This is a genomic window from Hymenobacter lutimineralis (assembly GCF_008271285.1).
GTDB classification, from domain to species: domain Bacteria; phylum Bacteroidota; class Bacteroidia; order Cytophagales; family Hymenobacteraceae; genus Hymenobacter; species Hymenobacter lutimineralis.
The window spans coordinates 114,697-225,040 of the sequence record NZ_VTHL01000004.1; the positions used below are offsets into that span (position 1 = coordinate 114,697).

Consider the following 110,344-nt stretch of genomic DNA (forward strand, 5'->3'; position numbering starts at 1 on the left):
TGTGAATGAATGTGCTGATGTCCTCCGCTGCGCTAATGTGAAAAATTTGGTTGAGTGTGCTGATGGGGAGCTTGTGTCTTGGCGAGCGGCGCGAAGCCATCCGTCCTGGGCAACGCTAGCATCCTTCTTCCAACAGAAAGCCCCTGACGTTTGAACATCAGGGGCTTTTCACCTTTTCAGGGCTGCGTGCGTTGTTCAGGACGGATTGACGCCGCTTGATGCGCGGAATGTCCTTCGTCCTCGCAATGACACGCGTCATTAGCACATCAGCACATTCAACCACATCAGCACATCAAGCTCTACCGGCCTTCCGTCACCAGCGTCAGGATAAAACGGGCGGCATCGGGGGCCAAATCGGCGTAGCGCACTTTGGGGCGCAGGCTTTCCACCGTTTTTTCGATGGGCTGAGGCATGGCCACGCCGCGGGCCGGAGGGGCATCCGGAGCCGCAATGTGCGGGGCAATTACCAGCGACACAATGCTCATAAGCTTGATGAGGATGTTCATGCTGGGGCCCGAAGTATCCTTGAACGGGTCACCCACGGTGTCGCCGGTTACGGAGGCTTTGTGCGCATCGGAGCCTTTGTACTGCATCACGCCGTCAATCAGCACCCCTTTCTCAAACGACTTTTTGGCATTGTCCCAGGCGCCGCCGGCGTTGCTCTGGAACATGGCCATCAGCACGCCCGATACCGTTACGCCGGCCAGGGTGCCGCCCAGTACTTCGGGCCCAAAGGTGAAGCCTACAATGATGGGGACGATGAGGGCAATGGCGCCCGGCAGCATCATCTCGCGGATGGCGGCCTGGGTGGAAATAGCCACGCATTTTTCGTACTCGGGGCGGCCAGTGCCTTCCATAATACCCGGAATCTCGCGGAACTGCCGGCGCACTTCCTGCACCATGGCCATGGCCGCCCGGCCTACCGCCGAAATAGCCAGCGCCGAGAAGATAAAGGGAATCATAGCCCCAACAAACAAACCGCCTAATACGCGGGCGTTGCTGATGTCAATGGACGTGATGTTGGCCGTGCCCATAAAGGCGGCAAACAAAGCCAGGGACGTAAGGGCCGCCGAGGCAATGGCAAAGCCCTTACCCGTAGCCGCGGTAGTGTTGCCCACCGCATCCAGAATATCGGTCCGCTCGCGCACTTCCTTGGGCAACTCGCTCATCTCGGCAATGCCGCCGGCGTTGTCGGCAATAGGCCCGAACGCGTCGATGGCCAGCTGCATAGCGGTAGTGGCCATCATGCCGGCGGCGGCAATGGCCACCCCATAGAGGCCCGCAAACTCATAGCTCAGGATAATGCCCGCAGCCAGCACAATGATGGGCAGCACGGTAGACTCCATACCAATGGCCAAGCCGCCGATAACGGTGGTGGCGTGACCGGTGCTGCTTTGGCGCACAATGCTCAGCACGGGCCGCTTGCCCATGGCCGTATAGTACTCCGTGATAATACTCATGAGTGTACCTACTACGAGCCCGACAGCTACGGCATAGAAAATATCCATAGCTGTGAAGGTGATGCCGCGAATCAGCAAAGAGCCGGAGGGAATCATCCACTTGATGAGAGCATAGGAAGCCACGGCCGAAACAACCACTGATACATAGTTGCCAAAGTTGAGAGCCGCCTGCACGTTACCACCTTCTTTCACGCGCACCAGTAGAATGCCGATGAGAGAAGCAATGATGCCCATGCCGGCAATGGCCATGGGCAGGAGAATGGGAGACAATCCATCAAATTGGTCGCCGGTGGCTACTACCTCGCGGCCCAGCACCATGGTAGCTAGAATGGTCGCCACGTAGGAGCCAAACAGGTCGGCGCCCATGCCGGCTACGTCGCCCACGTTGTCGCCTACGTTGTCGGCAATGGTAGCGGGGTTGCGCGGGTCGTCTTCCGGAATGCCGGCTTCTACTTTTCCCACCAAGTCAGCGCCCACGTCGGCCGCTTTGGTGTAGATGCCCCCCCCTACACGGGCAAACAGGGCAATGCTTTCGGCACCCAGGGAAAAGCCCGTTAGCACTTCCAGAGCCCGCTCCATCTCAATACCATTGGCGCTGCCGCCGTGGTTGAGCACGAACATCTGATAAAAGATGATGAACAGCGTGCCCAAGCCCAACACCGCCAGACCGGCCACGCCCATTCCCATCACGGAGCCGCCGGAGAAGGACACCTTCAGGGCCTGCGACAAGCTGGTACGAGCGGCCTGGGCCGTGCGCACGTTGGCTTTCGTGGCAATCTTCATCCCGATATAGCCCGCCAGCGCCGAGAATACGGCGCCGATGATAAAGGCCACCACAATGACCGGGCTTGACTTCTCCCCGGTGCTTCCGAGGTAGAAAAGAAACGCACTGGCAATGAGCCCAAATAGTGCCAGCACGCGGTACTCAGCGCGCAGGAAGGCAATGGCTCCGTCGGCTATGTAGCCGGCAATGGTGCGCATTCGTTCGTCGCCGGCATCCTGACGGGAAACCCAGCCAGAACGAAACCACGTGTACAGTAGAGCCAGCAAACCCAGCCCAGGTACTACGTAAAGAAATGGGGTCATAGAAAGATGGTGAAGAGGGTTGTGGTGGGAACAGGAAGCTAAAACGCGTAAAGGGCTGTAAAATAGAGGTTATTCCCTAAACGCCAAGTTTCTGCCGCCGCCTGATTTTTGCCACGCCCTCTTTCCAGCCCTACACTTTCCGGAAATAATTCACGGACACGCGCTCCGTCAGCCAGTACAACGCGTAGCAGACCAGCGCCACTACCGGCACGATGAGCAGGTAATACCGCTGATACCAAAACAGTTGACCCGTGGCGCTTACCAACATGCCGTAGCACAACAGCAGTAGCGGGAAATGGTAGAGGTACAGGGAGAAGCTGTAAACACCCAGCCGGTGCAGCACTCTAACCAGTAGATTTTTAGCGGAGACGTGTCCGGCCAGCAGTGCCAGCACGGCCACTACGGCCAGCACGGCGGAAACCAGCGCCGCCGCAATCTTGAATTTCACGAGGGCCAGCCCAATCAAGACCAGCAACATGCCGGCCAACCCTAGCCAGACCAGCCAGCGGGGCAGGCGGCGCACTTGCTCTACCACGGCCGTTTGTACCACTACATCGTAGAGGGCCACGCCCATGGCAAAAAACAGGTTGTACTGGAGCATGGAAGTGGACAGCCCACCGTACCCGAAACGCTCCAGCAGCACGCCAACCCCGTAGCTGATAACCGACAGCACGTAGTAGATGCGCGGGGTGCGCAAAACAAAGGGCACCAACAGGTAAAACAGGGCTTCGGGCAGCAAGGACCAGTACACTGTGTTGTGCCCCAGGTACTGCTCGCCCAGCTTTAGAAAGGCTAAAGAGCGCAGGGCCCCCACCAAGTTAAACTGGCGCAGTTCCTGCCAGGCGGTAGTCAGCGTCTGGTTTAGTTCACGGCCGGCTTCGGGCTGCAGTACCTGGGGTACTTGGGTAGCCAGCACCGTAAGTGCCAGCGCGGCCAGTACCAACGAAACCAAGAAGGGCGGATAGATGCGCACTACCCGGTTCAGGTAGAAGTCTTTGGGGCCGCGGTACTTGCGCTGCTGGGCATAATGAATGAAGAACCCCGACAGCACGAAAAAGAAAATGACCATCTCGTACCCCGCCGAGCTCAGCATATCCACGGCAAAGGCGGCATAATCTTTTATCCCCCACCCCGACCGCGGAAAGGCTTGCAGGTATTGCTGCCCACCCGACCACAAAATGAACTTGGCGTGGAATATCACAACGTAAAAGGCGCAGAACCCCCGCAAGGCGTGCAGAATATCCAGTTCTTGATACGATAGGCTACGCCGGGAAGCAGTGGTAGCAGGTGCCGTCATGTAGGAGAGAATGAAGTGAGCGTGGAGCGGGCGAAACCGCACAAAAGTAGAGAATAAGGCTTCAGCTACGGGCCTATAGTTTCTGCATCAGCACTTGGTAGAGTTGCTGCATGCTGTCGATATCGGCTTTGTGCACGATTTCGTTGGGGGTATGCACCTGGTCTTCCGGCGCTCCTACAAAGCACCAGTCCCAGGGCTGGGCGCCGTGCTGCAGCTCTTTGGCATCGGAGCCGCCGCTGCCTTCTACCTCCAGCTGATGCGCAATTCCAGCCTCCTGGGCCAACTGTCGAATCCGGTTCACGTAGGCCCGGCGGGGGATTAGCGAGTCGCGCAACTAAATTGCTACGCCCTGGCCGGCCTGCACGCCCTCCGTTACCCAGGTTATATCCGAAATCAGGGCTTGACGTACGCCGTAGTTCTCGTAGATGTACTTCGCCAAGTAGGCCACGCTCCCGCCCCCGTGCTCTTCCCAACAGGAAAAAGCAACAATTCCGTCTTCCAGCGTTTCGCAGAGCTTCAGGGCATTCCACACGCCCAGCCGGTTGTCCAGGTAGCAGCTTTGCACCGTGGTTTCAGTTTCCCGAAAGTCGCAGAAGTAGGTAAGCTCCGTGCCGCGCTCTATCTCGCGGTGGAAATCATAGCCCAGGGCCTTGGTTTCCTCGTCAACCGTGAGGATGCAGTCGATGGCCCCCTGGGCGTCCTCCCCTACCAGGCGGTAACCGGCTTTGGCATCGGGGCCGCCAATGCGCACCAGCTGCCGCCCGTACCGGACGGTAAAGCCAATGGAGTCGAGGTGGGCAAACACCGCTGTGCGTGGGGTACCAAACACCAGTAAAATGCAATCCTGAAACTCATCTCCCACCAATAGGGTTGGTTGTACGCGCCAGGCTGCTTTCTCCGCTGTGATGTACCTTTGTAAAAATTGGGACAGTGCGGCTTCGTTACCGGCCGGTGCCGGCAGCCGGCACAACGTGTGGAGTAGTTGCATGTCATCGTCTTAGCCGTCCAAATCTAGCATAATTGTCCTACTTTCGTTTTTTAGGCTCGGGGCGTTCTACTAGCCTTTTCCTAGCCGGAACAACGTATTCTCCCTCCTCTATGACCTTCCTTTCGCGTCTTGTTCTGGTGCTTCTCCTGTGCAGCGGCTCAGCCCTGGCTCAGGCCCAGGAGCCCGACACGGCGCGCAAAGCCGACCCCATCCGCAACATTCAGCTGCAGAATGTGGATGTAGCGCCCGGCGCCGTGGACACGAAAGGGTGGCTTTTGCTGGACAAAGACATCCAGATTGAGCTGGGCGGGGCGGTGGAAAACCTCTACAACTTCAAGTTCGACAAAGCCGAGCGGCAGTTTCGCTCCCTGCGCCGCCGCTACCCCAACCACCCCATGCCCTACTTTCTGCTGGGCCTGAGCACGTGGTGGAAGATTGTGCCGACCAACGTGCAAACGAAGCAGTACGACAAGCTCTTCTTTGCCTACATGGATACGGCCATCGTGAAGGGTGAAAAGCTTTATGAGCAGGACAACAAGAACTACGAGGCCTGCTTTTTTCTTTCGGCGGCTTACGGGTTCGATGCCCGCCTGAATGCCGAGCGCAAGAACTGGCGCAAGGCCACCGTCAGCAGCAAACGCTCCCTCGACTACCTCGAAAAAAGCAAGGAAGCCAACGGCCTCAGCCCGGAGTTCCTGTTCGGGCAGGCCTTGTTCAACTACTACGCCGTTTGGATTTCGGAAGAATACCCGCTGCTGCGGCCGGTCTTGCTGTTTTTCCCCAAGGGCAACCGCAAGCTGGGCCTGCAGCAACTGCGCAACGTGGCCGACAACGGGTTTTACACTGGCGCGGAGGCTAAAACCTTCCTGATGCGGATTCTTACCAATGAGGAAGATAATTCAGCCGCCGCCCTGCCCGTGGCCCGCTACCTGGCCAGCACGTATCCTGACAACGCTTACTTCCAACGGTTTTACGCGCTGCTATGCTTTCACGAAGGTGAGTTCATGGAGTTGGAACGGGTAAGCCGGGAAATCCTGGACAAGCTTAACCGCGGGATGCCCGGCTACGAGGGCATTAGCGGCCGCTACGCCACGTACTTCATGGGCTGGCTCATGCAAACCAAGTACAAGGACATGCAGAAGGCTCAGGACTATTTCCAGCGCTGCATCGTCTTTTCCGAGACTACCGGCGACACAGAAGGCGGCTTTTATATCTACGCCAACGTGAACCTGGCCCGCATGGCCAGCAAAGCCACCGATACGGCCACCGCCGTTCGCTACTACAAAACGGTAGCCGACAAAGCCAGCCATAAAACGGAGCAATACCGCGAAGCCGTGGCGTACCTGAAAAAACATAAGAAATAGGGCGGTGGTATAAAGACAGGTGATGCACACAAAAACGAGTGTTTGCAAAAGCCGCTTCTCAAAGGGCCTAAAGCAACTAATGCCACTGTCCAGAAAACCCTAATCACCTCCATTTATACCACCGCCAGAAATAGTAACTGATGAAGCTCCAAGACTTATTCGTAGGCCCTATATTTTTGATCATTTTTTACAGTATCGCTTTTTCACTTCGCAGTAGATTTACGAATTCCTATACAAAAAAATATTTTATACCTGCATTAACTTTGAAGTTTATTGGAGCCATTTCACTAGGACTAATGTATCAATTTTATTATGGAGATGGTAGTGGAAATGGCGGAGATACATTTAATTATTTCAAACACGCAGAGATAGTTTTTAACGCATTCACTGATTCAATTACTGCAGGATTTAAATTATTATTATCTAATGGAAATTATGATCCTGAAACAGCAAAATACACACCTCTTCTGTACTGGTATAAATCACCAACTGAGTTTTTTTTGGTAAAAATTGCATCGATAGCGAGCCTATTTTGTTTTAAAACTTATAGTGTAATGTCAATGTTTTTTGCAATATATAGCTTTAGTGGTGCCTGGGCTATGTATCAAGCATTTGTACATATAAAACCAACAGCTTATAAACAGTTAGCTTATGCATGCTTTTTCATCCCCTCAGTATTTTTCTGGGGGTCTGGATTAATGAAGGACTCCGTATGTATTGGTGCATTAGGATGGCTATTTTATTCTTTTTATAATGGAGCAATAAGGAAAAAAAATATTTTAACATGTGTTTTATGGGGTAGCTTATCTATATATTTTATATTTAAAATAAAAGTATATATATTATTATCGTTTTTACCACCTGCGCTAATATGGATCTTCATAGAAAATAGTAACAGAATTAAGAATAAGGCTTTGAGAACCGCCCTCAAACCATTCCTCATCTCCATTGGTATTATAACCGCTTTTTTTGGCTTAACTAACTTAACTGCAGGAGATGAGGAATACGATCTGGACAAGATTGGTGAAAGAACAAAAATTACCCAGGAATATTTGTATAGAAGAACAAAGGATCAGGGCTCAGCCTACAATATAGGAAGCTTTGATGGAAGTATTAGCAGCATAATAAATGTAGCTCCCCAAGCTGTAATTGTTAGTTTATTTCGACCTTTCATTTGGGAAGCCCGAAGCCCAGTCATGTTATTATCATCAATAGAATCCGGATTATTTTTATACATGACATTCATACTATTTTGGCGCACTGGTTTTTTTCGAAGTATCAAGCTAATTTCCGCTACACCTATTCTGTTTTTTTGTTTCATTTTCGCCATAGTATTAGCAATTGGAGTAGGCACTAACAGTGGAAATTTTGGAACCCTTGTTCGGTATAAAATACCACTAATGCCTTTTTACTTAGCTGCCCTTTATATAATGAGTGAGCTAGTGGGTAAGAAGAAAAATGTCAAAGAACGCCGTCCATCAGCACATATTAAATAATAATATTTGTAGTTTTTCAGCAAATGGATTGTATCATTGGGTCTAAACCAATTATTTCTGTAGTAAGCCCGGTTTATCAAGCTGAAGAATTGGTTGGTATATTGCTCAAACGTTTAGATGAAGCTCTCCATTTCTGGCCGGGCACCTACGAAGTTATCCTGGTGGATGACGGCAGCACGGATCGAAGCTGGCAGCTGATTGAGCAACACGCAGCACTGGATTCCCGCGTACGGGGCCTGCGCCTGAGCCGCAACTTCGGGCAGCACCACGCCATCACGGCCGGCCTCGACTTGAGCCAAGGCGAGTGGGTAATAGTCATGGACTGCGACCTGCAGGACCAGCCCGAGGAGATTGAGCGGCTGTATGCCAAAGCCCTGGAAGGCTACGACGTGGTGCTGGCTTGTCGGCAGGATCGGCAGGACTCTTGGCTTACCCGCAGTTTGTCCCGGGCATTTTATGCTACCCTCTCTTACCTCACAGGCACCCGGCAGGAGTATCAGGTGGCCAATTTTGGCATCTACCATCGGCGGGTGGTGGAGGTAGTCGGGCAGCTGCGGGAAAGTATCCGCTATTTTCCCACTATGGTGCGCTGGGCGGGCTTTCGGCAGGCCCTGCTGCCCGTGGCACACGCACGCAGCCACCGCCCTGCCTCCACCAGTTACACCCTGGCGCGGCGGGTGCGCTTGGCAACTGATGTGATGCTTGCTTACTCCGATAAGCCCCTGCGACTCACGGCTTATCTGGGTTTGCTGCTGGCGGGTGGCGCCTTCGTGCTAGGGCTGGTTACGTTGGTGCGCTGGCTGCTGGGCTATATTACCGTCCCCGGCTACGCCAGCCTATTTATTTCCATCAGCTTTTTCTCGGGGCTTATCCTACTTGGGTTAGGTGTGGTGGGGCTGTACGTCGGCAAAACCTTTGAGGGCGTACGCAACCGGCCGCTGTACGTCGTGGCCCAGACCACCTAACGCATGCACCCGACCGAGTTTCGTATTCCCTTTAATAAGCCGGCCCTGGTAGGGCCCGAGCTGGAGTACATCCGGCAGGCTATTGCGGCCGGGCAGCTCGCGGGAAATGGGCTTTTCACGAAACGCTGCCAGGAGTTCTTTGAGTCGGAATACACCATTCACCGGGCCTTGCTTACCCACAGTGGCACGGCAGCGCTGGAAATGGCGGCGCTGCTGCTCAACCTGCAGCCCGGCGACGAAGTCATTGTCCCCTCCTTCACTTTCACTTCTACCGCCAACGCCTTCGTGCTGCGCGGGGTCCGCGTCGTTTTCGCCGACAGCTCCCCTACCCACCCCAACGTAGACGTCAGCCGCTTAGCCAGTCTCATCACCCCTCGCACGCGGGCCGTTGTACCCGTGCACTACGCGGGCGTAGCTTGCGATATGGCGGCCCTTGCGGCGCTAGCCCAGGCTCATTCGCTGGCTATTGTAGAGGATGCCGCGCAGGCCGTGGAAAGCTACTACCATCAGCAGCGGCTGGGAACATTTGGTTGTTTATCAGCCTTCTCCTTCCACGAAACTAAAAATTTGATTGCGGGGGAAGGCGGGCTGCTGGCCATCAACGACCCGGCGCTGGCCCGCCGAGCCGAAATTATCTGGGAGAAAGGCACCAACCGCGCGGCCTTCTACCGCGGCGAAACCGCCCGCTACCAGTGGGTTGATGTGGGGTCGTCGTTTCTGCCCTCGGAAATGACGGCCGCTTACCTGTGGGCCCAGCTCGAGCAGCGGCAAGTACTGCAGCAGCGGCGCCTGGCCCAGTGGCGGCAGTACGCCGAAGCGCTGGCGCCGTTGCAGGCTTTGGGTGTTGAGCTGCCGATTATTCCTGACTACGCGCAACAGCACAACGGGCACATCTTCTACCTGATCTGCCGTACGGCGGCCGAGCAGCAGGCCTTACTAGCCTATCTGCACCAGTTAGGGATTCTGGCGGTCTTTCATTACCAGACGCTCCACGACAGTCCTTACTATCAGGCCCAGCACGATGGGCGGCCGTTGCCCCACGCCCACCGCTACGCCACGCAGCTGGTGCGTCTGCCCCTGTACTTCGACTTGAGCGCAGCGGAGCAGGCTTACGTTATCGACGCAGTACTCGCCTTTTACCAGCGTTAGTACCCGGGAAAGCAGGAGCTATTCGGCCTGGGGCGGCTCAATACCAGCCATGCGCACGGCCAGCCAGAAGGCTAGGTAATAGCCCGTAACGGCCAGCGGCACCCAAGAGTGGCCCATCAACGACAGCAGCAGGCTTACACCACCCGCCAACAGGTAGTAGTTTACCTTATAGGAAGGTAACCGGCGGCTCGGCATGTTGAGCATGCCTTTGCTGTCGATGTACATGAGGGTGCGGTAGAACACGTAGTTCAGGAAAACGGGGGCCGCAAACAGCATGAGCTGCTCGGGCGTCAGGAAGATAAAGATGGGGGCGAAGTACCGCACAAACGCCAGGTTGACGAAGGTCATAACCTTCAGCTCCTTTTCCTTCAGCACGTTGTGCAAGTAGAAGAAGAGAGCCAGCACGCCGTAAAACGCTAACCACAACGGGTTGGTCAGCACGCCTAAATACCAGCTGATGGCCACGAAGGCCGCCACGCGCACCAGCACCCAAATGGCCACAGTGGCGTCGGAAGGGTCGAAGTCTTTTACCCGGCGGCGGGGGTTGGTTTCGGTGCGGACGCTGTACACGTCGTTGCCAAGGTAGCCGATTTCGTAAATGGAAATAAAGGCTAAGTACGCCAGCACAAACTTCAATAGCGCCTGCTGCCAATCGAGGTTCAGGCAGAAGGTGAGAAACACGAACGGGACAAACCAGTCGATGATCAGGTAATACAGATTGTATTTCAGGCCCTTAACGCGGCTGCCGTAGAAGTAGGTGTAGGGCAGCAGAAAGCGGAGAAGATTCATGCAGAATATGCCTCGATGAATTCGGGTTGTAAGTCTTGCCAGAAGCCTTTAGCCTCGGGCTTGTGCACCACCACATAGCGGCAGGCCGCCGAAGCGACTAGTCCGTGGTCGGTGAAATTGTCGGTAGCTACGGCCAAGCGTCCCACGGACGCATCGGGGCCAAGTAGTTCTTGTAAAGCGCGAGGCTTGTCGCCACCCAGTTCGCGCACCAGCTCGCCGGTGCACCGTCCCTGGGCATCATAACCGAGTTGCGACGACACAAATTCTACCTTCAGCTCGGCCGCAATGGCCGCCACAATGGGGTCGAGGCTGGCCGAGAGCAGAATAATGCGGGTGCTGGCCCCAGCCACGTCGGCCATCAGCGTATGCGTGTGCGCAATCTTTCGGGTGCTCAGGAATTCCTGCACAAACTGCTGGCCCAGCCGATACAACTCTGCTTTGGGAATCCCGCGCAGCAGGCGCAGCGCCACGGTCTTGATAGGGTCGCCGCCGCGGAGCTTTTGAAGTACGGCCAAGCCCACAAACGCCGGCGACCAGCGTTTGGTGAGCAGGGTGAGCCAGCGCTGGGCCCCGCTTCTTTTCTGAGCCCGCAACACAAACTCCAGGTAGTCGAAGGTGGTATTGGAGTAAAACAGCGTGTCGCACACGTCGAAGACAAACACGTCTGCGTGGGGAGCCGGAGCAGTGGGTAGCATTACGACAGCAGCGTTAGGTAAACATCCCGGAGCTTCCGGTACGTGTGGTCGGGGCTGAATTTCTGCCGCACAAACGTGCGCCCAGCCGCAGCAAAGCTAGCTCGTTTCTGAGCGTCGGCGGCCAGCTCTACAATGGCGGCGGCCATGGCCGGCACGTCGCGGTTGGGCACCAGCAGGCCCGAGTGGCCATGTTCGAACAGCTCCCGCGGGCCGCCGCAGTCGGAGGCCACGAGGGCGGTACCATAGAATAGCGCGTCGAGGCACGTGAGGGAGAAAGACTCGGTTTCCGAGAAGTTCAGCAGCATGTCGGCCGACTTTATTTCCCGCTCCACGTCCTTTACGAAATCTCCGAAGCGCACCACGTCTGCCAGCCCGGCCGCTTGAATGCGGGCCTCCAGTGTGCGCCGAAACTCGCGGTTTTTCTCTAGGCCCATGTCGCCGCCGTAGAACTGCAGGCGCAAGCGCGGGTTCTGGGCGTAGGCTTTTTCAAAAGCTGCTACGGCGTGGTCCTGACCTTTGCCCTGAATGTAGTTGGCGAGGTAGAGCATCCGGATTTCCCCGGTGCCTGCCCGACCTTCGGCCCGGTCGGGCAGGGGCAGCGGATGGGTTTCGTGTTCCGGAATAGGGTCAGCTATTACCAGCACGTTGGGTGCGGGCGGGAAGGCTTCGCGCACGGCTTCCGATACGCACACCACCTTGTCGGCAAAGCGCGTGTCGGCGCCAATCCAGAGGTTGCGCAGCGGGCCTGGGAAGTTCTGGGGCAGCAGACGCACGTGCGTGAGCAGCTTGGGGCCGCCCAGCCACTTCGCGCCGATGCCCGCTAGGTTGAAGAAATCATTCAGATGCACCAACGACGCCTTGCGCCGGGCGGCCAGCTGCCGCAGCCGCCAGCTGTTGAGCAGGAGCATGGGCGCATACTGCAGCAAAGCCCCGGGACGCTTGCTGATTTCCACGAACGGCAGCTCATGTACCACGTACCCTTCCGCCGAAACGGGCCCAATGGCCGTACTCCCTACGGGCAGCACAAACTCAAACTCAAACAGCGCCGGCGACTCCGTGCGCAGCGCCCGCGCCGAGTTGAGAATAGCCTTCAGCGCCCCGGTTAGGGCCACGCAGTTGTCTACTATCAGGATGCGGTAGGGAGTAGCGGGCGGTAGTGAAGAGGTAGGCATAAGCAACAAAGGTAGGCTAACCGGCCAACATTACTGCCCCCGGATTACCTGTTCCCACTTCTGGAATATCCGGTCCCGGGTGAAATCCTGCATGCGCTCCTGCGCCTTGGCCGCATAATGAGCCCGTCGGGCAGAGTCGGCTAGCAGTTCCAAAAGCGTGCGTACCCACACCCCGCGAGTATAGGTGCGGTAGTCAGAGCCCAGCAGGGGCATCAGCATGCCGTACTCGGCGGGTTCCGCTTCGCTGATTTTCTGGCCGTAGGGCGTGGTGGGCGCCAGCATTTCCCGCGGCCCGGTGGGGCAGTCTGTTGAGACAACGGGCAAGCCGCAGATCATGGCTTCGCCCAAGGCCATCGGAAAACCTTCCCAGCCCGAGGGAAACACGAACATAGCGGCCCGCCGGATGTAGCGGAAGGGATTTTGCTGGTAGCCGAGGAAGTAAAGGCTGTACTCCTGGTCGAGCGGGTCGTTGTTCCAGGCTTGGTAAAAGCGCAAGCCCAGTTCGCGCGCCTGGGCTACCAACTCATTGCGCAGCTCCCCGTCGCCGAGCAGCACTAGCTTGGTGGTGGGGCGGGACTTGAGCACTTCGGCGAAAACATCGAGCAACGGAGCCTGATTTTTCTGCCGGGCTAGGCGGCCTGAGGTAATCAGCACATCGGGCTGACTGAACAGGGGCTCATACTGCGGGTCGATGGGCTCGGCCGCGCGCCCGAGGATTTTCTCGGGGTGGAAAAAGTTGTTGATGGTGGTGATGCGCGTCGGGTCCAGCTTGTAGTGGTCAATCAGCTCCTGCCGGATGTCGCGGCTCACCGTCACGATGTGGTCGGGCTGGCGGTAGAAGAACGGCATAAACACTTTCTGCCGAAACCAGCCCACCCAGCCCTGGATTTCGCCGTCGTGCACCTTGGAGCCGTGAATACACAGGATGGTCCGCTCGCCGGTGCGGCTGAGCAGGTTTACATAGTCGGCCCCTTCGAGGTGGCTGATGCAGACCTGCGTGTTCAGGCGCTTTTTGTGGAAGCGCAGCCGGGTGCACCGCTGCACGAAGTGCTTGATCTTATCGAGCGTAGAACCGTGCCCCGGCACATCCAGGTTAATCACCGGATTACCGCTGGGGTAGGCATCGGCCTGGTCGAGGTTGAAGACGCACTCCGTCACCTGAAATTGCTTCGCCAGCTCTACACTGTGGTCGTGAAACACTTGTTGGGCTCCCCCGAAACCAAAGTTTGGGATAAGCAGCAGTATATTCTGGGGAGAAGAAGCAGAGGGCATAAGCAAAGCAAAAAGTAAAGCAGATTGACCGCGCCTAGCGCTGCAGCAGGGCCGTTATGCGCTGGCGCAGCTCCGCCGGATCAACGTAGAAGCCACCCGAGAATTTCTGGGTACCGGGCTGCCCGATGAGGCCGTCATAGGCGTAACCCATTTGGGTAGCCACCAGCACATAATGGAAGGGGTAGTAGCTGGCCGGTGGATAGATTTCCAGTAGACCCATAGGCTGCTGACCGCGGAAAATCATGTTGTAGAGGCCAGCCCCGTGAATGCCTACCACATACCGCGAGTTGGCCATGGTCTGGATCTGCTCGGCCAAGGTCATTTCGTCGAAGTCCACCACTTCAAAGCCCAGTTCCCGGCAAACCTGCTCGGCTTCGGCCCCATTCTCAATAAAGCGCAGGCGCTTGGGGCTGCGGGTAATGAAGATGCGGCGCTCCTGCCCAGTGATGGCCCGGTCGGCGGGGCGCACCATGTCGAGGATGCGGGCGTAATACTGGGGCGTGTGCGTGAGCGGCTTGCAGAAGTACGTTTTGCGGCTCCGGATATACTGCCCCTTCTGCTGCACTACCCACCGCCGGTTTTTCAGGTAGGGATGCTCCAGGAAGTACTGGAAAAAGGGCTTCCGCCACAGGGCATCAGCAATCAGTAGCGGCGTCTGGGGAGTAAGCAGGCCCTGCTCTTCCAGGAAGAACAGCTTGGCCAGCACGTCGTTGTAGAAGTGGTAGTAGTTCTCCTCCCCGGTGTCCCGCAGCGAAACCAGCTCCTCAAACTCTTCCAAAGGCTGGCTCCACATGCCTTTCGCCGCCAGATCGGGTTTGGGCAGGTAGGGCACCCGGCTAAAGCCCAGGGAAGGGTAGATTAGCTGGTTGTCCTGGGACAGGGCCCAGCCGTAGTGGGGCTCAATCAGGCAGGGCTGGTTGTAGACGAGCAGGTACTCATCCTGAGTCCAGTCATCATTGGAGCGAAACTGCCGCTGCAGCCGCTCGTCCAGGTGTTCGAGTACCACCGGAATCAGGCGGAAGGGATAATCGTCGCGCCGAATCCGAAAGTCAGCCTGTTGGAAGGATTTTTCCGGAAACAGTAGCTTGTCAATCGTTTTGATGCGCAGCTTATTATACTCCAGGTGTGCGCGTTTGAGCAGTACAACCGGAAATATCTGCTTAAGGATTTTCTTAACGGACGACATGTTTTTTTCAGATCTACGCTTGGCCTGCTCTGAGGAGGCTTAAAACAACTGCCCGCGAATAAGCTTACCCACAAAGTTACGGGCTACCCGCACCGGGTCCGTGGCAATGGCGGCCAGCCAGCTTTTGGTCATACCTCCGTATTGGCCCTGCCGGCGCAGCGCCGTGCCGTGCTGCACCTGCAAATCACTGATGCTGCGCGTAAAGTGCGCCCGGTGCTCGGCGTCGAAATGCTGGCGAAAGGCCTCATTTTCTTGCACCTTCTTGATGATCTGGTCGGGCCGGTTCATAGTTTGGTTGTGGCTGAGGCCGGCGGAGTGCATGCGGTAGCGCGACATCACCTCGGGGAAGTAATGCACCTTGCCCGCCCGCGAAATCAGCAGGTGCAGGCTGTAGTCGCCGCTGAAGACGGTGGTAAACCACTCGGGCAGCTTAGCCACTGGTTCCCGCCGAAACACCAGAGAAGCCGTAGGCATAAACCAACCGTTTTTCACCACGTCGGCATGGGTGAAGTCCCGCTCGCCCTGCTGTAGCTGAGTTTTGGTGGAGCTAAAGGAAACCGGCGGCGTGGCCCCATCCTGCCAGAATATCTCGGCATCGTGCAGGGTCATGCTGTGTTCCGGGTGCGCCTGCAGGAAGTCTACCTGCCGCTGCAGCTTGTGCGGGTTCATCCAGTAGTCGTCTCCTTCCAGCAAGGCTATGTAGGGCGCGGTGCAGGCCTCCAGCACTTGCTTGAGGTTGGGCATCACCCCGATGTTCTTCTCGGGCAGCAAGAGCAGAAAACGGTCGGGGTAGCGCTGCTGATACTGAAGCAGAATCTCGCGGGTGCGGTCGGTCGAGTAGTCTTCCCCTATCACCATGCGCACGGGAAACGTGGTCTGCTGCCGGAGAACCCCCTCAATAGCTTCCGCCAGGTAGGCCTCGTGGTTGTAGGTAATCATGGCCACGTCCACGCTGGGAGCAGCTACGTTCCTGGGAACAGAAGGGGAAGCAGACATCAGATAGGCAAGGCTGAAGGTAAAGGGGAAAGCTGGCGAAGCGGCCGGGCAGGCACGCCGGCTACGACGGTATTATCGGGCACATCGGCGGTAACGACGGCGCCGGCACCTACCAGCACGTTGTGGCCGATGCGCACCCGGGGCAGGATAATAGCGCCAGCCCCAATCTGTGAATAGCTGCCGACGCGCACATGCCCCAACAACTGTGCGCCGGGGGAAATTTCGCAGTAGCTACCCACCTGTACATTGTGGTGCAAAGAAGCGCGGGCATTGAGCAGGGTGCCTTCGCCGACGCTTACCTCATTACTCACGAGCACCCCATTCATGATGTTTAAGCCAGCGCCCAGTTGTACTTCATGGCGGCCGATGTGGGCTTGCGGGGCAACGGCGGAGTAGAGCTCGGCTCCCAGTTCCCGGAAGCGGGCAGCTACGCGCTGTCGGAGTTGGGGGCCACCAATGCCAACGACCACGCGGGCGTCGGTGCGCAGGTGCTCAGCGGCGGCGGCCGCAGAGTGCAGCACGGGGTACTGGCCAAACAACTGGTTGGGGGCGTCAGGCGTCACATCATCGTAGAAACAGAGATGCTGCACCTGTCCGGCATCTTCCAATACCTGCAATACTTCCAGCGCGTGGCCTTTGGCACCAATGACCAGCATAGGCTACAGGGCCTGGTTGATAATGGAGGCTATCAGCCGCACTTGGTCGAACTCCAAGTCGTAGTACAGTGGTAGGCAGAGCACCCGGGTCGATACGTCTTCGGAAACTGGTGCAGCCTGAGGCCGTACGTAGTTGAGGGTATTGAGGGAAGGGTAGAAATAGCGCCGGGGCGTAATTTCCTGGGCATTCAGCGCGTCACGCACCTGCAGCAGCGCTTCCTCCGAGGGCAGCAGAATGGGGTGATAGGAATAGTTGTAGGTAGTATGCGGCTGCAGCGCCGGGCGTACGCAGACAGTGCCATCCAATAAGGAATCATACAGCTCAGCCAAGGCCTTGCGCTTGGCAATTAGCTCGGGCACTTTGGGCAGCACGCACAAGCCCATGGCCGCGTGCAGCTCCGAGCTTTTGCCGTTCACCCCCACGCCCCAGAACGCCTCGGGCCCGTTGTGGCCGAAGTTGCGCATGTAGGCAATGCGGTGCGCAATGTCATCATCATTCGTGACGATGGCGCCGCCCTCGCCCGTGTGGAACAGCTTGGTGGCGTGGAAGCTGAGCGTGGATACGTCGCCGTAGTTGAGTACCGAGCTGTCTTTATACAGCGTCCCAAATGCGTGGGCGGCGTCGTAGATGACCTTTAGCTGATGGCGCTGGGCAATGGCTTCAATGGCTTCTACATCACACGGGTTGCCGTAAACGTGCGTGGCCATAATGGCCCGAGTCCGGGGAGTAATGGCAGCTTCGATTTTAGCCGGGTCCAGGCACAGCGTTTCGGGGTGAATATCCACGAAAACCGGCTCACTTCCCTCCCACACTATGCTGGAGGTTGTGGCTACGTAGGAAAAGGGCGTGGTCAGGACTTCACCTTCCTCAATCTCCAGGGCCTTCAGCGCGATTTGCAGCGCGATGGTGCCATTGTTCACGAAGAAGAAGTGCTTAACGCCCAAATAGTCGCGCAGGCGCTGCTCCAGCTCAACCACCAGCGGCCCCGCATTTGTCAGATAAACCCGTTCCCAGATTCCTTCCAGGTACTTGGTGTATTCTTCTAGTGGGGGCAGATAGGTACGCGTAACGTTAATCATGAGCAAAAGCGAGAAAGTCGAAACATACAGCTACCAGGCTACCACCTGATGCTACTAAAGTTGCCCGGCAGGGTTGGGCCGGAGACCGGCAAAGATAGGGCAAAAACCCGGCGGGGGAATTGGCTAACCATCAACAGCAAGTCAGCCAATTCATTAGCTATCTAAAGCAGGTGCTTGACCGAAGCCAGGAAACGGCGGCGCCAGAGCACGGTAGGGTCGGCCTGCACGGCTTTCCAGAGGTAATGCAGGGTGTCGGTGCGCCGGTTTTTGGCCAGGGCCAGCACCAGGGTGATGAACGTGTAGCGGTTGGCCACGAAGTAGTTCACTTGCCCTTTGTAGCGCCGCCGGAAATCGTGGTCTTGCTGCATAAGCTTGCCAAACAGCTCGTCGCGGGCAATTACGGCATCGGGCGCTATGGTGTTGAGGCTACGGCCGTCGTGCTCACGCAGGCAGAACGTTTTGGCGCTGATGCTGTGGAACGTGTACTTGCTAGCCAGGCGCAGCCATAGCTCCCAGTCCTCGGCCGAAGCCAGCTTACGGTCCTCCTCGAAAGGGTTAGCCAAGGCAATATCCCGGCGCACGAACACTGTGTTGCAGGCCAGGAAATTGTCGTGAATCAGCTCGTCGTTCGTGCTCTTGGAGAAGTCAATGACCTCGTGCACCTGCCGACCCGCGCCGTCGAGTACCTCGTAGCCGGTGTGCAGCACTTCCACCGCCCCATTTTTGTCGATGTACTCCTTCACCACGCGCAGGTGGTTGGGGTACATTTCGTCGTCGGAGTCAAAAAAATTGACGTATTGCCCGCGGGCCTGCTGGGTGCCGTAGTTGCGGGCGGCGCCCCGCTCCCCGTTTTCCTTGTAGAAGTAGCGGATGCGGGGGTCGTTGAACGATTTGGCTACTTCGGCTAGGTTGTCCCGGCTGCCGTCGTCGACCAGCACGAGCTCGAAATCCTGGAATTCCTGCCGCAGAATGGCCCGGATGGTGTCGGGCACGATGGTGGCCCGGTTGTAACAGGGTACAACGACTGAGAAGAAAGGCACTACCATATTATTTGATTGGATGAGGTGATCAAACTAGAGCGTGTGGACTGTTAGCGCAGCCAATTAAGCGCGGCGAGTATGTGGGCGGTAGCTGGAAAGGAAGTCGCGTTTTTTTCGTAGCGGGTCGCGCAGCCTCGAGCTTCCTTGAGGCGGCCAAAGAAACGCTCGGCCTTACTGCGGTCCGCGTAGAGGTTCTGGTCGTAGATTCAGGGCTTGTTGCGGCTAGCTTTGGACGGAATCACGGGCTTGGCGTGGCAGGCCTCAATGCCGTGTTAAACGGCATTGGTGTCGCAGGCTTTGTCGGCCACCGCGCCCCCCAGAGCGTGACGTAACGCCGCCAATAAGGCCAGCAGCTGCTTGCAATCGGCCCAGTGTCTCAGCGTCTAGGTCAGCAGTAGACAGTTGCCGAGCGCATCGAGTACCGCGTGTAGCTTAGTGCAGCAACCTCCCCGGCTACGGCCTAGGCCTTCTGCGGCCGTCGTGCTTTTTTTACCCAGCGGCCGATTTGTGCGCCTTGACGGTGGTTGAATCCGCCAGTACCTATGCAAAGTCGGGCTTCTGCATGGCTTACAACAGTGCTTGCCACACCCCAGCTTGGGCCCAGCGGCGGAAGCGGTGTGCCACCGTTTGAGGAACCAAACCGCTCGGCAAGTCTCCCCACTACACGCCGGTGCTGATTAGATAGAATACCGCATTGACAAACAAGTGGCTATCGCGGCTTCGGCCCCGCATATGGGCTTCGGCTATTTCCTATTCGTGTTCACTTAATTTTTGCCGACGCATGGGCCAAAGCTATTCTCTACTGTCCACACACTCTAGCATATATTACTGCAACAGCTTTTCAGCTAACTGATTATACTGATGCTCAGCAATAATATATCCATCCTTTAGCTCATATATACGATTGCAATCGCGTAACGTAGTTATCCTATGAGCAACAATCAGAACAGTTATATCAGTTAGAGAGAGTGTATGAATAGATTCATTCACCTCTCTTTCTGTTTCGTTATCCAAGGCACTAGTCGCTTCATCAAGAACGAGAACATTCGCATTTTTATATAATGCCCTCGCAATTCCGATTCTCTGTCGCTGTCCACCTGAAAGTTTGGAACCTTTTTCCCCAATGTGAGTCCTATCGCCGCTAGGAAGGCTTTCAATTAATGATAGTAAAGAAGCTTGTTTTATTGCATATGTCAATCGATTTTCATCAATATTTTCATCATAAAGCGTAATATTTTCCCTTATAGATGCATCCATCAAAAATGTATCCTGCTTCACATACCCAACTGATTGATACCAAGCCTTGGTACGCGATTCGTCTAAAGTCAATCCATCAACAAGTATAGCGCCTTCATTTTCTATATAAAACCTAAGAATAAGATTCATAAGCGTCGTTTTACCCGAACCAGAACTCCCTATAAAACCAATTATTTCACCTTTTTTAATTCTTAAATTAATATTATTAAGTGCATTTTTATCATAACCAGGGAAACTAAATGATATTCTATCTAATATAAGTTCGCTTTCAAAAGTCAATTCTGCTTGCTCTTTGTGTTTTAAATCATTACTTGATATTGATTTTTTCGAATAAATATTATCGTAATTATAAAGCAATTCATCGATTGCAGACTTATAAGTTTTCATTGTAACTACTGATGTTAGCATTCTGTTGATAGATGGCATCAACCTATAGGATGAAGCAGCAAATAAACCTAGAAGAGCAATAGTTTCTTTAGGATCACTTGAAAAATATATACCATAGATGAAAATGATAACCAAGCCGATAATTGCCACTAGTTCGATTATTCTCAACGGCAGACCTTGATAAACGTATGCACGTGACTCAAGCATGTGCAGCTTTTTTTCATTTTCAACGAGGCGCCCTTTCATCATATTTAACTTATTCGCTAATTTTAGCTCTAAGAAGCCATTAAATATATTACTCAGAACATTAAATGAAACAGGTCTTAACTCCAATATCTTATCACCTAAAGATTCAGATTTATTTTTAAATACTCTATATATTAGAAAGACCGAGGGAGCTAAAAAAACCAATAGCACTAAAAACAACACAGGTTTAAACAGAAAAATTCCCAATACTATTATTAGGACAATCATAACTTCATTTATAAAAGCAAAAAGTGGTCTAACAATTCCATTAATGTAATTAGAAGGAATTTGAAGTGTACTGCTAAGCAAAATTGAAGAACCCATATTATTAAATTCCCATAACGGCATACCGGAAAACTTATCAAGCTGAGACATTACTACATTAGAACTTATCTCAGTAATAAATTTTGATTGCATAAACAATACCCAACTAGCAAAAATATTTTTTAACAAAAAAAATCCAAGAAGTAGAATAAGAAGACATAAAATGAAATATTTTATGTCCTCAAATCCAAAGGAGACAAATATTAGATTCAGAAATTTATTACTCTTTACTATTGACACATCAGAGAAAACCAACGTAACAGGAACTATAGCAGCCAGTCCTATAACATCTAGTACCGATATTACAAATGTAAAAAGTGTAATAATAAGTATATTCAACCTTTGATAAGAATAAATATATTTATTTAAACTAAACAAGCTTAGACCAAGAATGTTGTTCTTCATTTTTTTTCTTTTAAAACAATTGATGAACATATTTATTTAATGCATCATGCCTATCATATTGATGTATAACAGATGGAAAATATTCTCGATATTTTATACAATTATTATTAATGGAAATCAAATCAAAAGTTTCATGAGTTACAGTAAGCACTGTATCGCCATTGCTGTGTTCAATAACATTTTCAATTAATTTATTATGTATCATATAATTAAATATTGCGGTATCTGGGCCATAAATATTCATAGGACCTTTACTATTTAGCATATTAATTATATAATTATCAAGAAACTTCAGAGAATTTAAATAATCCATACGAATAGTTCCCACACAAAATATCGACTCTTTACCAATTTTATTGAGTTCATTTACACCAAATTCATCTCTAATCCAAGTGCTATTCCATGGACATTGGCTTATCGTAAGAAGTTCCTGCTCATTAAAAACATGAACTCCTTTTTCATATTTTTCAAAAATATTCTTTTGAAAAAAAACATCGCGTATGTCTGTAATAAAAATATCTTTGTATATATTTTTATAAAAAAATTCGTGATAAAATGCAAATCTGGCAATAACAACATGATAAATATAAATAAAAGACTTATAAAACAATGATTTGTTGTTATTAAATAAATACAATAAGATACGTTTTGTAAACGGTCGCAACAATTTAGAAGATAAAACTTTATTAATGCCTCTATCTATTAAATCTTTTTTGAATCTATCGTCATATACAATCTCAAGATCAATTATATTCAAATATTCTACAGGGATAATCATATTTTTATTACCGACTACAACAACCTTTCCACTGTATTTTAGCAATACTAATGAATCAATAAAATATTTTATTTTATCAAAATCATAACCATACGCTACACCAATAATTATATTCTTTTCATTATTTTCCATCATATTTTACTTTAGGCTTATTCCATGAAACTATGAGATGTATAAAAATGAGTATTGTCACTTACAGTGGCAAATACCAAACCATTTCTACACTTCATTACTCCGCTTTAACCTTGATTACATTTTGACGTGCTCTTTGAAGTATTCCAGCGTACGTTTCAGGCCCTCGGCGCGGTCTACCTTCGGTTCCCAGCCCAGGATTTCTTGGGCTTTGGTAATGTCGGGCCGGCGCTTCATGGGGTCGTTCTCGGGGAGCGGCCGGAAGTCGGGCTTGAACTCCACGCCCGTCAGGCGGGCTATTTCCTCGCCAAACTCCTTAATCGTGATTTCGGCGGGGTTGCCGATGTTCACGGGCAGGTGGTAGTCGCTCAGGAGCAGGCGGTAAATGCCTTCTACCAAGTCATCCACGTAGCAGAAGGAGCGGGTTTGCGAACCATCCCCAAATACGGTGAGGGCCTCACCCCGCAGCGCCTGGCTCAGGAATGCTGGCAATACGCGGCCGTCGTCGAGGCGCATACGCGGGCCGTAGGTGTTGAAGATGCGGATGATGCGCGTCTCCAGCCCATGGTGGTTGTGGTAAGCCATGGTAATGGCTTCCTGGAAACGCTTAGCCTCGTCGTAGCAGCCGCGGGGGCCTACGGGGTTTACGTTGCCGTAGTACTCCTCTACCTGGGGGTGCACTTCCGGGTCACCGTAGACTTCCGAAGTGCTGGCAATCAGCACGCGGGCACCTTTCACGCGGGCCAGGCCCAGCAGGTTGTGCGTACCCAGGGAGCCTACCTTCAGGGTCTGGATCGGAATCTTGAGGTAGTCGATGGGTGAAGCTGGCGAGGCAAAGTGCAGGATGTAGTCCAGCTTGCCGGGCACGAACACGAACTTCGACACATCGTGGTGATGAAACTCGAAGTCTTCTTTGCCGAACAGGTGCTCAATGTTAGCCAGGTTCCCCGTCACCAGGTTGTCCATGGCAATAACGTGGTAGCCTTCGGCCAGGAACCGGTCACACAGGTGCGAGCCCAGGAAGCCGGCGCCGCCGGTAATCAGAATACGTTTCTTGTCGGAGCTATTAGCCATAAGCTGTTCGCTGTTAGTGGTGAAGTGAAAAGCGCCGCTGGCCGATTAGCTGGCCAGTAGCGGACAACTAAGCCGGTTCCTGATGGTGCGTACGAATGCCGATGCAGTGGTAAGCAAAACCAGCCTGCTCCATTTCCGCCGCATCGTAGATGTTGCGGCCGTCGAACACCACCTTGCCTTTCATCAAGCGGGCTACTACGTCGAAGTTAGGCGCGCGGAACTCGGGCCATTCCGTGACCACCAACAGGGCATCGGCGTCGATAACGGCGTCGTACTGGTCTTTGGCGTAGGTGATGGTGTCGTGCAGGGTGTGCTTGGCTTCGGGCATGGCCACCGGGTCGTAGGCCGATACGGTGCAGCCCTCGGCCAGTAGCTTCTCAATGATGACCAGCGAAGGAGCCTCGCGCATGTCATCGGTCTTGGGCTTGAAGGATAGACCCCACAGGGCCAGCTTCTTGCCTTTCAGGTCGCCGCCGAAATGCTTCTTCACTTTGTTGAAGAGCACTTCTTTCTGGTTATCGTTTACGCTTTCCACGGCTTTCAGCACCTGCATCTCGTAACCATTTTCGGAGGCCGTTTTGATGAGGGCTTTCACGTCTTTCGGGAAGCAGGAGCCGCCGTAGCCAATGCCAGGGTAGATGAACTTGGTACCGATGCGGGCGTCGGAGCCGATGCCTTTGCGCACCATGTTTACGTCGGCGCCCATGATTTCGCAGAGGTTGGCAATGTCGTTCATGAACGAAATTTTGGTGGCCAGCATGGAGTTGGCCGCGTATTTCGTCATCTCCGCCGAGGGGATGTCCATGAAGATGATGGGGTGCCCGTTGAGCAGGAAGGGCTTGTAGAGCTTGCGCATCACGTCTTCGGCCCGCTCCGAGGAAATACCCACCACAATGCGGTCCGGCTTCAGGAAGTCGTCGATAGCGGCACCTTCTTTCAGGAACTCTGGGTTGGAAGCTACGTCGAAGTCAATCTGAACGCCCCGCTTCTCGAGGGCTTTTTCGATTTCGTTGCGCACTTTGGCAGCCGTGCCTACGGGAACGGTGCTCTTGGTCACAATCACGCCGTAGCTGTTCATATTTTCCCCGATTTCCCGGGCTACGGCCAGCACGTACTTCAGGTCCGCGGAGCCATCCTCACCGGGAGGTGTGCCCACCGCAATGAAGGCCACATCACAATCCTTGATAGCCTCGCCGAGCTTCGTGGAGAAGTGCAGGCGGCCCGCCTCGGTGTTGCGGGTTACCATTTCTTCCAGCCCAGGCTCGTAAATCGGCAAAATACCTTTGTGCAGGTTGTCGATTTTCTTCTGGTCGATGTCGATACAAGTCACGTCGATGCCTACTTCGGCAAAGCACGTTCCGGTAACCAACCCTACATACCCGGTACCTACTACTGCTATTTTCATACTGGCTTGAGAAAGGTCAAAAAAGCTGTGCTTATGATTTTATTACTTGGTTAGATGCCTACATCATCCACTTTTTCCACCACCACTGGAACACGATGAGGGCCCAGATACGGGCATGCACGTCGCCGGGGCTGCGGGAGAAAAGCTGGGTTTTCAGGGCCCGAATGGCCTCCACATCGAATACGCCCTGCGCTTCCACAAAAGCATCGGAGAGCAGGTCGTCTTCGATTAAAGGGCGAAGCTCGCCGCGGAACCACTTCAGCAAGGGAACTTCAAACCCGTGCTTGGGCCGCTTGTATAGCTCTTCCGGCAGCATGGGCCGGAAAGCGTCCTGCACGATTTTCTTTTTCATGTTCGCGTCAATCTTGCTTGACACGGGCAAGGAAAAAGCAAAGCGCACCACGTTGGGGTCGAGGAAGGGCGGGCGTACCTCCAGGGAGTTGGCCATGCTCATCAGGTCTACCTTGGCTAGCATGTCGTAGGGCAGCACCATGGTGGTGTCCGTCAGCAGCACCTCGTTCAGGTCGCCATCGGCGTGCAGGCCTTCGAGCAAGTCCCGCCGGCGCTTCTCGGCCAGCTTCTTCCCGATTTTGCGGCGGGAGGCGGCGCTCAGCAAGCTGCGCGCGTCCTTGGCCGAGGCAAACGAGGCCCAGTCCCAGTACCGGTCTTTCGGCCCGCTGAGCATGCCGCGCGAAAAGCGCTGAAACTGGCGGATCTTATTGCCGAAAAAGGAGTTGCGCGACTTGGGCAGCACGTCCCAGAGCAGGTTCAGGCCCGTTACGGCCTCGGCCTTGAAGCCGCCCTGCCGCACCTGAAACTCGCCCATGTGCTTGTTATAGCCGGCAAACAGCTCGTCGGCCCCATCACCAGAAAGCGCTACGGTCACTTTTTCCCGGGTGCGCTTGCTCAGAATGTACACGGCCAAGGCCGAGGAGTCAGCAAACGGCTCATCGATGTAGTTGAGTACATCGAAGATGTGGTCGTACAAATCTTGGTTGGTGAGTGAGAAAACCGTGTGGTTGGTTTTGTACCGGTCGGCTACCAGCTTGGCGTACTTCGTTTCGTCGAAGAACGGCTCGTCGCGGTAGCCAATGCTGAAGGTGTTCAGGTGTTGGGTGTGCCGGGAGGCCAGGGCCACAATCACCGAGGAGTCGATGCCCCCGCTCAGGAAAGCGCCCAGGGGCACGTCGGCCACGAGGCGGCGGGCCGTGGCGTCGTCGAGCAGGTCAACCAGCTTGGCCTGCTGCTGCTCGTAACTCAGCTTGTTGCGTTCGGCCTTTTTGGGGTCGTAGGGAATCTTGTACCAGCGCTTGCGCACCACCTTCTTGCCCTTCACATACATGTAGTGGCCCGGCAGCAGCTTTTTCACCCCTTTGAAGATGGTAGCCGGACCGGGAATGTAGTTGAGCTGCAGGTAGTGGTTAAGCGACACGTAGTCGAGCTTGCGCGGAATGCCCAGCGCCAGCAGTGACTTCATTTCCGAAGCAAACAGCAGCTTGTCTTCGTCGCGGTAGATCAGCAGGGGTTTCTCCCCCATCCGGTCGCGGGCCAGAAACAAAGAGTCTTCTTCTTTGTCGTAGATGGCAAAGTCGAAAAAGCCGTTGAGCTTCTTCAGAAAATTGCGGCCTTCGGCAATGTAGAGGTTCAGGACGACTTCCGTGTCCGTCTGGGAATGGAAGCGGTGCCCGCGCTGCACCAGCTTCTGGCGCAGCTCCTTGAAGTTGAAGATTTCGCCGTTGAAGACAATGGTATAGCGCCCCGATTCGTCGGTCATGGGCTGGTTGCCGTCGGCGGTCAGGTCAAGAATGGCCAGGCGACGAAAGCCCAGCCCACAGCCTTCAAACGCGAAATGCCCCTGCGAATCGGGGCCACGGCTGACGATGGCGTCGGTAGAAGCACGAAGGGAGGCCAGCGAGCTGCGACCTGCCTCCGTGAAAGCGAATACTCCGGAGATTCCACACATAATTGGCGGGCAAAAGTACGAACTATTGGGACTTGGATGCCGAAAAGTACAGAACGGCGCTGCAACAAAAGCCAGCCGGGCGCAGTAAAGCAAGCAATCAACTTCCCTCACCCCGTTTTTTTAGCGCCATGGATTTGCAACAGCAGCTCGACCTTCAGCAACAATTTGAAGCCGCCGTATCGCGCGTAGACAGCCTGCCCAGTGATAAGGCAGGCCCCAACATGCACGAGCTGTATGGCCTCTACAAACAAGCTACCGAAGGTGACCACGACACCAAACGCGACGAGGTAGGCGACGATACTCCCGACAACCCCAATGGCCCCAAAGGTCTTTCGCAGGCCCAGTGGGATGCCTGGAGCAAGTTCAAGGGTGTAAGCCAAGACGACGCCCGCCGCCAGTACGTAGAAAAGGTAAATGAGTTGGCCGGCCCCGTTGGCGAGCAACCCACTATCATCACCGGCAACGGCCAGCCCGCTACCGCCTCGCAGGTAAACTCTGGTACTGGTGCCCCGGCACCCAGTGCGAATGAGGCCGCGGCCCCGGGGGTAGCCAAAGCCCCCTTTGAAAATGAAGGCGGAGTTTCCATGGGCGGCCTGCGCGGCGACATCAACGCGGGGGCTCCGTACGGGGGCGAAGACTTGCTTAAAACTCAGCAATAAGCTTCCAGGTACTCAAAAAAAGCCCGGCTGTTTAAAACGGCCGGGCTTTTTTGCTGTAGTTACTCTTTCTTAAGCAGGGGCTTGCCAAACTTTCCGGAACGTGGCATAGTCCCGGATATAATCGGCTTCACTGTAGAGCTCCGAGGCAAACGTTAGTTGGATGGCCGTTTCGGAGTAGTGCATGGAGTGCCAGTTGTTGGGCGGAATGTACAGGCCCACGTGCGGACTGTCCAGCCGGAAGCTTAGCAATTCTCCACCAGGCCGCTCAATTACAACCACAATCCGGCCCGCCAGCGCCACCAGTACCTGCTCGGTTTTGTAGTGGGCGTGGCGGCCACGCACAATTTCCTCGGGCGTGTGATACGTCCAGAATACCCGCTTGGGCACAAACGGCAGCAGATGCCCCTCTTCCGCCACCGAGATGTAGCCGATATCCGGAGCGCCCAGCTTGGGAAACTCAATAAGATGGGGTGTTAGCATCCGACCCGCCACGGGCTTAAAATATCTTCCCGGGGTTCATGATGCCGTGCGGGTCGAACACCCGCTTGATACCCCGCATGAGGTCCAGTTGCACCTCCCCAATGGCAATACCAATGTAGGGGCGCTGCACCAGCCCGATGCCGTGCTCCCCGGAGATGGTACCACCCAGCTTTACGCACAGCCGGAAGATTTCCTTGATGGGTTCCCGCAGGCCGTGGTTCCACATGTCGTCGTCCAGGTCGCCGCGGATGATGTTGATGTGCAGGTTACCGTCGCCGGCGTGGCCGTAGCAAACCGAGTTGAACCCGTAGCGGCTGCCAATTTCCTTCACGCCGGCCAGCAGCGTGGGCAATTCAGCCCGGGGCACCACGGTGTCTTCCTCCTTATACACCGAGTTGTAGCGCACCGCGTTGCCGATGTTGCGGCGAATCTTCCAGAGCTCCTCCTTTTGCCCGGCCGTGTCGGCCAGCAGAATTTCGCCGATGTCGTACTTCTCCAGCACGCTGTATACCTGCTCAGCCTCCTGGTAGAGTCGCTCCAGGTCGTTGCCGTCCAGCTCAATCAGCAGGTGGGCGCGAATATCCTCGGGCAGGTTCAGGGGAATGTTCAGGTAGCCCGCCGACCACACAATGGCTTCGCGCTCCATAAACTCCATGCCCGAGGGCACGATGCCGGCGCGGAAGATTTCGGAAACGGCTTCGGCGGCCTGCGCCTCCTGGCGAAACGGCACCAGCAGGGTAATATCCTGCTGGGGGTGCGGAATCAGCCGGAACACAATGCGCGTGATAATGCCCAGCGTCCCCTCCGAGCCAATCATCAGCTGGGTGAGGTTATAGCCCGTGGCATTCTTCAGCGTGTTGGCTCCCGTCCAGATGATGTCCCCGGTAGGCAGCACTACCTGCATATTCAGCACGTAATCCTTGGTCACGCCGTATTTCACCGCTTTAGGCCCCCCGCTGCTTTCGCTCAGGTTGCCGCCCAGAAAGCAGCTACCCTTGCTGGCCGGGTCGGGCGGGTACATAAGTCCCCGCTCCCGCACGGCGTCCTGAAACACCTGCGTAATTACCCCGGGCTCTACAGTGGCCTGTAGGTTGCGCTCGTCGATTTCGATGATGCGGTTCAGCCGTTCGGTGCTCAGAACCACGCCATTGTGGATGGGCAGCGCTCCGCCGCTCAGGCCCGTTCCGGCCCCACGGGGTGTTACCGGAATGCGGTGCTCATGGCAAAGGCGCACAATTTCACTGATCTGCTCGGCGTTTTCGGGCCGGAGCACCACGCTGGGCTCGAAGTGAAAATCCTCCGTATGGTCGCGACCATAATCGGCGTAAGCAGCGGCCTCGGTGCGCTGCGCGGTCAGTACGTGGGCCTCGCCTACTACCTGCTCAAAGGCTACCAGTAGGGCGGGCGTGATGGAAGAAAACTCAGACATTTTCCGGTTACGAATGAAGTCGCGTATCTTTGTGCCGATGCGGCACCACTCTGCTAAAGTACAGGTTTCGACCTATAGCCTCCGCTGGCTTTTCATTTTAGCGTGCATTTTTTTGGTGCTAGTGGCCAGTTGCAATACCACGCGCAAAGTAAATTACCGGGACGGGCGCTACCACTCCGCCCGCGAAATGGCGCGCATCAAAGCGGCTGAGCGCAGCCGCAAAGCCAAGACCGTTTCCCGCACTCCAGCGGGGCGCAGCAAAGTAGTGGTAAAGCGCCCCAGCAGCCCGGCCAGCGTTAGCCGCAGCCTGGCCACGGTTATTGAAACGGCCCGCTCCTACCAGGGCACACCTTATAAGTACGGGGGTACTACCCGCCTGGGCATGGACTGTTCGGGTCTGCTCTGCGCATCCTTCAACGCCATCGAAGTTCAGATTCCCCGCTCCTCCAACGAACAGGCCCTGTGGGGTGACCCGGTGCGGCCCCAGGATTTGCGCGCCGGGGATTTGGTATTTTTTGGGGCTTCTCCCGGTAGCACCACCATTACCCACGTGGGATTAGTCACGGAGGCCTCGCCCGAAAGTGTTCAGTTCATTCATTCTTCTTCCTCACAGGGCGTGGTCGAAAGCAGCTTAGAATCCGACTATTATCTCAGTCGGTTTATCAAAGCCGTGCGCCCTAAAATCTAAATTCCCCCTTACCTTTGCCGCTCGACAGACGCGGTATTAAGGCCGGTTTAATGGTAATGATTTGGTAACTCCCGCTACGACCTCTCCCCGTAGTTTTGCCCCCGTTTTTTCAGAGTACCCTTTTCTTCCACCAATTTTCCCCTTTATGAAAAATTTAGGTTTACGCCACCTCTTTCTACTGCTGCTGACGGTCCTGTCAGCGCACGTGGGTTGGAGCCAGGGCACGACCACAGCGGCCATGAACGGTATTATTACCGACAAGGCCGGCTCGGGTTTGCCAGGTGCTACGGTTATTGCCGTGCACACGCCAACCAACACTCAGTACGTGGCTCCGACCAACTCGGAAGGCCGCTTTAACATCCAGAACATGCGGGTGGGTGGCCCCTACACGGTACGGGTAACGTTTATTGGGTACCAAGAAGCGGTGCGTGAAGGTCTATTCCTCACGCTAGGCCAGAACTTGCGCCTGGACATCAATTTGAGCGAAACAACCCAGCAGTTAGCCGGCGTAACTGTACAGGGCCGCCGCGACCCGGTTATCAATTCTGACCGGACGGGCGCAGCCACGAACGTGCAGCGCGAGCAGATTGAGCGCCTGCCTACCTTGAGCCGTTCGTTTGACGACTTCACCCGTCTGACCCCGCAAGCCAACCGTGGGGGCTTGAGCGTAGGTGGCCGGGCTGGCCAAACCAACAACGTGACCATTGACGGGGCGCTGTTCAACAACTCATTTGGCTTGTCGTCGACGATTGGTGGCCAAGCCAACTCCCAGCCCATTTCGTTGGACGCCATTGAAGAAATTCAAGTGAACCTGGCTCCTTACGACGTGCGCCAAGGGGCCTTCACCGGTGCCGGCATCAACGCCGTGACTCGCTCGGGCACGAACAAGTTCTCGGGTTCGGCCTACGCCTTCCGCCGCAACGAAAATTTGGTGGCTGGCCGGGTAGGTGAACTGGAGCAGAAGTTTCCCGACTTCAGCCTCTGGCAGGTAGGCGCCCGCCTGGGTGGTCCTATCATCAAAGACAAGGTGTTTTTCTTTGTGAGTGCCGAAGCTGAACGCCGCGACGACCCAGGCAGCATCTTCATTGCCAACCGTCCCGGCACAACGCCTGCTCCTGGCCCCGGCTCCAGCACTTCCCAAGCCAGTGCTGCCCAGCTAGAGCAGTTGGGCTCATTCCTGAGCCAGCGCTACAACTACAACGCCGGGCCGTTTGAAAACTACCGTCTTGACACGTACAGCGACAAGATTTCGGCAAAGCTGGACTGGAACATCAATTCCAAGAACACCTTTAACATAAAGTACACATACCTGAAGTCGTACCGTGACGTGCCGCCCAGCACCTCGGGGGCACCTGCCAACGGCCGCGGGCCCACAAACACCAACCTGCCCTTCTTTGCGGCTTATTACCGCATCAATAACAACCTGAGCTCCTACATTGCGGAGCTGAACACGCAGATTTCCTCGCGCCTGTCGAACAGCTTCCAGGTGGGTACGGTCCGCATGCGCGACTCGCGTGAAAGCTCGGGTGGTATCTTCCCGCTGGTGGATATCGAGAACGGCTCGGGTCAGTCCTTCACCTCCTTCGGCTACGAGCCTTTCACAGCCAACAATATTCTGGATACGGATACTTACCAGTTATCGGACAACCTGACGCTGTCGGCCGGTAAGCACGTGTTCACGCTGGGTACCTATAACGAAGCTTACAAGTTCCGTAACGGCTTTGCCCCTAACTATTACGGCCGCTACCGTTTTGCCTCGTTGACAGACTTCTACGCCGCCGCTGGTTTTGACTACGACGCCGCTACCGGCGGCCTCACGCCGCGCGTTGGCGGGGCTGACAACACCCGCATCAGCGACTACGAAGTACGTTACTCATCCTTGGCCAACGGGGAGTTCCCCTTTGCTGATATCCGGGCTGTGCAGCTAGGTTTCTTTGCACAGGATGAATACACAATCCGTCCGAACTTAAAAGTGACTGGTGGCCTCCGTGTGGATATTCCGATCATCAACACCGAAATTGACCGCAACGAGCAAGCCGCCAGCTTCACGTTCCGGAACGGGGAACAGATCGAAACCGATAAGGTGCAAAAAACTCGTCCTCTGTGGTCGCCTCGCGTGGGCTTTAACTGGGACGTGAACGACGACCAGAAAACCCAGGTACGTGGTGGTACGGGCATATTCACGGGCCGTGTACCATATGTCTATATCTCCAACCAGGCCTCCAACAATGGGGTGCAGTTTGGCACGTACCGCGGCACTACGGTGCCCGGTAACAACAACGACACCAATCCCAACAACAACACCCGTCCGGTTGTCTTTTCCTCCGACGTAGCAGCTAACCTGCCAGTAGAGCGCGCCGCTTCAGCCAACTACAACTTGGCTGTGACGGACCCAAACTTCCGCTTTCCTCAGGTGTGGCGCACTAACCTGGCAGTAGACCAGCGCCTGCCTGGTGATGTACTGTTGACCCTGGAAGGCATTTACACGAAGGACGTAAACGCGGTCTACCACGTGAATGCCAACCTACCTAACGGCCTCACTCGCGCTTCCGGCGCCGACAACCGGGAGTTATACCGCGACCCAGCTGCCCTGAACACGCGCGTGTTCCAGATCAACCGCAATATCTCAGACGCCATCATCATGAAGAATACTAACGAAGGGTATTCATATACGTTGACGGCTCAATTGCAGAAAACCTTTGACAACGGCTTGGCTGCCTCGCTGGCGTATAACTACGCTGATGCCAAATCGGTAAACGATGGTGGCTCTATTGCCAACTCTATCTGGCGTGACCGGCAGGTGTCAGGCGACCCGAACGCCGACGTGACCAGCTATACTAACTTCCTGCAGACCCATCGGGTGGTCGGTTCGCTTACCTACCGCAAGGAGTACATCAACCACTTGGCTACGGCCGTGTCGCTTTTCTTCGACGGAGGTCCCACTGGCCGCTACTCTTATACCTACAATGGCGACCTGAACGGGGACAACAACTTGAACAACGACCTGATTTATATACCACGCAACCAGAGCGAGATCTTACTGCGTGACATTTCGTTCTTTGCTAATACGCCCCAGGCCTACACTTACACTGCCGCCCAGCAATGGGCAGACCTGAACGCATATATTGATCAGGACAAGTACTTAAGCAAGCGCCGGGGTGAGTATGCCGAGCGTAATGGCGGTGTGGCTCCTTGGGTTAATTTCCTCGATGCCCGCCTACTCCAAGATGTGTTCACTAACATCGGCGATACGAAAAACACTTTGCAGTTCAGCTTAGATATTTTCAATGTAGGCAACCTGTTGAACAAGAACTGGGGTGTAATTGAAACGCCGAACCGTAGTGGCCTGATTACGTTCTCGGACTTTGATCAAGCTACAGGCCGCCCACGCTTCACGGTTCCCTACCTGAACAATCCAATCCGTAACGCTACAACCGGTGAGGTTACTTCAGCCACGGCATTGTCGGAAACTAACCGCAACGTTACCACGGATGCTTCACGCTGGCGCATTCAGTTGGGCTTGCGCTACATCTTCAACTAAGCCAGCGGTTTAGTTCTTTTCAGAGAAGGCGGGAAATATTTCCCGCCTTCTTTTTTTGAAAAAAATACGCCTGTAGCTTGCAGGTTCAGATTTCGGCTGTACTTTTGTCCCACCAAACGCAACCGGCGGCTGGACTTATTCGGGGGATTAGCTCAGCTGGCTAGAGCGCTTGCATGGCATGCAAGAGGTCATCGGTTCGACTCCGATATTCTCCACTTCTAAAAAGACCACTCCTGAACGAGTGGTCTTTTTTTGTTTTAAACGCGACCGTAGGATAAGCGAAACCCGTGCAAGGCGGGGCAAACATGCGCCGGTGCACTTGGTTATTCAAGCCAACGAGAATGGTTTAGCGCCTATCTTTGTTGCCAGCAGCGTAGACCACCCGCCCTCGCTTAATTCCACTTCCTGCATGCCCACCACGCAAGCCCCTCCGGTTTCCTTCGACGACACGGCTGTTGCCTTTGCCTCTAAATCAGATGGTGACCTGCGCAAGATGTACGCCCTCTTCGCGGCCATGAATAACAACATGCTGGTGAAAACCGGCGGGGGGCTGATGAAAACCGCTCTTAAATGGAGCCTGCCCGGTAGCAAGTTCTTAATCAAGCATTCCATTTTTGAGCAGTTTTGCGGTGGCGAAACCATCCGGGAATGCCTGCCCGTCATTCAGGAACTTGGCCGTTACCACATCGGCACCATCCTCGACTACTCAGTAGAGGGCGAGGGGGACGAGAAAAGCTTCGACCGGACCCGGGACGAGATTCTGGCCACCATTGAGCTGGCCCACCGCTCCGAGCATATTCCTTTCTCCGTTTTTAAAGTTACGGGCGTAGCCGACAGCAGTCTGCTGGAAAAAGTGCAGGCCGGCCAGACGCTCACGGCCAGCGAGAAAGCCCGATACGAGCGGGCGCAGGCCCGCGTTGACGCTATTTGCGCCCAGGCCCACCGCTATGGGGTGCGGGTTTTTGTGGATGCGGAGGAAAGCTGGTTCCAGGCCACTATAGATGACCTGGCATATACTATGATGGCTCGTTATAATAAAGAGTCGGCCATTGTGTGGAATACCTACCAGCTGTACCGACACGACCGGCTGGAAGCCATTCGGCAGGCCCACGCCGCTGCCGTTGCGGGTGGTTACTTTCTGGGTGGCAAGCTGGTGCGGGGAGCCTATATGGAAAAGGAAGCCCGCGTAGCAACTCAGCGCGGCTATGCCAACCCCATTAATCCCACTAAAAACGCCACCGACGCCCTCTACGATGAGGCCCTCCGCTACTGCGTGCAGCACGCCGAGCGCATCAGCCTGTGCGCCGGCACGCACAACGAGGCCAGTTCTCTGCTGCTAACAAAATTAATGCAACAGCACGGCTTGCAGCCTGACGACCAGCGGGTATGGTTTGCCCAGCTGTATGGCATGAGCGACAACCTTACTTACAACTTGGCAAATGCCGGGTATAACACCGCCAAATATGTCCCCTATGGTCCCGTAGAGGCTGTAATGCCCTACCTGCTCCGGCGGGCCGACGAGAATACGGCCATTTCCGGGCAGAGCAGCCGCGAGTTCCTGCTAATTCAGAAGGAAATGACGCGTCGGAAGCAGAAGTAGACTGGATGGGGCCCCTGAAAATTTTCTAGCACTGAATTTGCCGCTGGAGTAGCTATTGGCTGCTACAGCGGCTTTTTTTTGTACTTTCCGCATCTGATTCCCTCCTTACTTCCCTTTTTCTCTTCATTGTATGACCGGCCGAGTTCGTAGCCACTTAATTAAGTTTGCCCGCACCCAAATAGGTACCACCAGTTATCTGAATTTGGTACAAGAAGCTGAACTGGGGTTCAATCTGGATATATCCCACGAAAAATCCCGTCTGAACGAGATATTAGCTGAAATTTCGGAAAGCGAATTTGCCGCGGGCCGTCCCTTGCTGAGCTGCTTGGTAAAGGTAAAAGGGTCAAAGGGCCAGGGCGACCAGTTCTTCAAGCTTTGTGAGCGGTTGGGTTTTGGCGAGTGGCGTATTCTCAAACAGGATGAACTGTTTCTGGTGAATCTGCGCCAGCAGTGCCGGGAATTTTGGCAGAACGATGCAAACTATCAAGCGTTTGCCTGATGAGTATAGTAGATAACATATATTGATATTCTAATATAATTTAGGCATTTTCTGATGTCAGGTGTAACCCCTTGTTGAGGTCGGCCGTTAAGTTACTCGAATCCCACGTTGAGATTCGCCAGCGCTTAGGTGCTGGTTCTCATCCCATTCAAGTACTCTTAACTCCCACTACCAATGAATACCAACGAATCAAACAACCCACAGAATACTGGTACCGGTTCAGGCGCTAACTATGGTTCCGGCTCGGCCGGCACCGGCTACGGCACGGGTGCAAATACAACTTCGAGCGGCAACATGGGTAACTCGTCCACGGGTTCCGGTGCTTCCGGCGATGATTATAGCGCTACCGCTAAAGGCGCTGCTGTAGCAGGCACTGCCGGTGCTGTAGTAGGCCGTGGCATTGACGCCGTACAGAACGCTACCGACGAAGCAGCACACGCTGTAACTGGCCAGCCTTATCAGAATACTTCGGGCCCTCGCGTACTGACGTCTACTTTCCGTGACCGTGACAGCGCTGAGCGTGCTTATAGCTCCCTTTCTTCGCGTGGTTACTCGAAAGACGACGTAAACCTGCTGATGTCCGACGATACTCGTAAGCGTCATTTCGGTGACAACACTCCCGATACCGACCTGGGTGATAAAGCCATGGAAGGTGCCGGTGTAGGCTCGGCCATTGGTGGAACTGCAGGTGCCGTAATTGGTGCTATTGCCGCCATCGGAACCTCGGTTGCTCTGCCCGGCCTGGGCTTGGTAATTGCTGGTCCTATTGCAGCAGCTTTGGCTGGTGCTGGTGCCGGCGGCCTCACGGGTGGCCTGGTAGGTGCACTGGTTGGCTCGGGTATCCCGGAAGAGCGTGCTGCTGAGTACGAGTCTGACATCAAGAATGGTGGTATCGTGATGGGCGTAAAACCCCGCAACGAAGAAGATGCTCGCTACTTTGAGAGCGAGTTCCGCCGCCACAACGGTGACCGTATCAACTATTAGTAGTTGAGCAACCTTCTAAAAACCGCCCCTCTTCTGCAGAGAAGAGGGGCGGTTTTTTTGTTGTCTCTTTCCGCAGCTCCACGCAACATCTACTGGCCCGCAGCGCCCTTATGCAGGTACGTGGGCACTTATTTCTAGGAGAAACACGTTTTAAGAACAACCGGACATGGCGGCAGACGCGTACCTTACAGACCGGCTTTTGCATACGCTTTTGCGTATATTTGTTTAGGACTCTTTTACCCCTCGGATTCATGTCTTCATTCCGATTGAAAATAGGTTTGTATGCCTTCTTGGTGACAGCAGTGTTTGTGCTGGCCTCATACAAATTGTACCACCGTGGTACCGATACGCGTAGTCCGCAAAAGGACGAGGTGTTGATCAAGGCTATGCTCCAAGGCCTGTCTCAGGCGCACTATCAGCCCGAAAAAGTAGACGATAACTTCTCTAAGCGGGTATTCGACTTATACCTGAAGCGCGTTGACTACAACAAGATGTTCTTGCTGCAGTCGGACGTAGCCCAGCTGCGCAAGTACCAGAACAGCATTGATGATCAGGTGAAAGCCGGGACGCACGAGTTTCTGGACCTGAGCACGAAGTTGATTGACCAGCGCACCAAAGAGGTGCAGGCCCTCTACCGCGACATTCTGTCGAAACCTTTTGACTTCGCTACGGAGGAATCGGTAGAAACGGATTCTGACAAGCTCTCCTTTCCTGCTGATAAGGCAGCGCAGCGCGAGCAGTGGCGCAAGTTCCTGAAGTACGAAACCATGCTGCGTATTTCGGAGATGATGGATGCGCAAAGCAAAGCTAGCGGTAAGAAGCCCGCTGGCTCCCCTCAGTCCAGTACTACTGCCGCCGCAGAACCGGTACGAACACCCGCCGAGATGGAGGCCGAGGCCCGCAAGCGGGTGCTTAAGAACTATAACGACAAGTTCAGCGACCTGCTGCAGAACGACGCCAACGACCGGCTGGCTCTCTACGCCAATACCATTGCCAACACCTACGACCCGCACACGGAGTACTTCGCTCCCCGCGACAAGGAAAACTTTGACTTGGCCATGACTGGCCGCTTTGAAGGCATTGGCGCCACGCTGAAGGAACAGGAAGGCCAGATCAAAGTAGATGATATTCTACCCGGCTCGGCCTCCTACCGTCAGGGTGAGCTTAAGAAGGGAGACGTGATTATGCGCGTAGCCCAGGGTGCCGACGAGCCGGTTTCGGTAGAGGGCTGGCGCTTGGACAAGGCCATTTCCCTGATCCGGGGCAAGAAAGGCACGGAAGTGCGCCTTACGGTGAAGAAGCCCGATGCTAGCATTAAGGTCATTCCTATCATCCGCGACGTGGTGATTCTGGAAGAAACCTACGCGCAGTCAGCCGTCATCAACGAGAATGGCAAGAAAATCGGCTACCTCCGTCTACCTACCTTCTATGCCGACTTCAACGACAACGGCGGCCGCAGCAGCGCCACCGATGTGCGTAAAGAGCTGGAAAAACTAAAAAAAGAAAACGTCGATGGCGTAGTGTTCGACCTGCGCTACAATGGTGGCGGTTCCTTACAGGATGCGGTAGAAATGGCCGGCCTCTTCATTGATAGTGGCCCGGTTGTGCAGGTTCGCTCCGGCCAGGGCGCCCCAACGGTGCTCAACGACCGTGACCCCCGCGTGCAATACAGTGGTCCGCTGGTGGTACTGGTGAATAAGTATAGCGCCTCAGCTTCGGAGATTCTGGCTGCCGCTATTCAGGACTATAAGCGTGGTGTGGTCATGGGCTCGGCCAGCACCTACGGCAAAGGCACCGTACAACGCATCTTCGATCTGGATGATGTGCTGGGTGACTTCAGCAGCCTTAAGCCGTTTGGCTCGCTCAAGCTCACAACGCAAAAGTTTTACCGCATCAATGGTGGTTCGACGCAGTTTAAAGGGGTAGTACCCGATATTATTCTACCCGATGCGCTAAGCTACCTCGACCAAGGCGAGAAGGAGCAGGAGTATGCCTTGAAGTGGGACGAAATTGGTCCAGCCCGTTATAAGACCTGGAACTCGCCATCCGTACCCTTCGATAAGATCAAGGCGCAAAGTCAGGCCCGTATTGCCGGCAGCGCCTCTTACAAGATGGTTTCGGAAATGGTACAGCGCATGCGCAAGCGGAAGGATGAAACCAACGTTTCCCTGAAGCTCTCTGCTTTCCGTACGGAGCAGGAAAAAGCCAAGCTGGAGTCGGACCGGTATGAGGAGATGAAGAAGACGGCCCCTACCCTCGCCATTGCGCCATTGGCTACCGATGTGCAGGCATTGGGCACTGATTCGGTGAAAGTGAACCGGGCTTCCCGCTTTACAAAAACGCTGAAAACGGATATTGACCTCCGGGAGGCAGTAGCCGTGGTGAAAGATCAGCTCTAAGCTGCTCACTTATTCGAAAGGCCCTCCGCAAGCTGTTGTGGAGGGCTTTTTTTGTCAATAGCCCTTTACCTATCACACTTAGCAAATAGATCTATATAAAGCAGCTATTTACAACGATGATAATTATCTTTAACTCTATAAATTTCAGGCACTTAATCCGGTAAAATAATTGCGAATATTTTTAGCAAACAAGCAACTGTTTTTTATCTTGTCATGTTAACAATGCATGACAGACAACATGGAAAACAACATCATTCCGCTTGTACTGACGGACGAGCAGAAACAAGCCGAGGAAACGTGGCGCAAATCCATTCCGGCCCAGGTTTTCCTTAACTACTTCTTCGCTATCAACTACCACATTCAGGAGGCTGATGATGCCTTGGGTGGGTTGCAGCATTTGCCTTTCTTTCGGGCGCATCAGGCCGAGCTAACGACGCAGGACGTGCAGGCAGTTACCCGTTTGCTACACGCTTGCTGGAGCACGGAGTATGCCTTGCGGGCCACGGCTGAGCTGGGTGACGAGGATTATTTGCGCAATGCCCTGCACTGGACATTTCCGCAGGCTTACCACGCCATTATGGCGGGCTTGCAGGCTTTCCTGTACACGGCGGGCGTCCGCAGCAACAACCCTTCGCTGATTCGGCGCGAGGTTGGCCGCCTAGTCGTGCGCAATGCCTATCCCCGCCCGATTTCCTTTTACGCTGCTGGCTCCTATGGCGACTTTAGCATCCACCGGCTGCCGCTGGCGGGCTACAAGCCTGGGCTGCACATTGCCGGTAAGGAAATCGAAGCTCAGGCCCAGATTGGCCAGTTCCTGCGCACCACCCGCAAGCTAAAAGCGCAGTGGACTCGCCAGCAGGTTCAGGCTAACGCCAACACGGCCATTCGCAGCCAAAAAACCGGCAAGCCGCTGGATAAGTGGACGGCCACGCATTGGCAGCAGATTACCTGGCGCCTCGGCTATACCACCATCTTCGATTTGCTGGGCCGCCTGCGCATCTCCCAGACCAGCCGTGAGATTGAGCGCTACGTGGAAGCGGAAATCGACTTTAAGCTTTTCCACCAGTCCCTGCTCAACATCGTGAGCTACCTCAACGGGCTGCACGAAAGCTACGTGGCCAAAGCCATGGGGCTGTCGCAGTATGAGCAGTTGATTGCCGAACTACCCAAGCACCTGCAAGGGTCCTTTGTAGTGGAACGCTTGCGCAAACAAGTGCAGCCGCTGCTGAGCGACTCTCAGCCCGAGGTCCAGATGGGCATTGCTGCCTAACGCTACTCAAAGCCTTACTGCATATACACGTAAACGCTGCTCCTTTGGGGCAGCGTTTTTTGTTTTTAGCTGAGCCAGGCCCAATTATCAAAACCCGCATAAAGCGTAACGCTCAGTGTGTACCTTTGCAGGCTTATTCAACGACCTACTTTCATGCAGCACCTCAGCGAACAGGAGCAGCTTCGCCGCCACAAGCTGGCGGAACTTCAAAAGCTCGGCATCGAGCCCTACCCCTCCGAGCTGTACGACGTGAATTTCTACGCGCAGGAAATTCATGACAACTACCACCCCGAGCTCAACAACTTCCAGGAAGTGAGCCTGGCAGGCCGGCTGATGTCGGTGCGGGTGATGGGTAAAGCCTCGTTTGCCGAACTCATGGATACGACGGGCCGCATCCAGCTTTACGTAAACCGCGACGAAATCTGCCCCGGCGACGACAAGGAGCTGTATAACACTGTCTTCAAGAAGCTGCTCGACCTGGGCGACTTCGTGGGCGTGAAAGGCTACGTGTTCAAGACGCAGGTAGGCGAAACCTCCATTCACGTGAAGGAGCTGAAGGTGCTCAGCAAAGCGCTGCGCCCCTTGCCAGTCGTCAAGGAATCGGTGGATGAGCAGGGCAACAAAACGACCTATGATGCCTTCACGGACCCCGAGCAACGCTACCGCCAGCGCTACGTGGACTTGGTAGTGAACCCGCACGTGCGCGACGCTTTCGTGAAGCGCACCCAGTTGGTGCAGGCCATGCGCAACTACCTCAACGACAAAGGCTACTTGGAGGTGGAAACGCCCATTTTGCAGCCTTTGTATGGTGGTGCGGCAGCTCGGCCCTTCAAAACGCATCACAACACGCTGGACATGACGCTTTACCTGCGCATTGCCAACGAGCTGTACCTCAAGCGCCTTATTGTGGGCGGCTTCGACGGGGTGTACGAATTCTCGAAGGACTTCCGCAATGAGGGCATGAGCCGCTTTCACAACCCGGAGTTCACTCAGATGGAGCTGTACGTAGCCTACAAGGACTACTACTGGATGATGGACCTGGTGGAGGAAATGGTAGAGCGCGTAGCCCTGGCCCTGCACGGCAAGACCGAAGTGCAGGTAGGCCAGAACCTGATCAACTTCCAGCGTCCCTGGAAGCGCTTCACCATGGCCGAGTCTATCCAGCACTTCACGGGGGTGGATATTTCGGAGTTGGATGAGGCCGGCCTGCGTGCCGCGGCCCAGCAGCTGCACGTGCCACTGGACCCCAGCATGGGCAAAGCCAAAATCATCGACGAGATATTTGGGGAGCACGTGGAGCCCAAGCTCATTCAGCCCACGTTCATAACCGACTACCCGGTGGAAATGTCGCCGCTGGCCAAGAAGCACCGCGACAAGCCGGGCCTGGTGGAGCGCTTTGAGGCTATCTGCAACGGCAAGGAAATCTGCAATGCTTTCTCCGAGCTGAACGACCCTATTGACCAGCGCCAGCGTTTCGAAGACCAATTGGAGCTGGGCAAGCGCGGCGATACTGAGGCTATGGTGCTTGACGAGGACTTCCTGCGGGCCCTGGAGTACGGCATGCCGCCCACAGCTGGCCTGGGCATCGGCATTGACCGGCTGAGCATGATTATGACCAACTCCAACTCCATCCAAGACGTGCTGTTCTTCCCGCAGATGAAGCCGGAATACACGAAATCGGAAAATGCGCCGAAACCTGAAACCCAGGAATAAGCGAGCAGCCCTAAAATCAAAAAGCCTCCTGCAGTAAAAATTGCAGGAGGCTTTTCTTTACAAGAAACTTACCCTTCCAATTGCCTGGGTACCTAAAGAAATGTGCGATGGACAAGTCTGATTTTACTACCGGGCTGTTAAACCAATCCTGGTAGAAGCTCCTACTGTCGGCAATTTTGCTTTAGCCTTAAGCAATTTTCTTTCAAGCTCTTGTTACAGTCTTTAACGGAAGCAATACTCGGAGGTTACTGAAAGCCCGAATCTTACACTTCGTCTTGTTTCTCGGGCGTTGGGGCGGCACCGCTCTCGGCGGTAGCGGCCGGCGCTTCAATCGGGCTGCTGCCAGCTTCAGCGGTGCTGTCCAGGTCATTCAGCAGGGAGTCGGCGGCGGAGCGGTCCGAAGAATGCTCGGCGGACACACCGCCCGTTTTCAGGTCATTCAGCCGGCTCAGGCCTTCCTTGAGCAGCTTGGAGAGGTCGTCGGAAAAGCGGCTGGCTGATTGCCGCAGGCCAGCCCGGGTTTCGTCCCCGGTTTCGGGCGCCAACAGCAAACCGGCAATAACGCCAGCGGAAGCCCCGGCCAGCAGCGACAAAATGATTTTACCCTTGTCGTCTTTCATAAAGCAAAAGGAAGTAAAAGGTGAACAACTCGCGTGTGTGGCAAGATAACGGAGAAGCGGAAAAAGGGTTGATAAAAAAAGCCCTTCCCCGGAAAGGGGGAAGGGCTTTTGATTCGTTATGCACGTTGCCGTCGACTTACAGATCGTTCAGCAGCTTGTGGATTTCGCGCTTGCCTTTGCCTAGTTTCTGCTGCAAACGGCCTACTAGGTCTTCTTCCTGACCTTCGGCATACTCCAGATCTTCGTCCGTGAGCTGCGCGTACTGCTGACGCAGTTTGCCTTTGGCTTCGTTCCAGTCGCCTTTCAGCTTGAGGCTGCTGCCGGGCAGCGTTACGCCGAGGTCTTCGAGCTTCTCTACGTAGCCTTTGAATTTGGCATCCAGCTCTTCGCCGTACTTCGACAGCTGCTCACCAAACTGGCCGCTGTATTTAGTAGCTACGGTGCCCAGCTTTTCGCGGGTAGCCTTGCCTTTGTCGGGGGCCATCAGCAGGCCGGCAATGATACCAGCACCGGCGCCAGCTAGGGCAGCGAGGAGAATTTTACCAGAGTTGTCTTCTTCGTGATACGACATGATTAGGGAGAGAATGGAAGTGAATGATTGAGGTATACTGGAAGCTGATGCCTCCGGCTGGCCGGCTGCGGCCCAAACATAAGCAGGAGCAGCCAAACCTGATGCCCTGCCTATACGCAGGCTTTTGCCGGGGGTTATACGGGAGCCACAAAAAAATAGCTTTTGGCTAATACTCCCACATCTGCGGTCCGTTTTGTTTAGGCTTGCGTACTTTGGCGCAATCTTCACCTACTTACTTTGCTATGAAAATTCTGTTTGCGGCGCCCTTCCTGCTTGCGGCCCTCGCGGGTGGCTGTCAAACCTCGGATAGCCCGGCTACTACTGCAAAGGAGTGCATCGATGCCTCCAAAATCCGGAAGGATGCCATGTGCACGATGCAGTACGACCCAGTATGTGGCTGCGACGGCAAAACGTATGGCAATGCATGCCAGGCAAACAACGCCGGTGTAACGAGCTTTACTAAAGGGGAATGCCCCCCTGCGTCTACCAACTAGTTTTGCTGCCCTATGTCCGACAAACGTTATATTCTGAACCCTGCGCCCTTTGTGGTACCCACCACCGATGGCAAGCTCATTGAGGAGCACGTAGGCCACGCCAGCACCGGCACCGGCCAGTACAGCCTGGCGCACATGGTGGCCCCGCCGCATTGGAGTGAGCCCCACCAAACTCCCGAATTCGACGAAATCACCATTGTGGTGCGCGGCCGCAAGCGGTTTGAAATTGATGGCGAAACCGTGGAGTTGCAGGCCGGGCAAGCCCTGCTGATCAAAGGAGGCGCTCGGGTGCGCTACTCCAACCCCTTCGACGCCGAGTGCGAGTATTGGTCGGTGTGCGTACCGGCCTTCAACCCTGCTACCGTAAACCGGGAGGAATAACCGGGCTAATTGGCGGCAACAGCAAGGCCCGGTCTTTCCTCTCTCAGGGAACTGCCGGGCCTTGCTGCTGCCAAGCAGTTGTTATTTCAGGCCCAGCCAGCGCCGCAGCTCTGGGGTGCGGTGGGTGCTGGCGGTGAGGCTCACGGGCTGCCCACGCAAGTGTACCACCAGCGTATCGTTGAAGTAAGGCTCCAACCGCTCAATGGCGCTTAGCTGCACGATTTCGGTGCGATTTAGGCGGAAAAAGCGGGTCGGATCGAGCTGGGCTTCCAGCTGGCTGAGGGTTTCGTTGAGTACATAGTCCCGCCCCTGAGCGTCGTAGGCGTGGGTGACGCCGTTGCGCAGCTGAAAATACAGCAGATTGGCCACCTCGAGCAGGTACAGGCCCTGGCGGGTTTTACTGACAAGCCGCTGCTTATGGGTCGGAGCCGGCGTGGCCTGGCCCAGCGTGGCGGCCAGTTGCTGCAGCGCCGCTCCCTGAAACGACTGCCGCAGCCGCTCAAACTTCTGCATGGCGGCGGCAAACTGCGCGTACTGGACTGGCTTAAGCACGTAGGCAATGCCATTCTGCTCGAAGGCTTGCACCAGAAACGAGTCGTAGGCCGTGACGAAGATGACGGGGCTGCTAACGGCCACCTGCCCGAACAGCTGAAACACGTTGCCGTCCAGCAGTTCGATATCCGACAAAATCAAATCGGGGGCCGGGTGCTGGCGCAGGAACTCCACGGCTTCGCTCACCTGCTGGCACTCGCCCACAATGGTGGCGGCCGGCGCGTACTGCAAGGCAAAGCGGCGGAGTTGGTCGAGAGCGGGTTCCTCGTCTTCAATCAACAGCAGACGCAGCATAGGAAGTGAGTAGTGAGTAGGGAGTAGGGAGTAGTGAGTGGCTACGCGGAGAGGGTGTCAAAACTGGGTAAAAAGCGCAGAAAACGCGGCAGAATTCAGTTTACGCTGGCACCAAGGCCCGGCGCACCAGGGGCAGCGTAACGCTGAAATGCTCGGGCGTGTCGTCGATACGCACGGGCGTATCATGGAGCAGGGCCAGGCGGGCACGCAGCCCGGCCAGGCCACTGCCTTCGCCGGTTGCCGGCACCGGGCGGGGTTGGCGGGCGTGGCTTATCTGCAGGCTGGTGGCCGTGAGGGTGAGGCGCACGCGCAACGGCCGGGCACGGCTGCCCAGGTTGTGCTTGAGGGCATTGGTAAGCAACTCCTGCCCTACCCCGGGCGGAATCAGCAGCTGCTGCAACTCATCGGCGGAGATCTGTACATCTTCCTCAAACACGTACGCCGCCCCAAAGCGCCGCTGCAGCAGAAACTGGTAGTCGCGCAGGAAGGCCATTTCTTCGGCCACCGGCACGGCATCGTGCTGGCGAGTGCGCACCAGGTAGCGGTATAGGCTGGCCAGATGGGTGACGTAGTCGTGGGCGGCGGTATTGGCAGGCTCGATCAGAGCGGTCAGGATGTTGAGGTTGTTGAACAGAAAATGCGGATCGACGTGCTGCTGCAGGGCCTGCAGGCGGGCCTGGGTGGCTTCTTTTTCCAGGCGCTCCACCTCCACTCGCACCTGGGCAGCGTGCTGCTGGTACAGAAACGGCAGGTACACGCTGCCTACCAACAGGTACAGAAATATATCCGACGAAAGGTTACGCACCACCGGGTACCAGCCGGCGTAATTGTCGTGCCCAATGTGGGTGAACTCCAGCACCGCTGTGAGCAGCTGCGTCAGGCCCACAAACAGCAGCGCCCCGCGCCACAGCAGCCCAAAGAAGTAGCGGGCCTGCCCCGACGCCTGCCCCCGGCGCAAGGCCCGGGCGTGCAGCCGGTCCAGCAGCCACACAATCAGCAGGGCCTGCAGAAACGTCCAGAACGGCGCATCCGGGAACAGGTAAAAGTCCTCCGCCGTTACGGCCATGGTCAGGCGCGTGTACAGCGCCAGCAGTAACGACAGCGCGAACATGAACAGGTAGAACCAGGGCTTTTTGCGCATGCGTAACGGATTTTAGCGGTAAGCTAGCCAAACTCCCCTGTCATCCTGCGCTTGCGAAGGACCTTGTCACGCATGAACAGACTGTTACAACGTGGTAAGAACCTTCGCAAGCGCAGGATGACAGACTCGTTTTCTGCTGTCACAGATTTAGAATTGGCCGGCCGGCTTCATCTCCTTGCCGGTTTCGTCGAGGAAGCGCAGCACAGGCTGGTTGTTTTTATCGACCCCGATGGTCAGGCGAGTGCGGCCCTGGCTGTCCTTAAAGTCGAGGGTGGACTGGTCGGTGTTGGCCACCATCATCATGCGGGTGGCCCCGCGCTGATCGGCCATAATTACGGCCGAGGAGCGGCCGGCAGTAGTTCCCACGTACATGCGCGTCATCAGCCCCAGCTTGCCTTCCTTCTGGGCTTGCTGCTTTTCCTCGGGCGTGGCGTTCTTGTACTTCTCGTTCAGCACGGCCACCGATTCCTCAGGAGCATCGTTGAAGGTGAGGCCGGCCTTGTAGCCCCCGCCCTGTTCCTGGTAGTTGAGCGCAATAACCTGGTCCTGCCCAAACCGGTCGAACGACAGGTGGCCCCCGGCCGAAGGCTTACCATCCGGGCCCTTCTCACCGCCGAAGATTAGACCACCGCACTCCTCGCCCTTGTCATTGTAGAACAACATGCCGGGGTGGGGCCGCTTGTAGTCGATGTGCTTGCCGTCGATGGTGACGCCCTGCGGAAACCGCTCCTTGTTGCTCATCATCATCTTCACGGTGCCGTCGCGCTCCACCAGGTTCAGGCGCTCTACCGATATTTCGCCAAAGCGCACCGGCTTATCGGGCTTGCCGAAGGCGCAGAGCAGGGCTACCGCCGGGACTAGCAGCGTGCTTAGTGCGTAGGCTTTCAGGAATTTTACGTCGCGGGTAAGCTTGTTCGTGTCCATAGCAAAAGAAGTGGTTGAGGGTTGATTGATGACCCAAAACTGCGCTTGCGCTGCCCCAAATGCAGGCACTTTCGCGGGAGTGCCGGAAAAATCGTGCGAGTGCCGGAAACTGAGGCGCGAGTGCCTAAAGCGCCGGTGCAGCTTCGGGCGGGTTTCCCTATCTTTCTCCACCACTTCCCCTTCCCCGCCGCATGGATCAGCGCATCATCAACCTGTTCGACGAATACACCCACGCCCCGCTTAGCCGCAAGGATTTCCTGGACCGCCTCGTGAAGTTAACCGGCGGCACGGCCCTGGCAGCCGCGGCCCTGGCAGCCCTGGAGCCCGGTTACGCGCAGGCGGCTACCCCCGGCGACAACGAGAAAAGCAAGCTGGTAGCGGAAGAAGTAACCTGGCCCGGCGACGCCGGCGTGACCATGAAGGGTTTGCTGGTGCACCCCAAAGACAAGAAAAAGCGCGGGGCCGTGGTGGTCATTCACGAAAACCGGGGCCTCACGCCGCATATCAAAGACGTAACCCAACGCGTAGCCCAGGCCGGGTACCTGGCCCTGGGCGTGGATGCGTTATCGGTGTTCGGGGGTACGCCCGCCAACGAAGACGAAGGACGCACGCTCATCGGCAAGCTGGACAAGCCCCAGAACCTGAACAACTACCTCGCCGCCTTACGCTACCTGCGCGCCCGCCCGGAAAGCAACGGCCGCACCGGCTGCGTGGGCTTCTGCTGGGGCGGGGCTATGGCCAACCAGCTGGCCCTGCACGACCCGCAGCTAAACGCCGCCGTGGCGTACTACGGAACCCAGCCCGAAGCCACCGCCGACCTCACCCGCATCAAAGCTCACCTCATGCTGCACTACGCCGGCCTCGATGAGCGAGTCAATGCCGGTAAGGACACCTACGAAACCGCCCTGAAAGCCGCCGGTGTGCCGTTTGAACAGTTCGTGTATGAGGGTGTCAATCACGCCTTCAACAACGACTCCTCCCCCGCCCGCTACAATGCCGAAGCCGCCAAGCTAGCCTGGGAACGGACACTGCGGCTATTCAAAGAGCAGCTAGGGTAACTCTGTACATATGGAGCCCTTAATCGGTATTGGTTTCTGGCGTAGCCTGCTGGAGCCAGAACTGCCTGACCCAGCTTAGTTTATTGATGCGCAGTGGCCGCAGCACGAACGCCAGATGGTGCTGGACTATTTACTCCAAGGCAAGCCCTTGTGCTACTGGATGGGGTACAGCTGGTGCCGTTTTCGCTGCGGCACTGCAGCGGCGAGCATGGGCGCTGCGGACCTTACAGATGGCACTTATTGCTGGCCGGAGGGACTCGCGCATTATGTACATCGTCACCTGGTTCGTTTACCAGAATCTTTTGTTCAGTATGTGCTTGGTCAGGCTAGCTTCCCTACTGCGGCAACCACTGCCGTACCTGAGAGTTGCCCGGTAGATATGACTTGGTGGCAGCAGCAAGCAGGTTGGAACCCCAAGGCCTGTTCTTTTCCTGCGGAAACAGATGAACAAGCTCAGCGAACAATCCGGGCATTTGAAAGAGAAATGGTTTTAGAGCCTTCTATGCTTACACACGCCGCGTGTAAAGCCCGAACGCACCTAATAAAGCAGTGGCGGGCTAAAAACAGCTGAGAGCATAATCCACTCGACTAACCATCTGGCTCTAGGAAAACAACAATGCCCCACTGGTTGCTGTAAGCGAAAGCAACCAGTGGGGCATTAGGCCTTTGGGCCCTTGGAGACTACATTCGTCCTTCCGGCTTAGCGGCGGACAGGGGCTTACGCGGCAGCTTGGCGTCGCGCATGGCGGCTTGGTACACGAAAGAGGCCACCACTACTGAGGCCTGCTTGAGGTCGTCGGCGGGGAGCCGCTCGTAGGTGTCCATGTTGGTGTGGTGGGTGCGGGTGCCATAATCGAGTGGGTCTTGGATAAACTGGAAGCCGGGTAGGCCCACGGCATCAAACGAGAGGTGGTCGGTGCCGCCGGTGTTGCGTAGCGTGACGGTGGTAGCACCCATATCAGCAAAGGGCTTCAGCCAGTCCTGGAAAATGGGAGCCACTGCTTCGTTGCCCTGGGCATAAATGCCCCGGATTTTGCCGGCCCCGTTGTCGAGGTTGAAGTAGGCAGCCAGCTTCTCGTGCTCGGGCAGCAGTTGCATGGTAGCAGGGTCGGCGAAGTGGTTTTTCACGTAGCCGCGGGAGCCGTGCAGGCCCTGCTCCTCCTCGCCCCAGAGTGCAATGCGAATGGTGCGGCGGGGCTGCACGCCGGTGGCTTTCAAAATACGGACAGCTTCCATCATGATGGCGCAGCCGGCAGCATTGTCGGTGGCACCGGTGGCAGCGTGCCAGGAGTCGAGGTGGCCGCCCAGCATTACTACTTCACTTTTCAGCTTTTTGTCGGTGCCGAGGATTTCGGCTACCACGTTGTAGCCCTTCAAATCCTGGGTTTGAAAGCGGGTGCGGGTTTCAAGTTCAATTTCCACGGGAATGCCCGCTTCGGCCAGCCGAATCAGGCGCAACTGGTCTTCGGGAGCCATTTCCAGCTCGGGCAGCACGGGCTTGGCGTCGACGGCATAGGGTGCCCCATTGCTGGTGAAGAACGTGCCATCGGAGCCGCCGCGGGAACTTAGCACGGCGGCGGCACCTTCGCTCACCAGCATGTCGGCCAGCTTGGTGCGCAGGGCCATCAGGGCTTTGCGCTCGGCCAGGCGCTTTTCTGCTTCCGCATCGGCGGGGCGAGCTGTGGTGGGCGCTTCGGGCTTGAAGTCGGCCATTTTCTTCAACTCCTCGTCGGTGTAGCGCCGGGCATCGGGTTCAAAGGACGGCTTGGGCACATTCGTCACGTTCAGCAGCACAATTTTGTCGCGCAGTTGCCCCTTGTACTTATCAAGCTCGGCTTCAGTGGCAGCCTTCACGACCACCACCGCTTTTTTAAGCGCCCCGTTCGTGCCCGGCGTCCAGGCTTTGGGCGCCCCAATGAGGGTATGGTAGTACGGCGCCGTCATGGCGACGTACGATTTTTCGATGTCCCAGCCCCGCCCGAAGGTACCCCAAGGCTCAATAGCAGCTTTGGCTAGGCCCCAGTCGGCAAGCTGCTTTTTGGTCCACTCGTTGGCGCGGTTCAGGCCTTCAGAGTTAGCCAGGCGCGGGCCGCACACGTCGGTCAGGTAAAAGGCCGTGTCCATCACCTTGGAGCGGTTTAGGCCCTCGTCTTTGATTTTGGCCAGGGTGGCAGCATCGGCCTTGGTGCCTTGCTGGGCCACTACGGGCGCCGCCAGCGTGAGGCCACCCGCCAATACGAGGAGTTGGTATGAAAGCATACAGGAACAACTAATAAAGGATTCGAAGCCAAAGAACCGCGAATCAGCAGACCGTTGCAGGCGTTGCGCCCAGGCAATGCCTTAGATGGCACGGCCGCCACTTGAGCCCGCGCGGCTAAGTAGTCAGCGCCTGTCAGACTGCACAGCCCTCGTCAGGTATCCGCCTTAAAGGGCCAGCCAGGACCATAGCTATGTTGGAGAATCGGTGCCTGAGAAGATTTATCTGAGATAAAAGAACACATAGCATTTTCGGCTAAAAAGTCGATTTATGACTTAACTCAGCACCCTCTATGGTTGCATCGCCTCTAAAATAAATTTGATCATATAGGTAATATTACATTAATCGTCTAAACATATCATTTATCTATATGTTACTAAAACAAGCATATCCAGGGCTTATTGTCAAAAACAACAAGAAATTCTAGTTGTTTAGCCAATACGAATGTATAATTGCCTTACCATCCCCCAACTCAGCCTAAACAGCTGAACACATTAAAACCTCTTTAATCACAACTCTCTAACCCATGAGAAAACTCTTACTTCTGACTTTCCTGTTGGTGGTAGGCCTGGGGCAAATTGCACTAGCGTAGGACCGCACCATAACAGGCCGTGTCACGGACCGTGATACGAACGAAGGTCTGCCGGGCATCACTGTATTGCTGAAGGGCACGACCATTGGTGTTTCCACCAACACCGACGGCACCTACACTCTTTCGTTACCAGCGGCAGGCGGTACCCTTTCCTTTTCGTCCATCGGCTATACGTCAGTAGAGCGGAGTGTAACCAATGAAAGCCGGTTGGATGTGATTATGGCCGCCGACACCCGCCAGCTAAGTGAAGTAGTAGTGACCGGCTTTGGCATTGCGCAGGAGCGGAAGGAACTCACCGGCGCTATTGCCACCGTGAAGGCCCGGGACTTCGAGAACCAGCCCATCGTCAGCGTCGACCAGGCTTTGCAGGGCCGCGCGGCTGGGGTGCAGGTTACGCAAAACTCCGGCACACCGGGCTCCGGTATTGCCGTGCGCGTACGGGGTAGTGCTTCCATCGGGGCCGGCAGCGAGCCGCTCTACGTGATTGATGGCCTGCCCATCAACACCGGCAGTTACACCAACGTGGGCACCGGAGGCCAGCTAACCAACGCCCTCTCCGACCTGAACCCGAACGACATCGAATCGATTGAAGTGCTGAAGGATGCCGCGGCCGCCGCTATTTACGGCTCCCGCGGTTCCAACGGCGTAGTGCTCATCAGCACCAAACGGGGTAAAGCCGGCCGCACCCGCGTGGGCATCGACTACTACCGGGGTGCGCAGACGGCCTGGAAAAAGCCCGAGGCCCTCACAGGCCAGCAGCAGACGGAACTGTTCCTGGATCAGGCCCGTAACCGCTACCCGCTTGTTAACGGCCAGATTTCGGCCTTTGGGGTAAACTGGCGCAGCTACGCCGACCTGACGGGTTACCTGTTCAGTGATGCCAACCTGGGCGTAGACGACCAGGGCCAGTACATCATCATCGACAACGGGGACGGCATCCGCGACCTAGCTCAGTTCCAGGACCCCAGCACGGCACCCAACACCAACTGGGCCAATGAAATTCTGCGCACCGCGCCCATCACCAACCACGAGCTGAACATCAGCGGCGGCACGGATCGGAACTCTTACCGGGTAAGCGGCAGCTACTTCAGCCAGGACGGTATCATCATTGGCTCGGGCTTCAACCGCGCCAGCGGCCGCATCGTGCTGGACAACAAGCTGTCGGACCACATCCGGATGGGCTTAAACCTGGGCCTGAACCGCGGCGTGAACACCCGGATTCAGAACGATAACAACATCAACGGGGTACTGAGTACGGCCGTGCTGGTGGCCAGCGACATTCCGGTGTTCCGCCCCGATGGCACCTACGCCAAAGACCCGGCCTCATCCACCGAAAACCCCCTGGCCGCCGCCCGGGAGCCTTATCTGAAAGGCATCAGCTCCCGCGTGATTGGCACGCACTACACCGAGTTTGAGTTTATTAAGGACCTGAAGTACCGGGCTACTTTCGGCCTCGACTACCTCCAGTTCAAGGACGAAGCCTTCTTCCCGACCACCACGAACACGGGCCGGGGTACCAACGGCTCAGGCATTGCAGCCATCAACACCGACGCCAACTTCAACCACATCAGCTCGTTCCTGTACACCAAGACTTTCGGCGACCATACGCTGAACGGCCAGGTGGTGCTTGACTACCAGCAGAGCACGTTCAACTCCGTTATTGCCCAGGGCACCGGCTTCCCCGGCAACACGGTACGGCAGCTGGCCGCCGCCGCCGTGAAAACCAACGCCTCTTCCAGCGAAACCCAGTACCGCCTGTTTGGCACGCTGGTGCGGGTCAACTACAACTTCCGGGACAAGTACCTGCTGGGTGCCAGTGTGCGCCGCGACGGTTCTTCCCGCTTCGGGGTAAACAACCGCTACGGTATTTTCCCGGCTGCCTCGGTGGGCTGGCGCATCTCGGAAGAAGCTTTCCTGAAAGACAATAGCATCGTTTCGGATGTGAAGTTGCGCGCCAGCTACGGCGAAACGGGTAACCAGGAGGTGGGCAACTTCGCCTCCCGCGGCCTGATCAACACCGGGGCCAACTTCCAGCAAGTGGGTGGTCTGGCCATTGGGCAGCTTGAGAACCGCAACCTGCAGTGGGAGCGGACGGCTACTGCCAACGTAGGCCTCGACGTGGGCCTGATTGACAACCGCGTGTACCTGGCCGTAGATGCCTACAACCGCGACACGCGCGACCTGCTCCTCGACCGTCTGGTACCCGGCAATACGGGTTACCTCTCCTACAGCGAGAATATCGGCAACATGCGTAACCGCGGGCTGGAAGTATCGCTAAACACTGTGAACGTGCGCGCCGAAGAGCCTGGTAATTTCAGTTGGGAAACGAACTTCAACATTGCCTTCAACCGCAACGAAGTGACCAAGCTGACGGAAGGCGACCAGGGCTCGGCCCGGGGCTTTGCCAGCTGGCTTGCTGTAGGTCAGCCGCTGGGGGCCTTCCGGGGTTACCGCGTAGAAGGCATCTTCCAGACCCAGGAGGAAATTGATGCGCTGGATGCCGCCGCTCGGGCGGCTACCGGCTCGGCTACGGCCCGCTACCAGGCGGCTCTCACCCGCCCCGGCGACATTAAGTTCCGCGACATCAACGGCCGCGACGCGAATGGCAACCTTACGGGCCGCCCCGATGGCCGCATCACCGGCGACGACCAGGAAATTCTGGGCAATGCCCAGCCCAAGTTCTTTGGGGGCCTGACGAACACCATCCGCTGGAAAGGCTTCGACCTGAGTGCCTTTATTCAGTACAGCTACGGCAACAAGATTTACAACAACAACATTGCTTTTGCCCAGGGTATGAACGGCGTATTTGGCCAGGATGCTTCCGTGCTGAACCGCTGGACGCCGAGCAATACCAACACCAACGTGCCCCGGGCCGTGTACGGCGACCCGAACAACAACCGTCGGGTCTCGGACCGCTTCATCGAAGATGGTTCCTATGCCCGCCTCAAAAACCTGACCATCGGCTACACCGTGCCTCAGGCAGTTACCCAGCGCTTTAAGCTAAGCTCCCTGCGCGTGTATGCTCAGGCCCAGAACCTGGTGACGCTCACCGACTACTCCGGCCTCGACCCGGAAGTAAACACCTTCAGCGGGTCCAACACAGCGTTGGGTACCGACTTCCTGGTTTTCCCGCAGGCCCGCACCATCACCGGCGGTATCAGCCTGGGTTTCTAATCTCTCCCCTTTACTTCTCTGATTTTCATGGTACATATTCGTTCTTTTAGCCGCCGCCTGCTGCCCGCAGCACTGATGCTTACCCTGGGCTTCGGCGGCTCGTCCTGCGAGAAAATTCTGGACGTAGAGCCCCAGAACAGCCTGGATGCCACGGCGGGCCTGAAAACGCCGGCCGATATCCAAGCGGCAATCCGGGGCAGCTACGACATTCTGCAGAGCGCCAACTACCTGGGCCTGCGCTACCAGCTGTTTGCCGATCTGGGAGCCGATAACGCCCGCCACACGGGCACGTTTCCCAGCTTCGCCAACATTGCCAACGCAGCCATCCTGCCCGACAACGTGGAGCTCACGAACATGTGGAACACGATTTACGCGGGCATCAACCGCGTGAACTACGTTATCCAGCAGGCGGAGCGCCTGAACGACCCCAGTTTCGACAAGAACACTGCACTGGCTGAAGCTCGTGCTTTGCGGGCTTTCCACTATATGAACCTACTGGCCTACTGGGGCGGCACGCCGGCTGGCTACGGCTACGCCGGTGGCGTAGGCGTACCGCTGCGCCTGACACCGACCACCAGCATCACGGGGGAAGAAATCAAGCCCATTGCCCGGAGCACGGAAGCCGAAGTAGTAGCCGCTATTCGGGAAGACCTGGATTTTGCGGCCCAAACCCTACCGGGCGAACGTAGCACCAAGGCTTATATCGGTAAGGCAACTGTGCTGGCCTTACGTGCCCGCCTGGAACTTCGTCTGCGCAACTATGAAGCAGCGGCTGACTATGCCTCGCAGGTAGATGCAACACTGCAGGGCTTGACCCCCGCCAAGTCGCTAGCAACCAACATTACGGGCGCTAGCTACGACGCCATATTTTCGCAGAAGTTCTCGTCAGAGTCGATTTGGGAGCTAGGTTTTGATCCGGTAGACGGTAACACCCTTGCTTTCTTCTGGTTTCCAGCCGCCTCGGGCGGCCGCAATGAAGTAGACCCGGCCACGGGCCTGGGGCCCGCACACGAGGCCGGCGACCTGCGTCGGAACGTGAATGTGGTAACGGCTGCTACTGCTGTACCCGGCGTTTTTCCCAGCGGTACTACTCGTAAATATTACCGCATAGCTTCCAGCGACGATAACGTGATTCTGGTTCGCAGCGGTGAAGTGGTCCTAACTTGGGCAGAAGCCTTGGCTCAACTTGGCCAGACGGACCAGGCAATAGTCCTAACTAACCAAGTGCGCAAACGGGCTGGATTGGCCCCTTACGTATTTGAAACCCCTCCTGCCGACGCACAAGGCAATATTCCTCCTCACGTGCTATTGGCTAATACCCCCGGAGCTGTTGTGTCCGCCATTCTGAAGGAGCGCCGGGTAGAGCTAGCCAACGAAGGCTTCCGCTGGTTTGACCTGCGTCGCACCGGGCTGGTACAGATGACGCTGCCCTTGGTTACCCAGGAGTTCCGCAACCTGTGGCCCATTCCCCAGCGCGAGCTGCAGACCAGCAACGGCCTCATCGTGCAGAACACCGGTTACTAGTTTTAACTTACAAGCCGCTTACAAAAGCCTCCCTGGTTATCCAGGGAGGCTTTTTTTGCTTTTAACCATAGATTTTCCAAATATCTACTCTCCGCTCGGACTTATGGAAGCCCACTGCCTTAGGAGAAGTAGCGTGCGGGCAGACCAAAGCGCCAGTGCCTGATTCGGCCAGGTCGGGCAGTGCCTAACGCGCAGGCGGGCGCTAAGCAGGTGTAGTAGCACGGGCATAGCTTCCATACTCCTTCTCAATGTTCCAGCCGCGGCCGAAGCTGCTCCAGGGCGCAAGGATGAGGGCACCCGGCACAGCAAAGAATGGACGAATCCAGCGCTTACAGTGGTACCTGTACGCCATAACCCCTGCGGTAGCTTCTCATTTTGATCCGACCTCCGCTACAGAGCCCCTACTGCTGAGCTTAGGGACCTGTCAAATGGCTAAAACTTGTTTATCGCCGATTAATTCTTAATATTCTTCTACAAAACCGGCAAACTTATCCTATTATACCCATGAATGCCTTAAAACGTAATAACGTCCACGTAGTCGGTCGGGGCCAGACTACGCTGCTATTTGTCAACGGCTTCGGCTGCGACCAAACTATCTGGCGCTACATGCTGCCGGCTTTGTCTGAGCATTACAGCATGGTGCTCTTCGACCACGTAGGCGCTGGCCTCTCCGATGCTACCACTTACAACCCATCTAAGTACGCGTCCCTGCACGGCTACGCGCAGGATCTACTCGAAATCTGCGAGGAACTCGATTTACACGAGGTGACGCTGGTGGGCCATTCCGTGGGGGCCATGATTGGGGCCCTGGCGGCAATTGGCGCGCCTGCGCGGTTCCGGCGCCTGCTACTGCTCTGCCCCTCGCCCTGCTACCTCAACGAAGCCGGCTACCACGGTGGCTTTGACCGGGCCGATATTGAGAGCATGCTCAGCTTTATGGAGCGCGACTTCTCGGAGTGGGCCGATTCCTTCGTCCCGCTTATCATGGGCAACCCCGACCGCCCTTCCCTCTCGGACGAGCTGATTCTTTCCTTCTGCCGGAACGACCTGACCATTGCCCGGCAGTTTGCCCGCGTCACGTTCCTTTCCGACAACCGCTCCGACCTGGCCCGACTGCGCACACCCTGCCTGCTGCTGCAGTGCGCCGAGGATCTGATTGCTCCGCTCGAAGTCGGGGCTTACCTGCATACCTCCCTGCCCGGTTCCACACTGGTGACGCTGCCCGTCAGCGGGCACTGCCCGCACGTGAGTGCCCCGCGCGAAACGCTGGCGGCCATGGAAGCCTATATGGAGGCGTAGCGCCGCCCGACGACACGCCTTGCGCGCCTCCGGGACGTGGCGGAGCAGTATGCCTTATGGGACGACCCACGGCAGTATAGCGCGAGCCTGATTTAGTTTCCGCGCAAAATGCGGCGAAAAAGCTTTCTGAAAGCATTCTTTCCCGGCGCGCCAAGACCATTGAATTCATACGTTACCGCATCGGCGCCGGGAGATGCCGGCAGTTCTGCCCACCGGATTTTGAAACCGGCCAGTCACAAATTGGTCGTCGCAGAAGACAGCCCGGAACCGAACGTGCACCACACCTACGAACTGTGCGTGCTTTCTTCCCTGCCCGACCGGACGATGTGTACGTGCCCCCCTAGCAGCACGCCGATTTGAGCAGTTACCTGACTGGTCCGGCTGAGAAGGAGCGGGCGAAAGGTGCACTGTGTTCCTAGCGGAGTTTGCCACCCATCACCACCCACCAGCTCGCCCAGCACCTGCAGGAATTACAGGAGTTGTTGGCCCCGATACAACAGTTGCTGGAAGCTGGGGCGACGTGCCCCTGGAGCAGAGGAAAATGGTCCCCACATTGGCGCACAAACCCAGGCGAAGCAGACCCGTATCTGGACTCGGAACTTTAGCGGGAACACCTCGTTGTGGAGCGGACCAACTTCTGGCTGGATAGTTTCAAGGCCTTGCTCATACGCTTTAAACAACCGCTGAAACTTGGCTAGCTTTTCATTTCCTGGCTTTTGCAGTGCTTTTACTGCGCACAATCCCGCTTGACCAGAAATTCTAAACAGCCGCTTTGTAGGCAGTAGATTGAACATCAGTGCTTAAGACGGCGAAGGACAAACTCTTCCAGCGTATTGACCGCGGCATTGTTGGCTACGTGCTTGATAAGCGAGGTATGCGTATCGGCCAGTTTTGGCAGCACAGCCGCATCAACAGCCTGCAAATCATCTGGGATCATGGTTTGGGGCATCACCGAAATGCCCATTCCCGCCCGCACAGCCGCAACCGCTCCCGCATAACTGGGGCTCGAAAAAACAAGTCGCCACGACCGGCTCGCTTGCTCAAGTGACCTAACGGCCGACGCCCGGTACACGCAGGGTTGCGGAGCCAAAATAAGGGGAACCGGTTTGGCGGGGTCGATCAGGCTCTGGTCGCCTACCCATTTGAGCGGCTCCGACCACACATCCAGCCCGTTGGGCAAGTCTTCCGGCCGATTCATTTTCACCAGGACCAGGTCAAACTCATTCTTTTTGAAACGATCAAAAAGGTTGAGCGTCAAATCACATTCGATATTGAGCAGTATGCGCGGATGAATACGTGAAAAATCAGCCAGTATCTCCGCTAAATAGACACTGGCAAAATTCTCCGGCAGACCAAAGCGCACTTCTCCTTCGAGTTCGGGCTCTTTAAACCGGTCCAGTGCTTCCCGGTGAAGCGCAAAGATCCGGCGTGCGTACCCCAGAAAAATTTCTCCTTCGGGCGTAAGCGTAAACGCTTTACCCCGCACCAGCAACAATTTTCCCAGCAAGCTTTCCAGCTTACTCATCTGCTGACTAATAGCTGATTGTGTGCGCCCTACCCGCTCAGCCGCCTTGGTAAAACTACCCGTTTCGGCAACGGCAATAAAGCACTGCAGGGCTATTGTATCGATGTTCATAAGATTTTCTAATGCACAATATTAGAATTTCGAGTTTTTCTAATATTAGAATGCCTAATACTTTTGATTGCTCAAACAAAGATAACTTATAACCGGATTTGGCATGACAACTTTTGTACTCAGTAGCCTTTTTCATGTGGATCGGCTGTCCCTGACCATGATGGGGCTGGTTGCTTTCATCGGGGTATGCGTGGGCAGCTTTGCGTATCGGTATCTGAAAGGAGATAGTCACTACCAATCGTTTTTTATCTGGCTCGCGTTGCTCATTAGCTCGGTCATGCTGCTGGTTAGCGCTGATCATCTGCTGCTCCTGCTGGTGGCTTGGTGCGTGAGCAACGGGCTGCTGGTTCGGTTAATAATGTACAAAACCAGTTGGCGAGCCGCCAAAGCTGCCGGGCTGCTGGCGACCAAAAACTTCGGCGTGGGTGCTGTAGGTGTGGCCGCCGCTTTCGGGCTGTTTTATGCCACAACGGGCCAAACCAGTATCCAGGCGGTGATTCAACAGCCAACGCTTTCCCCGGCCCTGCTGCTGGCGTTGGTTTTGTTGCTGATCGGGGCCATGACCCAGTCGGCCATTTGGCCCTTCCACCGGTGGTTGCTTAGCTCGCTGAATTCGCCGACGCCGGTTTCGGCGATTATGCACGCGGGGCTCATCAACGGCGGGGGCTTCTTACTGGCCCGATTTGCGCCTCTTTATTTGCAAAGCCCCGTCTTACTGACGGCAATCGTCGTTATTGGCTTCTGTGCTGCTTTGCTGGGGACCTTATGGAAACTCCTGCAGCCTGATGTGAAGCGCATGCTGGCCTGTTCGACCATGGGCCAGATGGGGTTCATGTTTGTGCAGTGTGGCCTGGGCCTGTTCCCGGCGGCGGTGGCGCATCTGGTCTGGCATGGCATGTTCAAAGCCTATCTGTTTCTCTCCAGCGGCAGTGCCGCGAAAGAAAAACGCGTCGACCAGGCCTATCCGCCCACCCCTCTGGCCTTTATGGCGGCCCTGGTGTGCGGGCTGGCCGGCAGTTTCAGCTTCGCCGTTTCCAGTGGTAAAGTCTGGTTAGCCGGCGATACCACCTTCGTGCTGGTTGTCGTGGCTTTTCTCACCGCCAGCCAATTCGCCCTGCCCATCCTCCAGGCCAACCCGCTGCGCATGTTGCCGGGGACCCTGGTTGGTACCGGCCTGTTCGGTTTGGTATACGGGGGCAGCGTCCAACTCATCAGCTGGTTTATGGCACCGATGGAACTGATGCAGCCCCAAGCGCTCAATGGCTTTCATGTGGCTGGCCTGCTGACCCTGACGCTGGCTTGGCTGTCCCGGCTGTTCCTCAGAAAAGAGAAGAAAGAAGCTCCGGACTGGATGCTGAAAGGCTATGTGACGGCGCTCAACGCGAGTCAGCCGCACCCTGACACCGTCACGACCCACCGTAACCACTATCAGTACCAATAAGGACACCATCAGCCACCATGGAAACAGCCGTTAAGAGCGTTAAGACCAAGTCCTTTCGTAAACACATACTCCAGGCAGAACAGGGGGATAGTACCCGCTTAGCCGAGCAGGTAGCGCGTAGTTTCAACACCATAGCGCCCTTCTGGCCCCTAAAAAACCTGATTGCCGTCAATCCCCTTCAGGGCTTGGAAGACCTGCCGGTGGAGGAAGCCTTACCGCTGGGAAGCGCTTATTTTCAGCAGGCTGCGCTACCAGTGCCGATGGAGGCCGTCAACCGGCAAACCATTAAATGGCTCCAGGTATATTTTGACGACGGCCAGGCCACCCTGCCCATGCCGCTGCGCTATGAGGGGTTATATGCCGCCTGGCGGCAGCTGGCCGTTCACGACGCCTGCCTGCATAACCATGATGAGCAAAAAAAGGCCTGGCTGACCAGCCTGCCCGAAAACCCTCATCAGGCTATCCAGAACTGCCTGCTTCAGCTGGGCATTGCCCGTACCGAACACCAGGCGTTTCTAACCCTCCTGCTGACCACCCTGCCGGGCTGGGCCTCCTACATCCGGTACCGCACCAACTGGGCGGGACTGGACGCCCAGCATCCGCATCCGGTAACCCAGACTGACTATCTGGCCGTCCGGTTGATCATCACCTGGTTGCTATGGCCGGAAGCAGGCGCGTTGGTAGCCTGGCATCAGCAGGTGCTGGAACGGGTTCAGTCGAAACCAGCCGTACTGGAGCAAATTCAGCAGGCCGAACGTACGTACCGCTTGCCTTTACTGGCGCAACTGGCCGCCCAGTCTCTACATCCGCCACGCGTCCCCAAGGCCCAGTTGGTCTTTTGTATCGATGTCCGTTCCGAGGCCTTTCGGCGGGCCCTGGAGGCAACGGGTGATTACCAGACCCTGGGTTTCGCCGGCTTTTTCGGGGTGCCGGTGCAGATCACCGATACGGTGACGGGCGAATCGTATGCGTCCTGTCCGGTGCTGCTCTCGCCCCAACACATTGTCAAGGAAGCGCCCGGCTGTGGCCAGGCCGAGCAGGAGCAGGACCGCCGGGGGTACGTTCGGCTCACGAAACTCAACCAGCTTTACCAATCCCTGAAATACACCTTTACGACGCCTTTTGCGCTGGTTGAAAGTCTGGGAATAGCCACCGGTACGTGGATGGGACTGCGCAGTCTGGCCCCCGGTATGGCGTCTAAGCTCAAGAGCAGCGCCGTTCAGGCAATTCGGAAACCGATAGCGAGGGAGTCGTCACTGGATACCCTTTCGCTGGCAGACCAGTGTGTGTATGCCGAAGGGGCCTTGCGGTTGATGGGACTTACCCATCATTTTGCGCCGCTGGTCGTATTCTGCGGGCACGGCAGCACAACCCAGAATAATGCCTACGCAACGGCGCTTGACTGCGGGGCCTGTGGAGGACGACATGGTGCGCCCAACGCCGGGATCCTGGCAGGAATCCTGAATACACCTGCCGTCAGAACGCACCTCCGCCAAACAGGGATTTCGATTCCTGACACCACCCGGTTTATTGCGGCCGAGCATAACACGACCACCGACGAAGTCAGCCTCTATGGCCATACCCCGTCTGAGGCGCTCGACACGCTAACGCAGGATCTGGCCAAAGCACGGCAGGCCAATAGCCTGGAGCGGCTTGGCCAGATGCAACAAACGGCTCGTCCGGGCGAGGAGACGCAGCAAACCTGGCTACGTTCGCAGGACTGGGCGCAGGTTCGTCCGGAATGGGGGCTGGCGCGCAATGCGGCCTTTATTGTCGGTCCGCGTGACCTGACGGCGAGCCTGAATCTGGAAGGACGCTCGTTTCTGCACTCCTACGACTATACCCAGGACCCAACGGGCAGCGCCCTCACCACCATCCTCACGGCGCCCATGGTAGTAGCCGAGTGGATTAATACGCAATACCTGTTTTCGACGCTGGATAATGTGGCCTTTGGCGGGGGAAGCAAAATAACCCAGAACATCACCGGCAAAATCGGCATCATGCAGGGCAATGCCAGCGACCTGATGACCGGCCTGCCGCTACAATCTGTGTATGCCACTGACCGCCTGGCCTATCATCAGGCCCAACGCCTGATGACGGTCGTCTACGCCCCCCGCCCGGTGCTGGATGCCATTATCAGCACCCAGCCGGTGCTACAAAAACTGTTTGGGAATGGATGGGTGCAACTGGCATGCCTTGACCCGGAAACGCATCAACCGTATCTGCTAACCCGTGACCTGGCATGGCAGACAGCCCAGTAAAACGCCCGTCCGTCTACCACGGAAGCCATATACTGCACTTGTAGTAGTTGACTCGGATGGTTTTCAGGCGCCTTTGGGAAGAAACCGGGAAGTACTGACAAGGTAAAGCGAGCATTAAAAAGGGTGGCGCTGTCGGGCGTAAGCCCTTATCGGTCTGTCAACGCTAGGTATACTGGCAGCCAATTTCAACGATAATGCCGTGAGCTTACTGCTCAACGACGGCATGGGTAACTTTGTCTTCAACGCGGCGGTTTCCGTAGTTACCAGCCACTTAAGCGTGGCGCTGGGCGACGCGGACGGCGACGGCGACCTGGATTTTGTGACGGTTAACAATGGTAACAGCACAGTGAGTATGCGGCTGAACCAACCGGCGCCCGTTGTGCCCGTCATCAGCGCCGTGAGCCCGGCGGCCGAGCTGCCCGGTATGCCCGTCGTGCTCACCGGCACAAACTTCGCGGCGGGCAGCACCGTGAGCTTCGGTGGCGTGCCGGCGGCCAGCGTCACGTTCACCTCAGCCACCAGCCTTACAGCCGTGGTGCCGTCCGGTGTGCCCGCCGGTGCCGCCAACGTGACCGTGACCACGGCTGGGACTACCAGCAGCCCCCGTGCCTTCACGGCACTGCAAGTGTACAACGAGACGGCCGCCTGCTTGGCCTCGGCTAGCTACCTGACTACCGGAGACGGGCAGTGGCACTACCTGCTAAGCACGGGCGGAGACGTGCTGGCCGCCTTGCAAGACACACGCGCCGGGCTGGGTACAGTTACAGTCAGCCTGCAGGCCACTGGCCCGGCCGGGCCGGTGCGCCAGGACGGGCGGGGCAACAAGTACCTTGATCGAAACTTCCGCCTCACGGCCACTACCCCAGCCTTTCCCGGCAGCAGCGTGAACGTACGCTTCTACGGCCTGACCGCCGAATTTGACCGCTTGCAAACCGCCGACGCTGGCCTGAGCTACGCCAGCCGGAAAGCCACCCAGTACAACGGCCCGAACGAGGACTGCGAGCTGGGTAACAACAGCCCCACCGGCGAGTATCGGGTGCTGGCGCTGGCTGCCAGCACGCCAGGCGGCGGAGTACCGTGGTTCGTGGCCCAGGCCGCCGTGGCCGACCATTTCTCCGAGTTCTACCTGACGGGCAGCAGCACTCCGCTGCCTGTGGAGCTCGTCGCCTTCACGGCCCAAGCCCAGGGCCCGGCTGTGGCCCTGGCCTGGCGCACGGCCTCCGAGAAAAACAGCGCCCACTTCGAGCTGGAGCGCAGCCCGGACGGCACAGCTTTCGCGCATATCGGGACGGTAGCCGCCCAGGGTACCACCAGCCACCCTACCGGCTACGCCTACCTCGACGCCGCTCCGCCCTTCACCCAGTCAGCCACGCTCTACTACCGCCTGAAGCAGGTGGACCAGGATGGCACCTCCAGCTACTCACCGGTGCGCCTGGCAAACCTTCCGCCTTTTCTTACTTCCTCACTTACCATTTTCCCCAACCCGACGGCCGGTGCGGCCGTGCTCAAGGGCGCCGCGCCCGGCGCAATGGTGACGGTGTTCAACCCGCTGGGCCGGCTGGTGCTGACCGCCACGGCCGACGCGGCAGGGACGGCCCACCTGACGCTGCCGGCGGGCATGTACGTGGTGCGCAGCGGCGGGCAAGCCCGCCGTCTGGCAGTGGAGTAGTGTGGAGCGGGAGCGGCCAAAACAACGCATGGTTTGCTGCCTTCTGCCTCACGCCCTGGGCGCCGCCGACCATAACGTCTTATTCCAGCTTTCGCACCTTCTACGTCACTTTCGATGCACACCTTGTTCCCACGGCTCCTGCTCGGCTGGCCAGCCATTGCAGCACCAGGGTCGCGTCCTCGCGCCAGGTAGGCTGGCCCAGCAGGGCATGGTTGCGGCCAGGAAGTTCGTAGTAGGTCCGGATGGAGCCAGCGTACCGGTAGCCCCCGAAGTTGGCCCGGTTGAGTACGGCGGGCATCGGGCGGTCGGCGCCGCCGGCCAGAAACAATAGCGGGGCGTGGGGCCGGTGAAAATGGACGCGGGCCCGCCGGCTCAGCGTGTCCCGAATTACCTGCTTGGATTCCGGGGCCAGCAGGTGCTCGTAGGTGCGCTGCTGGTCGGCCAGCGGCAGGCCGTTGGCGATGTACTGCTGCCATTGGGTGAAGCTGGGCAGGTAGGTCGTCTTCAAGGAGGAAAACAGCCCGAGCATGGACAGCCCGGCTCGCACCATGGGCCAGCTCCACGCCACGCCGCACACGTGCCCCTAAGTTCGCCCACCGCCGCCATCACCGCGTCGCTGCTGCGCTGACCCGGCTTATGGGCCCTCATTTAGTACGGCAGTTCCGATTTCTGAGCGTCAATCACAATGCCCAAATTCACGAAGAACTGAAGCCGTGATAACGGGGGCTACCGCAATCTGCCAGGTACGACACTTAAAAATCGATATGGAAAGATTGGGTATGCTTCCTACAAGATACCACCCGCAGAGGCGTCGCCAGCATGCTTCCCCGCTTAGGGTAGCTGCCGGATAATGAAGTTCTTCAGCGGGTTCTTCTTGATGATGGTCACCAACTTTCCGTTGGCGTACTGGTACTCATCCTCGCGGCCGTCGCGCCGGGCGCGGTACTGGGCGCTGCGCGCGGGCTGCAGGCGGAAATAGTCGCCGAAGTATTCAGTGAAGGCCCGGCGCTGTTCCCGTGGCTCGCCAAAGAACATATCCGTCACCGTGTAGGTGATAGGCTCCGTTTGGGTGGCCCGGTATTGGTGCTTGTACTGATTAGCCTCGATATCGTAATGGTCGCCCTTCCACTCAGTGCGCGAGGCAAAGTCGCCCTGGTTGGTGTGGGCTTCCACCGTCGAAAGCAGCAGCTGCCCGGCACGGACGCGGTTGATAACCTTGTAGTACACCTTCAGGCGGTAGACCAGGAAGTTGACCTGTACGTCGCTGACCAGGGTGTAGCGCATTTCGTCGGCGCCCAGGAGCTGGCGGGTGGCTGTCATCGTGCCCACGCGCAGCCCGGCCACTTCGATGCTGTAGCGGTGCTGCTCGGTGCCGGCCGGACTTTGGGCCCAAGCGGGTAGGGTGGCGGCCAGGCTGCTGCCGAGCAGCCCCAGCTTTAGCATCGCAGTTACAGGCATGGGCGGAAACAAAACGCCCGGCCGGTAAATTGACCAGGCGGGGGGCAGCTGGCGCTGAGCAGCGGCCGTCCCCATGATGATGGTAAGTGGAAGGCAAAACGAAACTATCGTTGCGGCCCGGGGCTACCAAGGGAACGGCGGTTTCGGGGCGCATACGGCCAGCGGCTTATTTCGCAGTAGCCCGTGGCGTTGGCGGGGGAATTGGCAACTCCTCCGGGGCAGGCCGGGACGTGATGCGCTGCGCCTACTGCTCGTTGAGGTTCCAGTTGTAGCCGAGGTAGCTGATGTTGGCGTTGTCGCCGAGCTTGGTGGTCGAATACTTGTTCACCCACTTGGTCACCGACTGCCCGTTCAGGTTCCAGTCGCCCTTGTACCAGTCGAAGTACTTCGAGAGCTGCGCGCTTTCCTTGCCCACCTTGTTCTTGCTTGGGTTGTTCAGGAAGTCACGGCCCTGGTCGTCGAGCTGCCGGTCAAGTTTGTCGGCCGTGTAAGCTTCGGGGCGCAGGCGCGGGCAGGAAATTGAGGCGCACACCAGCGCGAAGTGGATGCGCGGGTCGTCGTACTTCTTGCGCAGCGTGCCGTGCTCGATGTCGTCGAGGCTCATCTTCTTGCCACCGATGCGAAAAAACTCGGCCGCCCAGGGCGTGGTTACGAAGGGAATCTTGATCTTGGAGCCGATGTCCTTGATGCTCTGCACCGGGTAGTGGTTCAGAATCAGCTTGATGGTATAGGCGTTGTAGGCGTTGATCCAGTAAGCCATCTGCTCGGGCTTGCTCCAACCGGTCGCCGGCGGGTTCTTGCTCAGCTGGTCGAGGTACTGGTTCAGCTCCTGCTGGTCGTTCTTCCAGGCTTTGTAGTTGACGAGGCCCTTGTCGTTGACGTATTTCTTCAGCAGCCGGTCGTAGGTCGCGTGGTCAATAGGGGCCGCGGTGGTAGTTCGCTCTGGGCCCGGCTTGGGCGCCACGAAGGCCGTTAGCGCCGCGCCCACGGCGCCGGCCAGCAATACGGTTAGAATGATTCGGCGCATAAGCAGTACAGTTGAGCCCCTATATACGGCAAATAGCCGCCTATAAGATTGCCAGGCGGGCAATCTTATTGCCCCCCGGCTTTCGTATGGAATAGAAATCTTCACCGCATGCTGCTCCTTGCCCTGTTCGGCCTTTCCGGCGCCGGCCCTTCCCCCGACAGCTTGCCCAAGCGCGTATCGGTGTTTCCGCTGCCGGTGGTGTACTACACGCCCGAGACGCGGCTGGCCTTCGGGGCGGCGGCCACGGCTACCCTGCGCTTCCGCCGCGACACCGGCGACACCACGGCCCGCCCCTCGCAGCTCACCTTCGGCGTGGCCTACACCCAGAACCGGCAGCTCCTCGTGTATCTGCCCTTCCAGGTGTTCTACGACCACAACCGCTACTACGCCTACGGCGAGGCCGGCTACTACCGCTACACCTACTACTTCTTCGGGGTGGGCGAGCGGGCGGTGCCCAGGGAGCTGTACGGCGTCAACTTTCCCCGCATCCGCATGAATGCATTTCGCCGCATCGTGCCCGGCTGGCGGAATGGCAAGCTGTACGCCGGCCTGCGCTACCAGTACGAGGACTACCGCATCACCCGCGTAGTGGCCGATGGGGAGCTGGCCAGCGGCCGGGTGCCCGGCGGCCGGGGCAGCCGACTCACTGGCGGCGGGCTGGGCCTGTTTTTCGACGCCCGCGACCGGGTATTCTTTCCCACCAAGGGCGTGGTGGCCGACCTAGCCTACCTGCACCGCAACCGGGCCACGGGCGCCGGGGCCGCCGGCGAAAACACCCGCTTCAGCCGCCTTTCCGCCGACGTGTCGTCGTACCACCGCCTCGCGCCGCGCACCGTGTTGGCGCTGAATTACTTCGTCAGCTACACCGCTGGCACCGCCCCGTTCAACGCCCTTTCACTGCTGGGCGGCACCCGGCGCCTGCGCGGCTACTACGAGGGCCGCTACCGCGACCAGAATGCGGCTGTGCTGCAATCGGAGCTGCGGCTGCCGGTGTACCGGCGGCTGGGGGCGGTGGTGTTCGGCGGGGTGGGCGCGCTGGGCGACGAGCGGCAGCTGCTGCGCCTGAACGCCCCCAAGGCCGCCTACGGCGCCGGCCTGCGCTTCACCGTAAACCGCCGGGACCACCTGAACCTGCGGGTGGACTACGGCCTGGGGCGCCACTCCAGCGGCCTGTATATTACCATCGGCGAAGCTTTTTAACCATCTTCCCGCTCCTAACCTGTTCCTCTGCCCGCCGTCCCCGCTATGAATATCAGCGTCATCATTCCTACTTATAACGAAGTCGATAACATCGGCCGGCTGGTGCAGGAGCTGCGCCGCCACGACCCGGGCCACGACGTGGAAATTATTGTCGTCGACGCCGGCAGCCCCGACGGCACGGCCGAGGCCGCCCGCCGCGCCGGGGCCACGGTGCTGCTGGCGCCGAAGCCCGGCCGCGCCTCCCAGATGAACCACGGCGCCCGGCACGCCGCCGGCGAGCTGCTGTACTTCGTGCACGCCGACGTGCGGGTGCATCCGGGCTACGTCACCACTATCCGGAGGGCCGTGCGCGACGGGTACCCGGCCGGCTGCTACCGCTTCCGCTTCGATTCGCGGCACCCGCTGCTGCGCATCAACAGCTACGGCACCCGCTTCCAGGGTCTGATGAGCCGTGGCGGCGACCAGACCATGTTTATCACCCGCGCGCTGTTCGAGCAGCTCGGCGGCTTCGATGAGCACTACTGCATCATGGAGGATTTCGACATGATCCGGCGCATCCGGCAGGTCGCCGCGTTTCTGGTGGTGCCCCAGGACGTGGTGGTGTCGGCCCGCAAGTACGAAACCAACGGCTGGCTGCGGGTACAGCTGGCCAATCTGACGGCCTTTTCCATGTTCTTTTTGAAGATGCCGCCGCCGCGCATTGCCCGCACCTACAAGGCCCTGCTCAACTACCGCTGATGATGACACGGCGCGTACTCGTCACCGGTGCCGGCGGCTTTCTGGGCCGCCACCTCGTGCAGCAGCTCCTGCACCAGGGCTACGCCGTGCGCGCCCTGCTGCGCCGCCCGCTGACCGGGGCCGTGGGGGAGCCGGAGTTTCCCACCGAAGTCGAGTGCGTGCTGGGTGACATCTGCCGGCCCGCCACCGTGGCCGGCGCCGCCGAGGGCTGCTGGGGCATCATCCACGCGGCCGCACTGGCGCAGGTGAACCCGGCGCGCAACCCGGCGGTGTGGGCCGTGAACCACGGCGGCACCGAAACGGTGCTGCAGCTGGCCCGGCAGGCCGAGGTGCAGCGCTTCGTGTACGTGGGCACAGCCAACGTCTTCGGCTTCGGCACCCTGGCCCGCCCCGGCGACGAAACCCGCCCCTTCGCCGGCCAGCGCTACGGCCTCGACTACATGGACAGCAAGCGGGCCGCCGCCGAGCTGGTGACGCGGGCCGTGCGCGAGTGGCAGCTGCCGGCGGTGCTGGTGCACCCTACCTTCATGCTCGGCCCCGGCGACGCCAAGCCCACCTCCAACGCCCTGCTGCTGGAGCTGCTGCGCGGCCGGGTGCCGGGCTACCCAGCCGGCGGCAAAAACTATGTGCACGTGCAGGATGTGGCCGTGGCCGCCGTCAACGCCCTGACGCAGGGCCGCGTGGGCGAATCCTACGTGCTGGGCCACCAGAACCTGAGCTACCGCGCCGCCTTCCGGCTGATAGCCGAGGTGCTGGGCGTGCCCGCGCCGCGCTGGCCCATCCCGACGCCCCTGGCCCGGCTCTACGGCGCCGCCAGTCAGCTCAAGGCCCAGCTCATGGGGCGGCCGGGCCGGTTGAACCCGAGCATGGTCGCCGTGGCGGCCGACGGCCACTACTTCGACGCAGCCAAGGCGCGGGCCGAGCTGAATTTGCCCCAAACGCCCATTGCGCAGGCCGTAGCCGAGGCCCACGACTGGTTTAAAGCCCACCGCTATGTCTAAGCCGACGCCATCTTCCATCCCCGGCCGCGCCCCCGTGCTGGGCACCGCGCCGCCGCCGGCCCGGCCCGGCGCATTCAGCGGGCAGGTCGCCATCGTGACGGGCTCCGAATCGGGCATTGGGCGGGAAACGGCGCGGCAGCTGTGCCAGCAGGGCGCGGCGGTGGTGCTCAACGGGCGCAACCCCGAGCGGCTGCGGCAAACCTGCGAGGCCTTCGAGGCGGCGGGCTACGCCGTGGTCAGCTGCCTGGCCGACGTGACCGACTACCCCAGCTGCCAGCGCCTGGTGGCAACGGCCGTGCAGGCGTTCGGGCGGCTCGACATCCTCGTCGCCAACGCCTGCATCTCGCAGCGGGCTTACTTCGTGGACATGCAGCCCGAGGTGTTCCGGCAGGTGCTCGACAGCAACGTGTACGGCGCGGTGTACCCGCTCATGGCCGCCCTGCCGCAGCTGACCCAGGCGCGGGGCAGCGTCACGTTTATTTCCTCGATTTCGGCGCTGAACGGCATGCCCAGCGGCTCGGCCTACTGCGCCGGCAAGGCGGCCCTCAGCAACCTGGCCCACACCCTGCGGCTGGAGTTGGCCAGCACCGGCATTCACCTGGGCGTGGTCCACATCGGCTTCACCCAGAACGACCCCGACAAGCGTGTGCTCGACGCCGGCGGGCAACCCGTGCCCATTGCCTACCGCCCGCCGCGCTGGCAAAAGTCGCAGACCGAGGTGGCCGGCATCATCCTCGGCCACATCCGCCGCCGCCGGCAGCGCACCGTTATTTCGGCCCTGGGCTGGCTGATTCTGCTGGTGCACACGTATTTCCCCCGGCTCGGCGACTGGTTTGTGCGCACCAGCTTTCGCCGCTTCCGCCACTGGTACGAGTGACAATCTGCTTGCTGCGCCTTCTCGTACTTACTGTGCCCCCGCTTTACTCCCCATTTACATTCCCATGGAAAAATCTACTTACTACAACCCGGCCGACCTGGCCAAATTCGGCAACATCACCGAGTGGCAGTCCGAAATGGGCCGCAAGTTCTTCGACTACTACGGCGAGGTGTTCAAGGAAGGCGCCCTGTCGGAGCGCGAAAAGGCGCTGATTGCCCTGGCCGTGGCCCACGCCGTGCAGTGCCCCTACTGCATCGACGCCTACACTGTGGACTCCATGCAGAGAGGCGCCGATGAAGCCCAGATGATGGAAGCCGTGCACGTAGCCGCCGCCATCAAGGGCGGTGCCGCCCTGGTGCATAGCGTGCAGATGATGAACAAGGCCAAAGAGCTCAGCATGTAATGTGCCGGTGTGATTAATGTGCTCATGTGCTGGTGAAAACCGTTCGTCTCCTGTTTATGAATGACTCTGGCATAATAGCATTAGCACATCAGCACATTCCAACACATTAGCACAGTAACCGATGAAGTCACTCAAAGCTACGGGCCACCAACTCGCGGAACCCGCGTTTCAGCTTACCGTGCTGCGCCAGGAAGTGGTGGACACGCTGCACCTGCCCGCATTTCACGAGAAGCTGCGGGAGGCCAGCCTGTTTCCGCTGATACCCGTGGCCCCGGCCGTCCTGCAAATCAACGTGGGCAAGATGTGCAACCAGGTGTGCAAGCACTGCCACGTGGACGCCGGCCCCGACCGCAAGGAAATCATGACCCGCGAAACGATGCAGCTCTGCCTCGACGCGCTGGCTCAGACCGACATTCCGACGGTGGACCTGACCGGCGGCGCGCCCGAGATGAACCCGGATTTCCGCTGGTTTGTGGAGCAGATTCATGCCCTGGGCCGGCATATCATCGTGCGCTGCAACCTGACCATTATCGTGGCCAACAAGAAGTACCACGACCTGCCGGAGTTCTTCAAGGCCCACGGCGTGGAAGTGGTCAGCTCGCTGCCCTTCTACACGGCTGCCAAAACTGACAGCCAGCGCGGCGACGGGGTGTTCGAGGACTCCATCCGGGCCCTGAAGATGCTCAACGCCGTGGGCTACGGGCAGGAAGGCTCGGGCCTGGTGCTGAATCTGGTGTACAACCCCGCCGGGGCATTTCTGCCGGGCAGCCAGAAGGGCCTGCAGGAGCAGTTCAAGCGCATGCTCTTCAAGGACCACGGCATCGTGTTCAACAGCCTCTTTGCCATTACCAACATTCCCGTCAGCCGCTACCTCGACTACCTCATCGAGTCGGGCAACTACGCGGGCTACATGGAAAAGCTGGTCAACGCCTTCAACCCCGTGGCCGCCGCCGGCGTGATGTGCCGCAACACCATTTCGGTGAGCTGGGACGGTTTTCTTTACGACTGCGACTTCAACCAGATGCTGGACCTGAAGGTAGCCAGCCCCGTGCGCCACCTCCGCGACTTCGACGCCGCCACCCTGGCCGCCCGTGCCGTGGTAGTCAACCAGCACTGCTACGGCTGCACCGCCGGCAGCGGCTCCAGCTGCGGCGGCACCACAACATAAACTCCTATACTGCAGGGCCGCCGCCTGCCCGGGCGGCAGCAACGGCCAAGCGCGCCTCCCGGTGCTTTTGGCGAAGCGGCGGTTGAGCGCATCAAGCTCGGCCTGGAGCCGACTTCTCTTTTCTGAGGCTGATACGGCTATAAACAGCGGGAGCGGGTTTGTACTGCCAGCTCCAACCCGTCGAGTAGCACGCCCGCCTTGGCTAGGCCCAGTTGGTCAACCCGCTACGCCAGCAAAGCGTGAAGCGGCTCCTGCAGGGCTGTCTGCCGCTTCTCACTCGGGTTGACCGTGCTTGGTTATCGTTGAGGGATAAGCCGCTTGGTAATGCTTGTTGATCCTACCTGCAACCGGTACAGGTAAAGTCCGGCGGGTAAGTTTAGGGCTTGCCATTTTATTTCCTGACGGCCGCGCGCAAAGGTGCCGGCCACGACGGTGGCCACTTCCCGCCCGACCAGATCATGGACGGTCAGCCGCACAGCAGCGGGTTTTATTAGATTAAACGTAAAGGTGGTATTCGCATACACCGGGTTCGGGTAGTTCTGCGCCAGGGATACCTTGTCTGTGGCTAGTTCTGCCCGAGAGGAAAGCGGCTGCGACACCGTCACGCGCCAGGTGCGGGTTTTGGTGAGGTCTGGCAAGATGATAGGAGAGCGTACAAAGGGCGTTTCATCTTTCACCCGTAGCTCCACGGTGTGTTCCCCGGTCCCCAGTTCAGCAGCGGACACCGTCAATTCCTTGTCCCCGGTATTCACCAGGGTGCCATCTACGAACCATTTCCTCGGCCCTATGCCCCTCCGCTACCAGAGTGATGTTCATTCTCCGGTCTAGTGGGCCGATTGTTGGGCTGATGCTTCCAGGAAAACAGATCCGTGGTCTGGCACCCCCGTAGCGCGGTTTAGGGGCGCTGTCGGGTTATTCTCGCTACCTCATGGGGCTGTCCGTGGTTTAGCGTCCTATGTCGAAGGCTCCCCACCAGTATACCTGCATAGCCCAGCAGGCGACCGGGGCCACGGCCGTAGTGCATCCGCTATCTGTGCCTATACTACTTGATCTGAATGAGGGGTAGCCGTAAATCAGGGAATTACTTTCTTGTAGCCGGCCACCACATTGTTTCTATAGTAAATATTAATCCTAATAGATTGACGGCGCTTGTAAACGTAATTAAATTATTAAAATAGTCATATTTTTATACAATAACATTGCCTATACAACTAAGAAAAATCACTTAAATAAATGACACCGGTCATTTATTTAAGTGATTTTTCTGGTAATATTTGTTACACTTGAGTGCAGCAGAATAGGTCAAATGCTTATAAAAAACAGTATTCCTAACGATTAACTGCAATTAGCCTATTCAAGTTAGTTAAGGCATACTCAGTTATGTATTTGCATGTCTCTACATGGTTTTTATTATTTTATTGCAATTTTATTTTAAACAATCAAAAAATGTAAAATATATAATTAAAGCTCGACAATACAAAAAGTGTAAACCTGGTACAAAGTCAGCTTTCACCTGGGTAGTCAACAGTACGCAAACCACTCATTATTGCCCTTTTATCCCCCCATTTTCCCTATGAAACCCACTACTCCTCTTCGATGTATGCACCGGCGAACTGCTCCTCATATACCGCAACGCCTACCTGCACCGCAATGCCGACCCGGCGCACGCTACCGTAACGTGCTGGCACGCAATGAAGACGCAGGAGGGCGAAGTGGCAGAGCCCACCTCGTGGGTGAACAAGTCGCTAACCTTTATCTGGCAGCAACCAACAGTTGCGGCAGCGGATCACTGCCATGATCGGCATTGCGGCCCCGTTCGCCGGCGCTTCTATGGCCGGCACCAGTTTGCCCACTAGCAACGGTATGGTGCCCAAAGGTATGAGCGCAGCGGAGGTGACCGTCATGAAAGATGTCGCCGATATGAGCGCGGCAACGGAATATGCTGATCTGGAGTTAAAAGCCAGCGCAGAAACGGAAAAGGCAACGCTGCAGCCTCGTCCGGCCAAGCATCGCCGTTTCCTGTTTTTTTCTAGCCGCAGCGGGCCGCCCGGCAGTGTAGCCGTAACCGTTGGTCAGCAGACGCACTTTCGCGTCAAAAGCGTCCTGACTGCCTCACCAGTGGTGGGCCAAAGCGCCCGGTGCGCGACCTGCCGGCTCCGCAAGCCGGATATTGAAAGTAAAGGCTAAGGTCGGCTCTAACTGTCTACAGCTGTTTAAGTATGCCTTACCTGACCAGTGAGCAGCAGAAAAAGCGACCTTAACAGTGCCTGCTGCTAGTCGCTAAATATAATTCTATGTATGAGCCCTATTGATGCAAACCCCCTGGCCTGTGTCATCATCGATGATAATGAGATGAACCGGCTGACGCTGGAACGCTCCGTGCAGCGCCACGATCAGCTGAGGCTGGCGGCTTCTTTTTCCGACGCGGTAGAGGCGCTGGCTTATTTCCACGCCGCCGGTCCGGCCGATGTGTTGCTGCTCGACATCGAAATGCCGCACCTCAGCGGCCTGGAACTGGTCAAGCTGCTACCTGATCCCAAGCCAGCCGTTATCCTGGTGACCACGCATGCCAGTTTTGCCGTCGATGCCTTCGAGCTTCGCGTCCTTGATTACTTAGTCAAGCCCGTTGGGTACGGGCGCTTTTGCCAGGCAATTGCCCGGGTAACCGAGCAGCGTACGGCTGCTATTGTGCCGCCGCCTCTTAAATCGGCACCCGCCGATATTTCGTCCAATGGCTCCGACCTATTCGTGAAAACCAGCGGTAAGTTTTTGCGCATCAATTTCGAGGAGGTGTTATTCATTGAGGCGCTGTCTACCTACGTGGTACTGGTGACAGACAAGTGCAAGCACATTGTCGGCGGCACGCTCAAAAACATGGAAGAGCGACTGCCGTTCCGGCATTTTGTGCGTGTGCACCGCTCCTACATCGTCAACATGCACCGCGTGGAAGTAATGGTAGACAATATGCTCAAGCTCGGCGCGCATGAAGTGCCCGTTAGCCGCCCCTACCAGGATGATTTTGTGCAGCGTCTGCAAGCGTTGTAGTCGGCAGTCAGGTAGGAAGAGATGACCAGGCTGCGCACGCAATGACCGTGAATCTACCATTTTCTCTAAGCTTCGGGGCTGGCTTCCAGGGTCTCACTGTCCTCGGGCAGACTGGCAAGCACGCGCTCCACCTGCCGCACCAACTGGCGCACGGCGGCGACTCGGCCGGCGGGGACTTTGGCGCCTGGTTTGGGCACTTGCATCAGTAGCTGCAAGGCCCGCTCCAGGCCAGCCACGCCAAACTGCACCAAGTTGGGTTTGATGTGATGCACCAGCCGGGCCACCTGCGGCCACTGACCGGCTGCCGCCGCCGTCTGAATCTGCTGCATAATGGGCGGCATGTGCTCCAGGAAAGAGCGTACCATGCGCGCTGTGAATACGGCGTCGCCATCGGCCATTTCGTGCACCTCGGCCAAATTATAGAGCGGCACTTCGGCAGGATGCACAAGCGCCAGCAGCTTGCGAAAGAACTCCGCTTCTTTAAAGGGCTTGGTGAGGCAGTCGTCGATGCCTGCCTGCAGATAACGGTCCAGGTCGGAGCGGAAAGCATTGGCGGTAAGCGCCAGGACGGGCACCTGCGCCCGCGCCGGATCGGGGTGGCGACGCAACGCAGCGGTAACTTCTACGCCGCTCAGGCCTGGCATCTGTATATCCATCAGGATGGCATCGTAGGAGCGGGCAGCGTGCAGGGCAAGTGCGGCGGGACCATCAGCCGCTTCGTCTACTACCACGCCCCAGCTTTCGAGCAGCCGGCGGACCACCTCCCGGTTGATGGCATTGTCCTCGGCCACGAGCACCCGCCGGCCACGCAGCGCGCTGGTATCCAGCGGCGGGTCCCGGCGGGTCACCGCTTCGGCCCCGACCGCGCAGGGCAACGTCACGGTGAAGGAGAACGTGCTGCCGCTGCCTAGCTGACTCTCCACGGTGAGCGCGCCCCCCATCTGCTCGACCAGGGCGCGGGCAATGCCTAGCCCCAGGCCGGTGCCGCCGTAGCGCCGGGCAGTATCGACGCCGGCCTGGGCAAAGTCCTCGAAGATGAAGTCCAGCTTATCGGCGGCAATGCCAATGCCCGTGTCGGTAAGCCGAAACAACACCGTCAGGTGGGTGTCGGTGCGCGACACTAGAAACCCTCCCACCGAGATGCTGCCCTCGGGCGGCGTAAACTTGATGGCGTTAGACGTTAGGTTGATCAGGACCTGATTGAGGCGGTAGGCGTCGCCTACTACGCGCGGCAGTGGGCCGCTATGCTCCAGCAGCGCCGCGTGAAATGCCAGGCCTTTCTCGCGGGCCTGCACGGCCAGGGGGCGCAAGGCCTCTTCTACGGAGGCGCGCAAATCAAACGGTACTTGTTCCAGCTCCAGGCGCGCCGAGCTGATTTTCGTCATGTCGAGCACCTCGTTGAGGACGGAGAGCAAATGCTCCCCGGAAGTCTGAATGATGCGCAGCAGCTCCTGCTGATCCTCGTTGAGGCGGGTTTTGCTTAGTTGCCTGGCCATGCCCAGCACCCCGTTCATGGGGGTACGGATTTCGTGGCTGAGGTTGGCCAAAAAAGCTTCTTTGGCCTTGCCCGACGCTTCTGCTTTGTCTTTAGCGCGTCGCAGCTCTGCCTCGGCCTGAGCCCGCTCGGTGATGTCGAGCCCGCAGAGCAGCACGTCGGCCGCCGGATCTGCCGGTCCAATACGCTGCGCCTGGTAGAGTAGCTCACGCGGCTGCCCATCGCGCGGTAGCAGGGGCAGTACGCCTGCCGCGGCCGGCCGTGCGGCCACCTGGGCTAAGTAGGCAGGCAGGACAAGCTCCAGGCCCGCAGCCGGCATAAACGCGGAGAGTGAGTGCCCGATCAGCTGATCGGGGGGCAGCTGAAGCAGGAGGGCAAACGCCTGATTGCAGGAAAGAAGTACCCCGGCCGCGGAGTGAATGACTACGGGAGCTGGCAGGTACTGCACCAAGTCATTGGAAAATGACTGACCGGGGGCCCCGGCTGCCGGAGCTGCTGGGGGCGAGGGTAGCAGTAAGCGGAAGCTTAGCAGCTCGGCGCGGGCGCTGCCAGCAGGAGCGGGCAGCGGCGTGTAGTCCTGCGTCAGCAAGCGGCCGTCACGCAGGGGGATAGAGTTGCTGGGCGCGGGCTGCTGACCGGTGCGCAACGCTGCCAGGAGGCGAGCTGGCTGCGCCGGCTCGAGCGCCAGGTGACGCAGGCGGGCGAACAGGATGTCGGCGGGTTTACCCGCCCAGTGCTCCGTCGGCTCCGGCAGGGCCAGCAAAAGGCACAGCGCCTCGTTGACGTGGTGAATAGTCCCGTCCGGGTTCAGCAGCAACAGGCCAGGGCCGGCGACATCGGCTAGGCTGGCCAGCCGACGTTCGGCCACTGCGGCCCGGGCGCTGGCTTCCCGCAGTGCACCTTCCAGTTCGGCGATGCGGGCCGAGGCCTCGGTAGCAGGAAGAGTATCGCGGTCGGATGGCATGGGGAAGCTTGGAGAAGCGAAATAGCGGGCCAAGACTTGGCACCGGGCCAGGCGCGGCCAACTGAAATTCCTGGCCAAAATAGCACCGGATGCGTCGGTACCGACCTGCGAACGGCGTCAAATTTGGCGAAGGGACGGGGAGGGCTTTTTCACTCCCTTCAAAAAGCTGTTCACTCGCTTTAAATACGTGTTGGTTCAGCAAAAACCCAATGCTTCATTTCGCCGCCACCCTTACCCTTGTATTGTCGGCGGCGCAGCGGGGGACTACCTGACAAAGTCAACGGTTTTGTTTTACCGCCCCGCCAACCCGATTAGTTCACCTAAACTTTTCCAACCCTTTTTCCCAACAGTATCATGGCTTACTCTACCTCCTCCCCCGCTGGCCAGTGTGTTCAAAACATCATCAACTCGCTGCCAAGCCTTATGGCCGTAGCCGTGGTTGATGCCAACTCCGGCATGGCCCTGGCTTCGCACTCCAACTCCCCCAGCCTGAACCCCGAAACCGCCGCAGCCTACAACACCGAAGTTGTGAAGCAGAAGCAGAAGGCAATGTCCGCCCTTAAGCTCGGCAACGAAAAGATTGACGACATCCTGATTTCGCTCTCCAACCAGATTCACTTGATTAACCTGTCCGACGACGGAAAAAAGTTCATCTACCTGGTGGTCAATTCCCGCGACACCAACCTGGCTATTGCCCGCGATGTGTGCCGCCAAGAGTCGGGCTTGCTGAACTAAGACCAGCCCGGTCGGCCGCCCGGTCTTGCCCAGGCACTGTGCCGGCCTCCGGCGGTGACCGGGGCGCTTGCCTCACCCTTGGGCCCTGCTGCTGCCACACCAGGCGTGTGGACTATGAATGCTCACTGAGCAGGCAACGGGCAGCTGTCCGTTGCCTCTCCTTTCCCCAGCCGACAACAGCATGACGGGCGCCAGTTCTGACAGTTCGCTACCCCCCAAACGGCCCCGCGCGGCGCACCGTTTGGCCCCGCTCCCGCTCGTGTCAGCCGCGACCAGCCAGCCGGAAAAAGTTATCCAGCTTATCAAAGCGGAACTGCCCGGGTTGCGGGTAGTAGCCGCCATCGATGTGGCTAGCGGGAAGTGTTTGGCCAGCTACTGCCGGCCCAGGGCGCCGGCCGCCGAATGGGTAGCCGAGCACCATGCCACGACCGTGCGGCAGCAGCAGCTGGCCCTGCAGGCCTGGCCCGGCCGGCCCGAACAGCTTACCGATATGCTGATCCCCATGCGGCGACACCTGCACCTGTTGCGCGTAGCCCGCAAAGGCGAGTGGTTTGTGTATCTGGCCGTGAAGGCCGATGAATTGTCCCTGGCCCTGGCCCGCGAAGTGCTGCGCATGGCCATGAAGCGCGCAGGCTGCTAGCCTAGCAGGCAAGGCATTGCCGACATCATCCTTTTCAGCTTTCCCCTTTTCTACTGTTTTACATCCTTTTTTATTTTCCTGTCACGCATGGCATACTCTAACAATTCCCCCGCCGGTCGGACCGTAGAAGGTATTATCGGCGACCTGCCTGGCCTGGTAGCCGTGGCCGTGGTTGATGCCAATTCCGGCATGAGCCTGGCTTCACACTCCAACTCGCCGGCACTCAACCCCGATACGGCCGCTGCCTACAACACGGAGGTAGTGAAACAGAAGCAGAAAGCAATGTCTGCGCTCAAGCTTGGCAGCGAGAAAATAGAGGATATTCTGATTTCGCTCACGAACCAGACGCACCTGATTAAGCTGGCCGACAACGGCTCGAAGTTTATTTACCTGGTCGTAAACTCCCGCGATACGAACCTGGCCATTGCCCGGGAAGTTCTACGCTCTCACGTCTATAACCTGAACTAACGGCCGCTGCCGTGCTGCAGCGTTTGTATGAGCTTGCTGCCCCGGTTACGCACCGCCTGGTGCTGACTGGGGCGGCTGATGTTGGGCAACAGGCCGCCTGCCGGGCGCTGCACTACCAGCTGACCGAGGCTCCCGACCTGCTACTGGCCTGACTTGCGAGGTAATGTGTGCTGCCCTCAGCTTGCTGGCCCCGGCGCCTTAGCAGCCAACTGCCGCGCCATGCATCGGGTTACTAACTCCACGGTACCACCGGCCTTCGTCGTCAACTGCCGAGACTGTTCACCGCACGTCACCAGGGTTAGCGACGGTGGTTCCAGGAAGCGCCAGGAATATGCTTGCGCTGCGCATAGACCGTAACTGGCCCGGGCAAAGGGGAAAACCAAGTTCATCCTCCGCTACCTACTAAGCCAGCCCTACCGGCGGAAAGTGGAATACAAAGTTGCCAACCCGAATCGTGAGCAGTAAGCATAGAAGGAATAAATTAATAGGAATAATTTGTCCGAATCAGCGTCTGTCTCTTTTCACGAGCAAGCCGAAAGAAGAACGGATGGGCGCATCGAGATGTAAGCAAGGGAATGATTCAATCATGAGCACTTTGCAGGATATGTAATTGCAGGGCCAACAAGGGTACCCCCAAAGTCACGAAAAGCTTTTCTGCATAGGCCCATCTTGACGCCGCATCGTTTGTCCCGAAGACCTACGCCAGCACCTCATAAAGAATGATTGGCCGGGGGCGTAACTAGTTCGTGGAAGAAGAATGCGCCACTATGTGCCGGATAAGGGTATCTTTGAGCAGACCTTAACTTTCTTTTATATGTCGACCAAGACCATCAAAGCCGAAAGCACCCCGGCCACTGCTGAGCATACTGAAACCGCCCGTGAGGCTCTGCACCGCCGCGTAAAGCAGGCCCAGGAGCGTCGTCGCCGGAAGCTTAAGCATGTGAATCCCTAGTTCCCGCCGAACTTCAACGCAAGAAAGCCCTTCCTACCCACGTAGGAGGGGCTTTCTTTTAGAAGGGCTTCCTACGTGGGTAGAACGGATAGCAGACTGCTTTCTGCTTTATTCAGGTGAGCCGCAGCGGCCTGGGCTCCCATGCAAGCGTTAGCAACTCCATGGTGCCCGCTCCGGTCGGGCTACCAATCACCCACCCCCTTCGAAACCCGATTTCAAACAACGTCCGAAAAATAGCTGGCTTAGGCAGCCCCCCTCATTGAGTGGACTTGTGAAAAAGCTGCAAGCCTAAACCCCGCCCCTGCCCCGCTCGTCTAACCGGCTACCACCACACTAGCCGCTGCTGCATGAGTCTCTGGGAAATTATCAAGCGTCTGTACCCGTACGTGCTGCCGTACCGGGCCCTGGTGCTGGCTACGCTGCTGCTCACGCTGGTGGGCTCGTTGGCGGCGCAGGTGAATCCGTTTGTGCTGCGCTACACCGTGGATACCGTGCAGGGCCTGCTCAACCAGAACAAGGGCCTCACCCAGGGTGCCGATTTGCTGCTCATTGTAACTGCGCTGCTGCTGGGCAAGGAAATCATCAACACCGGCATCCAGTTTGGGCAGAAGTTCTACGGGGAGAAAATCCGCATCAACGTGTCCAGTACCCTCGTGCGCGACGCGGTGCACAAGGTGCTCAGCTACGAGCTGGGCTTCTACTCCGACAGCGGCAACCAGACCGGCAAGCTTCAGACCCGCATCGACCGGGGCGTGGAAAGCCTGATGAAGCTGGTGCAGAATTTCTTTATCGACATCCTGCCGCTGTTCGCCAACTCCATCGTGGCCCTGGTGATTATGTTCATGGCCAACGTGTATGTAGGGTTGGTGGCCGTGGCGGTGCTGCCGGTGTATTTCTGGCTGAGCTACCGCCAGGCCGACAAGCTGAACGGCACCCGCCGCGCCCTGCGTGGCCTGCGCGAAGCCCGCAGCCAGGGCCTCGTGAACCTCATCGACTCGGCCGTAGTCATCAAGAGCTTCGTGCGCGAAGACTACGAGGAGCAGAAGCAGGCCCAGGTGCAGCAGAACCTGCAGGAAGCCCAGCTGCAGACCCGCAAGACCAACTTCCTCTACGACGGCCTCAAGACGTTTACCGAGCAGATTGGCGTGGTGCTCATCATCATCCTCACAGCCTACCTGGTGCTCGACCGGCAGATCAGCATCGGGGCCATCATGTTCCACATTCTGCTGTTCAACAACGTGTCGGCGCCCATCCGGCAGCTGCACCGCATCTATGACGAGATGAACGACGCCCTCACCTACTCCGAGGGCTTCTTCGACATTCTCGACGCAAACGACGCGGTAGAACCCACCGGCCAGCTGCTGCCCGACCACCTGCAGGGCACTTTCGACATCTGCCATGTGGACTTCACCTACCCCAGTGGCACCCAGGCCCTGCACGATGTGTGCCTGACCATTGAGGCCGGCAAAACTACCGCGCTGGTGGGCCTGAGCGGGGCCGGCAAGAGCACCATCATCAACCTACTCTGCAAGTTCTACGCCCCCGACCGCGGCAAGATGCTGCTCGACGGCCAGCCCCTGGCCGACTACAACACCCACGCCCTGCGCCAGCAGATTGGGCTGGTGCTCCAGAAAAACCACATTTTCAAGGGCACCATCGAGGAAAACATCCGCTACGGCGTGATGGACGCTACTCTGGACCAGATCAAAGCCGCCGCCCGGCAAGCGTATTTGCACGAGCAGATCTTGGAGCTTCCTAAAGGCTACCAGAGCGACGCTCAGCAGCTGTCCGGCGGGCAGCAGCAGCGCATTGCCATTGCCCGGCTGTTCCTGAAAAACCCGCCCATCATCTTCCTCGACGAGCCCACGGCCTCCCTGGACGCCATTGCCACCGAGCAAATTAAGAACTCCCTGGAGGCCATCAAGCAGGGCCGCACGGTGGTCATTATCTCCCACTCCCTGGCCCAGATTGTGGATGCCGACTGCATCTACGTGATGAAGCAGGGCCGTATGGTGGAAAGCGGCACCCACGAGCAGCTCTACGACCGGCGCGGCACCTACCGCGAAATCTTCGATGCCTCCGCCCGCAGCCTCAACATCGAGAAGCTGGCCCGGGTGATGGTAGACGACGGGGATGAGGTGGAGGATACAGTGGGATAATAGTACAGCAGCACCCGCGCCCTTAACCCCGCATGGGACGGCCAACGGACAAGGTTCGGGCACGAATTCGTCTGGCCGAGCTTCTGCAGTAGGCATGACTACCCGTGGGGCATAACTCATCCTGCTGCCGCTACCGGGCAGGTGCGCTGTAGCTTATCTTGGAGCTACCCCGGACCAGTTGTCGTTGTCGGGCTTTTTTGCTGACGCAGAATCCTATTTATTCGGGAACTGTTTGAGCTGGCCTCGTCGGCGCGTCTTCCGTTGGCTGCTTTCGGGGTGTGCCTTAGGGCCCGGTCTCACTTCCCTTTGCTCGTTATCAACAACTCCGAGATGCATTCAACCCAAGTCCAGCGGATTAACATACTACGCGGCCTGGCTATTCTGCTGGTTTTCTGCTACCACGCCATCTACAGCGTTTTCGGCGCCTTCGAAATCTATGACTACAAACCGTACATGGTGGTCTACAATTTCAGCCAATATCCCTTAAAACGCATCCTACTCACCCTCACACCGCTATCGACGGGTCAAGGCACCACCCTATTTCTGGTACTGTCTGGTTTTTTGCTGCACCGGGGGTATCTGAAAAGCGGTAGTGCGTTCAGCTGGCCAGCTTTTTTCAATAAGCGCTTCTGGCGTATTTATCCACCGTATCTGGTGGCCCTACTGTTTTTCAGCTTAGCGGTGGGCAGCGGGGGCGCGTTCAGCTTTCTGACGCATCTTACCCTCACCCACAACTTATTTCCGTCCACTATTATCTCCATCAACCCTTCGTTCTGGTCGCTGGCCCTGGAGGCCCAACTCTACCTGCTCTACCCGGCTTTTCTGTGGATGCGTAGCCAATGGGGGCTTAAGCGTACGCTATGGCGGCTTGGGACCGTCACGCTGGTGGGCGTGCCGGCGGTGGTGCTATCCGGTGAGGTATCACTGATTAACCTGCCGTTCAACACTTGGGTGGTGTGGGGCCTGGGGGCATACCTGGGGGAGCAGATGTATTACGGGCGGCGCCTGTTCACGGGCCGGCCGGTGTACCTGCTGCTGGCGGCCGTGCTGCTCTCCCTGATGAAGATGACGCCCCTCTCGCCCCTGTACGGACGCATTTTCTTTGGTATTTTTTACATCTGCTGCATCGACTGGTACCTGCACCGGCCGGAGCGCCCGGCCTCGTGGGCCGGAGCCCTGGCCGCCAAATCCCTGGCGCGGGTGGGTTTGTACAGCTACAGCATCTACCTGTTCCACCACCCCTTTATGCGGAAACTGATTTTATTTTTCAGCTACGACAATACCAGCAAGCTAAGCCTGTTACTGGGCGTGGGGGCCACTTTCTTGTTGTTTTTCGGCGTAGCCTGGGTGGGCTACCACGTGCTGGAGCAGCCCTCCATCCGGCTGGGGCAGTGGTTTTACCGGCGCTACTTTGCCAAAGCGCCCCGCGAGCTGGCCACCGTGGCCTCTTAAGCCTTTGGGCCGGCTCAATAGCCCAAGCGAGCATCGGCCCTACGAAAAAGCCGGTTCGTGCTACGCGCACGAACCGGCTTTTTGGGTAGCGAGGCTACTGGTCTGACTACAGCTCGTCCTGGAGCACAGCTACGGCTTCCTGCAGGGTAAGGTCTTTACGCAGCGGCTTCAGAAAGCGGGCCGTACGGCTGCTGAGCGTACTATCGGCGGGGGTGGCAGTTGCCACGGCACTTACTTCGAGCGTAGGCGCCTGCTGCTGCAGCTGCTTGAGCTTTTCGTTGGTAGCCTGGCCCGCCTGCAGCTCGGTCCGGTACGCAGCCAGGTTCAACGAAACCTGGGTAGTTTTTTGGCGCTGGGCCATGGTTTGCACCGCCTCGGTGAGCAGCTTGAACGATGGATTGGCGGCTACGCGCTGCTGGCTGGCTGCTGCCAATTTGGCTACGGGCGGCACCGAAGACCAGGGCTGGTAGGCAGCTGGCGCAATTTCGTCCCAGGGCAGCGGGAAGTCCGTATCCTGTTCTCCATCGGCCAGGGCGCTGTAGGCGTCGGGCACCATAATATCGGGCGTGACGCCCTTAAACTGCGTGGAGGAGCCATTCACCCGGTAGTACTTCTGGATGGTGAGCTTGAGGGAGCCGAAGGGCTTGAGCTTGTTGAACTCGGCATTGAGCATGTTGTCGAGGTCGAAGATGCGCTGCACCGTGCCTTTGCCGTAGGTTGTATTGCCGAGAATAACTCCGCGCTTGTAGTCCTGGATGGCACCCGCCAGAATCTCGGAGGCCGAGGCGCTGTATTTGTTCACCAGCACTGCCAAGGGGCCGTCGTACTGCACTTGCGGGTCGGGGTCTTTGATAAGCTCGGCCCGGCCCTGGCGGCTTTTCACCTGCACCATGGGGCCGCTGGCCATAAACAGACCGGCCATTTCCACGGCATCAGGCAAGGAACCGCCGCCGTTGAAGCGCAAATCCAGCACCACGGCCTGGGCCCCGGCTTTCTTCAGCTTTTCCAGCTCCTGGCGCACGTCCTGGGCCGAGTTGCGCCCCCCGTTGTTGTTGAAATCGGCGTAGAAGCTGGGCAGCATGATGTAGCCGATTTTCTTCCCGCCCTGGTTGATGAGGGCCGACTGGGCGTAGGTTTCTTCCAGCACCACCACGTCGCGGATGATGGAAATAACCTTCACGCTGGCATCGGGCTTTTTCACGGTGAGGCGCACTTCGGTGCCTTTGGGGCCTCGCACCAGCTGTACTACCTTGTCCATGCGCAGGCCTTCCACCGCTACCGGCTCTGCGGCGCCCTGCCCCACGCGCTGGATAATGTCGCCCACCTTCAGCTCGCCCTGGCGGTAGGACGCGGAGCCGGGCACAATAGCCGCCACTACAATCTGGCCGTCTTTCTCGCTGAGCTGGGCCCCGGTGCCTTCCAGCCGGCCGGTGAGGGCCAGGTCGAAGTTGGTTTTGTCTTTCGGGGCGAAATACTCCGAGTGCGGGTCGAAGGTGTTGGCAATGGAGTTGGTGAACTCGTTGAGCCGGTCGTTTTCGTCGGTCTGGCGCAGGTCACTGAACCACTCATCGTAGTATTTGAGCACCTGCTTGCGCGCATCGGCTTCCAGCTGAGCCGGCGTGCGCACCGGGGCCGATAGCGTGGCGCCGGAAGGTTTGGCCTTGGCCGATGCCAGCGACTTGGTTTGCTGGCGGCTTTGCTCATCCATCAGCTCCGAGAGGCGCAGCATGGTTTGGTACTTGAGCAGGCGGCGCCACCGCTCCCGCCGGGCCGCGGCATCGGCGGCATAGGGTACTTTGTCGGGGTCGGTTTCGAAGGTTTCCTGGGCCGTGAACTCGAAGGGCTGCTGCAGCAGCTCCCGGTAAATGCTCTGGGCCTCCAGTACCCGCTGGTTGATGAGCTGGGTACTCAGATCCAGAAACTCGTGCTTGCCCTGCTTGATTTCGTCATCGATGCCCGTCTCGTACCGCTTGAGCTGAGCTATATCAGGCTGCAGCAAAAACCGCTTGCTGCCGTCGAGGTGTTCGAGGTAGAGCTTGAATACGCGCTGGGAAAAAGCGTCGTTGAGCTGCTCAGGCTGCACGTGGGCCACGCTCAGGCCCTGCGTGACGATGCCCACCTGCACCTCCTTTTTCTGGGGCGGCACGTCGCCGGAGGTAGCCGGGGGCGCAAAGCTGCCGGGCAGTACTACTAAAAAGCCCGGCAACAGGGCCGAGAAGAAGCCTAACGAAGAACGAAACGACGCCATAGTATGCGCAGGAGAGTAAGTAAGTACAGATCCAGAAGATGCCCGGGGCTACTGCCAGATGGCTGCCATGCAGCACAACCGGGCCAAGCTTTAAGGTACTAGTAAGACGCGGAGCAGAAGCACAAGTTGCACAGCTACTCGGTGGCAGGTTACCGGAACTGCAAACAGTGCGCCACGCTTGGGCCGTGCCCCGGATTATGGTTGCCCGGGTTGACGGATGCTACGTCCGGCCGCAGCTTGGGCGGAAGTGCCCCTTATAAAACCGTGCCCCCGAATTTGCTCTACGAAAGCCGTACAGCAAATTCAGGGGCACGCAATTAGTGGCAGCCGAGGTGCTTCAGCTACACGAACAGGCCATCCACGGAGAGGTACCGCTCACCCGTATCGTAGCAGAAGGTGAGCACGCGGCCGCCCTGGGGCACCTCGTCGAGCTTTTTGGCTACGGCCGCCAGCGAGGCCCCGGACGATACGCCCACGAACAGGCCTTCTTCCCGGGCGGCCCGGCGGGCCATGTCAAACGCTTCCTGCTGGCTCACCTGGATAGTCCCGTCGAGCACGTCGCGGTGCAGGTTCTCGGGGATGAAGCCGGCGCCAATGCCCTGAATGGGGTGCGGGCCCGGGGCGCCGCCGCTGATTACGGGCGAGAGTTCGGGCTCCACGGCAAACACTTTCAGGTTAGGAAATTTCGGCTTCAGCACCTCAGCCACACCCGTCAGGTGCCCGCCCGTGCCCACGCCGGTGATGTAGAAGTCGAAGCCCTCGGGAGCATCGCGCAGAATCTCCTCGGATGTTTCCTTGATGTGCACCTGGATGTTGGCCGGGTTTTCAAACTGCATGGGCAGCCAGGCCCCGGGCGTTTCGCGCACCAGCTCGTGGGCCCGCTCAATGGCGCCCTTCATGCCTTTCTCGCGGGGCGTAAGCTCCAGATTGGCCCCGTAGGCGGCCATCAGGCGGCGCCGCTCGATGCTCATGCTCTCGGGCATGACGAGCGTGATTTTATAGCCTTTCACGGCCGCTACCATGGCCAGGCCCACGCCCGTATTGCCGGAGGTGGGCTCTACAATCAGCGAATCCGGGGTGAGCAGCCCGTCTTTCTCGGCCTGCTCAATCATGCTCAGGGCAATGCGGTCCTTGATGCTGCCCCCGGGGTTGGCCCGCTCCAGCTTCAGCCAGACTTCCACATCCGGGCGCTGGGAAAATAACCGGTTCAGGCGTAGTAACGGCGTGTTGCCAATAGTGTCGAGAATGGAATTAGCTTTCATGAAACTGAGGAGTTGGAAACGTAAGAGTTGAAGGAGGAAGCAGTAAGCTACGAACTGGCCGAGAAGATACCGCAGTGAAGGACCTTATACCAACGCGTAGCCAGACCGATCAGATGGAGAACGTCAGGTCGGCGTTGGGGTCTTCGCTGCGCGTCACGTGAATCTGGGCCCGGTGGTAGACGCGGGAGTGGGAAGGCACGCTTTCCGTGAGCCACACATTTCCGCCAATGATGCTGTGGCTGCCCACTACCGTGCTGCCACCCAGAATGGTGGCCCCGGCGTAAATCACCACGTTGGCTTCGATGGTGGGATGGCGCTTGATGCCCTGCAGGTGCTTGGCTACGCTGAGGGCTCCCAGCGTGACACCCTGAAACACCTTCACGTGGGCCCCAATTACGGCTGTTTCCCCAATGACGATGCCCGTGCCGTGGTCGATGCAGAAAGAAGGCCCGATCAGAGCGCCGGGGTGAATATCGATGCCGGTCTGGGTATGGGCGTACTCACTGATGATGCGGGGCAGCTGCGGCACCTGCAGCTGGTAAAGCGTGTGGGCCAGGCGGTGCAGGGCAATGGCGTAGAAACCCGGGTAGGTGCGAATTACTTCTGTCACGCCGTGGGCCGCGGGGTCGGCGGCGGCAATGGCGGCGGCATCGAGCAGCAGCAACTCCCGCACCTGGGGCAGGGCGGCAAAAAACCGGGCCGCTACCTCGGCGGGGCGCTCCGTCAGCGGCAGGGCCAGCAGCAGCACGCGCATGTCGGCCTCCAATTGGAGTAGGGTGGCGGCCACGGCATCTTCGGTGGAGAAAGGCCGCTCAATCCGCTCTGGAAACAACAGCCCCAACAGCTGCTCACTCAGCCGACACCAGGCTGCCCCCGGCAGCGGCATGGTGGCCTGTTGGTGAGCGTGCGTGAGCGTACGCACAAAAGCGGCAGTTGAGACAGAAGACGACACGAGCAGAACTTAGTTAGGCGAAAGGCCAAACATACGCAGGCAATTGACATCAACCTGCAGCCCGGCGGAAGGTTTGTGTGCGCCGGGAGCCGCAGCTCCGCCCACAACCGAGGGCCGGTTGCCTGCGTTAAGCCGGGTAGTACTTATCTATTTGTTTCTCTTACCCTTTTCTCATGGCTGATACCACCATCACCAAAATCGATTCGGCGCACTCCCCGCACGGGGCAGAAGGCGAAAAATACCTGGCCTCGGGCGTGCATGTAGCTATGCGCCTGTGGGAGAATGAGCAACCCGCCGAAGCCAAAGAGCCCAGCGCCCGGCCCTACGAAACCGTTGGCTACGTTATTCAGGGCCGCGCCGAGCTGCACATCGAAGGCCAGATGGTGCTGCTGGAGCCCGGCAACTCCTGGGTGGTGCCCAAAGGCTCGTCGCACACCTACCGTATTCTGGAGGCCTTCACAGCGGTTGAAGCTACTTCCCCACCCGCCCAGGTACACGGCCGCGACGAGGAATAGTGTCCCCGTATTAACAGCCGGCCCGCTTTTCCGAACCATTCGGAGAAGCGGGCCGGCTTCTTTCATCTAGCTATATAGGCAGTAACTTACCGAAGCTGCACTACCAGCCGCACGCCGGTGGCATCCTGCCACTGCCAGGGCGAGGCCGAAACGTGCCCCACACTTTTGCCCAGGTTGGGCTTGCGCCCCCACCGGTTGCGGTGGGTAAGGTAGCCCAGGTGTGCCGACAAAATGCCTAGCCCGGCTCCCGCCACCACATCGCTCTGCCAGTGGCGGTTGTTGAGCATGCGCAGGGCGGCCACGCTGGTGGCAATAGTGTAGGCCCCTACCCCGTACCACTGGCTTTTATCCCGAAACTCGGTGTGCACGATGCTGGCCGCTAAGAAAGCCTGGGCCGTGTGGCCCGAAGGAAAAGACTGCCGGTTGGAGCCATCGGGGCGCCGGATGCCGGTAGTGTACTTGAGGGCCGTGACGGCCGCCGCAAAAATCAGCTCCGACTTTACCACCACCAGCGCCATGTTTAGCCGGTCGTTGCGCGACTCAACGCCGGCCAGGGTAGCAATGGCCAGCTCCGCGTAGGGCGCCAGAATCAGGTAGTCATCAACCTTGGTGTGGAAGTTGGGAAAGGCCTGCTGGATGTCGCGGCGCGCATCGTAGCTGCTGTACAGCCCGTTGCCGTTGATGGTCGACACCCCATAGCCAATGAGCACTGCCGGAATAGCCGTGGCCCGCACCAGCTTATGCTGATACCAGCGTGGGCGCGCTGCGGGCGGCGCCTGCGTCTCATACTTGTGTGCCGTGTCGGCAGGAGCGGCCGGGGGCGTAACCTGGCCCAGCACCGGCAAAACAGCGCCCTGAAATGTCAGCCACAAAAAGAGCAGCCAGGCTGGCTGTTGACGAAAAATAGTAGGCATTACTTAGGCGAAGAAAGTAATTCGATTCGATCAATCCGGTCCCCGATTTCCAGTTGGCTGAGCACGTCCATTCCCTGCTCTACCTGCGCGAAAATGGTGTAGCGCCCGTCTAGGTGCGGGGTGGGCGCGTGGGTGATAAACCACTGGCAGCTCTCCGTGTCCTTGCCGGCCGAAGCCAGCCCCACGGCCCCTTCCACGTAGCGAAGGTCAGCAAACTCCGAGCGCAAGTTGTAGTCGGAGCTGCCCCACCCGTCGCCCCGCGGGCAGCCGCCCTGGGCTACGAAGTTGGGGACCACGCGGTGGAAGTTCTTTTGCTCGTAGAATCCCTGCCGTACCAGCTCCACGAAGCTGGCTACCGAACCGGGCGCCTGCTCCACCAGCAGCGTGAGCGTAATAGGCCCGCGTCCGGTATGTACAATGGCTTTCTGCCCAACGGGAACGGTCTGCACCACCGCCCAATTGATGGGATGGGTGGCCGCAGCGGCCACGGGCTGCGGAGTAGCTGCTTTGCCCTGCAGATAATCGATGGTGAGCTGCAAGCTCTGCCAGGCTTCCAGGTCGCGGGGCAGGGTTAGCTGGTTGCGGGCCTTCAGCAGAAAGTCAGCCGAGGGAAACCGGGGCCGTAACGCCAGCTGCGGGTCCCGGATGGCTTCGGCGGCAGTACCCATAATGGCTAGGTCGCCGCTGCCGACGCCCCGCTGCAGGGTGCGGGCAAAGGCCGCGTGCTGACTAGCCGGAAAGTCAGGCTTGTGCCGCAGGGCTACCAGGGCCTCCATGCCATAAGTACCAATTACGACTGGCTGACCGGGCGTGAACGTGGCTTCTTCCAGCCATTTGTACGCGGCCGGATCCTCGCTGAGGGCTTTGAGCAGGTAGCCTTTCTCGTAGGGGCTGGCTGCCGCCGCGTAGCGCTGCATAATGGCCTGGCGGATAGTGTCGCGGGCGGAGCCGCCCAGCTTGAGCGCCGCACCCAGGAGCGTAGCCCGCACGCGCCACTGGTTAAGCTTGCCAGCCTTGGCTAAAAACAGCTGCCCCGATTCTTTGCTGGCATGCGTCAGAAAGTATTCGGCGGCAGTAAGCGCTACCTGTCCGTTGGCATCGGTCAGCGCCTCCCAGGCGGCTTCCTTCACGGGCGCATACATAGCTGCATTCATCGCCCGGATGGCGCTCAGCCGCACGCGGTAGTCAGCATCGCGGCGGGCCAGGGAAGCCAAGGTAGCCGGCACCGTAGCGTCGGTTGATTTGCCGAGGGCCAGGGTAGCTGCCGCCCGCACGGCGTAGTCGGGGTCCGTTTGAGCGGCGCGAATCAGCTGGGGAGTATAGGGCGTGAGGTTGAGGTTGCGGATGCGCGCCAGCGTACTGGCCGCCGCCAGCCGCGCCCGATAAGGTACGGGCAGGGGCAGCAGCTGCACCACCCGGCCCACGGCTGCCTCGGAGGTAATACCGCGCAGGGCCGCGCGGTACAAGCCCCAGGCCTGGCCTACCTGGGCGCTGGTATCGGCGGCCAGGGCGGCGGGCAGGCGAACCAGATCGGCCAGGGAGGCGCGGGTGGCGCAGCGGCCCATGGCTTCCAGCACGTAGCGCCGCACGGCCCGGTCGGGGTCCGTGGTCAATTGAGTGAGCAGGGCCTGCTGCGTAGTGGCCGTGGTATCGGCGGTTTGGCCCAGGGCAAACGCGGCGGCGCGGCGCACGTCGGCCTCGGTATCAGCAGCCAGCAAACGTGCAAGGGCCGGCACGGCCGCCCGGTCCTGCACCGAGGCAAAAGCCAGGGCTGCCTCCCGCCGGTACTGCGCGTCGGGCCGCTGCAGGTAAGGCAGCAAGGCTGCGGTATTGCGCTCATCCTGGGCCGTGGCCAACTGGCGCAGCGTAGCGTCGGCAAACTTATTGGGGGGGCTGCCCGGCGCTGGCAGGGCGGTGGCAACCCGGGGCCGGGTAGCGCAGCCGGCGGCAGCCAGCAGCGTAGCCATAGCCAACGGCAACACAGCACGGGAAATTGAAAGACAATGCATATCGGGCCAAAATAGCCAAATTCCGGCGAGAGAAGGTTACGCTACGCTTACGGCCTGATTTTCGTAGTGGGCCGAAAATCCTGACTTTTGTCCCCGTACTCATTTTTACTTTATGCCAACACGCTCATTCCGTTCCCTTTTGCCGGCGGCCTTTTTACTGCTGGCCGCCGCCTGCACCGCCCCGCGTGCCGTCATCAACTCAGGTAAGGTCACGCCCCAAGGCCAGTTTAAAGTAGGCGGCGACATGGTGTTCAACATCGGCACGCGAACAATCAGCGAGTTGGGCGGGGCCGTGAAGGACGAAGTGGCCGCCGCCGCCGGTAAGGACACCGTCAACTACAGCCAGCGGTTCGTGCGCATCCAAACGGCGGCCATTGCCTATATCCTTGACCCCATACAGCCCAGTTCCGACTTTTACATCCGCTACGGCGCCCTGCCCCGGGTGGATGTAGGCTATAAATACGCCTTCGGGGCGCATGCCTTCGATGCCATGTACCAGTTTCTGGGCTCGACCGGTACGCCGGAAAATCCGCAGGGACAGTCTGGTGAAACCTCCGGCAGCATTGGGCTGCAGTTTGCCACCCAGCGCGCCAAGCTGCCCAACGTGCCGTTTCTCGATGACGTGGCGTCTCTGCTAAACTTTGGCGCTACCCGCCGCGACCTGATGGTGCCGCTCATCTTTAGCACGTCGTTGGGCCGGGAGGAGGAAATCGGCGCTATTTCCTATGGAGCCGTCTACAACCATACGTTTATTGCTTATGGCTTCAACCCCACCAAAGTGTTTTTACCGGGCACCAACACCAAAATCGGGGAGCTGAAGGCGAAAAACAACTTCGCCTCCTTTGGCCTGTTCGTCAATGGCAAATTCGGCTACCGCTACGCCTACATTCTGCCCGCCCTGGCCGTGTACTACCAGAACTACGGCACGTACCAGCTGCTCAACCAGGCCAGCACCACCAAGCTCAAGGGCGTGACCATTATTCCGTCCCTGGGCGTGCAGTTCCGCATTCCCACCGGCCGCGGCCGGTAGCCCTGGGCGGAGCGGGGCCCCTGCCCTAGCGGTTGGATTCGAGGTAGCCTTCGGTGAACACCCGGTATTGGTCGAAGATAGAGCGGACGCTGCGCCGCACCACCGCTTCGCCCTGGGCACCTTTGGGCACGGTCACGCCCGAGGCATAGCCGTTCCAGACCGCGCGGTTGGTGCGGTAGTCGATGAGGGTGACCAGCAGGGTGCCTTCCCGCAACAGCAGGCGCAGCGGTTGGTAGCCCTTGCGCGCATCTTTGGGGGTTTCGTCAGTTTCTTCCTTCCCCGAGGCCAACCAGGCCGTCAGTTCCTCCTGAGCAAAGCCCCGAAAGCGCATGTCCCCTTCGTAGAGGCGGAAGCTTACCAGCAGATCCGGGCGGTTTTTGGCGGGCTTGTAGCCCTGGGAGCGGAGGCGGGCCCGGATGGCGTCGCGCAGCACCTCGCCCAGGGCGCTGCTGTCGGTAGCCAGTTCGTTGCCGGTCACGAAGTCGTAGGTGCGGTAGCGCCGGAAATTACCACTATAGCTATAGTCCGATTCAATTCGGGCCTCGCGGGCGGCAAAGCACCCACTCAGGCTCAAAGCCAGGGTAAGTAGCGTAATCGTTGCAGGTTTCATAGGCAGACGGTCAGGCGAGAAATGAAGGCGTTTAAATTACTAGATATACGAAAGCTTACCCACTGATTTTAAGGCGGTCCAGCGAAAAATATCAACAAAATTTTGGCCTAAAGACGGAAGCCCGGACAGCGCGCACCCGCAGTTTTCGGCGGGTATTTCCCCCATGCTTTCAGCTCCTACCCGGAAATTCCTATCTTCCCTGTCCGTTCCCGGCCTTTTTGCCTTGCTATGCTGCCCTTTTACCTCAACGACCAGCTCATCCGTACCGACCAGCCCGCTGGCAGTACCCTCCTTGATTTCGTGCGCTACCACCAGCACCTGAAAGGCACCAAAATCGGGTGCCGCGAGGGCGACTGCGGGGCCTGCACTGTGCTGGTAGGCGAGCTGGCCCCCGATGGCACATCGGTGCAGTATCAATCCATGACGTCCTGCCTCACGCCCCTGGGCAACGCGCAGGGCAAGCATGTGGTCACGGTAGAGGGCATCAACGCGGCGCGGGGCACGCTCACGCCGGTGCAGCAGGCCATTGTGCAGGAAGGCGGCTCGCAGTGCGGTTTCTGCACGGTGGGCTTCGTGATGTCACTCACTGGCCACGCCCTTAGTGCTAAGCCTACTACTCCGGAAACCGCCCTGGCCTCCATCGACGGCAACATCTGCCGGTGCACAGGCTACAAAAGCCTGGAGCGGGCTACCCAGCACCTGCAACAGCAGTTGCAGCAGCGCCCGGCTTCTTCCCCCCTAGCCTGGCTGGCCGAGGAAGGCTTTGTGCCTAAGTACTTTGCTGATATGCCCGCCAAGCTCACGGCCCTGCGCAGCGCGGCTACGGGCGGAGCTGAAGCGTCCGAAGCACTACGGCCTGGCCCCGGCCTGGATGCTGCTGCGGCTGCCCGGGCCCAGATCCTGGGCGGCGGCACCGATTTGCTCGTGCAGCGCCCCGAGCAGGTGCGCGCCGTGCCCGTGGAGCTCGTGTACGACCAGCACAGCCTGCGCGGCATCCGGCGCGAGGGTGACACTATTGTACTGGGCGCCGCCACTACCGCGCAGCAGCTGATGGAATCGGAGGTGATGCTGGCGGCGCTGCCCGAGCTGCCCCGGTTTCTGAAGCTGGTGAGCAGCACGCCCATCCGGCAGATGGGCACTGTGGCTGGCAACTTCATCAACGCCTCCCCCATCGGCGACCTGACCATTCTGTTTCTGGCGTTAGGCGCGGAAGTTGAGCTGGAAAATTCTGCCGGTCAGCGCCGCGCCTTACCGCTTGCGGAGTTGTACCTCGATTACAAGAAGCTGGCAAAAACCGCCGATGAGCAGGTAACAGAAATTCGCTTCCCGGCTCCGCAACTGGCTGACCTGTTCAACTTCGAGAAAGTATCCAAGCGCACTCACCTGGATATTGCCAGCGTGAACTCGGCCGCCTGGCTGCGCATCGAGCAAGGTGTGATTCAGGCTGCCCACCTTTCGGCCGGGGGCGTGGGGCCGATTCCGCTGCTGCTGCGTCGCACTTCGGCCTGGCTGGTAGGCCAGCCGGTTTCCGCCGAAACGGTGCAGCATGCCCTTACCCTGGCCCAGCAGGAAATCAGCCCGATATCGGATGTGCGCGGCACTGAGCACTACAAGCGGCTTCTGCTGCACCAGTTGCTCACGGCGCATTTCCTACCGCTGCTCCCGGAGCTGGTATAACAGCCCTTTTGATTTTGTCATTTCTATTGAAGCGCCATCCAACTGTCGGCGTTAGCTCATGAACCACCTCGATCCGGCCCGCCACGTGCGCGGCGAGTCTCAGTACCTCGATGATATTCCGGTGCAACACGGCACCCTGTACGCGGCTGTGGTGGAGTCGCCGGTGGCGCACGGCAAGCTGCTGAGCATAGATGCTACGGCGGCCCTGCAGCTGCCGGGCGTGGTGCGCGTCCTCACGGCCGAGGACATTCCCGGTGAAAACCAGATTGGTGGCATCGTGCCCGACGAGCCCCTGCTGGCTGAGGGCCATGTACATTTCCGGGGGCAGCCGGTAGCCTTAGTTTTGGCCGATTCGGAGCACGCGGCCCACGCAGCTTTGCGCCACGTGCGGGTAGAGGTCAGCCCGCTGCCCATTATTGTGGATCCGCGGGAAGCTGCCGCCCAGGGTGAGCTGATTGTACCGCCGCGCACCTTCCGCATCGGAGCGGCCGAGGATGCCTGGGCCGGGTGCGCGCACGTATTTGAGGGCGTAGCTGAATCGGGCGGGCAGGAGCATCTGTACATTGAAACCCAGGGCGCGTATGCCTTCCCAACGGAAATGGGCGGGGTGCGCGTTATTTCTTCCACGCAGGGCCCCACGGCCGTGCAGCGCCACACGGCGCGGGTGCTGGGCGTGGGTATGCACCAGGTAGAAGTGGACGTGACGCGCCTTGGCGGCGGCTTCGGCGGCAAGGAAGACCAGGCCACCACCTGGGGCGCCTTGGCCGCCCTAGGCGCCTTCGTGGTGCGGCGGCCGGTGAAGCTGGTACTCGACCGCATGGCCGATATGCGCATGACCGGCAAGCGCCACCCCTACTCCTCCGACTTCAAAATCGGGCTGGACGCCGACCTGAAGATTGTGGCCTACGAGGTGACGTTCTACCAGAACGCCGGGGCCGCCGCCGACCTGTCGCCGGCCGTGCTGGAGCGGACGCTGTTTCACGCTACCAACGCCTACTTCATTCCGAACGTGACGGCCACGGCCTACAGCTGCCGTACTAATCTGCCACCCAACACGGCTTTCCGGGGCTTTGGCGGGCCGCAAGGTATGTTCGTGATAGAGTCGGCTATAGCCTGCGCGGCTGAGAAGCTGGGCGTGCCGGCGGCTGACATTCAGCAGCGCAACCTGCTGCGCGAGGGCGACCTGTTCCCTTACCGCCAGCCCACCGAGGGCTGCCACGCCGAGCAGGCCTGGAACACGGCCGCCGAGCTGTACGACCTGTCCGCCCGGCGTCGGGAAGTGGCCGAGTTCAATGCCGCGCACAAGCTGCAGAAGAAAGGCTTGGCCGTGATGCCCATTTGCTTCGGCATTTCCTTTACCAAAACCGCCATGAACCAAGCCCGGGCGCTGGTGCACATCTACACGGATGGGTCGGTGGGCGTGAGCACGGGCGCGGTGGAAATGGGTCAGGGCGTGAACATCAAGATTGCCCAGGTGGCGGCCCAAACCCTGGGCATTTCGCTGAGCCGGGTGAAGGTGGAAAGCACCAACACCACCCGCGTAGCCAACACCTCCCCCAGCGCCGCCTCGGCTACCGCCGACCTCAACGGCAAAGCCACCCAACTGGCCTGTCTGGCCTTGCGCGAGCGGCTGCTGCGCCTGGCGGCCACCGAGCTGAAGATAAACTACGAGGGCCTGCAAATCGAGAACGAGCAGGTGCTGGCCGCCGGAAAACCCGCCGATACGACCTGGGAGAAGCTGGTATCGGCCGCCTACTGGCAGCGCATCAGCCTCAGCGAAAACGCCCACTACGCCACGCCCGACCTGCATTTCAACCCTGAAACCAACCAGGGCTACCCCTTCGCCTACCACGTGTACGGCACGGCCCTCACCACCGTGCGCGTCGATTGCCTGCGCGGCACTTACGAGGTGGAGGCGGTGCAGATTGCCCACGACTTCGGGCAGAGCATGAACCCGGCCGTGGACCGCGGCCAGATTGAAGGCGGTGCGGTGCAGGGTATAGGCTGGATGACCCTGGAGGAGCTGGTATTTAACGATGAAGGCCGCCTGCTTAGCAACTCGCTCAACTCCTACAAAATCCCCGACCTATACTCGGCTCCCAAGGTAATCGACGTGCACTTCCTGGATACGCCCGGTCACTCGCGGGCGGTTCTGCGCTCCAAGGCCGTGGGCGAGCCGCCGCTTATGTACGGCATCGGGACCTACTTCGCCCTGCGCGACGCTATTCGGGCGTTCAACCCCGCGGCGGATATATCTTTTTCGGCCCCTATGACGCCCGAGAAGGTTCTCGTAAATTTGCACCCCGATTTCAAATTTACGCCTGCCCCCACCCCTGCTTGGAACTCACCCGCCCCACTCAACTCCGTAACCACCTCCGAGGATTCCTGATTTACGCCGCCGGCGACACGGCCGCGGCCCTGCTCCTACACCAGTTTTCCTGGCTCCGTTTGCTGGGTATGGCCCTCGTGGGTGGCATACTCTACTCCACTGAAGTGCCCGCCTATTTCCGCTGGCTCGACCGGCAGCAACCGGCCGCCGGGGCTACCACCCGCGTGAAGCGCTGGCAACGGGCCGCCCTGTCGCTACTGTACTTCAACCCGCTCTGGATTGCCCGCCACTACGCGTTTCTGGGGTTGTTCGGGGGCGCGGCCGAGCCCATTTCCCTGGCTTTGCTCCCGGTAGCGGGCCGCTCATTTCTGCTAAACGCGCCGGTGTCGTTGGCAGCTAACTACTATATTCAAAACCGCGTCACGGCCCAGCGGCGCTTTATGGTCAGCGCACTGTTCTCGGGCGTAATGGCCGTTTCCTACGCCCTGGCCGCTGTGTGGCTGTAGCCTACACCTTTGTGTTGTAGTTGCTGGGGTTATTCACTGACGAAACGATGCGTCTCGCCATCGTTCAGCTTCCCACAACCAGCCGCAGCACCTAACTTACCACTACTCATCTTCTCACCACTTAGCTCTGCCTGATGCCGCTTGACCTACCCGACTACGGCCCCGGCACCCAGGCCCCCGTGCCGCGTGAAGCGGCTGTTTGGGAACACGCGGCTGAGGCGCTGAAGCAGCAGGAGCCGGTAGTACTGCTGTGCGTGCTGCACAGCCAGGGCAGCAGCCCGGGCCGGCAGGGGTTTAAGATGAGCGTGACGCGCACGGGCATGGCCGGCTCTATTGGGGGCGGGATGATGGAGCACAAGCTGGTAGAGCTAACCCGCGCCCACTTCCTGCAACCCAACGCCGCGCCCGAAATCCGCCGCCAGGTGCACCGCCGCGACGAGCCTGCAGACCGCTCCGGCATGATCTGCTCAGGTGAGCAAACTGTGCTGCTGCTACCCCTACAAGTGGCCCATGTGCCCGTTCTGGCCGACATCCTGCGGCGCCTACGCACGGCCCAGCGCGGGCAGCTGCACCTTAGTTCTGCGGGCCTTCACCTCACGGACACCCTCGCCCCAACCGCCTTCCAGCTCGGGACACAGTGGCGCTACACCGAGCCGCTGGGTTTCCGGCAGCACGTGACCATCGTGGGGGGCGGGCACGTGAGTCTGGCCCTGGCCCGCATACTGGCTACGCTGGACTTTGGTATTACGGTACTGGAAGAACGGGCCGAGCTGAATACGTTTGTGGGCAACCCCTACGCCCACCAGCGCCGCACGGTGCGCTACGAGGCCCTGGCCCCGGCAGTAACGGAGGGCCTGGACCAGTTCGTAGTGCTGATGACCTTCGGCTACCGCACCGATTATGTGGCCCTGAAGCAGCTGCTGCACCACCAGCTGGGCTACCTAGGCGTGCTGGGCAGCCAGGCCAAAATTGCCGATATGTGGGCGACGCTACGAACCGAAGGTGTTGCCGAAGCCACGCTAGCCCGCATCCACGCGCCCGTTGGGGTGCCCATCCACAGCCGCACGCCCGAAGAAATTGCCATCAGCATTGCGGCGGAGTTAGTTCTGGTGCGGAACGGGAACCCGGGATGAAGTAGGGCATAGACTGGTATAGACCAGATAACAAGTTTTCGTACAAAGTAGCAGCAGCAAAAAGGCCGTCATGCTGAGCGAAGCCGAAGCATCTCTACCGCTTCGTTGTGGTAGTAATCCAACAAAGCGGTAGAGATGCTTCGGCTTCGCTCAGCATGACGTTCTAAATTCAATTCGATGTGCTTACTTCTGCCCAGGTTTTTGCTAGGGCTGGTGCTAGCCTGAACTTGTAACCGGTGAACAGGTTATTGCTACGGTTTTTGGTTAGCGGCTATGCCTACAGGCCCGCTGCCCGCCAAATCCGGCATCAACTTTCACCCCCCCAATCCCCTAAAAAAACAGATGAAGTTTACCCTCCTGCTCACGGCCGCCCTGGCTGTTTTTGCCCTGCAGACGCAAGCTCAGACCACTGCCCCACCGCGCGTAGCCTCCGACCAGATTGCCACCAAGAAAGGCCCGCTCACCGTGCAGCCCATCACCCACGGCAGCGTGGTGCTGACCTGGAACGGCAAAACCATCTACGTGGACCCCTACGGCGGGGCCGAGGCCTACGCCGGGCTGGCAGCCCCTGATGTTATCCTGATTACCGACATCCACGGCGACCACCTGGACCCCAAGACGCTAGCGGGACTGTCTGTAGGCAAAGCCCTGATGGTAGTGCCCAAAGCCGTGGCCGATCAACTCCCGGCTGAGTACAAAACCCAGGCCCGCATCCTCGGCAACGGCCAGAAGCTCGACACCCTGGGCATGAGCGTTTCGGCCATTCCCATGTATAACCTGCCCGAAGCCGCCGACGCCATGCACACCAAAGGCCGGGGCAATGGCTACGTGCTGAACCTGGGCGGCAAAAACGTGTACCTCTCCGGCGACACGGAAGACATTCCCGAAATGCGCGCCCTCAAAGGCATCGACGTGGCGTTTGTGTGCATGAACCTGCCCTACACCATGAACGTGGACCAAGCCGCCCAGGGCGTGTTGGCCTTTAAGCCGGGCATTGTGTACCCCTACCACTACCGCGGCCAGAACGGCCTGAGCGACGTGGACGCCTTCAAGAAAACGGTAAACGCTGCCAACAAGAAAATTGACGTGCGCCTGCGCAACTGGTACCCGGCCGCTCAGTAACTCCCCAAAACTATACGAAACGTCCTGCCAGATTAGCATCTGGCAGGACGTTTTTGGTTTTAATTCAGCTACTCTCATTTAGAGTGTAGTTAGGAAGTGTCATGCTGAGCCTGTCGAAGCATGACCATTTAGGAATTTTCAGACACAGCCCTAAACGAAAGCTTGCCAGCTGCCTATTTACCGATACCCCGCTGCCTGCAGCTGAAACAGCTCGGCGTAGCGGCCACCGCGGGCCAGCAGCTCCTCGTGGGAGCCGATTTCCACGAACTGCCCGTTTTCGATAACCAGGATGCGGTCGGCCATGCGCACGGTGAATAATATGGTACTCTCAGCCTATTGTGGAGGAAGGATCATTATTTAGGGTTTCTCTAACATGATCTACATAGCCAGCCCACTCTTTATATTCTTTCAGATGCCATGCAATGCGTTCATCAAGCGTTACTGCTTTGCTATCAGAATCCACATCTATTATAAAACCTTGCTGAGTGAGGAATGCTGCATATTTTTGCAAATATATAAACCGTAAGTATGTATTTCCATAAGAGCCTAACTCAATCCATATAGTATCCTTCCAAAACGCAAAATCGAATGAAATATCCTCAATTTCAGCCCAAAGACGGAAATGCATATCTGGAAAATCCTCATCCAAGTCAGCAACTTCTAGATTCAAGAAATACCTACTAGAGCCAGCGAGGTTCATGTCGTAAACCTCCGGGAAAGCTGCAATCAGTTTCGCAGCTATGATCTTATTCAGCTTGAGCGATGACTCGTTGTCTACCTCAACTACTCTGCTAAAAGGAAGATCATAAGGCATAAGCAAGAAGAGGATTGTGCTACTTTTTATGCTAATGTAATGTATTTGCTCTTTACCGATACCCTGCTGCTTGCAGCTGAAACAGCTCGGCGTAGCGGCCGCCGCGGGCCAGCAGTTCCTCGTGGGAGCCGATTTCCACGAACTGCCCGTTTTCGATGACCAGGATGCGGTCGGCCATGCGCACGGTGCTGAAGCGGTGGCTGATGAGCACGGCGGTTTTGCCCTGGGTCAGGTCCTTGAAGCGCTGGAACACCTCGTACTCGGCGCGGGCGTCGAGGGCGGCGGTGGGCTCGTCGAGGATCAGCAGCTGGGCGTCGCGCATGTAGGCGCGGCCGAGGGCTATTTTTTGCCACTCGCCCCCACTCAGGTCCACGCCCTTGGCAAAGCGCCGCCCAATAATCTGGTTGTAGCCCTCGGGCAGCTTACGCACCACCGAGTCGGCGAGGCTCTGGGCGGCGGCCTGCTCGATGCGGGGCTGGTCGTCTTTCTGCTCGATGCGCCCCACGGCCAGGTTTTGGCCCGCCGACAGCTGGAAGCGCACGAAGTCCTGGAAAATCACCCCGATTTCCTGGCGCAGCTCGGCCGGGTCGTAGTCGCGCAGGTCGTGGCCGTCGAGTAGGATGCGGCCCTCGGTGGGGTCGTAGAGGCGCGACAGAAGCTTGACGAGGGTGGTTTTGCCGGCGCCGTTTTCGCCTACCAGCGCCAGCTTTTCGCCGGCCTGCAAAGTAAAGGACAGGTTGCGCACGGCCCACTTCTCCGCGTTGCGGTACTTGAAGCCTACATTATCGAAGGTGAAGCCCTGCTGGATGGGCCGGGGGAACGGGCGCACAGGGCGCGAGTCGTCGCGGCGGATGCGGGGCTGCAGGTGGAAGAAGTCGAAGAAATCCTGCAGATACAATGCGCCCTCGGCCACCGTGCTGAACCGGCTCAGGATGCCTTCGAGCAAACCGCGCATGCGGGCAAACGAGCCGGCCAGAAACGTGAGCTGCCCGATGCTGATGCGCCCGCCTACGGCCTGGGTGATGATATACACATAGGCGGCGTAGTAGCCGGCCGCGCCAACTGCCGCGAAGAAAGCACCCCACCCGGCCCGCCGAATCACGAGTCGCTTGTTTTTCTGGTAAAACTCGTCGGATAGCAGCCGAAACCGATCAATCAGAAACCCTGAAAGTCCGAAGATCTTAACTTCCTTGGCCGTTTCGTCGGAGGCCCCGGTTTGGCGCAGGTAGTCCAGCTCACGCCGCTCGGGCGTCCAGCCGTGCACCAGGGAATAGCTGCGCTCATTGAAGTGCGACTCGCCCAGGAAGGCGGGAATAACAGCTACCAGCAGCAGCAACAGTAGCCAGGGGTTGAAGGCGGCCAGCCCCACAGCCAGAAACAGCATGGTAATGACGTCCTGGGCCTGCGAAAGCACCTGGGCCATGAGCACCGTGCGCGAGAGGGTCTGGCGGCGGGCCCGCTCTAGCTTGTCGTAGAAGGTGCTGTCCTCGAACTGGTCGAGGTCCAGTTCGGCGGCGTGCTCCATCAGGCGCACCGAGGAGCGGTTGGCGAACAGGTCGCCCAGCAAGGAGTCGAGCAGGGCCACTGCCCGGCCCAGACCGTCAGACAGAATAGCTAGCCCAAACTCCAGAGCCAGCAAGCCCAGCACCGGCGTGAGGGTGCGCTCGGCAGCGGGCAGGCGGCTGAGCTGCACCACCGCGTCGAGCAGCAGCTGGCCCACGTAGAGCATGGCCAGCGGCAGCGCGGCCCGCACTAGCCGCAGGCTGGCATTGCCCAGGGTAAGGCCCGGGCTGGTTTCCCAGATCAGGCGCAGAAAGGCCGGCAGGTTGCGCAGGGCCGACACCCGCTCCCGCACCGAGAGGGCGGGTTTGCCGTCGGGGCGGGGCTTTTTGGCGGAAATGGTGGTGAGGAAATCAGAAAACCAGGACATAGGAAGCTTCTACGGCACACTTCGGGCCGGAAGCTGAAAGAAGCCGTTTTGGCAGAAAAACCCGTTATGTCGGGCAGTACAAGCCGGCCGGCGTACCTTTGCCGCAATGCCCACTCCTGCTTCTGCTGCTTCGCCCAAGGTCTACACGGCCGGCTTCTGGCTGATGTGCCTGTCGTCGTTTTTCTTTTTCATGAGCTTCAACATGCTCCTGCCCGAGCTGCCGGATTACCTGGCACGCATGGGCGGCGGCGACTATAAGGGCTACATCATTGCCTTGTTTACGCTCACGGCGGGCCTTTCGCGGCCCTTCAGCGGCAAGCTGGCCGACACGGTGGGACGCATTCCGGTGATGGTGTTCGGCTCGCTGGTGTGCTTTGTCTGCGGCTTTTTCTACCCCTGGGCTACTACCGTCACCGGGTTTCTGCTGCTGCGCTTGGTCCACGGCTTCAGCACCGGCTTCAAGCCCACCGGCACGGCGGCCTTCATTGCCGACATCATTCCGCTTTCCCGGCGCGGGGAGGCCATGGGGCTACTGGGTGTGGCGGGCTCCCTTGGCATGGCTGCCGGCCCGGCCCTGGGGCCCTATATCACGGCTACGTTTTCGCTCAACACCCTATTCTACTGCTCTTCGGGGCTGGCTCTGCTGAGTTTGGCCGTGCAGGGCACCATGACGGAAACCCTGCCCGCCGCCCAGCGCCAGCCCTTCAGCTGGAGTTTGCTGCGCCTGGAGTGGCACGAGGTGCTGGAGCCCCGCGTGTTCAAGCCCGCCCTCATTACCATGCTGTGCTTGTTTCCCTTCGGCGCCATCCTCACGGTGGTGCCCGACCAAAGCGTGGCCCTGGGCCTGAAAGGCGCCGACAAAGGACTTTTCTACACCTCCTACACGCTTACTTCCCTGCTAGTGCGCCTGGTGGCGGGCCGCGCCTCCGATACCTACGGCCGCGTGCCGGTGCTGCGCGTGTCGGCGGGCCTGCTGCTGCTGGCCTTGCTGGTGCTGGCGTTTATGGGCCAGTCGGTGGTATTGTTTCTGACGGGCGCGGTTTTGTTTGGGCTGGGTGCGGGCCTCAACTCCCCCACGCTGTATGCCTGGACGGTAGATCTGAGCCATCCCGAGCGGCGCGGCCGGGCCGTGGCCACCATGTACATTGCCCTGGAAGTAGGTATTGGCCTGGGAGCCTTGCTGGCCGGCTGGCTTTACGACAACACCACGGCCCGCCTGCCCTACGTGCACCTGCTGAGCGCGGCCCTCCTGCTAGTGGCTCTGGTGTACCTGCTGGTGGCTGTGCGCAGCCGCCCGGCAGCGCAGTAAGCCAAAATATTTCAGGCCAAAACGGTGGGGCGTATTTATGCACCTGACCGAATTATGTACATTTGATGAAGAACGTCTAAGTTGAGCATACGCTGGCTAAAAGCTATTTGGCCAGTTCTTTAGAAGTTTATATTTTGTCTGATTTAAATAATATTTCGGGTGATTATCAGGCCATTCACTTTATCCGGGCGGCTCGCTATTTTATGCCTGCTGGTGCTGGCTGCCCCCACCGCGCTGGCCCAGGAAGTGCCCCTCGTCTTCGGTAAGGTTACCGCAGCCGATTTCGTGGCCGCTCCCGCCGACTCCGCCGCCCCGGCCGTCATGCTCTGCGACTTCGGCCAGTCAAAAATTGTGGGTGGCCGCGAGGGTTTTCAGCTGGAATACGTGCGTACCGCCCGCATTCTGATTCGGCGCAAGGCTGGCTACCCTTGGACCACCGTGCAGGTGCCCCTCTACCGCCGAAACGAACAGACGGAACGCTTCAAAAAGCTGAAAGGCATTACTTACAACCTGGTTGATGGCAAGCTGATCCAGGAGAAGATGGCCGAAAATGCTGTCTTCAAGGATGAACAAGACAAAAATCACACGAGCTACCGTTTTACCTTGCCTAACGTGCGGGAGGGCTCCATCATCGAGTTCACCTACACCGTAGAGTCCGACTTCCTGTTTAACCTGCAGGCCTGGCGCTTTCAGCATACCATCCCCACCCGCTGGAGCGAGTACCGCACGGTTATTCCAGCCTACTTCCGCTACAAACAGATTACGCGGAGCTATCTGCCCTTCGCGGTGCAGGAAGACAAGCCCGTACCGTATAATACCCGTATGTCCCACAGCTTCGAGGGACTGGCGCCGGCCCAGGAATACAACATCAATACCCAGGCCTTGAGCAGCCGCTGGGTTATGAAGAATGTGCCCGCGCTCCGCGAAGAGCCTTTCATGACCGCCCAGCTTGATTATTTCTCTTCGGTTGATTTTGAGCTGTCGACCATTCAGTACCCCAACCAGGAGCCCCGGGATGTAGCAGCTACCTGGGAAGCCATCGGCACCGAACTACTGCAGCAGGAGCAGTTTGGCCGCGACCTGTATCAGAAATCAACGCTTACCGCCCAGATAAGCGCTTTGAAAGCTCGCTTGCCGGAGCCCCGGGAACGGGCCGCCGCCGTGGTGGCCCTGGTGCAGCAAACCATGAAGTACAACGGGCAGGAACAGCTCTACCTGACTAAAACCTTAAAAGAAGCTACCCAACGAGGCCAGGGCAACGTGGCCGATGTAAATCTGCTGCTGGTGCAAAGCCTGCGGGCGGCCGGGCTGGATGCAAATCCTCTCCTGCTGAGCACCCGCAGCCACGGTCATGTGCTGGAATCGATGCCCGTGCTCAACAACTTCAACTACGTAGTGGCCCACGTACGCCTTCCTGATAACACGGAGCTGCTGGTAGACGCTACGGAGCCCGTCGTGCCGCTGGGGATGCTGCCGAAGCGCTGCCTCAACGGCAACGGACGGTTGCTAACGGCACCGGCGGCCCTCGGGCGGTGGGTTTCGTTGGCTCCAACGCAACGGTAGGCTTATTTCAGTAAAACCACGCTCACCTTGCAGCCCGATGGATCTTTGCAGGGCAAAACGCACTGGGAATGGAGCGGCTACGCGGCTGCTGAAGCCCGCACTACAGAGCCGGCTCAGTTGGTGCGCACCCTTCAGCAGCAGTTGGGCGACGATACCACTCCTATTTCGGCCGCCGTGTGGCAGCACCAGCGGGAACCAGCCCACTCGCTGCAGCTGGATCTGCCCTTGCAGATGGACAATACGGAAGGTCAGGCTACCACCACCTACCTCGCGCTGCTGGCCCGCCTGGGTTTAAACAGCAACCCATTCAGCGCCGAAAGCCGCTACTTCCCCGTCGACTTTGGTACTACCCGCGACGAAACGCACCAGCTCACGCTTACCCTGCCAGATGGGGTTACACTGACCGAAAAGCCGCAAAGTCAAAGCCTGGCTCTGCCCGATAATGGCGGCCGGTTTACCTACCTCTGCGCTCAGGAAGGCCGCACGGTGCAGTTTATGAGCCGGCTGCAGCTAAACAAAGCGCAGTACAGCGCGGCCGAATATGCGAACCTGCGCGAGTTCTACGCCCGCATCGTGGCCAAACACGCCGAGCCGCTGGTGCTCAGCACCGGTGCCCGCCCTTAGTTTTAAATCTACCGTCACCTTTGCCTTTTCCCTATGATACTACGTGTACTTTCCTTTATCGCACTGGCTCTGGGCCTGGGCTGCGCAACGGCTCCATCGGCCCAAGCCCAGGCCGAGCCCATCAAATTTGGCAAGCTCGATCTGAAAGAATTTGACGCCAAAAACTTTGCCGCTGATACCGCTGCCGAGGCCGTAGTAATGGCTGACTTCGGCCGCAGTCATTTTGAGTATGTGCAGAACCAGTTCAAGGTTGTATTTGAACGCGTTACCCGCATCAAGATCCTCAAGAAAGCGGGCTATGACATGGCCACGGTCAGTGTTCCGCTGTACCGGAAGAACGGCAATGAAGAGCGGCTGAGCAACTTGCGGGGCTTTACCTACAACCTGGTGAATGGCCAGCTGGTCAAGGAAAAGCTGGAATCGTCGGGCATCTTTACGGAGCAGCGCGATGCCAACAACTCCGTCCGCAAATTCACGCTGCCCAACGTCAAGGAAGGCTCAATCATCGAGTATGCCTACAACGTGTCGTCAGACTTCTGGTTTAATTTTCAGGACTGGCAGTTTCAGTATTCGGTGCCCGTGCGCTGGAGCGAGTACCGGGCCAGCATTCCTGAGTACTTCGATTACCGGATGGCCATGCAGGGCTACGAGCCTCTGGCCGCCAGTGAACAGAACGAGGGCAACACCCAGTTTACGGTGCGCCAGGAAGGCGGCGCCATGGAAAACATTACCGCCCGCACCAAGACGTACCGGTGGGTGATGAAAGACGTGCCGGGCTTCCGGCAGGAACCTTTTATCACAACCACCCGGGACTACGTTTCCCGCATCGATTTTGAGCTGAGAGGCACGCAGTTTCCCCAACAACCCTACGAGGAAGCCACAGGCAACTGGAACAAAATAAATAGTGAGCTCCTGGCCGCTGAAAACTTTGGTACCCAGCTAAACCGCACGGGCTTCCTGAAGGCCGAAGTAGCGGCCATTATGGCCAAGCACACCGAGCCCCTGGCGCGCGCCGCCGCCGTGCAGCAGTTGGTGCAGACCAATGTGCAGTACAACGACCTGGACCGCATGTATAGCGCAGGCGTGCGCAAGGCCTACGAGCAACACACCGGCAACTCGGCCGACATCAACCTGTTGTTGATTGGGCTGCTACGCAACGTGGGGCTTACCGCCAACCCTGCCATCCTCAGCACCCGCGACCATGGCCGGCTGGATGAAAGCTCCCCCATGATGAGCCGCTTCAACTACGTGCTGGCAGCCGTGACGCTCCCAGGCCAGGCAGAAGCGCTGCTGCTGGATGCCACCCAGAAACACGCCGATTTTGGGATGCTCCCGGAACGGGTGCTTAACACGCGGGCCCACCTGGTAACGGAGAAAAGCTTGGAAGACCACTGGCTGACGGTAGCCTCCCGGCAGCGCTATGTACATTTCCAGACGGCCCAGTTGCAGCTCGACGACCGGGGAGGCTGGAAAGGTAAAATTCACGACGAACACGCCGGCTACAACGCCCTGAGCGCCCGCGCCTCGTTGCAGAAACTTGGCGAGAAGAAGTACATCGAGACCAACTACCTGAAACAGAAAGACGGCTGGGCGGTGCCCAAATACACCGTGCAGCAAGCCGATTTGCTGGCCAAGCCCCTAGCCGTGGATATGGAAGTGGAAGCCCCCGGCGACGAGGACCCGAACGGGACGCTGTACTTCAGCCCCATGCGTAATTTTGGGGAGGATGAAAATCCGTTCAAACTCGTAAACCGGCAGTTCCCGGTGGATTTCGGGGCCGGCCGCGAAGAAACTCTTATGCTGACCTTCTAGTTGCCCACGGGCTACGAAGTGGAGGAATTGCCCAAGAGTGCCGCCATAACCCTCCCCGACAACGGCGGCCGCTTCCAATATGTGGTAGCCCCAACGGCGGGCGGCCTACAGGTGGTCAGCCGTATTTCCTTTAACAAGGCGGCCTACTCGGCCGAGGAATACGCCAACCTACGCGAGTTCTACAGCCTGATTGTGGCCAAACACGCCGAGCGCATCGTCCTGAAAAAGAAACTGTAATATGAACCGTTTCGCCCTACTGTTGGTCGCCTCGCTGGTGAGTACCGCCGCCCAGGCCGGTACCGCACCCAAATACCCGGTTGCGGCCATCCCCAGCGCGCTGCGCGAAAACGCCCACGCCGTGGTACGCCTCCACGATGAAACGTTCACGGTCAAGTCGGCGGGGCAGGCGGTGAGCACGCTGCGCTACGCCATTACCATTCTGGATGCCGACGGCGACGACCATGCCGTTGATCAGGTTGACTATGACCGTTTCAAGAGCATTAGCTACCTGCGCGGCAGCGTGTACGATGCCGAGGGAAAGCTGCTGCGCACCTTGCACGCGGCCGACGTGCGCGACGTGAGCACCACTTCCGACATCAGCCTGGCCGAGGATAGCCGGGCGCGTATTGCCAACCTGCAGCAGGGACGCTACCCTTACACCGTCGAGTTTGAGGAAGAATACACGACCTCCAACACGTTGTTCTACCCGGTATGGCATCCCGTGTCGTCCACGCACCTGGGCGTGGAGCAGTCACAGTTCCGGGTAAAAATACCCAAAAGCCTACCAGCCCTCCGCTACCGTGAAAAGAACCTGCCCACTGGCAGCCAGGTGCGGCAAAGTGCCGAGGGTAACTACACCGTGTATGAATGGTCGGTAGCCGGGTTACCTGCTTTCGAGCCTGAGTCGTATAGCCTGCCAGCCTGGGAACTGCTGCCGGCAGTATACACGGCCCCCGCTACGTTTGAAGTGCAAAACCACGCCGGCAACCTGTCTTCCTGGGAAGGCTTCGGTACCTGGGAATATACCCTCAACGAAGGCCGGGGCGAACTGCCTGCTTCGCAGCTGGCCCGGATGCAGGAACTGGCCCAGCGCGTGCCCGACGTGCGGGAGCGGGTGCGGCAGGTGTACGAATACCTGCAAACCAACACCCGCTATATTTCCATTCAGCTGGGGCTGGGCGGCTGGCAGACCATCCCGGCAGCAGAAGTGGCCGCCAAAGGCTACGGCGACTGCAAAGCCCTGTCGAATTACGGTATGGCCCTGCTAAAGGCGGCAGGCGTGCCGGCGTACTGTGCCCTGGCCGGAGCCGACCGACCGGACATCCAGACGGACTTTCCCAGCAACCAATTCAACCACGTGATTCTGTGCGTGCCCCTGCCGGCCGCCCGGCCCGACACGGTGTGGCTGGAGTGTACGTCGCAAACGTCCCCCTTCAACTACCTGAGCGGCTTTACCGCGGGCCGGCACGTGCTGCTGCTCACGCCCGCGGGCGGCAAGCTGGTGCGCACGCCGGTGTACAAAGCTACCGACAACACCCAGTTTCGGCGCGCCGAGCTTCGCCTCGATGATCAGGGCAACGCCACCGCCTCGGTGCGCACCCGCAGCGCGGCCCTGCAGCAGGACGATCTGTCGCAGGTATACCACCAGCTCACCCCCGAAGACCAAAAAAAGCAGGCCTACCGCCAGATTTCGCTGCCCAGCTTTACCATCAGCCGCTACACCCTCAAGCCGGGGGCTACGGTACCAGTGCCCGTGATGGTAGAACACCTGGAGCTGAGTTTGCCGCGCTACGCCACCGTAACGGGCAAGCGTGTGTTTGTGGTGCCCAACGTGCTCAATCAGTCGGCCGCCCCCTCACCCCAACTGGGTGAGCGGCAGACGGACGTGTGGCAGAGCTTTGCCTACCTGGATTCCGATACTATACAGCTGAAAACCCCGGCCGGCTTCCGCCTCGAAAACCTTCCGGCCCCCGTGCAACTTTCTACGGCGTTCGGCACCTATTCCGTGCAGCTGCAGGCGTTATCCGATGGCAGTATTCAGTACATCCGGCGGTTGCAGATGAACCGGGGGCGGTTTCCCAAGGCCGATTACCCGGCGTACCTGGAATTTCGTCGGCGCATCAATAAAGCCGATAAAACCCCGTTGGTGTTTCTAAAAAACGACGTCTGAGGGCTTTGCCGCCAGCTTGCCACAGCGTTGTTCCAGCCCGTCCTCTTTCGTAGGGGACGGGCTGGTTTCGTTTTGCCGATTAACCCACCCGGCCTTACTAGAGAGTGTGGACAGTCAGCGCATCCAATCCAGGGCGGCGAGCAGGTGAGCGACGGCTAAAAAAGAGGCGGCGGTTTTCTCGTAGCGGGTGGCCAAGCCTCGCGCTTCTTTGAGCCGGCCGA

91 protein-coding genes and 1 tRNA gene are annotated in these 110,344 nt (G+C 58.3%); 51 read left to right on the forward strand and 41 right to left on the reverse strand.

Annotation, left to right across the window (positions count from 1 at the left end; translation table 11 throughout):
* Positions 1-299: 299 nt before the first annotated feature.
* The 4 genes from FY528_RS06030 to FY528_RS21730 all read right to left on the reverse strand — a co-directional run bounded on the left by FY528_RS06030 (position 300) and on the right by FY528_RS21730 (position 4,705).
* The gene (locus tag FY528_RS06030) at positions 300-2,546 is read right to left on the reverse strand and encodes a sodium-translocating pyrophosphatase (RefSeq protein WP_232066277.1); all 2,247 of its coding nucleotides are present in this window, start codon (positions 2,544-2,546) and stop codon (positions 300-302) included.
* A gap of 130 nt (positions 2,547-2,676) precedes the next feature.
* Positions 2,677-3,843: an acyltransferase family protein gene (locus FY528_RS06035; protein WP_149070090.1), complete on the reverse strand. Its 1,167-nt coding sequence runs from the start codon at positions 3,841-3,843 to the stop codon at positions 2,677-2,679.
* A gap of 73 nt (positions 3,844-3,916) precedes the next feature.
* Complete coding sequence (locus FY528_RS21725; protein ID WP_308418668.1) at positions 3,917-4,177, reverse strand: M20/M25/M40 family metallo-hydrolase; 261 nt, start codon at positions 4,175-4,177, stop codon at positions 3,917-3,919.
* Positions 4,178-4,705 (reverse strand): zinc-binding metallopeptidase family protein, encoded by a 528-nt coding sequence (locus tag FY528_RS21730; protein ID WP_308418669.1) that lies wholly within the window; start codon positions 4,703-4,705, stop codon positions 4,178-4,180. It abuts the gene before it with no gap.
* A 236-nt stretch (positions 4,706-4,941) separates the two neighbouring features.
* On the opposite strand from FY528_RS21730, the gene FY528_RS06045 reads away from it, so the two are divergent.
* The 4 genes from FY528_RS06045 (at position 4,942) to rffA (ending at position 9,805) form a co-directional block, all read left to right on the forward strand.
* On the forward strand, positions 4,942-6,195 hold the full coding sequence (locus FY528_RS06045; RefSeq protein ID WP_149070091.1) for a tol-pal system protein YbgF: 1,254 nt from the start codon (positions 4,942-4,944) through the stop codon (positions 6,193-6,195).
* Positions 6,196-6,335: 140 nt separating this feature from the next.
* On the forward strand, positions 6,336-7,691 hold the full coding sequence (locus FY528_RS06050; RefSeq protein WP_149070092.1) for a hypothetical protein: 1,356 nt from the start codon (positions 6,336-6,338) through the stop codon (positions 7,689-7,691).
* A 23-nt stretch (positions 7,692-7,714) separates the two neighbouring features.
* Entirely contained in the window at positions 7,715-8,656 is a 942-nt protein-coding gene (locus FY528_RS06055) for a glycosyltransferase family 2 protein (RefSeq protein WP_149070093.1), read from the forward strand.
* A 3-nt stretch (positions 8,657-8,659) separates the two neighbouring features.
* On the forward strand, positions 8,660-9,805 hold the full coding sequence (gene rffA, locus FY528_RS06060) for a dTDP-4-amino-4,6-dideoxygalactose transaminase (RefSeq protein WP_149070094.1): 1,146 nt from the start codon (positions 8,660-8,662) through the stop codon (positions 9,803-9,805).
* Positions 9,806-9,823: 18 nt separating this feature from the next.
* Here the strand turns inward: rffA and FY528_RS06065 are convergent, their stop codons facing one another.
* The 14 genes from FY528_RS06065 to asnB form a co-directional block, all read right to left on the reverse strand.
* Entirely contained in the window at positions 9,824-10,594 is a 771-nt protein-coding gene (locus FY528_RS06065; protein WP_149070095.1) for a hypothetical protein, read from the reverse strand.
* Positions 10,591-11,289: a haloacid dehalogenase-like hydrolase gene (locus FY528_RS06070; protein WP_149070096.1), complete on the reverse strand. Its 699-nt coding sequence runs from the start codon at positions 11,287-11,289 to the stop codon at positions 10,591-10,593. Before FY528_RS06070 ends, FY528_RS06065 begins: the two co-directional genes overlap by 4 nt.
* Complete coding sequence (locus FY528_RS06075; protein ID WP_149070097.1) at positions 11,289-12,461, reverse strand: glycosyltransferase family 4 protein; 1,173 nt, start codon at positions 12,459-12,461, stop codon at positions 11,289-11,291. Before FY528_RS06075 ends, FY528_RS06070 begins: the two co-directional genes overlap by 1 nt.
* A gap of 30 nt (positions 12,462-12,491) precedes the next feature.
* Positions 12,492-13,733 (reverse strand): glycosyltransferase, encoded by a 1,242-nt coding sequence (locus FY528_RS06080; protein ID WP_149070098.1) that lies wholly within the window; start codon positions 13,731-13,733, stop codon positions 12,492-12,494.
* A 34-nt stretch (positions 13,734-13,767) separates the two neighbouring features.
* A complete protein-coding gene (locus FY528_RS06085) occupies positions 13,768-14,919 on the reverse strand; it encodes a glycosyltransferase family 61 protein (protein ID WP_149070099.1) in 1,152 nt (383 codons plus the stop codon).
* 39 nt (positions 14,920-14,958) lie between these two features.
* A complete protein-coding gene (locus FY528_RS06090; RefSeq protein ID WP_149070100.1) occupies positions 14,959-15,915 on the reverse strand; it encodes a glycosyltransferase in 957 nt (318 codons plus the stop codon).
* Positions 15,915-16,571, reverse strand: a complete 657-nt coding sequence (locus FY528_RS06095) for an acetyltransferase (RefSeq protein ID WP_149070101.1) — start codon at positions 16,569-16,571, stop codon at positions 15,915-15,917. The genes FY528_RS06090 and FY528_RS06095 overlap by 1 nt, the downstream gene beginning before the upstream one ends.
* Before the next feature lie 3 nt (positions 16,572-16,574).
* Positions 16,575-17,651 carry a DegT/DnrJ/EryC1/StrS family aminotransferase gene (locus FY528_RS06100; protein WP_149070102.1) on the reverse strand — a complete coding sequence of 359 codons (1,077 nt, stop codon included), beginning with the start codon at positions 17,649-17,651 and terminating at the stop codon, positions 16,575-16,577.
* A 161-nt stretch (positions 17,652-17,812) separates the two neighbouring features.
* Positions 17,813-18,697, reverse strand: a complete 885-nt coding sequence (locus FY528_RS06105) for a glycosyltransferase family 2 protein (RefSeq protein WP_149070103.1) — start codon at positions 18,695-18,697, stop codon at positions 17,813-17,815.
* 819 nt (positions 18,698-19,516) lie between these two features.
* Positions 19,517-21,310: an ABC transporter ATP-binding protein gene (locus FY528_RS06120; protein ID WP_187632027.1), complete on the reverse strand. Its 1,794-nt coding sequence runs from the start codon at positions 21,308-21,310 to the stop codon at positions 19,517-19,519.
* 10 nt (positions 21,311-21,320) lie between these two features.
* Positions 21,321-22,223, reverse strand: coding sequence for a hypothetical protein (locus tag FY528_RS06125; RefSeq protein WP_149070105.1), 903 nt, complete (start codon positions 22,221-22,223; stop codon positions 21,321-21,323).
* Positions 22,224-22,337: 114 nt separating this feature from the next.
* Positions 22,338-23,294 carry a UDP-glucuronic acid decarboxylase family protein gene (locus tag FY528_RS06130; RefSeq protein ID WP_149070106.1) on the reverse strand — a complete coding sequence of 319 codons (957 nt, stop codon included), beginning with the start codon at positions 23,292-23,294 and terminating at the stop codon, positions 22,338-22,340.
* A gap of 67 nt (positions 23,295-23,361) precedes the next feature.
* Complete coding sequence (locus tag FY528_RS06135) at positions 23,362-24,699, reverse strand: UDP-glucose dehydrogenase family protein (RefSeq protein WP_149070107.1); 1,338 nt, start codon at positions 24,697-24,699, stop codon at positions 23,362-23,364.
* Between the two features lie 58 nt (positions 24,700-24,757).
* Positions 24,758-26,662, reverse strand: coding sequence for an asparagine synthase (glutamine-hydrolyzing) (gene asnB, locus FY528_RS06140; RefSeq protein WP_149070108.1), 1,905 nt, complete (start codon positions 26,660-26,662; stop codon positions 24,758-24,760).
* Positions 26,663-26,790: 128 nt separating this feature from the next.
* On the opposite strand from asnB, the gene FY528_RS06145 reads away from it, so the two are divergent.
* Entirely contained in the window at positions 26,791-27,321 is a 531-nt protein-coding gene (locus FY528_RS06145) for an acyl-CoA-binding protein (RefSeq protein ID WP_149070109.1), read from the forward strand.
* Positions 27,322-27,390: 69 nt separating this feature from the next.
* Here the strand turns inward: FY528_RS06145 and FY528_RS06150 are convergent, their stop codons facing one another.
* Together FY528_RS06150 and FY528_RS06155 are read right to left on the reverse strand one after the other, a co-directional pair.
* Positions 27,391-27,801 (reverse strand): sugar 3,4-ketoisomerase, encoded by a 411-nt coding sequence (locus FY528_RS06150; RefSeq protein WP_149070110.1) that lies wholly within the window; start codon positions 27,799-27,801, stop codon positions 27,391-27,393.
* Between the two features lie 16 nt (positions 27,802-27,817).
* A complete protein-coding gene (locus tag FY528_RS06155) occupies positions 27,818-29,230 on the reverse strand; it encodes an FAD-binding oxidoreductase (protein WP_149070111.1) in 1,413 nt (470 codons plus the stop codon).
* Between the two features lie 121 nt (positions 29,231-29,351).
* Here FY528_RS06155 and FY528_RS06160 point away from each other — a divergent pair, with 121 nt between their 5' ends.
* The 9 genes from FY528_RS06160 to lysS all read left to right on the forward strand — a co-directional run bounded on the left by FY528_RS06160 (position 29,352) and on the right by lysS (position 41,924).
* Entirely contained in the window at positions 29,352-29,918 is a 567-nt protein-coding gene (locus FY528_RS06160) for a C40 family peptidase (protein WP_262383924.1), read from the forward strand.
* Positions 29,919-30,063: 145 nt separating this feature from the next.
* Entirely contained in the window at positions 30,064-33,459 is a 3,396-nt protein-coding gene (locus FY528_RS06165; protein ID WP_149070112.1) for a TonB-dependent receptor, read from the forward strand.
* A gap of 141 nt (positions 33,460-33,600) precedes the next feature.
* Positions 33,601-33,674, forward strand: a tRNA-Ala gene (locus FY528_RS06170).
* Positions 33,675-33,868: 194 nt separating this feature from the next.
* Positions 33,869-35,059, forward strand: a complete 1,191-nt coding sequence (locus tag FY528_RS06175) for a proline dehydrogenase family protein (protein ID WP_149070113.1) — start codon at positions 33,869-33,871, stop codon at positions 35,057-35,059.
* Between the two features lie 130 nt (positions 35,060-35,189).
* Entirely contained in the window at positions 35,190-35,558 is a 369-nt protein-coding gene (locus tag FY528_RS06180) for a hypothetical protein (protein ID WP_149070114.1), read from the forward strand.
* Positions 35,559-35,732: 174 nt separating this feature from the next.
* Positions 35,733-36,542, forward strand: a complete 810-nt coding sequence (locus FY528_RS21800; protein WP_373281605.1) for a hypothetical protein — start codon at positions 35,733-35,735, stop codon at positions 36,540-36,542.
* Positions 36,543-36,793: 251 nt separating this feature from the next.
* Positions 36,794-38,941: a carboxy terminal-processing peptidase gene (locus FY528_RS06190; protein ID WP_149070115.1), complete on the forward strand. Its 2,148-nt coding sequence runs from the start codon at positions 36,794-36,796 to the stop codon at positions 38,939-38,941.
* Between the two features lie 226 nt (positions 38,942-39,167).
* Complete coding sequence (locus FY528_RS06195) at positions 39,168-40,211, forward strand: hypothetical protein (RefSeq protein WP_232066274.1); 1,044 nt, start codon at positions 39,168-39,170, stop codon at positions 40,209-40,211.
* A 153-nt stretch (positions 40,212-40,364) separates the two neighbouring features.
* Entirely contained in the window at positions 40,365-41,924 is a 1,560-nt protein-coding gene (gene lysS, locus FY528_RS06200; protein ID WP_149070116.1) for a lysine--tRNA ligase, read from the forward strand.
* Between the two features lie 263 nt (positions 41,925-42,187).
* Here the strand turns inward: lysS and FY528_RS06205 are convergent, their stop codons facing one another.
* Together FY528_RS06205 and FY528_RS21735 are read right to left on the reverse strand one after the other, a co-directional pair.
* On the reverse strand, positions 42,188-42,544 hold the full coding sequence (locus FY528_RS06205; RefSeq protein ID WP_149070117.1) for a YtxH domain-containing protein: 357 nt from the start codon (positions 42,542-42,544) through the stop codon (positions 42,188-42,190).
* A 136-nt stretch (positions 42,545-42,680) separates the two neighbouring features.
* Positions 42,681-43,115 (reverse strand): CsbD family protein, encoded by a 435-nt coding sequence (locus FY528_RS21735; protein WP_149070118.1) that lies wholly within the window; start codon positions 43,113-43,115, stop codon positions 42,681-42,683.
* A 242-nt stretch (positions 43,116-43,357) separates the two neighbouring features.
* Here FY528_RS21735 and FY528_RS06215 point away from each other — a divergent pair, with 242 nt between their 5' ends.
* Both FY528_RS06215 and FY528_RS06220 read left to right on the forward strand, forming a co-directional pair.
* Positions 43,358-43,609: a Kazal-type serine protease inhibitor domain-containing protein gene (locus FY528_RS06215; protein ID WP_149070119.1), complete on the forward strand. Its 252-nt coding sequence runs from the start codon at positions 43,358-43,360 to the stop codon at positions 43,607-43,609.
* 12 nt (positions 43,610-43,621) lie between these two features.
* Positions 43,622-43,990, forward strand: coding sequence for a cupin domain-containing protein (locus tag FY528_RS06220; protein ID WP_149070120.1), 369 nt, complete (start codon positions 43,622-43,624; stop codon positions 43,988-43,990).
* Between the two features lie 81 nt (positions 43,991-44,071).
* On the opposite strand, the gene FY528_RS06225 is transcribed toward FY528_RS06220, so the two are convergent.
* The 3 genes from FY528_RS06225 to FY528_RS06235 all read right to left on the reverse strand — a co-directional run bounded on the left by FY528_RS06225 (position 44,072) and on the right by FY528_RS06235 (position 46,901).
* A complete protein-coding gene (locus tag FY528_RS06225) occupies positions 44,072-44,836 on the reverse strand; it encodes a LytR/AlgR family response regulator transcription factor (RefSeq protein WP_149070121.1) in 765 nt (254 codons plus the stop codon).
* 100 nt (positions 44,837-44,936) lie between these two features.
* Entirely contained in the window at positions 44,937-45,977 is a 1,041-nt protein-coding gene (locus tag FY528_RS06230; RefSeq protein ID WP_149070122.1) for a sensor histidine kinase, read from the reverse strand.
* Between the two features lie 147 nt (positions 45,978-46,124).
* Positions 46,125-46,901 carry a hypothetical protein gene (locus FY528_RS06235; protein WP_149070123.1) on the reverse strand — a complete coding sequence of 259 codons (777 nt, stop codon included), beginning with the start codon at positions 46,899-46,901 and terminating at the stop codon, positions 46,125-46,127.
* 191 nt (positions 46,902-47,092) lie between these two features.
* On the opposite strand from FY528_RS06235, the gene FY528_RS06240 reads away from it, so the two are divergent.
* Positions 47,093-47,959 carry a dienelactone hydrolase family protein gene (locus tag FY528_RS06240; protein WP_149070124.1) on the forward strand — a complete coding sequence of 289 codons (867 nt, stop codon included), beginning with the start codon at positions 47,093-47,095 and terminating at the stop codon, positions 47,957-47,959.
* A 681-nt stretch (positions 47,960-48,640) separates the two neighbouring features.
* Here the strand turns inward: FY528_RS06240 and FY528_RS06245 are convergent.
* Positions 48,641-50,218: a M28 family metallopeptidase gene (locus FY528_RS06245; RefSeq protein WP_149070125.1), complete on the reverse strand. Its 1,578-nt coding sequence runs from the start codon at positions 50,216-50,218 to the stop codon at positions 48,641-48,643.
* Positions 50,219-50,817: 599 nt separating this feature from the next.
* Here FY528_RS06245 and FY528_RS06250 point away from each other — a divergent pair.
* From FY528_RS06250 to FY528_RS06260, 3 genes are all read left to right on the forward strand, one after another.
* On the forward strand, positions 50,818-53,982 hold the full coding sequence (locus FY528_RS06250; RefSeq protein ID WP_149070126.1) for a SusC/RagA family TonB-linked outer membrane protein: 3,165 nt from the start codon (positions 50,818-50,820) through the stop codon (positions 53,980-53,982).
* A gap of 27 nt (positions 53,983-54,009) precedes the next feature.
* A complete protein-coding gene (locus tag FY528_RS06255) occupies positions 54,010-55,506 on the forward strand; it encodes a RagB/SusD family nutrient uptake outer membrane protein (protein WP_149070127.1) in 1,497 nt (498 codons plus the stop codon).
* 504 nt (positions 55,507-56,010) lie between these two features.
* Positions 56,011-56,805: an alpha/beta fold hydrolase gene (locus tag FY528_RS06260; protein WP_149070128.1), complete on the forward strand. Its 795-nt coding sequence runs from the start codon at positions 56,011-56,013 to the stop codon at positions 56,803-56,805.
* 793 nt (positions 56,806-57,598) lie between these two features.
* Here the strand turns inward: FY528_RS06260 and FY528_RS06265 are convergent.
* Entirely contained in the window at positions 57,599-58,441 is an 843-nt protein-coding gene (locus FY528_RS06265) for a LysR substrate-binding domain-containing protein (RefSeq protein ID WP_149070129.1), read from the reverse strand.
* A gap of 103 nt (positions 58,442-58,544) precedes the next feature.
* Between FY528_RS06265 and FY528_RS06270 the strand changes: the two genes are divergently transcribed.
* From FY528_RS06270 to FY528_RS06280, 3 genes are all read left to right on the forward strand, one after another.
* Positions 58,545-59,882 carry a proton-conducting transporter transmembrane domain-containing protein gene (locus tag FY528_RS06270; RefSeq protein WP_149070130.1) on the forward strand — a complete coding sequence of 446 codons (1,338 nt, stop codon included), beginning with the start codon at positions 58,545-58,547 and terminating at the stop codon, positions 59,880-59,882.
* 17 nt (positions 59,883-59,899) lie between these two features.
* The gene (locus tag FY528_RS06275; protein WP_149070131.1) at positions 59,900-62,143 is read left to right on the forward strand and encodes a DUF2309 domain-containing protein; all 2,244 of its coding nucleotides are present in this window, start codon (positions 59,900-59,902) and stop codon (positions 62,141-62,143) included.
* A 172-nt stretch (positions 62,144-62,315) separates the two neighbouring features.
* Positions 62,316-63,812: a choice-of-anchor Z repeating domain-containing protein gene (locus FY528_RS06280; protein WP_262383930.1), complete on the forward strand. Its 1,497-nt coding sequence runs from the start codon at positions 62,316-62,318 to the stop codon at positions 63,810-63,812.
* A gap of 100 nt (positions 63,813-63,912) precedes the next feature.
* On the opposite strand, the gene FY528_RS06285 is transcribed toward FY528_RS06280, so the two are convergent.
* The 3 genes from FY528_RS06285 to FY528_RS06295 form a co-directional block, all read right to left on the reverse strand.
* A complete protein-coding gene (locus FY528_RS06285; protein ID WP_149070133.1) occupies positions 63,913-64,320 on the reverse strand; it encodes an alpha/beta fold hydrolase in 408 nt (135 codons plus the stop codon).
* 323 nt (positions 64,321-64,643) lie between these two features.
* Entirely contained in the window at positions 64,644-65,270 is a 627-nt protein-coding gene (locus FY528_RS06290) for a DUF6134 family protein (protein WP_262383925.1), read from the reverse strand.
* 244 nt (positions 65,271-65,514) lie between these two features.
* On the reverse strand, positions 65,515-66,297 hold the full coding sequence (locus tag FY528_RS06295) for a DUF547 domain-containing protein (RefSeq protein WP_149070134.1): 783 nt from the start codon (positions 66,295-66,297) through the stop codon (positions 65,515-65,517).
* A gap of 108 nt (positions 66,298-66,405) precedes the next feature.
* Between FY528_RS06295 and FY528_RS06300 the strand changes: the two genes are divergently transcribed.
* The 6 genes from FY528_RS06300 (at position 66,406) to arsS (ending at position 71,684) form a co-directional block, all read left to right on the forward strand.
* Positions 66,406-67,497: a BamA/TamA family outer membrane protein gene (locus FY528_RS06300; RefSeq protein ID WP_149070135.1), complete on the forward strand. Its 1,092-nt coding sequence runs from the start codon at positions 66,406-66,408 to the stop codon at positions 67,495-67,497.
* 45 nt (positions 67,498-67,542) lie between these two features.
* Positions 67,543-68,235, forward strand: a complete 693-nt coding sequence (locus FY528_RS06305) for a TIGR04283 family arsenosugar biosynthesis glycosyltransferase (protein WP_149070136.1) — start codon at positions 67,543-67,545, stop codon at positions 68,233-68,235.
* Positions 68,235-69,236, forward strand: a complete 1,002-nt coding sequence (locus FY528_RS06310) for an NAD-dependent epimerase/dehydratase family protein (protein WP_308418670.1) — start codon at positions 68,235-68,237, stop codon at positions 69,234-69,236. The genes FY528_RS06305 and FY528_RS06310 overlap by 1 nt, the downstream gene beginning before the upstream one ends.
* Complete coding sequence (locus FY528_RS06315) at positions 69,229-70,113, forward strand: SDR family oxidoreductase (RefSeq protein ID WP_149070137.1); 885 nt, start codon at positions 69,229-69,231, stop codon at positions 70,111-70,113. The genes FY528_RS06310 and FY528_RS06315 overlap by 8 nt, the downstream gene beginning before the upstream one ends.
* Positions 70,114-70,177: 64 nt before the next feature.
* On the forward strand, positions 70,178-70,516 hold the full coding sequence (locus tag FY528_RS06320) for an arsenosugar biosynthesis-associated peroxidase-like protein (protein WP_149070138.1): 339 nt from the start codon (positions 70,178-70,180) through the stop codon (positions 70,514-70,516).
* Between the two features lie 121 nt (positions 70,517-70,637).
* The gene (arsS, locus tag FY528_RS06325; RefSeq protein ID WP_149070139.1) at positions 70,638-71,684 is read left to right on the forward strand and encodes an arsenosugar biosynthesis radical SAM (seleno)protein ArsS; all 1,047 of its coding nucleotides are present in this window, start codon (positions 70,638-70,640) and stop codon (positions 71,682-71,684) included.
* Between the two features lie 296 nt (positions 71,685-71,980).
* Here the strand turns inward: arsS and FY528_RS06330 are convergent, their stop codons facing one another.
* Positions 71,981-72,436, reverse strand: a complete 456-nt coding sequence (locus tag FY528_RS06330) for a T9SS type A sorting domain-containing protein (protein WP_187632028.1) — start codon at positions 72,434-72,436, stop codon at positions 71,981-71,983.
* Between the two features lie 1,042 nt (positions 72,437-73,478).
* Between FY528_RS06330 and FY528_RS06335 the strand changes: the two genes are divergently transcribed.
* Positions 73,479-73,871: a hypothetical protein gene (locus FY528_RS06335; protein WP_149070141.1), complete on the forward strand. Its 393-nt coding sequence runs from the start codon at positions 73,479-73,481 to the stop codon at positions 73,869-73,871.
* 111 nt (positions 73,872-73,982) lie between these two features.
* A complete protein-coding gene (locus tag FY528_RS06340) occupies positions 73,983-74,729 on the forward strand; it encodes a LytR/AlgR family response regulator transcription factor (RefSeq protein ID WP_149070142.1) in 747 nt (248 codons plus the stop codon).
* A 65-nt stretch (positions 74,730-74,794) separates the two neighbouring features.
* Here FY528_RS06340 and FY528_RS06345 read toward each other — a convergent pair whose 3' ends face one another.
* Positions 74,795-77,188, reverse strand: a complete 2,394-nt coding sequence (locus FY528_RS06345; RefSeq protein ID WP_149070143.1) for a hybrid sensor histidine kinase/response regulator — start codon at positions 77,186-77,188, stop codon at positions 74,795-74,797.
* A gap of 354 nt (positions 77,189-77,542) precedes the next feature.
* On the opposite strand from FY528_RS06345, the gene FY528_RS06350 reads away from it, so the two are divergent.
* The 7 genes from FY528_RS06350 to FY528_RS06370 all read left to right on the forward strand — a co-directional run bounded on the left by FY528_RS06350 (position 77,543) and on the right by FY528_RS06370 (position 83,594).
* Positions 77,543-77,923: a hypothetical protein gene (locus tag FY528_RS06350; RefSeq protein WP_149070144.1), complete on the forward strand. Its 381-nt coding sequence runs from the start codon at positions 77,543-77,545 to the stop codon at positions 77,921-77,923.
* 259 nt (positions 77,924-78,182) lie between these two features.
* Complete coding sequence (locus FY528_RS06355; protein ID WP_149070145.1) at positions 78,183-78,563, forward strand: hypothetical protein; 381 nt, start codon at positions 78,183-78,185, stop codon at positions 78,561-78,563.
* Positions 78,564-78,650: 87 nt separating this feature from the next.
* Positions 78,651-79,031, forward strand: coding sequence for a hypothetical protein (locus FY528_RS06360; RefSeq protein ID WP_149070146.1), 381 nt, complete (start codon positions 78,651-78,653; stop codon positions 79,029-79,031).
* A gap of 11 nt (positions 79,032-79,042) precedes the next feature.
* Complete coding sequence (locus tag FY528_RS21190; RefSeq protein WP_168682487.1) at positions 79,043-79,183, forward strand: hypothetical protein; 141 nt, start codon at positions 79,043-79,045, stop codon at positions 79,181-79,183.
* 662 nt (positions 79,184-79,845) lie between these two features.
* Positions 79,846-79,983, forward strand: a complete 138-nt coding sequence (locus FY528_RS21195) for a hypothetical protein (protein ID WP_168682486.1) — start codon at positions 79,846-79,848, stop codon at positions 79,981-79,983.
* A 347-nt stretch (positions 79,984-80,330) separates the two neighbouring features.
* Positions 80,331-82,142, forward strand: coding sequence for an ABC transporter ATP-binding protein (locus FY528_RS06365; protein WP_149070147.1), 1,812 nt, complete (start codon positions 80,331-80,333; stop codon positions 82,140-82,142).
* A gap of 330 nt (positions 82,143-82,472) precedes the next feature.
* The gene (locus tag FY528_RS06370) at positions 82,473-83,594 is read left to right on the forward strand and encodes an acyltransferase family protein (protein WP_149070148.1); all 1,122 of its coding nucleotides are present in this window, start codon (positions 82,473-82,475) and stop codon (positions 83,592-83,594) included.
* Positions 83,595-83,700: 106 nt separating this feature from the next.
* Here the strand turns inward: FY528_RS06370 and FY528_RS06375 are convergent, their stop codons facing one another.
* The 3 genes from FY528_RS06375 to FY528_RS06385 form a co-directional block, all read right to left on the reverse strand.
* A complete protein-coding gene (locus FY528_RS06375) occupies positions 83,701-85,842 on the reverse strand; it encodes a carboxy terminal-processing peptidase (RefSeq protein WP_149070149.1) in 2,142 nt (713 codons plus the stop codon).
* A gap of 341 nt (positions 85,843-86,183) precedes the next feature.
* Positions 86,184-87,104, reverse strand: coding sequence for a cysteine synthase A (cysK, locus tag FY528_RS06380; protein WP_149070150.1), 921 nt, complete (start codon positions 87,102-87,104; stop codon positions 86,184-86,186).
* Positions 87,105-87,213: 109 nt separating this feature from the next.
* On the reverse strand, positions 87,214-88,056 hold the full coding sequence (locus FY528_RS06385; RefSeq protein WP_262383927.1) for a serine O-acetyltransferase: 843 nt from the start codon (positions 88,054-88,056) through the stop codon (positions 87,214-87,216).
* A 173-nt stretch (positions 88,057-88,229) separates the two neighbouring features.
* On the opposite strand from FY528_RS06385, the gene FY528_RS06390 reads away from it, so the two are divergent.
* Positions 88,230-88,571: a cupin domain-containing protein gene (locus FY528_RS06390; RefSeq protein WP_149070151.1), complete on the forward strand. Its 342-nt coding sequence runs from the start codon at positions 88,230-88,232 to the stop codon at positions 88,569-88,571.
* Positions 88,572-88,657: 86 nt separating this feature from the next.
* On the opposite strand, the gene FY528_RS06395 is transcribed toward FY528_RS06390, so the two are convergent.
* Both FY528_RS06395 and FY528_RS06400 read right to left on the reverse strand, forming a co-directional pair.
* A complete protein-coding gene (locus FY528_RS06395) occupies positions 88,658-89,485 on the reverse strand; it encodes a phosphatase PAP2 family protein (RefSeq protein WP_149070152.1) in 828 nt (275 codons plus the stop codon).
* Complete coding sequence (locus FY528_RS06400; protein WP_187632029.1) at positions 89,485-91,452, reverse strand: peptidylprolyl isomerase; 1,968 nt, start codon at positions 91,450-91,452, stop codon at positions 89,485-89,487. The genes FY528_RS06395 and FY528_RS06400 overlap by 1 nt, the downstream gene beginning before the upstream one ends.
* Positions 91,453-91,606: 154 nt before the next feature.
* Between FY528_RS06400 and FY528_RS06405 the strand changes: the two genes are divergently transcribed.
* On the forward strand, positions 91,607-92,524 hold the full coding sequence (locus FY528_RS06405; protein WP_149070154.1) for a hypothetical protein: 918 nt from the start codon (positions 91,607-91,609) through the stop codon (positions 92,522-92,524).
* A 25-nt stretch (positions 92,525-92,549) separates the two neighbouring features.
* On the opposite strand, the gene FY528_RS06410 is transcribed toward FY528_RS06405, so the two are convergent.
* Positions 92,550-93,134, reverse strand: coding sequence for a DUF4136 domain-containing protein (locus tag FY528_RS06410; RefSeq protein ID WP_149070155.1), 585 nt, complete (start codon positions 93,132-93,134; stop codon positions 92,550-92,552).
* Positions 93,135-93,362: 228 nt separating this feature from the next.
* Between FY528_RS06410 and FY528_RS06415 the strand changes: the two genes are divergently transcribed.
* The 5 genes from FY528_RS06415 (at position 93,363) to FY528_RS06435 (ending at position 99,901) form a co-directional block, all read left to right on the forward strand.
* On the forward strand, positions 93,363-94,811 hold the full coding sequence (locus FY528_RS06415) for an FAD binding domain-containing protein (RefSeq protein WP_149070156.1): 1,449 nt from the start codon (positions 93,363-93,365) through the stop codon (positions 94,809-94,811).
* 58 nt (positions 94,812-94,869) lie between these two features.
* On the forward strand, positions 94,870-97,200 hold the full coding sequence (locus FY528_RS06420; RefSeq protein ID WP_149070157.1) for a xanthine dehydrogenase molybdopterin binding subunit: 2,331 nt from the start codon (positions 94,870-94,872) through the stop codon (positions 97,198-97,200).
* On the forward strand, positions 97,149-97,646 hold the full coding sequence (locus tag FY528_RS06425) for a hypothetical protein (RefSeq protein ID WP_149070158.1): 498 nt from the start codon (positions 97,149-97,151) through the stop codon (positions 97,644-97,646). The genes FY528_RS06420 and FY528_RS06425 overlap by 52 nt, the downstream gene beginning before the upstream one ends.
* A gap of 134 nt (positions 97,647-97,780) precedes the next feature.
* Complete coding sequence (locus FY528_RS06430; RefSeq protein ID WP_149070159.1) at positions 97,781-98,779, forward strand: XdhC family protein; 999 nt, start codon at positions 97,781-97,783, stop codon at positions 98,777-98,779.
* A 342-nt stretch (positions 98,780-99,121) separates the two neighbouring features.
* Complete coding sequence (locus FY528_RS06435; RefSeq protein WP_149070160.1) at positions 99,122-99,901, forward strand: MBL fold metallo-hydrolase; 780 nt, start codon at positions 99,122-99,124, stop codon at positions 99,899-99,901.
* A 177-nt stretch (positions 99,902-100,078) separates the two neighbouring features.
* Here the strand turns inward: FY528_RS06435 and FY528_RS21510 are convergent, their stop codons facing one another.
* Genes FY528_RS21510 through FY528_RS06445 form a run of 3 tightly spaced genes read right to left on the reverse strand, consistent with a single transcriptional unit; the run spans position 100,079 to position 102,645 of the window.
* Entirely contained in the window at positions 100,079-100,204 is a 126-nt protein-coding gene (locus tag FY528_RS21510) for a hypothetical protein (protein WP_262383928.1), read from the reverse strand.
* A 25-nt stretch (positions 100,205-100,229) separates the two neighbouring features.
* A complete protein-coding gene (locus FY528_RS06440; RefSeq protein ID WP_149070161.1) occupies positions 100,230-100,715 on the reverse strand; it encodes a hypothetical protein in 486 nt (161 codons plus the stop codon).
* 52 nt (positions 100,716-100,767) lie between these two features.
* The gene (locus FY528_RS06445) at positions 100,768-102,645 is read right to left on the reverse strand and encodes an ABC transporter ATP-binding protein (protein ID WP_149070162.1); all 1,878 of its coding nucleotides are present in this window, start codon (positions 102,643-102,645) and stop codon (positions 100,768-100,770) included.
* 106 nt (positions 102,646-102,751) lie between these two features.
* On the opposite strand from FY528_RS06445, the gene FY528_RS06450 reads away from it, so the two are divergent.
* From FY528_RS06450 to FY528_RS06475, 6 genes are all read left to right on the forward strand, one after another.
* Positions 102,752-103,954: an MFS transporter gene (locus FY528_RS06450; RefSeq protein WP_149070163.1), complete on the forward strand. Its 1,203-nt coding sequence runs from the start codon at positions 102,752-102,754 to the stop codon at positions 103,952-103,954.
* Positions 103,955-104,167: 213 nt separating this feature from the next.
* On the forward strand, positions 104,168-105,517 hold the full coding sequence (locus tag FY528_RS06455) for a hypothetical protein (protein WP_149070164.1): 1,350 nt from the start codon (positions 104,168-104,170) through the stop codon (positions 105,515-105,517).
* Positions 105,518-105,544: 27 nt separating this feature from the next.
* On the forward strand, positions 105,545-106,141 hold the full coding sequence (locus tag FY528_RS06460) for a DUF3858 domain-containing protein (protein WP_149070165.1): 597 nt from the start codon (positions 105,545-105,547) through the stop codon (positions 106,139-106,141).
* 33 nt (positions 106,142-106,174) lie between these two features.
* On the forward strand, positions 106,175-107,953 hold the full coding sequence (locus FY528_RS06465; protein ID WP_149070166.1) for a DUF3857 domain-containing protein: 1,779 nt from the start codon (positions 106,175-106,177) through the stop codon (positions 107,951-107,953).
* A complete protein-coding gene (locus FY528_RS06470; RefSeq protein WP_149070167.1) occupies positions 107,954-108,190 on the forward strand; it encodes a DUF3858 domain-containing protein in 237 nt (78 codons plus the stop codon). It begins immediately after the preceding gene.
* A gap of 1 nt (position 108,191) precedes the next feature.
* Complete coding sequence (locus FY528_RS06475; RefSeq protein ID WP_149070168.1) at positions 108,192-110,123, forward strand: DUF3857 domain-containing protein; 1,932 nt, start codon at positions 108,192-108,194, stop codon at positions 110,121-110,123.
* The last annotated feature ends 221 nt before the right edge of the window (positions 110,124-110,344 follow it).

What these genes read in the sequence shown, in the direction of transcription:
- FY528_RS06030 (WP_232066277.1), bottom strand. Translation starts at nt 2,546, where the DNA reads ATGACCCCATTTCTTTACGTAGTACCTGGGCTGGGTTTGCTGGCTCTA.
- FY528_RS06035 (WP_149070090.1), bottom strand. Translation starts at nt 3,843, where the DNA reads ATGACGGCACCTGCTACCACTGCTTCCCGGCGTAGCCTATCGTATCAA.
- FY528_RS06045 (WP_149070091.1), top strand. Translation starts at nt 4,942, where the DNA reads ATGACCTTCCTTTCGCGTCTTGTTCTGGTGCTTCTCCTGTGCAGCGGC.
- FY528_RS06050 (WP_149070092.1), top strand. Translation starts at nt 6,336, where the DNA reads ATGAAGCTCCAAGACTTATTCGTAGGCCCTATATTTTTGATCATTTTT.
- FY528_RS06055 (WP_149070093.1), top strand. Translation starts at nt 7,715, where the DNA reads ATGGATTGTATCATTGGGTCTAAACCAATTATTTCTGTAGTAAGCCCG.
- rffA (WP_149070094.1), top strand. Translation starts at nt 8,660, where the DNA reads ATGCACCCGACCGAGTTTCGTATTCCCTTTAATAAGCCGGCCCTGGTA.
- FY528_RS06065 (WP_149070095.1), bottom strand. Translation starts at nt 10,594, where the DNA reads ATGAATCTTCTCCGCTTTCTGCTGCCCTACACCTACTTCTACGGCAGC.
- FY528_RS06070 (WP_149070096.1), bottom strand. Translation starts at nt 11,289, where the DNA reads ATGCTACCCACTGCTCCGGCTCCCCACGCAGACGTGTTTGTCTTCGAC.
- FY528_RS06075 (WP_149070097.1), bottom strand. Translation starts at nt 12,461, where the DNA reads ATGCCTACCTCTTCACTACCGCCCGCTACTCCCTACCGCATCCTGATA.
- FY528_RS06080 (WP_149070098.1), bottom strand. Translation starts at nt 13,733, where the DNA reads ATGCCCTCTGCTTCTTCTCCCCAGAATATACTGCTGCTTATCCCAAAC.
- FY528_RS06085 (WP_149070099.1), bottom strand. Translation starts at nt 14,919, where the DNA reads ATGTCGTCCGTTAAGAAAATCCTTAAGCAGATATTTCCGGTTGTACTG.
- FY528_RS06090 (WP_149070100.1), bottom strand. Translation starts at nt 15,915, where the DNA reads ATGTCTGCTTCCCCTTCTGTTCCCAGGAACGTAGCTGCTCCCAGCGTG.
- FY528_RS06095 (WP_149070101.1), bottom strand. Translation starts at nt 16,571, where the DNA reads ATGCTGGTCATTGGTGCCAAAGGCCACGCGCTGGAAGTATTGCAGGTA.
- FY528_RS06100 (WP_149070102.1), bottom strand. Translation starts at nt 17,651, where the DNA reads ATGATTAACGTTACGCGTACCTATCTGCCCCCACTAGAAGAATACACC.
- FY528_RS06105 (WP_149070103.1), bottom strand. Translation starts at nt 18,697, where the DNA reads ATGGTAGTGCCTTTCTTCTCAGTCGTTGTACCCTGTTACAACCGGGCC.
- FY528_RS06120 (WP_187632027.1), bottom strand. Translation starts at nt 21,310, where the DNA reads ATGAAGAACAACATTCTTGGTCTAAGCTTGTTTAGTTTAAATAAATAT.
- FY528_RS06125 (WP_149070105.1), bottom strand. Translation starts at nt 22,223, where the DNA reads ATGATGGAAAATAATGAAAAGAATATAATTATTGGTGTAGCGTATGGT.
- FY528_RS06130 (WP_149070106.1), bottom strand. Translation starts at nt 23,294, where the DNA reads ATGGCTAATAGCTCCGACAAGAAACGTATTCTGATTACCGGCGGCGCC.
- FY528_RS06135 (WP_149070107.1), bottom strand. Translation starts at nt 24,699, where the DNA reads ATGAAAATAGCAGTAGTAGGTACCGGGTATGTAGGGTTGGTTACCGGA.
- asnB (WP_149070108.1), bottom strand. Translation starts at nt 26,662, where the DNA reads ATGTGTGGAATCTCCGGAGTATTCGCTTTCACGGAGGCAGGTCGCAGC.
- FY528_RS06145 (WP_149070109.1), top strand. Translation starts at nt 26,791, where the DNA reads ATGGATTTGCAACAGCAGCTCGACCTTCAGCAACAATTTGAAGCCGCC.
- FY528_RS06150 (WP_149070110.1), bottom strand. Translation starts at nt 27,801, where the DNA reads ATGCTAACACCCCATCTTATTGAGTTTCCCAAGCTGGGCGCTCCGGAT.
- FY528_RS06155 (WP_149070111.1), bottom strand. Translation starts at nt 29,230, where the DNA reads ATGTCTGAGTTTTCTTCCATCACGCCCGCCCTACTGGTAGCCTTTGAG.
- FY528_RS06165 (WP_149070112.1), top strand. Translation starts at nt 30,064, where the DNA reads ATGAAAAATTTAGGTTTACGCCACCTCTTTCTACTGCTGCTGACGGTC.
- FY528_RS06175 (WP_149070113.1), top strand. Translation starts at nt 33,869, where the DNA reads ATGCCCACCACGCAAGCCCCTCCGGTTTCCTTCGACGACACGGCTGTT.
- FY528_RS06180 (WP_149070114.1), top strand. Translation starts at nt 35,190, where the DNA reads ATGACCGGCCGAGTTCGTAGCCACTTAATTAAGTTTGCCCGCACCCAA.
- FY528_RS21800 (WP_373281605.1), top strand. Translation starts at nt 35,733, where the DNA reads ATGAATACCAACGAATCAAACAACCCACAGAATACTGGTACCGGTTCA.
- FY528_RS06190 (WP_149070115.1), top strand. Translation starts at nt 36,794, where the DNA reads ATGTCTTCATTCCGATTGAAAATAGGTTTGTATGCCTTCTTGGTGACA.
- FY528_RS06195 (WP_232066274.1), top strand. Translation starts at nt 39,168, where the DNA reads ATGACAGACAACATGGAAAACAACATCATTCCGCTTGTACTGACGGAC.
- lysS (WP_149070116.1), top strand. Translation starts at nt 40,365, where the DNA reads ATGCAGCACCTCAGCGAACAGGAGCAGCTTCGCCGCCACAAGCTGGCG.
- FY528_RS06205 (WP_149070117.1), bottom strand. Translation starts at nt 42,544, where the DNA reads ATGAAAGACGACAAGGGTAAAATCATTTTGTCGCTGCTGGCCGGGGCT.
- FY528_RS21735 (WP_149070118.1), bottom strand. Translation starts at nt 43,115, where the DNA reads ATGTCGTATCACGAAGAAGACAACTCTGGTAAAATTCTCCTCGCTGCC.
- FY528_RS06215 (WP_149070119.1), top strand. Translation starts at nt 43,358, where the DNA reads ATGAAAATTCTGTTTGCGGCGCCCTTCCTGCTTGCGGCCCTCGCGGGT.
- FY528_RS06220 (WP_149070120.1), top strand. Translation starts at nt 43,622, where the DNA reads ATGTCCGACAAACGTTATATTCTGAACCCTGCGCCCTTTGTGGTACCC.
- FY528_RS06225 (WP_149070121.1), bottom strand. Translation starts at nt 44,836, where the DNA reads ATGCTGCGTCTGCTGTTGATTGAAGACGAGGAACCCGCTCTCGACCAA.
- FY528_RS06230 (WP_149070122.1), bottom strand. Translation starts at nt 45,977, where the DNA reads ATGCGCAAAAAGCCCTGGTTCTACCTGTTCATGTTCGCGCTGTCGTTA.
- FY528_RS06235 (WP_149070123.1), bottom strand. Translation starts at nt 46,901, where the DNA reads ATGGACACGAACAAGCTTACCCGCGACGTAAAATTCCTGAAAGCCTAC.
- FY528_RS06240 (WP_149070124.1), top strand. Translation starts at nt 47,093, where the DNA reads ATGGATCAGCGCATCATCAACCTGTTCGACGAATACACCCACGCCCCG.
- FY528_RS06245 (WP_149070125.1), bottom strand. Translation starts at nt 50,218, where the DNA reads ATGCTTTCATACCAACTCCTCGTATTGGCGGGTGGCCTCACGCTGGCG.
- FY528_RS06255 (WP_149070127.1), top strand. Translation starts at nt 54,010, where the DNA reads ATGGTACATATTCGTTCTTTTAGCCGCCGCCTGCTGCCCGCAGCACTG.
- FY528_RS06260 (WP_149070128.1), top strand. Translation starts at nt 56,011, where the DNA reads ATGAATGCCTTAAAACGTAATAACGTCCACGTAGTCGGTCGGGGCCAG.
- FY528_RS06265 (WP_149070129.1), bottom strand. Translation starts at nt 58,441, where the DNA reads ATGAACATCGATACAATAGCCCTGCAGTGCTTTATTGCCGTTGCCGAA.
- FY528_RS06270 (WP_149070130.1), top strand. Translation starts at nt 58,545, where the DNA reads ATGACAACTTTTGTACTCAGTAGCCTTTTTCATGTGGATCGGCTGTCC.
- FY528_RS06275 (WP_149070131.1), top strand. Translation starts at nt 59,900, where the DNA reads ATGGAAACAGCCGTTAAGAGCGTTAAGACCAAGTCCTTTCGTAAACAC.
- FY528_RS06290 (WP_262383925.1), bottom strand. Translation starts at nt 65,270, where the DNA reads ATGCCTGTAACTGCGATGCTAAAGCTGGGGCTGCTCGGCAGCAGCCTG.
- FY528_RS06295 (WP_149070134.1), bottom strand. Translation starts at nt 66,297, where the DNA reads ATGCGCCGAATCATTCTAACCGTATTGCTGGCCGGCGCCGTGGGCGCG.
- FY528_RS06300 (WP_149070135.1), top strand. Translation starts at nt 66,406, where the DNA reads ATGCTGCTCCTTGCCCTGTTCGGCCTTTCCGGCGCCGGCCCTTCCCCC.
- FY528_RS06305 (WP_149070136.1), top strand. Translation starts at nt 67,543, where the DNA reads ATGAATATCAGCGTCATCATTCCTACTTATAACGAAGTCGATAACATC.
- FY528_RS06310 (WP_308418670.1), top strand. Translation starts at nt 68,235, where the DNA reads ATGATGACACGGCGCGTACTCGTCACCGGTGCCGGCGGCTTTCTGGGC.
- FY528_RS06315 (WP_149070137.1), top strand. Translation starts at nt 69,229, where the DNA reads ATGTCTAAGCCGACGCCATCTTCCATCCCCGGCCGCGCCCCCGTGCTG.
- FY528_RS06320 (WP_149070138.1), top strand. Translation starts at nt 70,178, where the DNA reads ATGGAAAAATCTACTTACTACAACCCGGCCGACCTGGCCAAATTCGGC.
- arsS (WP_149070139.1), top strand. Translation starts at nt 70,638, where the DNA reads ATGAAGTCACTCAAAGCTACGGGCCACCAACTCGCGGAACCCGCGTTT.
- FY528_RS06335 (WP_149070141.1), top strand. Translation starts at nt 73,479, where the DNA reads ATGATCGGCATTGCGGCCCCGTTCGCCGGCGCTTCTATGGCCGGCACC.
- FY528_RS06340 (WP_149070142.1), top strand. Translation starts at nt 73,983, where the DNA reads ATGAGCCCTATTGATGCAAACCCCCTGGCCTGTGTCATCATCGATGAT.
- FY528_RS06345 (WP_149070143.1), bottom strand. Translation starts at nt 77,188, where the DNA reads ATGCCATCCGACCGCGATACTCTTCCTGCTACCGAGGCCTCGGCCCGC.
- FY528_RS06350 (WP_149070144.1), top strand. Translation starts at nt 77,543, where the DNA reads ATGGCTTACTCTACCTCCTCCCCCGCTGGCCAGTGTGTTCAAAACATC.
- FY528_RS06360 (WP_149070146.1), top strand. Translation starts at nt 78,651, where the DNA reads ATGGCATACTCTAACAATTCCCCCGCCGGTCGGACCGTAGAAGGTATT.
- FY528_RS21195 (WP_168682486.1), top strand. Translation starts at nt 79,846, where the DNA reads ATGTCGACCAAGACCATCAAAGCCGAAAGCACCCCGGCCACTGCTGAG.
- FY528_RS06365 (WP_149070147.1), top strand. Translation starts at nt 80,331, where the DNA reads ATGAGTCTCTGGGAAATTATCAAGCGTCTGTACCCGTACGTGCTGCCG.
- FY528_RS06370 (WP_149070148.1), top strand. Translation starts at nt 82,473, where the DNA reads ATGCATTCAACCCAAGTCCAGCGGATTAACATACTACGCGGCCTGGCT.
- FY528_RS06375 (WP_149070149.1), bottom strand. Translation starts at nt 85,842, where the DNA reads ATGGCGTCGTTTCGTTCTTCGTTAGGCTTCTTCTCGGCCCTGTTGCCG.
- cysK (WP_149070150.1), bottom strand. Translation starts at nt 87,104, where the DNA reads ATGAAAGCTAATTCCATTCTCGACACTATTGGCAACACGCCGTTACTA.
- FY528_RS06390 (WP_149070151.1), top strand. Translation starts at nt 88,230, where the DNA reads ATGGCTGATACCACCATCACCAAAATCGATTCGGCGCACTCCCCGCAC.
- FY528_RS06395 (WP_149070152.1), bottom strand. Translation starts at nt 89,485, where the DNA reads ATGCCTACTATTTTTCGTCAACAGCCAGCCTGGCTGCTCTTTTTGTGG.
- FY528_RS06400 (WP_187632029.1), bottom strand. Translation starts at nt 91,452, where the DNA reads ATGGCTACGCTGCTGGCTGCCGCCGGCTGCGCTACCCGGCCCCGGGTT.
- FY528_RS06405 (WP_149070154.1), top strand. Translation starts at nt 91,607, where the DNA reads ATGCCAACACGCTCATTCCGTTCCCTTTTGCCGGCGGCCTTTTTACTG.
- FY528_RS06410 (WP_149070155.1), bottom strand. Translation starts at nt 93,134, where the DNA reads ATGAAACCTGCAACGATTACGCTACTTACCCTGGCTTTGAGCCTGAGT.
- FY528_RS06415 (WP_149070156.1), top strand. Translation starts at nt 93,363, where the DNA reads ATGCTGCCCTTTTACCTCAACGACCAGCTCATCCGTACCGACCAGCCC.
- FY528_RS06420 (WP_149070157.1), top strand. Translation starts at nt 94,870, where the DNA reads ATGAACCACCTCGATCCGGCCCGCCACGTGCGCGGCGAGTCTCAGTAC.
- FY528_RS06430 (WP_149070159.1), top strand. Translation starts at nt 97,781, where the DNA reads ATGCCGCTTGACCTACCCGACTACGGCCCCGGCACCCAGGCCCCCGTG.
- FY528_RS06435 (WP_149070160.1), top strand. Translation starts at nt 99,122, where the DNA reads ATGAAGTTTACCCTCCTGCTCACGGCCGCCCTGGCTGTTTTTGCCCTG.
- FY528_RS21510 (WP_262383928.1), bottom strand. Translation starts at nt 100,204, where the DNA reads ATGGCCGACCGCATCCTGGTTATCGAAAACGGGCAGTTCGTGGAAATC.
- FY528_RS06440 (WP_149070161.1), bottom strand. Translation starts at nt 100,715, where the DNA reads ATGCCTTATGATCTTCCTTTTAGCAGAGTAGTTGAGGTAGACAACGAG.
- FY528_RS06445 (WP_149070162.1), bottom strand. Translation starts at nt 102,645, where the DNA reads ATGTCCTGGTTTTCTGATTTCCTCACCACCATTTCCGCCAAAAAGCCC.
- FY528_RS06450 (WP_149070163.1), top strand. Translation starts at nt 102,752, where the DNA reads ATGCCCACTCCTGCTTCTGCTGCTTCGCCCAAGGTCTACACGGCCGGC.
- FY528_RS06465 (WP_149070166.1), top strand. Translation starts at nt 106,175, where the DNA reads ATGATACTACGTGTACTTTCCTTTATCGCACTGGCTCTGGGCCTGGGC.
- FY528_RS06475 (WP_149070168.1), top strand. Translation starts at nt 108,192, where the DNA reads ATGAACCGTTTCGCCCTACTGTTGGTCGCCTCGCTGGTGAGTACCGCC.